This window comes from Nonomuraea sp. NPDC049709 (assembly GCF_040674815.1).
Taxonomy (GTDB): Bacteria; Actinomycetota; Actinomycetes; order Streptosporangiales; family Streptosporangiaceae; genus Nonomuraea.
In genome coordinates this window covers 1-82732 of sequence record NZ_JBFANM010000056.1, presented here as the reverse complement: position 1 = coordinate 82732, position 82732 = coordinate 1, and the positions used below count along the sequence as shown (strand labels likewise).

Sequence of the window (82732 nt, the reverse complement as noted above, 5' to 3'; positions counted from 1 at the left end):
CTGCCCGACGCGCCCGGCTGGACGGCCGACGAGGCGGCGCGGACGCTGCTGCTGGCCTCGCTCCCGCCCGATCGGGCCGCCGCCGAGGCCGGCGACCTCTACCACCACGGCGACGCCGACGAGAAGCGGGCCGTGCTCAAGGCCCTGCCCATGCTGCCGGTCGGTACGCAGGCCGTCCCCCTCCTGCACGACGCCATCCGGACCAACGACGTCCGCCTGGTGGCCGCCGCCCTCGGCCCGTACGCCCGCCACCTCGACCAGGCCGCCTGGCGGCAGGCGGTGCTCAAGTGCGTGTTCATGGGCGTGCCGCTGGACGCCGTCGACCGGCTGGACGAGCGGGCCGACCCGGAGCTGGCCGGCATGCTGGCCGACTTCGCCGCCGAGCTCGCCGCGGCCGGGCGCCCCATGCCCGGCGACGCCGCCGACCTGCTCCGCCGTCTCACCAGCGAGGAGACCTGATGCGCATCTTCGACCCGCACATCCACATGACCTCACGCACCACCGACGACTACGCCCGCATGGCCGCCGCCGGCGTCCTGGCCGTGGTGGAGCCGGCCTTCTGGCTGGGGCAGCCGCGGACGAACCCGGGCTCGTTCACGGACTACTTCGACTCGCTCATCGGCTGGGAGCCCTACCGCGCCGCGCAGTTCGGCGTCGTTCACCACGCCACGATCGCGCTCAACCCCAAGGAGGCCAACGACCCGCGCTGCCGCCCCGTCCTGGACCTGCTGCCGCGCTACCTGGACAAGGACCGCGTCGTCGCGGTCGGCGAGATCGGCTACGACTCGATGACGCCGGAGGAGGACGACGCCTTCGAGCGGCAGCTCGCCCTGGCCGTCGAGCACGAGCTGCCGGCGCTCGTGCACACGCCCCACCGCGACAAGGCCCGGGGCACCCGGCGCACGCTCGACGTCGTGGCCGCCTCCGGCATCGCGCCGGAACGGGTCGCCGTCGACCACCTCAACGAGGTGACCGTCGGGCTCGTGAAGGACTCGGGCTGCTGGATGGGGTTCTCCATCTACCCCGAGACCAAGATGTCGCCGCCGCGCATGGTGGAGATCCTGCGCGCGCACGGCCCCGACCGCGTGCTGATCAACTCCGCCGCCGACTGGGGCGTCTCCGACCCGCTCCTCACCTTGGAGACCGCCAGGGCGATGCTGGCGGCCGGGTTCGGCGAGGACGACGTGGACCGGGTGCTGTGGCGCAACCCGGTGGAGTTCTACGGCCAGTCCGGCCGCCTCGACCTGACCGCCGCCGGCCCGGGCGCCCGCGACACCGAGCCCGCGTTCGCCGAGCCGACGTTCGCCGGCAGCTCGATCCGGCGCGGCGGCGAGTGATGCGGCTGCGGCACCCGTCGGGGACACCGCTGCACCTGAGCTACTGCACCAACGTGCACCCGGCCGAGGACCTCGACGGCATCATCGCCCAGTTCGACACGTACGCGGTCCCGGTCCGGGCCCTGCTCGGCACCGACGTCCTGGGGCTGGGGCTCTGGCTGGCCGCGCCCGTCGCCGCCGAGCTGGCCGCCGACCCCGCCGCGACCGGCAGGCTCGGCCGCGAGCTGGCCGCGCGGGGCCTGGAGGTCGTCACGCTCAACGGCTTCCCGTACCGCGCCTTCCACGACCCGGTGGTCAAGCAGGCCGTCTACCACCCCGACTGGACCACGCCGGCCCGGCTGGCGTACACGCTCGACCTGGCCCGCGTCCTGGCCGGCCTGTTGCCGGACGACGCGGCCCGCGGCTCGGTCTCCACCCTGCCGCTCGGCTGGCGCGAGCCGTGGGACGCCGCGATGGCGGACCTGGCCGCCCGCCGCCTGGACGAGCTCGCCACCGGCCTGGCCGCCGTCGAGTCCGCCACCGGCCGGGTCGTACGCGTGGCGTTCGAGCCCGAACCCGGCTGCGTCGTGGAGAGCACCGAGCAGGCCGTCGCCCACCTGGCCGGCGCCGACACCGACCGGCTCGGCATCTGCCTGGACCTGGCGCACCTGGCCTGCGCGTGGGAGCGCCCGGCCGACGCGCTGGGCGCGCTGCGCGCGGCCGGCCTGCCCGTCGTGAAGGTCCAGCTCTCGGCTGCCCTGGAGACCACCCATCCGCCCGCGCTGGCCGAGTACGTGGAGCCGCGCTTCCTGCACCAGACCCGCACTCCCGCCGGGCACCGGGCCGACGACCTCGACGAGGCGCTCGACCGCCGGCTGCCCGGCCCGTGGCGGGTCCACTACCACGTGCCGCTGCACGCCGACCCGGCCCCGCCCCTGGCCACCACCGTCCCGGTGCTGCGCGAGGCGCTCGCGGAGCTGGCCGGCGGGCCCGAGCCGCTGTGCGACCACTACGACGTGGAGACCTACACCTGGGGCGTGCTGCCGCCGGCGCTGCGGCCCACGACCTCCGCCGAACTGGCCGCCGGCATCGCCGGCGAGCTGGACTTCGCCCGTACCGAGCTGTGCGACCTGGGAGTGAAGGCATGACCTCGCTGTTGGTCCTGGACGTGGTCGGACTGACCCCGCGGCTGCTGGCCCACATGCCGCGCCTGCGCGCCGTCGCCGGGAGCGGTTTCCAGGCCGAGCTGGGCACCGTCCTGCCGGCCGTCACCTGCTCGGCGCAGTCCACGTTCCTCACCGGCCTGCCGCCGTCCGGCCACGGCGTCGTCGGCAACGGCTGGTACTTCCGCGACCTCGGCGAGGTCCTGCTGTGGCGCCAGCACAACGCGCTGGTCGGCGGCGAGAAGCTGTGGCACGCCGCCCGCCGCGAGCGGCCCGGCTTCACCGTGGCCAACGTGTGCTGGTGGTACGCCATGGGCGCCGACGTCGACTGGACCGTCACGCCCCGGCCGATCTACCGCGCCGACGGCCGCAAGGAGCCCGACTGCTACACCGACCCGCCCGAGCTGCACGAAGAGCTGACCGCGAAGCTGGGCACGTTCCCCCTGTTCAGCTACTGGGGGCCGGGGGCCGGGATCGCGTCGTCGGCCTGGATCGCCCGGGCCACCGAGCACGTCATGGCCACCCGCGACCCCGACCTCACCCTGGCCTACCTCCCGCACCTCGACTACGACCTGCAGCGCTACGGCCCCTCCGACCCCCGGGCCGCCGCGGCCGCCGCCGAACTCGACGCCGTCCTGGCGCCCCTGCTGGACGCGGCAGGGGACCGGACCGTGGTGGTCCTGTCCGAGTACGGCATCACCGACGTCTCCCGCCCCGTGGACGTCAACCGGGCCCTGCGCGCGGAGGGCCTGCTGCGGGTGCACACGCAGGACGGCATGGAGTATCTGGACCCGTGGACCTCCCGGGCGTTCGCCGTCGCCGACCACCAGGTGGCGCACGTCTACGTCCGCGACCCGGCCGACGTGCCCGCCGTGGCGAAGCTGTGCGAGTCGGTGCCCGGCGTGGCCACGGTGCTCGACCGGGAGGGGCAGGCGGCGCACGGGCTGGACCATCCCCGCTCCGGCGAGCTGGTCCTGCTGGCCGACCCCGACGCCTGGTTCACCTACTACTACTGGCTCGACGAGGCGCGGGCCCCCGACTTCGCCCGCCTGGTCGAGATCCACCGCAAACCGGGCTACGACCCGGCCGAGCTGTTCTTCGACCCCGCCGGCCCCGCCGCCGCCAAGCGCCGGGCCGGGCTGGCGCTGCTGCGCAAGAAGCTCGGCCTGCGTTACCTCATGAACGTCGTCGGCCTCGACCCCGGGGCGCGGGCGGTCCGCGGCTCCCACGGGCTGCTGCCCGCCGACCCCGCCGACGCGCCCGTCCTGCTCTGCTCCGACGCGTCCGCGGCCAGGGAACGGTACGCGGCCGTGGAGGTCAAGGACCTGCTCCTGAGCCTCGCCCGAACGCCGGTCAGGGGGTGACGCGGTAGCCCGTGCCGGGCCCCGGTGATCAGGCCGGGATGCCGTTCGGCGGCCCGGCACGGCGCGGAGGAGCCGCCCGGGACGAGACCGGCAGCTTGACGATCATGGTGAGACCTCCTCCTGGTGTCTCCTCGGGTTCGAGGGTGCCGCCCATGGCCTCGGTCAGTCCGCGTGCCAGCGCCAGCCCCAGGCCCACGCCGGTGCCGTTGTCGCGGTCGCCGAGCCGCTGGAACGGCAGGAAGACCCGGTCGTGCGCCTCGCGCGGGATGCCGGGCCCGCGGTCGATGACGCGGATCTCCACGTCGTCGCCGTGCGTGCTCGCGGTGACGAGCACGTTCCGGCCGGGCGGGCTGTGGCGCACGGCGTTGCTCATCAGGTTGACCAGCACCCGCTCCAGCAGCGCCGGGTCGGCGACGACGTCGGGCAGCTCGATGTCGACGTCGCCCTCGACGCGCTCGCGCAGCGAGCCGAGGTCGTCGATCGCGCGGGGCACGACGTCCTCCAGGGCGACCGGCTGGAGCGACAGGCCCAGCACCCCGGCCTGCAGGCGGCTCATGTCCAGCAGGTTCTCCACCAGCCGGTCCAGCCGGACGAGCGACTCGCCGGCGGTGGCCAGCAGCTCCTCCCGGTCGCGCGCCGACCAGGCGACGTCGTGGCTGCGCAGGCTCTCCACGGCGGCCTTGGCGGCCGACAGCGGCGTACGCAGGTCGTGGCTGACGGCGGCCAGCAGCGCGGTGCGCATCCGGTCGGCCTCGGCCAGCGGCCTGGCCTGCTCGGCCTCCTCCTGCAGCCGCTCCTGGCGCAGCGCGACGGCGGCCTCGGCGGCGAACGCCTCCAGCACCCGCCGGTCGCTGGCGTTCAGCAGGCCGCCCCGCGCGGCGAGCACGAGCCGCTCGTCGATCCGCACGTCGGTGTCGGCCACGCCGGGGCTGGTGCACGGGGTCGTGCCGGTGGTCGCGACGATGCGCCAGGCCTCGGGCTGGGACCGGTCGTCCGGGGTGGGTTCGCCGGTGCGTTCGAGCAGCGTGACCGAGTCGAGGGAGAACGTCTCGCGCAGGCGGCCGAGCAGCGAGGACAGCGCGGCCTCGCCGCGCAGCACGTGCCCGGCCAGCGTGGACAGCGCCTCGGCGTCCGCGCGGGCCCGGGCCGCCTCCCGGGTACGCCGGGCCGCCAGGTCGACGATCGTGCTGACCGCGGCGGCCACCAGCACGAACACGACGAGCGCGAGGAAGTTCTCCGGATCGGCGATGGTCCAGGTGGCGAGCGGCGGCGTGAAGAACCAGTTGAGCAGGAGCGACCCGCCGACCGCCGCCGTGACCGCCGGCCAGGTCCCGCCGATCAGCGCGACCCCGACGACCAGGCACAGGAACAGCAGGATCTCGCTGGGCAGCGAGATCACGTCGCGGAAGGGCAGGAGGGCGGCCGTCAGCAGCGGCAGGCCGGCCGTCGCGACCGCCCAGCCGGCCAGCCGGCGCTTGCTCGTCAGCGCAGCCCGGGAGCGGTCGTGATGTCGGCGCCCCTTCTTGGCCTCCTCGTGCGTGATCATGTGGACGTCGATCGACCCGGACAGGGCCGTGGTCTCCACGCCGACGCCGCGCGAGAAGATCTGCGCGAACCGGCCCCTGCGTGAGGCTCCCAGGACGAGCTGGGTGGCGTTGACGCCGCGGGCGAAGTCGAGCAGCGCGCGGGGGATGTCGTCGCCGACGACCTGGTGGTAGGTGGCGCCCATGCTTTCGACCAGGGTGCGCTGGCGGGCCAGGTTGGCGGGATCGCCACCGGCCAGCCCGTCGGCGCTGGTGACGTGGACGGCCAGCAGGTCGGCGCCCTTGGTGCGGGCGGCGATGCGGGCGGCCCGGCGGACCAGGGTGTCACCCTCCGGGCCGCCGGTGAGAGCGACGACCACGCGTTCGCGGGTCTCCCAGGTGACGGCGATGCCGTGGTCGGCGCGGTAGCGGTCGAGCTGGTCGTCGACCTTGCCGGCGACCCAGAGCAGGGCCAGCTCGCGCAGCGCGGTGAGGTTGCCGACGCGGAAGTAGTTCGACATGGCCGCGCTGACCTTCTCCGGCGCGTAGACGTTGCCGTGCGCCATGCGGCGGCGCAGCGCCTCCGGGGACATGTCGACCAGCTCGACCTGGTGGGCCCGGCGGACCACCTCGTCCGGGACGGTCTCGCGCTGCGGGATGCCGGTGATCTGCTGCACGACGTCGTTGACGGACTCCAGGTGCTGGATGTTCACCGTGGAGATCACGTCGATGCCGGCGTCGAGGATCTCGTCGATGTCCTGCCAGCGCTTGACGTTCTTCGAGCCGGGCACATTGGTGTGGGCCAGCTCGTCGATCAGCGCCGCCGTGGGTGCGCGCTCGATGACCGCATCCACGTCGAGCTCGGTGAAGGTGGCGCCGCGGTAGACGAGGGTCTTGCGCGGGATGGTCTCCATCCCCTCCAGGAGGGCGGCGGTGCGGGGGCGGCCGTGGGTCTCGACGAAGCCCACGACCACGTCCCGGCCGCGCTCGCGGGCGCGGCGGCCCTCGCCGAGCATCGCGTACGTCTTGCCCACCCCGGGGGCCGCCCCGAGGTAGACCCGCAGGCGGCCCCTCCTCACGACCGGTCCAGCGCCAGGTTGAGCTCGAGCACGTTGACGGCGGGCTCGCCCATGAAGCCGAGGGCGCGGCCGGTGGTGTGCTCGTCGATCAGCGCTCGCACCTGCTCGACCGGCATCCCGCGCTCCTTGGCGACGCGGGGCGCCTGGAGGCCGGCGTAGGCGACGGAGATGTCCGGGTCGAGGCCGGAGCCGCTGGCGGTGACCGCGTCGGCGGGCACCGTGGGCGTCGCGGAGTTGCCGCGGACCGGGACGGTGCGGCCGGCCGCGTAGTCCTCACCCGGCTTCGCGCACTCCACCGTCAGGCCCTGGTAGGTGGGGAGGAACGGGGTGGCGGGGCAGGCCTGGTTGACGCTGACGGCGCGGTCGGGGAAGACCTTCAGCACCGCGCCGACCCCGTCGGGGGTGCAGTACGGGCGGGCGCCGCTGACGCCCTCCAACTCGCCGACCGCCCGGGAGCGGGCGCACACATGGGTGAGCAGCGACTGCTTGCCCGCGTCCGCGCCGTGGGGCAGCACGTCGATGACGTCTTCGGGGCCGAGGTTGCTGGCGCTGGTGGAGGTGGGGTCGTAGCCGTCGCCGGCGGCCGACGGGCGGGACTGGAAGTACTTGCGGACCGGATTGCCGTCGGCGTCGGTGAAGGACTGGCCGATCAGCGAGCTGCCGACGGCCTTGCCGTCCTTCTCGATGACCGAGCCGTTGGCGTTGCCGCTGAACAGCGCCTGGGCCACGCCGGTGACGGCCAGGGGGTAGACGATGCCGGTGACCGCCGTGAGCACGAGCAGCGCGCGCAGGGCGGCCACGTGCTGGCGGATCCAGCTGGGCATGCGGTTCATTTATGACATCCCCGGAAGGAACTGGATGATGAGATCGATGATTTTGATGCCGATGAACGGCGCCACGATCCCGCCCAGGCCGTAGACGTACAGGTTGCGGGACAGCAGCTTGGCGGCGCTGGAGGGCCGGTATCTGACTCCTCTGAGCGCGAGCGGGATCAGCGCGATGATGACCAGGGCGTTGAAGACGACCGCGGCCAGGATCGCCGACTGCGGGCTGGACAGGCGCATGATGTTGAGGGCGTCCAGGCCCGGGTAGACGGCCGCGAACATGGCCGGGATGATCGCGAAGTATTTGGCGATGTCGTTGGCGATGGAGAACGTGGTCAGCGCGCCCCGGGTGATGAGCAGCTGCTTGCCGATCTCGACGATCTCGATGAGCTTGGTCGGGTTGGAGTCGAGGTCGACCATGTTCCCGGCCTCCTTGGCGGCGGAGGTGCCGGTGTTCATGGCCACGCCGACGTCGGACTGGGCCAGGGCGGGGGCGTCGTTGGTGCCGTCGCCGGTCATCGCGACCAGCCGGCCGCCCTCCTGCTCCTTCCTGATCAGCGCCAGCTTGTCCTCGGGGGTGGCCTCGGCCAGGAAGTCGTCCACCCCGGCCTCGTCCGCGATGGCCTTGGCGGTCAGCGGGTTGTCGCCGGTGATCATGACGGTGCGGATGCCCATCCGGCGCATCTCGTCGAAGCGCTCCCGCATGCCCGCCTTGACCACGTCCTTGAGGTGGATCACGCCGAGCACCCGGCCCTTCTCCGCGACGACCAGCGGGGTGCCGCCGGAGGCCGAGACGCCGTCCACGATGTGGCCGATCCCCTCGGTGGGGTGGCCGCCGGCGTCGCGGACCCACTTCATCACCGCCGTGGCGGCGCCTTTGCGCACCTCGCGGCCGGCCAGGTTCACCCCGGACATGCGGGTCTGGGCCGTGAAGGGCACCCACTCGGCGCCGTGGATCTCCCGCTCGCGCAGCTCGTAGCGCTGCTTGGCGAACACCACGATCGAGCGGCCCTCGGGCGTCTCGTCCGCCAGGCTCGACAGCTGGGCGGCCTCGGCGAGCTCCTGTTCGGTGACGCCGTCCACCGGGACGAACTCGGCCGCCTGCCGGTTGCCCAGGGTGATCGTGCCGGTCTTGTCCAGCAGCAGCGTGGACACGTCCCCGGCCGCCTCGACCGCCCGCCCGGACATGGCCAGCACGTTGCGCTGGACCAGGCGGTCCATGCCGGCGATGCCGATCGCCGACAGCAGCGCCCCGATCGTGGTCGGGATCAGGCACACGATCAGCGAGACCAGCACGATCCCGGTCACGCCGTCGGCGGTCAGCGCGAGCGAGTCGGGCACCCCGGGGTTGATCGACTTGGCGTAGATGGCCAGCGGCTGCATCGTGGCGGTGGCCACCAGGAAGATGACGGTCAGCGCGGCCAGCAGGATGTTGAGCGCGATCTCGTTCGGCGTCCGCTGCCGGTTCGCCCCCTCGACCAGGGCGATCATCCGGTCCACGAAGCTCTCGCCGGGTTTCTGGGTGATCCGCACGATGATGCGGTCGGACAACACCTTCGTGCCGCCGGTCACCGCGCTGCGGTCGCCGCCGGACTCGCGGATCACGGGCGCGGACTCGCCGGTGATGGCCGACTCGTCCACCGACGCAATGCCCTCGACCACGTCGCCGTCACCCGGGATGGTCTCCCCGGCCTCGACGACCACGAAGTCGCCCTGCCGCAGCTCGGGCGCGCCGACCGTGTCCCACTCCGGCGACGTGCGGCTCTTCAGCCGGCGCGCGGTGGTGTCCCGCTTGGCGGCGCGCAGCGTGGCGGCCTGGGCCTTGCCCCGGCCCTCGGCCACCGCCTCGGCCAGGTTGGCGAAGACGACGGTCAGCCACAGCCACACCACGATGGCCCAGGCGAAGAACGACGGATCGAAGACGGCCAGCACGGTGGTGAACACCGCGCCGATCTCCACGATGAACATCACCGGGTTGCGCCACAGGCTCAGGGGATTGAGCTTCTTCAGCGCGTCCGGCAGCGAGGCGATCATCTGTTTCGGGTCGAGCAGGCCGCCGCCGACCCGGCTCTTCTCCTTCGGGGTCGTTGACATGGTCAGAGAAGTCCTTCTGCGAGGGGTCCGAGCGCGAGTGCCGGGAGGAAGGTGAGGGCGACCAGGATGATCGTCACGCCGACCACCATGCCGACGAACTGCGGCCGGTGGGTGGGCAGCGTGCCGGCCGAGGCGGGCACCGGCGCCTGCCGGGCCAGCGAGCCGGCCAGCGCCAGCGCCAGCACGATCGGCAGGAACCGGCCGAAGGCCATGCACAGGCCGAGCGTGGTGTTGTGGAAGGTGGTGTTCACGCTGACGCCGGCGAAGGCGGAGCCGTTGTTGTTGGAGGCGCTGGTGTAGGCGTACAGGATCTCCGACAGGCCGTGCGGGCCGGAGTTCAGCATGGCCGAGCGGCCCACGTCGGTGCCCATGGCCAGCGCCGTGCCGATGAGCACCAGCACCGGGGTGACCAGGAAGTACAGCGAGGCGAGCTTGATCTCGCGGGCGCCGATCTTCTTGCCCAGGTATTCCGGGGTGCGGCCGACCATCAGGCCCGCCACGAAGACGGTGATGACGGCCAGGATCAGCATGCCGTACAGGCCCGCGCCGACGCCGCCCGGCGCCACCTCGCCGAGCAGCATGTTGAAGATCAGCATGCCGCCGCCGAGCGCGGTGTAGGAGTCGTGGAAGGAGTCGACCGAGCCGGTGGAGGTCAGCGTGGTGGCGGAGGCGAACATGCCGGAGTTCGAGACGCCGAAGCGCGACTCGCGGCCCTCCATCGCCTGCCCGATCGCCTGCGGCACGGTGCCGCCCGCGCTCAGCTCCGCCCACTGGGTGACGCCGATGCTGATGATCGCGATGATCGCCATCACGCTGATGATCGCGTAGCCCTGGCGGTTGTCGCCGACCATGCGGCCGAACGTGCGCGGCAGGGCGGCGGCGATCACCACCAGCAGGAAGATCTGCACCCAGTTCGTCCACGACGTGGGGTTCTCGAACGGGTGGGCGGAGTTGACGTTGAAGATGCCGCCGCCGTTGGTGCCCAGGTCCTTGATCGCCTCCTGCGAGGCGGCCGCGGCGGGGGTGAACGTCTGCTCGCCGCCGGTCAGCGTCGTCCACGTGCTGTGGCCGGCGAAGGTCTGGATCACCCCGCCGGCGACCAGCACGATCGCCGCGACGAACGCGATGGGCAGCAGGATGCGGAGCGTCCCGCGTACGAGGTCCACCCAGAAGTTGCCGAGCGTGTCGGCCTTCTTGCGGGCGAAGCCGCGCACCAGGGCGATGGCCACCGCCATGCCGACCGCCGCGGAGACGAAGTTCTGCACCGCCAGGCCGGCCGTCTGGACGACGTGGCCCATGGTGGCCTCGCCCGAGTACGCCTGCCAGTTGGTGTTGGTGACGAAGCTGACCGCGGTGTTCCAGGCCAGCGCCGGCTCGACCGGCTCCATCCCCAGCGACAGGAACAGGTGGTTCTGCAGGCGCTGCAGCCCGTACAGGAACAGGACGGACAGCACCGAGAACGCCAGCACGCTGCGCGCGTAGACGCCCCACCGCTGCTCGCTGTCGGGCTGGACGCCCAGCAGCCGGTAGACGCCCCGCTCGACGGCGGAATGCCTGGTGCCGGTGTAGACCCGGTACATGTGGTCGCCCAGCGGCCTGTAACAGACGGCCAGGGCGAGCAGCAGGGATGCGATGAACAGGATCCCGGCCATGGTCGATGACATCAGAACCGCTCCGGGAACAGCAGGGCCACGACCATGAAGATCACAAGACCGGCGGCCACGACCAACCCGATGGCGTTGACGGCGTTCACAGCCGTTCCACCGCCTTGACGACGTACCCGAGGACCACGAAGACCGCGATCGTCAGGGCGACGAAGATGACGTCGGCCATCCCCACTCCTCAACTCCGTGACAGGTGTTCCAGTCGCCCTTCGCGAGCGGCTGTAGACCCAGCAAATCCGGGTTTTTGGGTGGTTTTGGCTTTCTTGACGGGTTCCATACGGGCGCGGCCGGATTCTTGATGCGGTCCCTACGCGCCCGCCCGTTGGACGGGGGCCGGGTCAGTCCCCGCGCAGCCGCCGCCGGGCACCGCCGAACCAGGCCGGCACCTCGCGCTCGTCGTCGAACCCGCGGGCGACCACGATGTCGGTGGAGGAGTGCAGCAGGATCGACAGCACGATGGTGACCGCGACGAGCTGGAAGACCTGCTGCGCGGTGGCGATGCCGGAGGCCAGGACGATCAGCCCGTACACGACGGACGCGAAGCCCTTGGGCCCGAACCAGGCCACGGCCGCCTGCTCGCGTACCGACAGGCCGGAGCGCAGGAAGGACAGCCAGATCGCGATCGGGCGGGCCAGCACCAGCGCCAGGACCGCGAACAGCCAGCCCCGCCAGCCGACCGCGCCGAGCAGGGCGGGGGTGATGAGGGCGCCGAACAGCAGCAGCGCGGCCAGCTTGAACAGCTCCGCGATGAGCTCGCCGAAGTGCTCGAACGACTCCCGCTGCCGCTCCCCGAACGTGGCCACCGTGATGCCCGCGGCGAACGCGGCCAGGAACAGGTTGCCGTGCGTGGCCTTGCCCAGCGCCAGCACCAGCAGGCCGATGGCCAGGGCGTTGAGCGGCTCGTACGGGGTGGAGGCGGCGAACCAGCGGGTCTGCTCCAGCTTGATCGCCAGCCACGGCACGGCGACGCCGATCAGCACGCCCATCCCGAGCTCCAGACCGAGCTCGCCCAGGTGCAGGTCGTCGGAGCCGGCCGCGACGGCCAGGAACACCATCACGAAGGGCAGCGCCAGCCCGTCGTTGACGCCGGACTCGACGTTCAGCAGCTGCCGCAGCCGCGGCGGCACCTTCTCGTTGCCCACCAGCGCGGCGGCGAAGACCGGGTCGGTGGGCGCCAGGATCGCGCCGATCAGCAGCGACTCGACCCAGCCGAGCCCGACCAGGTAGTGCGCGCCGACCGCGGTGACGACCAGGGTGAGCGGCAGCCCCCAGCCCAGGGCGCGGCCCGGCAGCCGCCAGGCGGTGCGCAGGTCCTTCCAGCCGACCCGCATGCCGTCGGTGAACAGCACCGTGAACAGGGCCAGCTCGGCCAGCGTGCCCACCAGCTCGTCGCCCGGCCGGACGGACACCACACCGAGCACGCCGTCGCCCAGCACGAACCCCGCCACCAGGAACAGCGCCGCCGTGGACAGGATCGTGCGATGCGCCAGGCTGGACACGAGCACGGCGAGCAGCAGCACTCCGGCGAACGCCGTGAGCAAGGTGACCATCGGGGAAGCCTCCGGAGGAACGTCGACAGGACCCTTGCCGACCAGGCTTCCCGGCACACCGGCCCTTACCGTAACAGCTCGGCCGGAGCGGTGTTCTCTACGCGGCCTTGACGTGTGCCGCGGCCGGTCGAGGGTCCGCCGGGCGCTGCGGCCGGCTCAGGTCACGGCGGGGCGGGCGCTGCCGATGACGTGGGAGATGTGCCAGCGGGCGAAGCGGTCGAGCCGGTCGATGACGAATCCGGCCCGCTCGATGGCGGCGACCACGTCACGTGCCGGGTGACAGCCGCCGCACACGCGGGCCCACACCGGGGTGACCATCGCCTCGGCCAGCGCCATGGCCGGATTGACGGAGCGCTGGTGCTCGTGGAAGCGCAGCTCGCCGCCCGGCCGCAGCACGCGGTGAATCTCGCCGAGCGCCGTGTCCAGGTGCGGGGCGCAGCACAGGGCGAGCGAGCAGACCACCGCGTCGCACGTGCCGGGTTCCACGGGGAGCTGGGAAGCGTTCCCGCCGAGGATCCGCACCCGCATCGGGACGTCGTCGAGGACGAGGCGGGCCGCCGCGCGCAGGAAGGGGTCGGACTCGACCAGGACGACCTCCTCGCAGGCGGCGGGATAGCAGGTCAGCTTGACGCCGTCACCCGCGCCGACCTCCAGCACCCGGCCGGACAGGCCCTCCATCAGCCGCCGCCGCTGAGGGGTCATCGTCGCGCCCCAGCGCACCGGGCGGGGGTGGTGGAACTGCTCCATCCCCGAGCCGACGCCTTCCCCGGCATCGGGGGGCACGCTGGGCTGCGGAACATGAACGACCATGGCTCCTCCTGAGGGCGACGGCTCCCAGCCTGCGGCACCCGCTCATCCGGATGGAGCCATCTCTACACGATTCCTACGGTCCGCGCGCCAATAGTCACGCTTCCTTGACGGGCCGCGTTCCGATGCCGAATCCGTGATCTTTCGATCCGATACTGGTGCGACACGGAAGAGCGCGGGAGGACCAGATGGAGACCAAGGGCCCCACGGCGGAGATCATGATCGCCGAAGCCCGCAAGGCGTTATGGGTGATGGTCGGGTTCCTGGCCGTCATCTGGATCCTCCAGGTCGTCAACTGGGCAACGGGCTACGCTCTGAGCTACGAGTTCGGGCGGCAGGCGTGGAACCTCGAGAGCCTGCCCGACATCGTCACCTCCCCGTTCCTGCACTGGAGCTGGGCGCACATCGAGGCCAACTCGGGGCCGCTGTTCATCTTCGGGTTCCTGTCCGCCTACCGGGGCGTCGCCAAGTTCTTCGGCGTGACGGGATTCATCATCCTGGTGAGCGGCGTGGGCGCCTGGTTCACCGGCGACCCGATGAGCACGAACGCCGGTGCGAGCGGCGTCCTCTTCGGCTATTTCGGCTACGTGCTGGTGCGCGGCGCGTTCGACCGGCATCTGATCGACATCGTGGTGGGCGTCGTCATGGCCCTGTGCTTCGCCTACCAGTTCGCGGGGCTGCTGCCCCAGGAAGGCATCGGCTGGCAGAGCCACCTGTTCGGCTTCCTGGGCGGCCTGGTGGGCGGCTGGCTGTTCCGCGACCGCAAGCGCCCCGCACCGGCCGCCCCGCAGCAGAGCCCGAGGTCCGCGCTGCTCAAGGAACTGGACGACCTCGGTCTCTGACCGGCAAATGCCCCCATCTGTTACCGTTGGGGCATGCATTATTACTTCCTCTGAGAAACGACGGTCTCAGCCGCCTGTTCGGCCCCATCAGCGGGCGCGGCTGAGCCTCTTCGCCGTCGTGTCTCGTCTTTCACGGATTCCCGCCCGCATCACGTCCGCTCTGCCGGCATGCGCGGGATCCGGTTCTCGGAGGAAGCATGTCCACCGCCATCTCCCTACCGGCCCGTGCCCGGGCCCATCTCAACGCCACCGATCTGCGCCTGGCCCGTGGCGGCCGCCTCGTCCTGGCCGGCGTCGACCTGACCGTCTCTCCCGGTGACCGGCTGGGGGTGGTCGGCGAGAACGGGCGCGGCAAGACCACCCTGCTGCGGGTGCTCGCCGGGACGCTCGCGCCCGACTCCGGCACGGTCCACCGGGCCGGTACGCTCGGCGTCGCCGACCAGGAGCTGCCCGCCGGCGAGGGCCGTACCGTCGGCGACCTGATCGACCTCGAACTGGCCCAGGTGCGCGCCGCGCTGCGCGCGTTCGAGTCGGCCACCCTCGCGCTCGCCGACGGACGCCCCGGCGCCGAGCAGGACTACGCCGACGCGCTCGAAGCCGCCGAAGCTCTCGGCGCCTGGGACGCCGACCGCCGCGTGGACGTCTCGCTGGCCGCGCTGGACGCCGTCCACGACCGGGACCGCCCGCTGGCCGGCCTGTCGGTCGGGCAGCGCCACCGGATCCGGCTGGCCGGCCTGCTCGGCGCGGGTCACGACCTGCTGCTGCTGGACGAGCCGACCAACCACCTCGACGCGGCCGGGCTCGACCACCTGACCGCGCGGCTGCGCGAGCACCCGGGCGGCGTGGTGCTCGTCAGCCACGACCGCGCGCTGCTGGCCGACGTGGCCACCTCGATCCTCGACCTCGACCCGACCCGCGACGGGCGTCCCCGTACCTACGGCGGCGGGTACGCCGGCTACCGGGAGGGCAGCCGCGCCGAGCGGGAGCGCTGGGAGAGCGAGTACCGCGACCAGCAGGACGAGCGCCGGCGGCTCGCACAGGACCTGTCCGCGGCCCAGAACCGGCTGTCCACGGGATGGCGGCCGGAGAAGGGGACCGGCAAGCACACCCGCGCGACCCGGGCCCCCGCCCTGGTGCGCGCGGTGCACCGGCGGCAGGAACTGCTCGAGGAGCACGTCCTGGACGTCCCCGAGCCGCCGCTGCGCTTCCGGCCACCGCGGCTCGGGGCGCCGGCCGGGGCCACGCTGCTCCGGGCCGACGGGGTGACGGTGCGCGGCAGGCTGGCCGCACCGCGATCGGTGCTCCTGCGCGCCGCCGACCGCCTGGTCGTGGCCGGGCCGAACGGCTGCGGCAAGTCCACCCTGCTCTCGGTGCTCGCGGGCACGCTGGCCCCCGACGCGGGCGACGTGCAGCGCAAGCGGGGCGTGCGGGTCGGGCTGCTCACCCAGGAGCCGCCGCCGCCGGTACGGCGGCGCGCCTTCGAGGTGTACGACGCCGCCGTCGCGCGGGCGGGCGGGGACGACCGGGTCGGCCTGTCCCAGCTCGGCCTGCTGCCATCGGGGGCGATGCACCAGCCGGTCACCGAGCTGTCGCTCGGCCAGCGGCGGCGGCTCGACCTGGCCGTGCTGCTGGCCGCGCGACCGCACGTGCTGCTGCTGGACGAGCCCACCAACCACCTGTCGATGAGCCTGGTCGAGGAGCTCACCGAGGCGCTGGCCGAGACCGGCGCCGCCGTCGTGCTGGCCACCCACGACCGCCGGCTGCTCCGCGACGCCGCCGGCTGGCCCCGCCTGGGGCTCTGACCGCGCGCTCTTGCCCGGGACGGCCCCGTGACGGTCACGGGGCCGTCCCGGGCAAGGCGCGACCGTTTCGTGAGCCTCGGGTTCCACTGCGCGGAGGCCCTCACACGTACGACGAATCGACAACGTATGTATGCCTAAGCGTCATCCATATACTCCTGATGTGACTGAAGGTGAACGGTCTGAGGCAGGGGACGTCGATCTTCCGCGCTTCCAGGTGGGCGCGCCTCCGCAACACCTGATCACGACGCTGCTGGGCGACTACTGGATCAGCCGGCCGGAGCAGTTGCCGTCGGCGGCGCTGGTGCGGTTGACGGAGGAGTTCGGCGTGTCGCCCGTGGCGGCGAGGGCCGCGCTCTCTCGCCTGGCCCGGCGGGATCTGCTGGAGTCGTCGAAGGTGGGGCGGCGTACCTACTACCGGCTGACCGACCGGGCCGCGGCGGTGCTGTCGGAGGGGCGGCAGCGGATCATGTCGTTCGGGCTGGAGCACGGCGCGTGGGACGGGACCTGGGTGGTGGCGGCGTTCTCGATCTCCGAGGAGCAGCGCGATCTGCGGCACGCGCTGCGTGCGCGGCTGCGCTGGCTGGGTTTCGCCCCGCTGTACGACGGGCTGTGGGTCTCGCCGACGGCGGACGCCGACGGTGCGGCGGCGGTGCTCGTCGAGCTGGAGGTGCCGACCTCGACGATCTTCCGTGCCCGGGCCCTGGACCTGGCGGGCACCCGAGCCCCGCAGGAGGCGTGGGACTTCGACCAGCTGCGGCGCACCTACGAGGGGTTCACGGCCCAGTACTCCCCGCTGCTGAGCCGGGTCCGCGAGGGCGCGGTCGGCGCCTCCGAGGCGCTGGTGGCACGTACCGGGATCATGGACACCTGGCGCACCTTCCCCAACCACGATCCCGACCTGCCGGCCGAGCTGCTGCCCGCCGGCTGGCCCCGGGCGGCGGCCAGGGACGTCTTCGTGGAGATCTACGACACCCTCGGCCCGCTCGCCGAGTTCCGGGTCAGGCAGATCGTCGCCGAGTTCGAGCCCGGCCTGGCCGAGCTGGTCGCCCACCACCGCACCAGCTCGATCCTCGCCCCCAGCTGACCACGCTGAGAGCGGGACATCAGCCTGGACGATCGCAATGTCCATGGCAGTACTCCGGTGACCCGGCCCGGGGGGACCCGCGGTTGACGGCCGCGGAGGGTCCGGGGTCCCCGTCAGGAGACGGACAGGTAGAAGGCGACGTCCCGCGTATGGCCGTCCGGGTTGATGCTCCGCACGGCGATGGTGACGCCGCGCTCCGGCTTGCCGCACTCCTTGGCGTTGATGATCGACAGCCAGCGCGGGGCGGGATACACCCCGACCGGAGTGGCGTGGATCGCCTCCGGGCCGCGCAACATGACGTTCTCGTTGAGGTTCACGCAGTAGATGCCCGTGCGCAGCCGGGAGGTGGAGATCACGTTGAGGGCGGCCCCCACCGTCCGGCCGTCCGAGGCGACCCGGACCGAGGCCTGCGCGTACGGCGTGTCGGCCTGCGCCACGGCGGCCGGTGCGAGGACGGCGGCGGCGGTGAGCGCCCCCGCGGCGAGGCTCTTGATGTTCTTCATGTACGTGTCCTTTCGGCCCCGGTCAGAGGACGGCGACGTCGAAGCCGCCGTCAGCCAGGTGTCCGGTCGTGGGGTCATAGACGACAACGGCGAGAGTGTTCTCCGCGTGATCGCAGAGGGCCGACGGGTTCCGGTAGGCGATGTACGGCAGCCTGTTCGGGACGCGCGGGGTGATCTGGATGAGCCCGCCCGTGACGTCCACCGAACGGCCGATCCGCACGCAGTAGTGGCCCTTGGCGACCCGGCTGGAGGCGGTGACGTTCTTGTGGTTGTTCAGCGTCCCGTCGGTGTCGACGATCGCCGCCGCCCGCGCGTACGGCGCGTAGATGTCGGCCTGCGCGACGGACCCCCCGGCCAGTACGCAGCCGGCGGCGGCGATGACGAGGCCGCCGGCCAGAGTATGACGCAACATGGAAACCCCCTTCGGTTACCCGCAGAAAGTGATCTGCAGCGGAAAAGTAAGTCAGGGGACAGCGCAGCGCCACGAACCACCCCGCACCATGAGGTTCAAGGAATCTTGACCGTCCGGGGCGAGTGATCAGATCAGGCGGGCAGCACCAGCGGCCCGTACGGCGTGCGCAGCACGGCCCGCTCGCCGTCCAGCTCCGCCACCTCGCTGGGGATCTCGTTGGCGATGCCCTCGCGCCGGCCAAGACCGCGGTGCGCCGGAGCAGGGTGACCAGGTCGGGCTGGACGCGCATGTCGCGGATCGGCGCGAGGCCGATCCCCTTGACCTGGAGGGGCTGAGCTCGGGCGCTCGCACCCGTAACATAACCCTGATCGACCGTAAAGAGATCTGCCTCTCAATTCCGGGTGACCGGCCGACCGTCCCGTACAGGTGGCACGCGACCCGGCCCCCGGCGGCCCCGGCGGTCCCTACTCCTCGCGGGCTCTCGGGTTCACCCGGCAGTTGGTGTGCAGGTATCGCGCGGCCCCGTCCTGGAAGTCGTAGATCGCGACCGTCTGCGTGTCCTCCAGCGGATCGTCCGACGGCATCAGGAAGTGCGTGTCGCTGATCGGGAGCAGCTCGTACGGGATGCGCTCCGGCTTGCCGAGGAAGCTCGCCTGCCAGGGATCCAGGACGAACGTGAGCCAGAGCCGCCCCCCGTCGGCCGACACCTCGTAGCGGGCCCCGGGCCGCTCGTAGACGCCCTCGTACCGGGACAGGTCGAGCGCCCGCGCCGGGTCGGGCTTCGGCAGCTCCGGGATCGTGACCGCGCCGAGCTCGGCCAGGATCTCGTTGAACACCTCCTTGTAGAAGCTCTCGCGCGGCCCTCCGTTCGTCATCAGGGAGAGGGCGATCCCGGAGTCCGGCAGGATCCGCAGGCGGGCGTTCTGGCCGACGGTGCTGCCGTCGTGCGCGTAGACGGTCTCGCCGTGCCAGTCGCACACGATGAGCCCGAGTGCCCACTCCGGCCCGAACATGTACGGGTCGGGCACGGGAACGCGCGACCCCGTCATCTCGCGGACGCTCCCGGCCGAGACGATCCGCGTCCCGTCCCTGGCCCTGCCCTCGCCGAGGACGACGTGCGCCATCGCGAGCACCTCCCGGGCCGTCGAGTTGACGTTCCCGCCGGGGCCGAACGCGCGCGGCAGGTGCGGCAACGGCGAGGCGACCGGCCCCTCGCCGAGGGACCGGATCACGTGCCCCGTGGCGGCCCGGCCGGGGTCCACCTGGTCGGGACGGCTGCTCGTGCCGGTCAGCCCCAGGGGGCCGAACAGGCGGTCCCGCATGATGTCGTCCCACCCCTTGCCGTCGATCACCTCCATGACGCGGGCGAGGATCGCGTAGCCGAGGGCGGCGCTGTAGCCGTGGGTGTACCCCAGAGGATGGACCTGGGGCGCGCCGGCGATGTTCTCGACCATGCGCTCGTACACGTCGTCGCCCTCGCCGGGGGCGCCGAAGTCCTCCTCGATACCGTTGGTGTGGTTGAGCAGGTGGCGGGGCGTGACCCGGGCGGTGACCTCGGGGTCGGCGACCCGGAAACCGGGCAGGTAGGTCCGCACCGGCTCGTCCAGCGCGACCTTGCCCTCGTCCACGAACTGCATGAAGGCGAGCGCCGTCCACGTCTTGCTCAGCGAGCCGCACTGGTAGATGGTTCCGGTCGTCGCGGGCTCGCCGGTCGAGACGTCCTTGACGCCGACCGCCAGGTCGGTGATCTCCCCGTCGTGGAGGATCCCGACGGTGGCGCCGGGGATGCGGTATTCGCCGAGGAGCTCGGCGGTCCGGGCCCGGATCCGCTGGATGTCCATGAGGCTCCCGACCTAGCGCAGGCCGACCGCGTTGGCGGCGTCGGCCTCGAAGAACTCCGTGGTGGCGAAGGCTCCGGCGTGCCCCTCGAAGAAGCCCCTGACGCCGTCGACCGAGTCGTGGACGATGACGTTCACCGCCCGGGTGCCGTCGCTGCTGGCCACCGCCAGGGTCCACTTCGCCCCCTTGGGCAGCCGGCCGTACGCCTGCTTCAGCGCACCCCAGAACCCGTCTCCGTCGGAGACCGTGGAAATCGCCATGACGTGCATCGTCGCGTCCTCCCGCAAAGTGTTTCCTGACTCGAAAAGGCTACGTTGCGTTTTAATAACCGTCAACGAAAAAAGCGACTGAGCAAGTATTTGAGCAGGGAATTCTCCGAAAATCGTTGCAGCAGCAATGTCGACAAACGCAATCTGCCGTTGCAATGTGCTGTCGATGAACGCACACTGGACCAAGACCAAGACCAAGACCAGGACAGGAGGCGGACGATGCCCGGAGGCAGGCTGACCCACGAGGACCGCCGGCGGATCGCGGCCTGGCTCGCCGAAGGGCTCGGATACGCCGAGATCGCCCGCCGGCTGGGCCGCCCGACCTCCACGATCAGCCGCGAGGTCGCCCGCAACGCCGCGGGCGGCGACTACCTGCCCGACCGGGCCCAGCAGGCCGCCGGGCGGCGCGCCCGGCGGCGCAAGCCCGCCCCGGCCGCGGAGCCGCCGGACGACGGGCGGACGGCCGAGTCGGTACGCGGCTACGTGGAGGAGTTCGCCGCCCTGCTGGCCGGCACTGGCCTGCCCCGGATGGCCTCCCGGGTCTTCGTCTGCCTGATCACCTCCGGCCCGGGGAGCCTGACGGCCGCCGAGCTCGTACGCGGGCTGCGGGTCAGCCCGGCCTCGGTGTCCAAGGCCATCGGCTACCTGGAGGCGATGGAGCTGGTCGGCCGCCGCCCGGACCCCGGCGGGCGGCGCGAGCGCTACGTCATCGACGACGACACCTGGCTCCGGGTGTGGCAGGCCGACACCGGGGCGCACGCCAGGGTCGCCGAGGCCGCGCGGCGCGGGATCGAGCTCTTCGGCGCCGGCACGCCCATCGGCGAGCGGCTGGGCCAGATGGGCCGGTTCTTCGCCCGGGTCAGCGATGAGATGAACAACAGCGGCCTGACCGACACCGCCGTCCGCGACGCGCTGACGGTGATCGCCGCGCTGGCGGACGCCGACCGGCCGCTGACCGCCGGCGAGCTGGCCACGGCGCTGGGCCTGCCCGGCGGGCGCGTCGCCGACGCCCTGGAGGCCATCGAACACCGCCCGGTCATCGCCGACCCGCTCGCCCTGCGGGCCACCGGGTCCGGCGCGTACACCCTCGCTCCGAGGCCGGACCGCCTGAGCCCCGCGCAGCGCGAGGCACTGCGCGCGATCGCCGGATAGTACGTTTCTCCCCATGCCGACCCATGAACGGGGCGGCTGCAAGATCGGCGCCTCGCTGGAGTGGGTGTACGACCGCTCCGACTGGCTGCGCCCGTGGCGCATCCAGGGAGACGGGGTCGAGGTGGGGTTCACGCCCTTCCACGAGAAGGTCTCGCGTACGGAGCTCGGCCTGGTCGGCTCGGAGACGCACCAGTGCTTCGGGCACTTCACCGGACGGGTACGCGCCGACGACGGGCAATGGGCCGACCTCGACGGCCTGACCGGCTGGGCGGAGGAGGCCCGCAACCGCTGGTGACCCGGGATTGTCGGGGCCTCTGGATAACGTCCCGGCCATGATCGCTGCCACGCGCGCGGGGTCCCGCCCCCGCCCCGCCGGAGACGAGGTGCCGGCGTGAACCCATGGACAGAGGTTCTCGACCGCATCGACGCGGGTGACGACGAGGACCTGGCGAGGTTCCTCGACGGGCTGAGCGACCTCGGCAGGCGGGCGGTGGCCCGGCAACTGCCCGCCCACCTGGCCGAGGAGCTCGGCGGCGGGTTCCTGGCCCGCCGCGAGGTCGAGGCCCTGGCCACCGGCTACCGGCTGGCCGGTGCGGCCTGCCTGCCCGGGGCGGCCCAGGTGGCGGCCTGGCTGGACCGCAGGGAGCTGCGCCGCCTGCGCGACCCCGACGCCGACGCCGCCCGGATCCTCTCCGTGCTGCGCCGCCGCCCCGAGAAGTGGCGCCGCGACCTGGCCGAGCGGCTGGTGGGCCGGCTGCGGCTCCCGGCCGAGCGGGATTGGCGCAGGCTGTGGGGCCTGCCCGGCTGGGACCTGGCCGCCGCGCTGGCGATCGAGACCGGCCTCGGGCCGCCCGACGGCGACGCGTTCGTCGCCGGCTGGGTGTGGGCGCTGGCCAGGCGGAAGCGAACGCTCGGCGGAGCGCCCGTCCTGGCCGCGGACCCGCTGCTCGACGACCTGCTCCCGCGCCTGTTCCACGCCCAGGGTGTGGGCCGGGCGCTCGCCCTGGACGAGTGGTGGAACCCCGGCCGGACCATCGCCGGCGAGCTGGCCGGCCTGGCCGAGGCGGGCCGGGTGCCGCGGCAGGCGCTGATCGACGGTTGCGCCGGCCGGTTCCTGGCCGGGGGCGAGGCCGCGGAGATCACCCCGTTCGTGACGTTGTGGCGGTGGCTGCGCCCGACGCCCGGCGAGATCCCGGTGCTCGACTTCGTCCGCCTGCTGCCGTCGGCCACCTCCCCGCTCGTGCGGCTGGCGCTGGATGAGCTGCACCGGGCCGAGGCCGCCGGAGCGCTGTCCGCCGAGCTGTTCGCCGAGGCGGTCGGGGCGCTGGCGTTCCGGCCGGAGCCGGAATTCGCCGGGGCCGCCGTGAAGTGGCTGGCGGACGCGCCCCCGTCCAGGAGCGGCGGCGCGGTGGCCGCGCTGGGAAGCGTGTTCGACGCCGGCACCCGGACGCTGCGCGAGCGCGCGGTGCGGCTGGCGGTCAAGCTCGCCCCGCACGCCGGCGACGGGGGCCGCGAGGCGATCCGCGAGGCGGCCACCCGGTTGCCCGCCGACCTGCGCGAGCGCGTGGCCGCCGGCTACGGCGCGGTGCCGGAGCCGGACCCGGAACCGTGGCCCGCCCCCGTCCTCGCCCCGTCCCCGCCGCCCGTCCTCGCGCCGCCTATCGGCACGGTGGCGGAGCTGGCCCGCGAGCTGACGGTGCTCAGCCGGCCGGCCGCCGACCCACAGCTGTCCGAGCGGGTCCTCGCCGCCCTGATCGAGCTGACCCACCGCGACCGCGACGGCGTGGCGGCGGCGCTGCGGCCCTGGTGGCTCGAACAGTGGCACCAGCCGTTCGACGCCCATTTCTACGCGCACGTCGCCAACGGCTACGACCGCGACCCCCGGTTCCTGCTGTTCCGCTGCGCGCTGGCGGTGGTCTCGCCCGAGCACGGCCGCGAGCTGTCCGCGCTGCTGGCCGGGCGATCCCGCGACTACCCGCCCATCGACGTGCTGCCCCAGCGCCTCGTCCGGCGCCGCCTGCGGGAGGTGATCGCCCTGTTCGAGCGGGGGGAGACCATCCCCGTGCTGCTGGCCACGCCGACCGCCGCCACCGGCCACGTCGGCGCGCGGACCCTGATCGAGCGGATGGAGCGGCTGGGGGAGACCGAGCCGCTGGAGGCCGACTTCCAGCAGGCGTTGTTACGGTTGCCCCGGCACGTCGACCCGGCCCTGCTCGTACGCGCGGAGAAGCTGCCGTCCCAGGCCGGCCGGCGGCTGGCGGCCTGGCTGCGCGACGGCGGCCTGCCCGACCCCGTCGTGGACTGGAAGCTGCGCAGGGTGCGGCACGACGGCCACCACCGCTGGGCGCCCTACGAGGTGCGGCCCAGCGTCGTGCCGCCCGAGGGCCTGCCCGGCTGGCTGGCCGAGCTGTGCGCGGTGGAGCACCGGCCCGGCTACCTCGCCTACCCGCGCGACGTGGTGTGGTGGCCGGCGATCATGCCCTCCCACCCCGAGGTCGTGGCCGCCTACCTCCTGCTGTGCCTGCCCAGGTTCCTCGACGGCTCCGATGCCCGGCTGGACGTCATGACGGCGCTCGCGCACGCCGACGGACCGCTGGGGGCGGCGACCGCGATCACGATCGCCGCCGGTCTGGGACACCGGCGGCCCGCCCGGCGGGCGACCGCGGCCGACGCGCTGACCGTCCTCGCCGTCCGCGGCCGGCTACCGGCCGCGGAGCTGGGCCGGGCCATCGCCGAGCTGATCCGGGCCGAGCTCCTCGTCCTCAAGCGGATCATCCCCGCCCTGGCCGAGCTGACCTCGGGCGGAGCGCACGCGGAGATCTGGCGGGCCCTCGCCGTGGCGCTCCCGTCCCTGCTGCCGGCCCCCGGCGAGCGGCCCCGGGCCGGGCTCGGCGAGCTGCTCGAGGTAGCCGTGCAGGCCGCCGCCCTCACCGGAGTGCGGTGCGAGATCCGCGGGCTGGCGGACCTGGCGGCCCGCAAGGGGTCCAGCCTCGTGCTCAAGGAGGCGCGGCGCCTGCACCTGGCGATCTCCTGACCGGGCGGACCGTTCGTGCGGCGGCCCGGCTACCGGGCCGGCGCGCCGGCCCCGCCGATCACGTACAGGCAATCATGTACATGCCGAGCTCGGGCGGGCCCGTGCGGCCCGGGGTGAGGCCGTGCTCGGCGAGCTCCGCCTTGAGCCCGGGCTCGTCGAGGATCCACCAGTCGTAGCTCGCCGTCACCTCCCCGGCGGGCCGCTCGTCGTGGAACGTGCGGTACGTCATGTGCCAGGTGATCCGCCCGGGCCCGGCGGGTACGGCGCGGCCCAGGCCCTCGTACCGGCGCCGCCCCACCCGCACGTCCGCGAACCGGGACTCCGGCACCGCCGTCGGCTCGGAGGGCGGCTGCAGGTTCAGCACCGCCCGGCCGCCGGGGGCGAGCCGGTCGGCGAGCAGGCGCCAGATCCGCTGCCGCCCGGGCGGGTCGAAGTGCCCGATGACGTTCATGGCGACGAGGGCGCCGAGCCGCTCCGGCAGCGTGGCCTCCAGGAAGCCCTCCGGCAGCACGGTCACCCGGTCGCGGAGCCCGGCGCTCTCGTTCACCCGCGCCAGCAGGACCGAGCGCAGCCCCGCCGACGGCTCGACGGCCACGATCTCGGCCCCGGGCACCGCCCGGGCGATGACCCGCGTGCCGTGCCCGCCGCCCGCGCCCACGTCCACGACCGGGCCGGCGAGCCCGGCCAGCGCCTCCGACAGCGGCGGCCCCAGAGCGGCCCAGTGCGGGGCGAGCATCATGTCGACGAACTCCGCCGAGCGCTCGTATTCGTCGGCCACCCTCACCTCTTATCTCCGATATTGATAATCATCATCATTTTGTGAGACTAGGGATGTCATGGGGCGATCGTCAAGAGTGTGGTGATCCGCTGGAAAGGAGCGAATCTCACCCTCTGTGTTGCTCGGGTTGCTCGATTCGTCCGCGCCGCCGTGAGCCGGTGCACCAGGATGGAGTCACGGACGTTGCTCACCGTGAGCCTCCAAAGACGGAACTCGCTGCCGTGTGACAGGGGTGTGCTGTGGCCATGGCCATACATCGTTTCGCCCAGAGGGCGGTGCTGTGGGTGCTGGCGTGCGCGGGCATCGGCGTCGCCCTCGCCGACCTGCTGGGCCTGCTCGACGCGATGACCTTGGGGACCGCCCTGCCCAAGATCACGCTGCTGATCCTGAGCACGGTGACCGTGTTCCTGCTGCTGGAGATCGACCGGCTGCGGGTGGTCGACCAGATCCACGATCTGGTCCGGCGGCTCGACACGGACGCGATCGTCCGCGACCGCCTGCGCGACCACTACGGGGGCGTGGCGCGCGTGCACGAGGGCTTCCCGAAAGGCGAGTTCATCGAGCACCTCGGCACGGCGAGCCGGGAGGTGTCGATCCTGCAGACCTGGATCCCGAACCTGCCGGACTTCCAGAAGGAGCTGGCGGAGGCCATCGTGCGCCGCGGCATCCGGGTCCGCGTGCTGCTGCTGCACCCCGCCTCCCCGGTCGCGCGGCTGCGCGACGAGGCGCTCGGCAAGCACCGCGACCCCAGCGCCGAGGAGAACGTGCGCGAGAGCGTGGGGCGCTGCCTGGAGGCGTTCGCCTCCATGTACGCCGGCCTCGGCGCGAACCGCGAGCTGCTGCGGGTCCACGTCTACAACTCGCTGCCGTCGATCGCCGTCTACCAGGTGGACGAGCGCTATCTCGTCAGCTCCTTCCTGCACAACAAGCTCGCCATCAACTCGAGCCAGGTCGAGGTCCACGGCACCGACACCGTGATGGGCCGCGACGTGCGGCACGAGCTGACGAAGATCTGGGAGATCAGCCGCCCGGTCGATCTCGGGAACTGGCAGGTGTCGGTCAACAACATCTCTCTCTAGAGGCGAAAGGACTGATCCATGGAAGAGCTCGACTCCATGAAAGAGCTCGACGACTTCGAGGACGGCCTGATCGAGGAGTTCAAGGCGCATCCCGTGCTCGCCCACGTGCCGCTGATCCCGGCGGACGACTTCGCCGCGCTGCTGCTCCAGCGGCGCTTCCTGTCGCTGTCGTTCACCCCGGCCTACGACCTGGCGATCGATCTGCTGACCGACGAGACCGGGCTGCGCATCGCCCGTACGATCCTGCGCGAGGAATATCCGGGCAGCGACGGCCGTACCCGGTCACACCGCGAGGACATGAAGGAGGACCTGCTCCAGCTCGGCATCTCGCGGCGGGCCCTGGTCGAGGCGCGGCCCAGCGCGGCCACCACGGCCGCCATCACCGGCACCCTGGAGCTCATCGCCGACGCCGGCCGGTCCGAGCACGCCGACCTGCGGCTGCTGGCGATCCTGCGCTTCTGGGGGGAGATCCTGGTCTCCGTCGAGTACGGCCGGTTCTGGCCCCGGATGGAGCCGCACCTCACGCGCGACGGCAAGAACCACTCCTACTTCTACTACCCCCACCTCCTCCACGACGCCAAGGCGCACCCGCTCGCGGCGACCTCGAGGCTGTCGGCGAGCCATTCGGACCAGCTCGGGGTACGGCTGAGCGAGCTGCTGGCCCGCGACCACGGGGCCGACGGGTTCCGTGAGGTCGAGCGGCGGGCGTACGAGCTGCGGGTGGACTTCTACGACCAGTTCCTGCCGATGGTGGCCGCCACCGGATCCCGGGCCGGCGCCTGAGGGCTCACGCCTCGCCGAGCGGCCGGTCGCCGAGGTGCGCGCCGTAGAACTCGGCCTGGCGGGCCATGATGTCGCGCATCGGCGTGCCACGGGGCACGCCGTAGACCGTGCCGGGGAAGTCGAGGCCGCGCTGCTTCTCCCACAGCTCCTCGTGCCGCTCGGGGGAGAACAGCTCGGCCGGGTCTCCCGCCGCGATCCAGCCGATGGGCACGACGGTGCCGGGTTCGAGCCTCGAGTTGACGTGCAGCACGCTGTTGATCCGCAGCTCGGAGCGGGCCCCGGCCACCGCGCCGGGGAAGAGCGACGCCCCCGTCGCCACGAAGACCTCGTCCTCGATGACCGCCCCGTTGACGTGCGCGTGCGGGCCGACCAGCACGGCGTCGCCGATGATCGCGTGGTGTCCCGCCCGGCCGCGGATCAGCGCGTTCTCCATCACCACCACGTCCGAGCCGGTACGCACCGCGCCGTCCTCGCCGGTGAGGACGGCCCCGTGCAGGACGCGCGCCCGCTCACCCAGGACGACCTCGCCACAGAGGACGGCCGTCGGCGCCACGTAGGCGGACTCGGGGACCACGGGCCTCCTGCCGCGATGCTCAAGCAACATGGCTCCGATCCTAGGCATGGGCAGGGCATGACATATCGAAGTTCCGCGAATCATCGTTATCAGCCGTATACTCGGCTTGATCACCTATGACGACACATGCCCGTCCTTCCTCGGACACCTCCGCCGAACTGCTCGACGTGTTCAAGGCGCTCGCCAACCCGGTGCGCCTGCAGCTGCTCCAGTGGCTGCGCGACCCCGAGCACCATTTCCCGGTGGCGGAGGGCATCGCCGATCCGCACGAGGTAGGCGTATGCGTGAGCCACCTCCAGGCCAAGACCGGGCTCGCGCAGTCGACTGTCTCGGCGTACATGGCCTCCCTCGAACGCGCCGGGCTGGTCCGCTCGACCCGGGTGGGGAAGTGGACGCACTACCGGCGCGACGAGGAGCGCATCGCCGGGATCATCGACCTGCTCGGCCACTCCCTCTAGCCCGCGACCGCCCGGGTACGCGGCCGGCCAGGTGGAATAAGATCGCTCGCCGGGGCCGTTTGGCACGGGGTGGCGCGAACGCCACGATGGTGGCGGATGATTCGGGATGCCGCGGCATCTGCCTTCCAGGCACCGACCGCCTGACTCAGGGAGCAGCGTTTGCGTCGCAACCCGGCTGAATTACGCCCCAGAACCGCGTCCGCGGTCTATCCCGCCGGCCCGCTGGCGCCGCCACCGCGCACGTTGCTCGACATCCTCGACGAGACCACGCGCCGCCATCCGGACGCGCCCGCGCTCGACGACGGCAGCACGTGTCTCGGCTACCGCTCGTTGCGCGCCGAGGTGAACCGGCTGGCCGCCGAGCTCGCGGAGGCCGGGATCGGCCGCGGCGCCCGGGTGGGCGTGCGCATCCCGTCGGGGACCGCCGAGCTGTACGTGTCCATCCTGGCCGTGCTGGCGGCGGGCGCCGCGTACGTGCCGGTCGACGCCGACGACCCGGACGAGCGGGCCGAGCTGGTCTTCTCCGAGGCCGCCGTGGACGCCGTCCTCACGGACAAGCTGACCGTCCGCGAAACTGCGGGAAGCGGCGCTGCGGGGAGCGGCGGCGCGGGGAACGGCGGTTCCGGGGGTGGCGGTTCCTGGGGTGGCGAGGTGGCCGGGGAGGTCGTCGAGGCGCCCGCGCCGGGGGACGACGCGTGGATCATCTTCACGTCCGGCTCCACCGGACGGCCGAAGGGCGTGGCGGTGACGCATCGGTCGGCGGCCGCGTTCGCCGACGCGGAAGCGGGCCTCTTCCTGCGCGAGCGCCCCCTCGGCCCCGGCGATCGCGTGCTGGCCGGGCTCTCCGTGGCCTTCGACGCCTCGTGCGAGGAGATGTGGCTGGCCTGGCGCAACGGCGCCTGCCTCGTGCCCGCCCCCAGAGCCCTGGTGCGTACGGGGATCGACCTGGGCCCCTGGCTGGCCGCCCGGGGCATCACGGCCGTCTCGACCGTGCCGACGCTGGCCGCGCTCTGGCCGGTCGAGCACCTCGGCGGGGTCCGGCTGCTCGTCTTCGGCGGCGAGGCCTGCCCTCCCGAGCTGGCCGAGCGGCTCGCCGTGCCGGGGCGGGAGGTGTGGAACACCTACGGGCCCACCGAGGCGACGGTGGTGGCGTCCGCGGCGCGGCTCACCGGCGACGGGCCCGTACGCATCGGGCTGCCGCTCGACGGCTGGGACCTGGCGGTGGTCGGCGACGCCGGCGAGCCGGTGGCCATGGGGGAGACCGGCGAGCTGGTCATCGGCGGCGTCGGCCTGGCCCGCTACCTGGACCCGGTCAAGGACGCCGAGAAGTACGCGCCGCTGCAGTCGCTGGGCTGGGGCCGCGCGTACCGCAGCGGCGACCTCGTACGCGCCGACCCCGAGGGCCTCGTGTTCATCGGCCGGGCCGACGACCAGGTGAAGCTCGGCGGGCGCCGGATCGAGCTGGGCGAGGTGGACGCCGCGCTGCAGGCGTTGCCCGGCGTCACCGGAGCGGCCGCGGCCGTCCGCACCGCGGGCGGCGGCCATCAGCTGCTCGTGGGGTACGTCGTCGCCGGCCCCGGCTTCGACGCCGGCGAGGCGCGCGAGCTGCTCGCCGACTCGCTGCCCGCGGCCCTCGTGCCGCGCCTGGCGACGGTCGGCTCGCTCCCGACCAGGACCTCCGGCAAGATCGACCGCGACGCGCTGCCCTGGCCGCTGACGGAGCCCGGCGGCTCCTCCGCCGCGCTGACCCCGGCGGAGGCACTGCTGGCCGAGCGCTGGACCGGCGTCCTCGGCGTGGCGCCGGACGGCCCCGGCGCCGACTTCTTCGCCGACGGAGGCACCAGCCTGGCCGCCGCCCGGCTGGTGTCCGTGCTGCGCCCCGACTACCCGGACGTGGCGGTCGGCGACGTGTACGCGCAGCCGACGCTCGCCGGGCTGGCGCGCATCCTGGCCGGCAGGGGGGAGAGCGAGCCCGAGCGGCCGCCCGTCGCGCCCATGCCCCGGCGGGCCGCGCTGGCCCAGTCGCTGCTCATGATCCCGCTGCTCACCGCCGGCGCGATGCGCTGGCTCGTGCCGCTGGCCGCGCTGGGCAACCTGCTCGCGCCGCCGTGGGCGCCGGCCCTGTCCTGGTGGTGGGTGACCCTGGGCGCGCTGGCGTTCCTGACCCCCATGGGGCGCATGAGCCTGTCCGCGGCGGTGGCCAGGCTGCTGCTGCGCGGCGTGCGGCCGGGCGCCCACCCGCGCGGCGGCGGCGTACACCTGAGACTGTGGTTCGCCGAGCAGTTCGCGGCCAGGCTCGGCGTCCCCGACCTGGCCAGCGCGCCCTGGATGACCTGGTACGCCCGGCTGCTCGGCGCCCAGGTGGGCGCGGACGCCGACCTGCACTCGCCCCCGCCCGTCACCGGCCTGCTCAAGGTGGGCAGGGGCGCGTCCGTCGAGCAGGAGGTCGACCTCAGCGGCCACTGGTACGACGGCGACCTCCTGCGCATCGGCGAGATCCGGATCGGCGCCGGCGCCACCGTCGGCTCCCGCTCGACGCTGCTGCCGGGCGCGCGCATCGGCAAGAACTCCCAGATAGCCCCCGGATCGGCCGTCGCGGGCACCGTGCCCGCGGGCGAGCTCTGGGCCGGCGTGCCGGCGTTCCGGCAGGGCAAGTCGCGCCGGACGCGGCCCCCCGAGCGGGCCGGCCGCTCCCGGTTCTGGGCGACGCTGTACGCCGTGAGCGCCGTCGCGCTCAGCCTGCTCCCGGTGGTGGCGGCCGGGGCCGGGCTGGCGGTGCCGGCGGTGTTCGCCCGGGACGCCCGCACGCTCGGCGAGGCGGTCACCGCCGCCCTGCTCGCCGTGCCCCTGGCGACGATCGCCGGTATGGCCGCCTTCGCCCTGGTCACGCTGGTCAGCGTGCGGCTGCTCGGCCTGGGCCTGCACCCGGGCCACCACCCGGTGCACAGCCGGCAGGCCTGGCAGGCGTGGGCGACCGGACGGCTGATGGCCTCGGCCCGCGTCTGGCTGTTCCCCCTGTACGCGAGCGTCCTGACCCCCGCCTGGCTGCGGGCGCTGGGCATGAAGGTGGGCCGCGGCACCGAGCTGTCCACGGTCCTCGCGCTGCCCACCATGACCTCGGTCGGCGACGGGGCCTTCCTGGCCGACGACACGATGGTGGCCCCGTACGAGCTCGACGGCGGGTGGATGCGCATCGCGTCCGCGCGGATCGGCAAGCGCGCCTTCCTCGGCAACTCGGGCATGACCGCGCCCGGCCGCAAGGTGCCCAAGGACGGCCTGGTCGGCGTGCTGTCGGCGACGCCGAAGAAGGCCAAGTCCGGCTCGTCGTACGTGGGCATGCCGCCCATGGAGCTGCGCCGTACCGCGGAGGAGGGGGACCGGAGCCGCACCTACGACCCGCCCGCGCGCTACCGGGCGGCCCGGGCGGTCGTCGAGGCGTTCCGCGTGGTGCCCGCCATGTGCGCGGTCGCGCTGGCCGTCCTGGTCGCCGCCGCGTTGGAGGGGCTCGCCGCCCGGTACGGCTTCGCCGTGGCGGCCGCGCTCGGCGGCGTGGTCATGGCGGTCGCCGGGGCCGTCGCGGCGCTGGTCGCGACGGCCGCCAAGTGGGCCCTGGTCGGCCGGATCCGGGCTGGCAACCGGCCGCTGTGGAGCTCGTTCGTGTGGCGCAACGAGCTGGCGGACAACTTCGTCGAGGTGCTGGCGGCGCCCTGGTTCGCCCAGCCGTGGCTGGGGACCGCGCCGCTGAACGTGTGGCTGCGCTCGCTCGGGGCACGCATTGGACATGGGGTCACGTGTGACACGTACTGGCTGCCCGAGGCGGATCTGGTGACCCTGGGCGACGGGGCGTGCGTCAACCGGGGCTGCGTGCTGCAGACCCACCTCTTCCACGACCGCGTCATGAGCATCGACACCGTGACGCTCGGGGCCGGCGCGACGCTGGGCCCGCACGGCGTGGTGCTGCCGGCCGCGCGGGTGGGCGCCGACAGCACGATCGGCCCCGCCTCCCTGGTCATGCGCGGCGAGAGCGTGCCCAGGCGCACCCGGTGGTTCGGCAACCCCATCTCGGCGTGGCGATGACCCCCATCTCGACCCCGTACTTCCCCGCACACGGCGACCACCGCTACGGCGTCACGCACTACGACCTGACGCTGGGCTACCGGGTCGCGGCCAACCGGCTCGACGGCACGGCCCGGCTGACGGTGGTCGCCACGGCGGCCGCCGCCGAGCCGCTCGGCGTGCTGGAGCTGGACCTCGGCAGGTTCCGGGTCACGGGGGTCACCGTGGACGGCGTGGCCGCCCGGCACGCGCACGGCCAGGGCAAGCTGCGCGTGACCCTGCCCAGGCCGCTGCCCCCCGGGGCGAGCGCCGGGGTCGAGGTGCGCTACTCGGGCAACCCCGTACCGGTGCCGAGCCCGTGGGGCGGGCTCGGCTGGGAGGAGCTGAGCGACGGCGCGCTCGTCGCCGGGCAGCCGATCGGCGCGCCCTCCTGGTTCCCGTGCAACGACCGGCCCGGCGACAAGGCCTCCTACCGCATCGCCGTGACCACCGCCTCGCCGTACCAGGTGATCGCGAACGGCGTGCTCGTGGCCAGGCGGCGCGGGGCCGGGAGCACGACGTGGATCTACGACCAGGCCGAGCCCATGGCGAGCTATCTGGCGAGCGTGCAGATCGGCCGCTACCAGCTGTCCGAGGTCGCCGGAACCAGGCTGGCCCACCCGGCGCGGCTGGCCACCCGCGTACGCCACGACTTCGGCCGGCAGGGCGAGATGATGGCGCTGTTCACCGCCCTGTTCGGGCCCTACCCGTTCGCCGGCTACACCGTCGTGGTGACCGACGACGACCTGGACATCCCGGTCGAGGCGCAGGGCATGTCGATCTTCGGCCGGAACCACGTCGACGGCGTCCGCGGGAGCGAACGCCTGGTCGCGCACGAGCTGGCGCACCAGTGGTTCGGCAACAGCCTCACCGTGGCCTGCTGGCAGGACATCTGGCTGCAGGAGGGGTTCGCCACGTACGCCGAGTGGCTCTGGTCGGAGGAGTCGGGCGGCCCGCCCGCCGGCGAGCACGCCCGGCGGTGGCGGCACCGGCTCGCGCTGCTGCCGCAGGACTTCGCCCTGGCCGACCCGGGCCCGGCCGCGCTGTTCGACGACCGCGTCTACAAGCGGGGCGCGCTGACCCTGCACGCGCTGCGCCGGGCCGTCGGCGACCGGGCGTTCTTCCTCGCCCTGCGCGCCTGGACGGCCGCGCACCGGCACGGGAGCGTCACCACCCGGGAGTTCGCCGCCCACCTCCAGCGGCACACCCCGCAGCCGGTGGACGCGCTGCTGTCCGCCTGGCTGTACGACAAGCCGCTGCCGCCTCTGGACCCGCAGGACTGAGCAAGCCGCTGCCGCCTCTGGACCCGCAGGACTGAGCGGAAGGCCGCCCGGGACGGGGACGCCCGTCGTAGCCTCGGAAGGTGGACCCGGGAGGAGCAGCGATGGCGCAGAACGAGGGGGCCGGACCGGCCGGCGGACCCGACGCGTTCGAGGACATGCTCGCGGAGCTGGCCCGCCGCCGCGGGGAGTTCGGGGAGCTGCGCTACGTCCCCAAGGACTTCGTCGACCGGCTCAAGCGGCTCGGCCTCTACCGGGCGGCCACGCCGGAGCGGTTCGGCGGTGAGACGATGCCGCCCGCGGAGTTCCTCAGGAGGATCGAGCGGATCTCCGCCGTCGACGGCTCCACCGGCTGGGTCGCCGGCTTCGGGTCCCAGCTCGTCTACCTGGGCCCGCTGCCGCTGGAGAGCCAGGCCGAGCTGTACGCCGACGGCCCCGACGTGGTCTTCGCCGGGGCGCTGTTCCCCGTCCAGCCGGCCACCCCGACCGAGCGCGGCTTCCGCCTCAGCGGGCGGTGGAAGTTCGCCAGCGGCTGCATGGCCGCCGACATCGTCTGCGTCGGCATCCCCGGCGACGACTCGACCGCCGGCAAGCCGCGCGGGGTGCTGGTGCGCCCCGAGCGCCTGGAGATCGTGCGGGACTGGGACGTGGTCGGCATGCAGGGCACCGGCTCGTTCGACCTGGTGGCCGAGGACGTCGAGGTCGGCCGCGAGTGGTCCTTCATCCGGGGCGGCACGCCGGTGATCGACGAACCGCTCTACCGCTATCCCGCGATCTCGTACGCCGCCCAGTCGCTGTCCGTCGTCTCCGCCGGCGTCGCCCGGGCCGCGCTCGACTTCGCCGAGGGGACCGGCGGCGACCGGGGGAGCATCACCGGCGCCCCGAAGCTCGCCGAGCGCGCCTACTACCGCGCCGGGATCGCCGAGGCGGAGGCCGCGCTCCGCTCGGCCCGGGCCTACTTCTACGAGGCCGCCGAGGAGGCGTGGCAGGCGGTGCTGGCCGGCGGGCTGGTCGGCGACGGGCAGAACGCGCACCTGCGCCTGTCCGCCGCCCACCTCGCCCGGACCGCCGCGGAGGTGGTCGGCAAGGTCGTCTCGCTGTCCGGCACCGCGGCGATCTACCGTGACCACCCGCTGCAGGCCCTGCTCGGGGACGCGATGGTGCCGCAGGAGCACGCCTTCCTCAGCCCGGCCATGTACGACGCCGCGGGCGCCGTCCTCATGGGCCTGCCACCCACCGTCCCCGCCTTCCGCTGACACGAACAGAGCCACAAGCAGGGCAGGCGGCTTTCGCACAGGGCGCGGAGACGCTGAGGCGGCGGCTGAATCGCGGCGATGGATCCCGAGTGCCGAGCGCCCCGCGCGCGCTGGTCGAGGCGGGGCTGCTGAAGGAGGCCGGTGAGGACACCTACCGCTTCTGCCACGAACTCATCCTGGAGCGCTTCGCGAGGCGATCTCCTGCCTGATCTGCGGGGATGTCCCAATTATGGAGTCAAGCCGAACTTGCCGATTTAATGCCCGAAATATCGATGCTCGTGTCAAAGTGCGATCAGAATCCCGCCATGGGCCGTCTTGCCGTGGACGCGGGCGCCTATCGTTGGCCGTATGACTGGTTCGTGGAAGGCCCTGTCGATGCCGGTGCGGAGTGGAGCCTGCTGAGCCGTGCCGAGCCAGGTCGAAGGGACCGCTGAACGGCAAGCGTCCGCGCTGGACGAGGTGCTTTGCGACGCGGTCAGTGCCGCCGGTGCGCACATCGGCGCGATCTACCTCCTGAACGAGACAGACCAGGTGCTCCTCATGGAGGCGGAGATCGGGCTGCCCGCGCAGATCGTCCGGCCGTGGACCCGGGTCAGGCTGAACGCCTGCGTCCCGGCCGCTGCCGCCGTCCGCCAGCGGCACCTGATCTGGGTCCCTAGTCACCAGGACATGGCCCGCCGCTTCCCCGCGACGGCCCTCGCCCTGCCGTACTCGTTCGCGGCGGCCGCGGTGCCGATTCAGACCGGAGCCCGGGTCTGGGGCTGCTGGGTGCTGATGTGGCCCCCGTCGCACCCGCCCGACCTGAACGCCCAGGAGATGGACGTCATCGACCTGGCGGGCCGGAAGCTGGGCGACCTGCTGCGGCAGGCCGACAGCGAAGGGCGACAGCCGCGCCCCGTCGGCGAACCGCGCGTCCTCACCCCCGCGCCGAAGCAGACCCCGGATCCCGAGCACGCCGCCGGCGCCTTCACCTATCTGGACCGCCTGCACGAGGGGTGCGTCGCCCTCGACCTGGAGGGCCGCATCACCTTCGTCAGCGTCACGGCGGCCGAGCTCCTCGGGGGCGACGTGTCCGGGCTGCTGGGCAGGACGCTCTGGGACGTGATGGCCTGGCTGAAGGACCCGCTGTTCGAGGATCGCTGCCGGGCGGCGGTGGTCAGCCAGGAGATGGCCCGCTGCGTGGCCCACCGCCCGGACGGCCGCGAGCTGGAGTGTCATCTCTATCCGGACTCGTCAGGTATCAGCCTGCGCATCACGCTTGTTCCGTTGCGGGACCAGGCGCCGCCACCGCACGAGACCGGCTCCCGCGCCCACGGCCTGCCCAGACCGGAGGTCTTCTACAACTTCGTGCACCTCGCGGCGGCCCTGACCCGGGCGCAGAAGGTACGGGAGATCATCGATCTGTTCGCCGACCACGTCATGCCCGTGTTCGAGGTCCAGGCGATGGCGGTGGTGATAGCCGAGTGCGGCAAGCTGAAGATCATCGGCAGCCGGGGGTACGACAGCGAGGTCCTCGACCGGTTCGACGGCCTGCCGCTGACCACGCCCACACCCTCCGAACGCGTCCTGCGGACCGGCGTCCCCATGTTCTTCGCCAACCGGAGCGAGCTACGCCAGATGTACCCGTACGTCGCTCACTACGACCAGATGTCCGCCTGGGCCTTCCTGCCGCTGGCCGGTGCCGAGGGCCGGATCGGCAGCTGCGTGCTCGCCTTCGGCACCCCCCGCTCGTTCAGCGGTGAGGACCGCGCCGGCCTCACCACCCTGACCGGGCTGATGTCCCAGGCCCTCGACCGCGCCCTCCTCTACGACGCCAAGGAGCGGCTCGCCCAGAGCCTGCAGGAGGTGCTGCTCCCGAGGCGCCTGCCCGAGATCCCCGGACTGGCGGCGGCCGCCCGCTACCTGCCCGCCACCCGCGGCGTGGGCATCGGGGGCGACTTCTACGACCTCATCCGCCTGAGCGACTCGCTGGCCATGGCGGTCATCGGCGACGTCCAGGGGCACAACATCACGGCGGCCGCCCTCATGGGGCAGGTGCGTACGTCCATCCGCGCCCACGCCGCGGCCGGCGCCGAGCCCGGGGAGGTGCTCACGCACACCAACCGGCTGCTCATCGAGACCGAGACCGACCTGTTCGCCAGTTGCCTGCTCGTCCAGGTCGACCTGCGGCTGCGTACCCTCAGCGCGGCCAGCGCCGGTCACCCGCCGCCCCTGCTGCGCCCGCCCAACGCACCGGGCGAGATCATCGACGTGCCGGTGGGGCTGCTGCTCGGCGTGGAGGACAACATTCACTACCCCACCACGGAGGTGCCGTTCCCGCCGGGCGCCCTGCTGGCCCTCTACACCGACGGGCTCGTCGAGACCCCGGGCGTCGACCTCGACGAGGCCATCGGTGAGGTCGCCGACCACCTGACCCGAGCCTCGGACCAGCCGCTGTCCGAGCTCTGCGACAGCCTCCTGGACGACATCCCGCACGGCGCGCGGCGGATCGACGACATCGCGCTGCTGCTTCTGGAACACCGGTCCGGCCACTCCTGACCGCACCCCGGCAGGGGAAGTGCGAAGGCCTGCGGTGGCCGGGGTGCGGAAGGACTCTGTGAGCCGGGTTCACCGGCCGTTTCCCCACGTCGTACCACTGGCTGCCTGATGTTCGCCCGCAGGCATTGGACGGCGCGGATCCGCCGTCGTCTCATGGAGGCATGATCGACAGGTCCCCCCACCGCCGATCCCGGCAGGAGACTCGCCATGCCTGATGACAGCACCCACGTGAGACGGCGTCCGCGGAGATTATCGTTCGCCCTGCGCGCCCTGGTGGCCGCGGCGGCGATCGTCGTGGCCGTCCCGGGAATCGCCCACGCCGCCCCGCCCACCGCCCTCGACGGGGTGGCGCCGCCGGAAGACCGTACGTACCAGCCGGCGTTCGACTACGACGGAGACGGCTGCTACCCCACGCCCGCCATCGGGCGCGACGGCACCATCGCACCGGGACTGGCGCTGGGCGGCGCGGTCAACGGGCAGTGCCACGACCTGTCCGACCTGGACAACACCAACTCCTACTCGCGCTCCAAGTGCAACAACGGCTGGTGCGCGTACGTGTACGCGCTCTACTTCGAGAAGGACCAGACGCTGCCCGGATGCTGCGGGCACCGGCACGACTGGGAACACGTCGTGGTCTGGGTCCAGGACGGCACCGCGCAGTACGTGGCGGCGTCCGCGCACGGGGCCTACAGCGTACGCGCGCGCTCGCAGCTGCCCTGGGACGAGACCGGCACGCATCCGAAGATCATCTACCACAAGGACGGGCTGTCCACCCACGCGTTCCGCTTCGCGAGCGCCACCGAGCAGCCGGAGAACCACAAGGGCACGTGGCAGTTCCCCCCGCTGGTCGGCTGGGACGGCTACCCGCCCGGGTTCCGCGACCGCCTGGTCGCGCACAACTTCGGCTCGGCGAGCTTCGGCCTCAAGGACTCCTCGTTCAACGGGGAGCTGGCGAAGGCCAAGCCGGCGGGGATCCCGTTCGATCCCTACGCCTGAGACGGCGCGGCCGGCCGGGGCTCCCCTCGGCCGGCCGGATCGGGCACGAGCGCTAAACTGCCCGATATGCGGCGATTGACCAGTACGGTGGTCGTGGTGGCGGGGGACGGCGCCGGAGACGTGGTCGCGGGCCTTGACGGGCTGCACAACGTGCGGGCCATCCCGCGCGGCGAACGCGGGCCGGCCGAGGTGATGGACCTCGCGGGACGGTCGGCGGCCACGTACGTGGTGCACGACGCCGACCCGCTGGCCGACGTGGCCGCGGCATGGGCCGCCTACTTCGACGGCACCGGGATCACCGGCGGCCTGGAGGTGGCCATCGAGGCCGCGCTGGGCGAGCTGCGCGCGGGCCGGCTGGTGCTGCCCGACTACTACCTGGTGCTGGACCCCGACGGGCTGGCCGAGACCTGGCGGCACTGGTGGCTCGGGGTGCTGGCGGGGGCCGCGCCCGTACGGGTCGTGCCGGTGCACGCCTCGTCGGCCGCGGTGGCGGCGGAGCTGGGCCGGCTGTCGGCGGGCCGATGGTGGCCCGCCGACCTGGAGGCGTGGCTGCGCGGCCTCCCGCGGGTGGTGCCCGACCTGGCCGGACTGCCGGGCGGTGGCGGCGTGGTGGTGTAGGGGAGCCTCAGTTGGGGTTGCCGGCGTGGGTGAGGGTCTCCCAGGCCACGAAGAGGTTGTTGGTGCCCGCCGGGCGCTGCCGCTCGGTGAGGGTCTGGGTGTTGGTCATCGCGATGCCCATGCGGTGGTTCAGGGCGTTGAAGCCGACCTCCGTGACCGGGCCCAGGCCCAGCGTGAGAGCGCCGTCGCACAGCCAGGACGGGACGGCCGCGCCGAGCTGGTACTTGGCGTGCAGCCCGAGCGCGTGCCGCAGGCGGTCGGCGATCTCGGGGTAGAGGTCCTGCCCCTGGATCCGGGCCGTCTCGGCGATGTGCGCGATCGCCGCCAGCCCGTAGCCGGTGTGGGTGAGGTCGCGGCACGTCTCCTGGGACAGCCCGTCGACGAACGTCTCCTGGCCCTGCCAGTACCCGATGATCTCGGCCCTCGTGTCGATGCCGCTGCCGGCCGGTCCCCTGGGCAGGGCGCCGTCGGCGGTGAGGTAGATGTAGGCGGGCACGCGGGCCCGGAACGTGCTCACGGCCTTGTCGTAGGCGGCCCGGTCCTCCAGGAACACCGCGATCCCGATGGCCGCGTCCATCATGGACAGCTCCCAGTTGCCGTTCGTGCTCGGCCGGCCGTTGATGACCTCGGGGAGGTAGACGTTCCTGAGCATGGTCGCGAAGCGGTTGACGCCCGTGGCGGACCAGCCGGTGTAGGTGTAGCGGATGATCTCGGCCGCCCGGGGCCAGGACGAGCCGGCCCACCCGGTCTGCAGCGGCGCGTTGCTGTTGGTGTGGTCGGTGATCACCGCCGACCAGGCGTCCATCAGCTCGATGGCCTTCTGCGCGTACCGGCTGTCGCGGGAGATGTACCAGATCAGCGCGTCGGTGTAGGCCGCCAGCGCGTCCTGGCGCTCGTCGGTGCAGCCGTAGTTGGGGTTGGAGTACGAGCCGCACTCCACGACGGCGCGCGGCTTGGGGGTGCGCGACAGCGAGGCCAGGCTGCTGGCCACCATCTGGTCGTAGGCGGCCTTCCACGGCTGGGCGCCGGCGTTGACCTTGGACCGGACGAAGTCGAGTTGGGCCCGGCTGACGAGCACGCCCGGATGCGCGAACGTGGCCGGCGCGCTGTGGGCACCGGCGGTGGCGGGAGCGGACATGGCTCCGGTGATCAGGATCAGGACCAGTAACAACAGGGTCCCGCGGGCGCGGCGACGGACCACGTGCTCAGCCTCCTTATTTAGGAAACTTTCCTAAAATGTGAGGAGATCGTAGTCCTGACACCACATCCTGACAAGGGCCATGCCCCTGCCGAAAACCGCCGTGTACGCCTATGCTCTTTCTTGATCGTCTCCAGGAGGAGTGGGCATCCGTGGCTGAACAGCCTGACGAGTGGACCGGCGCGATCGACACGACCAGGCCCAGCATCGCGCGGGCCTATGACGTCGTCCTGCACGGCAAGGACAACTACGAGGTCGACCGGGCGTTCGTCGCGGAGATCGTCAAGGTCGTCCCCGAGATCTACGACGTGGCGGCCTACAACCGCCAGATGCTGGGCCGCGGCGTACGGTTCCTGGTCGGCCAGGGCATCACGCAGTTCCTCGATCTCGGCTCGGGCCTGCCCACGGTGGAGAACACCCACCAGGTCGCCCAGCGGGCGAACCCGGAGTCGCGCGTGGTCTACGTCGACAACGACCCGATGGTGCCGGCCCAGGGCCGGGCCCTGCTGGCGGAGAACGAACGCGCCGCGGTGGTCTCGGCCGACCTGCGGGACCCGGCGGCGGTCCTCGGCGACGAGGCCGTCAGGCGGCTCGTCGACCTCGGCCGCCCGGTCGGCGTCATGCTGGTCGGCGTCCTGCACCACCTGCACGACGACGAGGACCCGCGGGGGATCGTCGAGGCGTACATGGCCGCGGTCCCGTCCGGCAGCTACCTGTTCATCACCCACTTCTGCGACTCCAGCCAGGACTCCCGGGACGCGGAGCAGAAGTATCTCGCGCTCCTCGGCACCGGCAGGTTCCGCACCGTCGCGGAGATCACCGGCTTCTTCGACGGGTTCGAGCTGGTGGAGCCGGGTGTGGTGCCCCTGCCGCGGTGGCGGCCGGACGCGGCCGTTCCCGAGGCGCTGACCGTGGGCCAGCGCCTCATGTTCGGCGGCGTCGCGCGCAAGCCCTGACCGCTACGCGAGGGTGCTGTAGGAGGGCTTGCCCGTCCACTCGTAGGTGAGGTAGGCGACACCGGCGTCGGTGGCGGACGAGCCGGTGAGCTTCAGCCCGGCCGGGACGGTGCCCTCGGCGAACAGGCGCTTGCCCTCACCGAGCACGACGGGGAAGACCAGCAGGTGGTACTCGTCGACCAGCTCGGCGCGCTGCAGCGTACCGATGAGGTCGCTGCTGCCCTGGACGAGGAGCACGCCGTCGGTGCTCCGCTTGAGGTCGGCGACCGTCTGGGCGGCATCGCCCACCAGCACCTGGGTGTTGCGCCACTTGGCCGCCATCGGCGTCCTCGTGGTGACGTACTTCGGCATGCTGTTGATCTTGGCGCCGCCCTCCTCGTCGGGCACGTCCGGCCAGTGCGAGGCGAGGATGTCGTACGACCGGCGGCCCAGGAGCAGGCCGTCGGCGCGGTCGAACAGCGGGCCCATGATGCGGTTGAAGCCCTCGTCCACGTGCGGGGGCAGCCAGCCGCCCTGCCGGAAGCCGTTGGAGTCGTCCTCGCCGGGGCCGCCGGGGGACTGCATGACCCCGTCCAGCGACACGAACGTCCCCACCACCAGCTTGCTCGCCATCTCGTTGCTCCCTGTCTCGGTCATCGCGTCTCTGTGATGTGCCTCCAGCGTGCCCGGGCACGTTTAAGGTTTCCTTACGGCATTCCTATGGGGCGCTACCGGCACCCGGGAACCGCCCCGGGCGCCGGCCCGGGGCGGGTCGTCGGCCCGGCGTGCGTCCGCTTCGCCGTGGAGCCGCCGGCGAGGCGGACGCCGAGCACGACGAGCCCGGCACCGGTGACCACCCGGATCGCGGTGCCGGCGAGGAGTCCCGTGGCCGGCGTGCCGAGCCGCCCGTTCACCGGCCGCGTACGGGACCTTTGGGCGGCCACCCAAGGACCTTCGCCGCTAGGGGGTGAGCCCGTCGTGCGGGACGGTGGAAGCGGATGAGAGGTGGAGATCATGCCGATGGAAGTCAAGGACGTCATGGGTCGGGTGGCGATCGCCGTGCTGGAGGACACGTCCTTCGCCGACATCGTGGCCGCGATGAAGCGGTTCGCGGTGGGCGCCGTCACCGTGATAGACGCCGACCGGCGACCGGTGGGCGTCGTCTCGGAGGACGACCTGCTGCTCAAGGAGGTCGACCCGGTACGGCACCCCGTGTCGATCTTCGAATCCCGCAAGCAGCGGCGCGCCCACGAGAAGGCCGCGGGGCTGACGGCGGCCCAGCTCATGACCTCTCCCGCCATCACCGTCACGCCGGGCACCGCCCTGCGCGACGCGGCCCGGCTGATGCACGACCGGCGGATCAAGCAGCTGCCCGTGATCGACGCGGTCACCCGGCGGGTGGTCGGCACGCTGCACCAGCACGACGTGCTGCGCGTCTACTCCCGTCCCGCCGCCGAGCTGACCGCCGACATCATGGCCGTGCTCCCGGCGGCGGGCACGTACTCCATCGAGATCGACAAGGGGGTCGTGACCCTCGGCGGGCGGGTGCGCTGGCGGTCGGAGGCCATCGCGGCCGCGGCGGCGGCGCGCGCGGTCGAGGGCGTCGTGGACGTGGTGTGCGCGGTGGTCTCCGAGCAGGACGACCTCGTCGTCGTCCCGCCGCTGTAGGAGGCGGCCATGAAGGACGAGCTCGGCGTGGTCGTGGGCTCGGCGGACTCGCCGTGCGCCGAAGCCGTCGTTCGCCGTCGTTCGCCGTCGTTCGCCGGAGCCGTGCGCCGGGGCGGCGCGCGGCCGTGCGAGTGAGCGGTTCCCGTGGATCGTGCCGGTGAGGGCCGATGTACCCGGCGGAAGGGTCCTTCGGCCCTGACGGGGCGGGATCCCGCGTGATGCTGTGGTGTGAGGACCCGTGGAGGGAGAGTCATGGCCATCCGTTCGGCGAAACACGTACTGGACGCCGCGGTGGAGGCCGCGCGCTGGGCGCCGTCCGTGCACAACACGCAGCCCTGGACCTTCTCGATCTCGGGGGAGGAGGTCTGCCTGCGGGCCGACACGGACCGGCAGCTGCGCGTCGGCGATGCCTCGGTCCGGGAGCTGCTGATCAGCTGTGGCGCCGCCCTGTTCACCATGCGTACGGTGCTGCGCCGCGAGGGGCTCGAACCCGTCGTGCGCATCCTGCCCGACCCGGACCGCCCGTCGTTGCTGGCGACGTTGCGGGCCGGGGCCGACGCCGCGGCCGACAACAGGGCCGACAACAGGGCCGACAACAGGGCCGACAACAGGGCCGACGACACCACCAGGATGCTGGCGGGCGAGATCGAGCGCCGCCGTACGCACCGGGCGGGCTTCGCCGACGTGCCGGTGCCGGACAGGCTCGTGGAGCGGCTGGTCGTGGCGGCCCGCGGCGAGGGGGTCGACCTGACGCCCGTCCGCTCCCCGGAGGCGGCCGGCGTGCTGGCCGCGCTCACCCAGGCCGCGCAGGGCGTGCAGGCGCAGGACCGGCGCTTCAGCCTGGAGGTGATCCGGTGGGCACGGCCTCCCGGCAGCAGCCGCAAGGACGGCGTGCCCGCCGAGGGCTATCCCCGTCAGAGGGTGCGTACCGACCCGGACTTCCCGCAGCGCGACTACGCCTGGCGTCACGACTGGGGCAGCCGCGCGGACCAGAAGGGTGCGGTGGCGACCGGGGTCGTGGCGCTGCTCACCACGGCGGGCGACAGCCGCCGGGAATGGATCGACACCGGGCAGGCGCTCCAGCACGTGCTGCTGCACGCCTCGGCGTACGGGGTCAGCGCCGCCTTCCACACCCAGGCGCTGGAGATGGACCCGCTGCGCGAGTTCATCCGGCAGGAGGTCTGCTCGGGCAAGTACCCGCAGATGATCATGCGGTTGGGCGTCACCTTCGACGACAAGGGCTCGGTGCGCCGCCCCCCTGTCCGAGCTCCTGGACTGAGGGACCGGACTGAGGGACCGGACTGAGGGACTGGACTGAGGGACCGGACTGAAGGCCCGCCGACACCGGCCGGCGCGGGCGGGCTAGACGGCCGTCGCGATGGGCCGGCCGGTCAGCCGGCGGCCGGACACCTGCTCGGCCTCGACCACGATGTAGTGGTCGTGGTCGCCGGGCGCCCACGGGACCAGCGGAAGCGCGTTCAGCCGGGTGAGCTCGGCGGGATCGGTCACCGCGCGAGCATGCCCGACGGCCGTGACCGACCAGCCCGTCCGCAGCGCGGGGTCGAGGTCGTCGGCCTCGAACGCCACCACGCTGCGCCGGGTGGCGGCCGCCAGCTTCGACCCGGACGAGGTACGGATCACGATGCTCTCGCCGACGAGGCGGAAGTTGACCGGCTGTACGGCGGGCAGGGCGCGATCGGTGAACACGATCCGCCCGATCGGCACGGACGACAGCAGGCGCAGACACTCCTCGCGGGAGAGCACCTGTAGTCCGGACGTATCGAGTCGCATGGTTCCAGCATCACCCCGCCGCACCCTCCGCGAGCAGGGACGAAAGTCCCCTCGATCCCGCCGATCAGCCCGGGGCGGACGGGGAGAAGGACTCAGGCCGTAACGGCTCGCCGGGACGACCCCGGCGCGGCCTGACCTGGGGCTTAAGGGCACCAAGGTCCTCCGTGGCCGGGGCCGGTCGGCGCTACGGCGCGGACCTGTCGTGCCGGAGGCCGGCGTTCCTGCTGACGCCCTCAGCGGCGTCTTCTCCGGCCTCGCGGGGCTGGCGTGGGAGTGCCACGATCATGCGCCCGCCTCCGGCGCCGGAGGCGGGCGTCGGCGTTCCCGGAGGACGACGGCCGTCCGCGAACGGGCGGATCAGGACCAATGGCATCTCGGCCTGGGACTTCCTCCTCCGGTGCCGCGACGCCGTCTTCGCGAGAGTGGAAGCAGGAGGAACGAACGTCGTGAGCAAGGGCACGGCGTCCCGAACCACACGGCCCGTCCCGGTCGCGGTGGTCCGGCCACGTATCGAGGAGGCGTCATGACCGTCGAAACGCTGACCGCCGGACAGGTGATGAGCCGAATCCTGGTCGCCGTCAGACCGGACGAGTCACCGCTGATGGCCTGGGAGCTGATGCGCCGGGCCGGCGTGCACCACCTGCCGATCGTGGACGGGCGGAACGTGCTGGGCATCCTGACCAGCGAGCGGCTGGCCGCCTCCTGGTCGGGCGGGCCGCAGGAGCAGTCGAGCCGCCAGGTCCACACCCTGCTCGAGCGCGGCCCGCGGCCACGCGTACGGCCGGACACGCCGCTGCCCCGGGTCGCGGCCGTGATGCTGGACGCCGGGTGCGACGCCGTGCCCGTGCTGTCCGGCGACGGGCTGGTCGGCCTGGTCACGGCCCGCGACGTGCTGGTGGCGGTCGCCGGCCGCGCCCAGCCGGCCGCGGACGCCGGCGAGGTGGTCACCGGGATGTTCCACCTCGAACCCGTCCTGCCATCCCGGACCCGATAGGAGACGAACGATGGACGCGCTGGTCGTCTACGAATCCATGTACGGCAACACCCAGCAGATCGCCGAGGCGGTGGCCCGGGGACTGGCCGCCGGGATGGCGGCCGAGGCGGTGGAGGTCGGTGCCGCGCCGGCGCTCGTGGGGGAGGACGTGCGGCTGCTCGTGGTGGGCGGCCCGACGCACGCCTTCTCCATGAGCCGCGCCTCCACCCGGCAGTCCGCCGCCCAGCAGGCCGGAGGGGCGCTCGTCTCGCACGGGGACGGCGTACGGGAGTGGCTGGCGGCCCTGCGCACGTCGTCGGCCGGGCTCGGCTCGGCCGCCTTCGACACCCGCATTGCCAAGCCCCGCATGCCCGGCTCGGCCGCACACGGCATCGCCGGACGGCTCCGCCGCCACGGCGTCCGGGCCGTCGTCCCGGCGCAGAGCTTCTACGTCACGGGCACGCAGGGGCCGCTGGTGGAAGGCGAGCTGGAACGCGCCCGGCAGTGGGGCGAGACCCTGGCCGCCCTGTTCCCAACCCCGGCCACCTGACCGCCGTGAAGCCCGGGGTGTGAGGCCCCGGGTGCGCGCCGGGCAGCGGGCCGGGTGCGCCGTCGGGGGTGGGAGGTGGGGCGGCGCCGGGGCGCGAGGCGGGGCGGTGGCGGGTGTGACGGCGGGGACGTTTGCTTGTGGCGGGCTCGGGGGGACAAGCTGGGCGGATCGCTGATGACGATGGAGAGGAACCGCCCTCGTGACGACCGAAAGGCTGCGGCGCAAGCCGTACGAGAAGCAGCTCTTCCGCCTTCAGGCGGAGCTGGTGAAGCTGCAGGAGTGGGTGAAGGCCGAGGGGCAGCGGCTGGTCGTGATCTTCGAGGGGCGGGACGCCGCGGGCAAGGGGAGCACGATCAAGCGGGTCACCGAATACCTCAACCCGCGGGTGACCAAGATCGTCGCGCTGCCCGCCCCCACCGAGCGGCAGCGCACGCAGTGGTACTTCCAGCGCTACGTCGAGCACCTACCGGCCGCGGGCGAGATCGCGCTGTTCGACCGGAGCTGGTACAACCGGGCCGGGGTCGAGCGGGTGATGGGGTTTTGCACCCAGGAGGAATACACCCGGTTCCTCCACCAGTGCCCGATCTTCGAGCGGTTGCTGGTGGAGGACGGGATCATGCTGCGCAAATACTGGTTCTCGGTCAGCGACACCGAGCAGGAACGGCGCTTCCGTGACCGGCTGGAGGATCCGATGCGGCGCTGGAAGCTGTCGGAGATGGACCTGGAGTCGATCACGAGGTGGGAGGAGTACTCGCGGGCCAAGGACGAGATGATGATCCACACACACATCCCCGAGGCGCCGTGGTACGAGGTGGAGAGCGAGGACAAGCGGCGGGCCAAGATCAACATGATCTCCCACCTGCTGTCCACGATTCCGTACCAGGAGGTACGGCGCCCGCCGCTGAAGATCCCGCCCCGCCCCGCTTCCACGGGGTACCGCCGGCCGCCGAGGGTGGAGACGCTGGTGCCCGACGTCACCACCTGACGGCCACCGGTGAGGCTGCGGTCCCGGCCGGATGGTGCCGCAGAACGGGTCACGAGCCCGGGTCACGGGACCGCCGCCTGGCGCGCAGGAGGGCGGCGACGGCCGCACCCGCCCCCGCGCCCGCAGCGGCGGCGACGGCGGCGACGACGAGCACGCCCGTGCCCGCCCTCCACCCGCCCCCAACGCCTCGCCCGCCCCGCTGGCCCCGATCAGCCAGCGGGCCTCGAACGCCCCTGAGGCCCTGCCTGCCCCGATCGGCCAGCATGCCTCGAACGCCCCTGCCCCTGAGGCCCTGCCTGTCCCGATCGGCCAGCAAGCCTCTAAGGCCCCCAAGGCCCCGCCGATCGGCCCGCTTGTCCCCGTAGCCCCGCCGGCCCCGACCGGGCCGCCTGCCCGGAAGGGGGAGACCGTCGGCGATGGACGTGGCGGCCACGGTGGCGGTTTCGGTGGTGGCCTGGCGGTGGATCGCCCGGGACGCCCGCTCGACGTCCCCCGCCCCCACCCGATGCCGTTGTTCATGCGCTCTCATCCGGCCGTCCGTCCTTTCCCGTCATGAAATCCTGCGGACCGGCGCCCGCCGCGCTGTCCGCGTGGCCCTACCCGGCACCGCCCCCCGTATCCATGTGTTTGAGCACGTCATCGCGAGGCAGAGGACTCCTGTGACTGTGACGCTCGCGCTGGCGGGTGACACGATGCTCGGCCGTGGCGTCGCCGACCTGCTGGCCAGATCATCCGAACCGGAGGCGTTCGTGTCGGACGGCGTCCGCGCGTGGCTCTCCGAGGCCGACCTGACCCTGCTGAACCTCGAATGTTGCGTCTCCGACCGGGGCAGCCCGTGGAGCGCTCCCGGCAAACCGTTCCACTTCCGCGCCCCGTCGCACGCCGTGGAGCTGCTCGCCGAGCTCGGCGTCAGCTGTGTCACGCTGGCCAACAACCATGCCCTGGACTACGGCCACGAAGCGCTGCTGGACACCCGTGCCCTGCTCGAACGCGCCGAGATCCGCGTGGCGGGCGCGGGCGGCGACCTGGAGCGGGCGCGCGAGCCGGTCGTGCTGGTCGTGAACGGGCTGCGCATAGCCGTCATCTCCGTCACCGACCACCCCCCGGACTACGCCGCCACCCCCGACCGGCCCGGCGTGGCCTACGCCGACCTGCAGTCCGGCGTCCCGGCCTGGCTGACGGACACGGTGGCACGAGCGCGTACGGAGGTGGACGTCGTGCTGGTCAGCCCCCACTGGGGCCCCAACATGACGACCGGCCCGCTGCCGTACGTCCGCGCGGCGGCCACGATCCTGGCCGACGCGGGAGCCACGCTGATCGCCGGCCACTCCGCGCACGTCCCCCACGGAGTCGCCCCGCCCGTCCTGTACGACATGGGGGACTTCCTCGACGACTACCTGGTGGATCCGGACCTGCGCAACGACCTGTCGCTGCTGTTCCTGGTGACCATCGACGAGCTCGGCCCGGTACGGCTGCGCGCCGTGCCGCTCAAGCTCGACTACTGCCACACCCTCCTGGCCACCGGCGAGGAGCGCGACTGGCTCGGCCGGCGTTTCATCGGCGCGTGCGCCAAGCTCGGCACCACGGCCGCGTGGGAGGACGGCCTGCTCACCGTGGACATGCGCTGAGGGGAGAGATGGAGGGCCGGTCCGTGGGCCGGCCCTATTCTCACCGCCTTCGCGTCATGCCCATGCCGCACGTGACCAGGCCCAGAATGAGGATGATCGCGCCGACAATGACGTTCGTGATGATCCCCGACGTGTTCGTCTCACCCCTGATCACCCAGGGTGCCAATATGGTCCACACCCCGATGAGGGGTGCGGTCCACGCGATGCCGTACGTGCGGCCGTACGCCGAGCTGAAGCCCAGCGCCAGCAGCGCCACGGCGATCCCGGTGACCAGGTTGTTCACGGTGAGCGCCCCGAGGTTGGTGAATCCCACGATCCACGGCGACAGCGCCAGGAAGAGCCCGGCCAGCAGGGTCAGCCCGTCCGCCGCCTGAACCGCCGGATTGGCCGCGGCTACCTCGTACCTCTCCCGCATGCTGATGATGTCGGGATGCCGCTCCATCTCGCGGGTCATCGGTGACATCACCTCCCGATTGCGTTGACGGGACCTTCTCCCGTCGCCCGCCTCCCACTACCCACTTCCGGCCGTCTCACACCAGCGGAGGGCCCGTTGACCTGCGACGACGGGCGTGGCGCAGCACGGCGGCCCCGGCGAAGTAGGCGACCAGGGCCGGGGTGGGCAGCCCTGCCACGCCGTGGTCGCCCGGACCGGCCGACGCGGCGCCGAGCAGCCCGGCCAGCACCCCCGCCGTCCCGGCCAGCGCCGGCACGACCGGCGCGGCGCGGGGATCGGGCAGCGGGCCGGAGCGCTGCTCGATGGGCCCGAACACCGCCACCAGCACCCCGAGGATCAGGGCCAGCACGACGATCCACGGCACCCGCAGCAGCACCCAGGCCGTCGAACCGGCCGGCGGGTCCGGCAGCACCCCCGTCGGATACAGCGCCAGCACCCCCAGCACGGCGGCCGTCATGTGCCACAGGAACAACGTCATGATCACGGAGTTGACCGCGACCACCACCGTCCACGGGCGCAGCCGCCGCAGCCACCGGTTGACCGGGTCCTGCAGCCACATGGCCAGACCCGTCTGCGCGACGGCCAGCGCCAGCAGTGCCAGGCTGGGCGGCGAGGTGTTCACCCCCACCATGCTGATCGGGTACGGGCCGGGCACGGTCAGCGCGACCAGCGCGGCGAGCCCGCCGAGGGCGAGCGGCAGCGCGACGGAGCGCCGCGCCGGCAGGCGCCCGTCCTGCCAGGCGAAGCCGGCCTGGTGGACGGCCAGCCAGGCGAACAGGAAGTTCCCCTGGTCGACGTACGGAATGTGCCACGCCATCCGCGCCGCGTCACCCACGCCGACGAGGACGACCAGCACGACCGGCACGGCCAGTCCGTACCGGCGGTGCAGGGCATGCGTGAGCGGGGTCAGCACCACGACGGCCAGGTAGACCACGAGGAACCACAGCGGGATCGCCGCCGCCCAGACGCCCATCCCGATCAGCGCGGAATCGGCGCCCAGCGCCCGCGCCGACAGGGCGGCCACGGTCAGCACGCCCAGCAGCGCCGTGGTGGGCCGGACGAGCCGGTCGGTACGCCGCAGGATCCAGCTCGACGCGGTGCCGCCGCCGTCCCGATGGGAGGTGAAGGAGGCCGCGTTGGCGAAACCGCCGACCAGGAAGAAGATCGGCATGACCTGGAACAGCCAGGTCAGCGGCCGGGTCCAGGGTACGGTCTCCAGGGCGCTGCCGCCGTGCAGGCCACCGTCGTCGCTCACGTACACGACCAGCCAGTGGCCCATGACCACGGCCGCGATCGCGACCGCGCGCAGCAGGTCGACCTGACGGTCCCGGCGCGCCGGCGTGTCCGCGGCCAGCCGGCGAATCCGCCGCAGCGTTCCCATGAGCGTCGTCAACGAGGCCGGTCACAGGTAGGGGCCGGTCAGGTCCGGCTGGTCCTCCTCGGGGAGGCGCGGTTCGGGCCGGGCCACGACGTGCGGCTCGACGTCCGGCCCGGGCTCGGTCCCCGGATCGAGCACGGTGATGGCGAGATCGCCGTCCCTGACCCCGATGTGCGCGCGCTGGTCCCGCCTCAGCGTGCCGTCCAGCAGCAGCCGCGACAGCGTGTTGTCGAGCTTGCGCTGGATCGTCCGGCGCAGCGGCCGGGCCCCGAAGTGCGGCTGGTACCCCTCATGCGCCAGCCAGTCCACGGCCGCCGGCTCGAGCTCCAGCACGACGCCCTGGGCGTGCAGCCGCCGCCGGGTGTCCTCCAGCAGCAGGACGGTGATCTGCCGGAGCTGCTCGGCGTCGAGGCCGCGGAAGACGATGATCTCGTCGACCCGGTTGAGGAACTCCGGCCTGAACCGCATCTGCAGCAGCCGCATGAGCTGGCCGCGCAGCCCCCGGGCGGCCTCGCCCGGATGGGACATGATGAGGTCCGCGCCCAGGTTGGAGGTCATGATCAGCACGGTGTTCCGGAAGTCCACCGTACGGCCCTGCGCGTCGGTCAGCCGCCCGTCGTCCAGCACCTGCAGCAGCAGGTTGAACACGTCGGGGTGGGCCTTCTCGATCTCGTCCAGCAGCAGGACCGAGTACGGCTTGCGCCGCACCTGCTCGGTGAGCTGGCCCGCCTCCTCGTAACCGACGTATCCCGGCGGGGCGCCGACCAGCCGGGAGACGGTGTGCCGCTCCTGGAACTCGCTCATGTCGAGCCGGATCATCCGCTCCTGCTCGCCGAACAGCGACTCGGCCAGCGCGCGGGCCAGCTCCGTCTTGCCGACCCCGGTGGGCCCGAGGAACAGGAAGGAGCCGATGGGCCGGTCGGGGTCGCTCATTCCGGCCCGGGAGCGGCGTACCGCCTCGGACACCGCCGCGACCGCCTCGTCCTGGCCGATCACCCGCTGGTGCAGGTGCTCCTCCAGGGCCAGCAGCCGGTCCTTCTCCTCCTGGGTGAGCTGGGAGACGGGGATGCCGGTGGCGCGGGAGACCACCTCGGCGATCTCGTTCGGGGTGACCTCGGCGACCCCGCGCCGGCAGCCGCGGGCCTGCCCGACCTGGGACTGCAGACCGGCGATCTCGTCGCGCAGCTCGCGGGCGCGTTCGTAGTCCTCGCACTCCACCGCCTGCTGCTTCTCCCGCTGCCGGTGCTCCAGCTGCTCCTCCAGCTCGCGGGTGCCGGCCGGCGTGGTCCTGGTCTGCAGCGCCACCCGGGCGCCCGCCTGGTCCATCAGGTCGATGGCCTTGTCGGGCAGGAACCGGTCGGAGACGTAGCGGTCGGACAGCTCGGCCGCGGCGACGAGCGCGTCGTCGGTGAACTTGACCTGGTGGTGGGCCTCGTACCGGTCGCGCAGGCCGCGCAGGATCTCGATGGTGTCGGCGACGCTCGGCTCGGGCACCAGGATGGGCTGGAAGCGCCGCTCCAGCGCGGCGTCCTTCTCGATGTGCCGGCGATACTCCTCCAGCGTGGTGGCGCCGATCACGTGCAGCTCGCCGCGGGACAGGGCGGGCTTGAGCATGTTCGCGGCGTCGATGGAGCCCTCCCCGCCGCCCGCGCCCACGACGGTGTGCAGCTCGTCGATGAAGATGACGAGCTCCTCGCGGTTCGCGCGGATCTCCTCCATGACCTTGGTCAGGCGCTCCTCGAACTCGCCGCGGTACTTCGTGCCCGCCACCATCCCGGCCAGGTCCACCTGGACCACGCGCTTGTCCTTGAGCGTGTCGGGCACCTCGCCGTCCACGATGTGCTGCGCCAGCCCCTCGACGATCGCGGTCTTGCCGACGCCCGGCTCGCCCAGCAGAGCCGGGTTGTTCTTGGTCCGCCTCGACAGCACCTCCACCGCCTGCATGATCTCGTTGTCACGGCCGACCACGGGGTCGATCGCGCCCTCCCGGGCGACGGCCGTCAGATCCCGGCCGTACTGGTCGAGGGTGGGGGTGCTGCTGGGCGCCGGCTGCTGGCCCGCCAGCGGCTCGGCGGCCCCCATGCCCTCCGGCGCGAACGACTGCGGGGTGACGCGCGCCCCGCGCAGCAGCCGGCCCGCCGTCGAGTGGGGATTGGCCGCCAGGGCGAGCACCAGGTGCTGCGCCCCGATGTACGACGCGCCCGTGGCGTGCGCCACCTGCCGGGCGTCCAGCAGCGCCCGCTTGGCCGCCGGGGCCAGCGGCATGGGGCCCTGGCGCGGCTCGCCCTGCTCGACGGCCTGCTCAACCTCTCCCGCCAGCGCCGCCGGATCCGCTCCCGCCTGCTCCAGCTGCCTCCGGGTCGCCTCCACCTGCGTGGCGGCCCACAACAGGTGCTCGGTGTCGAGGTAGTCGGCGCCCCACTCGGCCGCCTTCTCCGCCGCCGTCCGCAGCAACTCGATCGTGTCCTCGCTGAGCAACCGCTCGATGTCCACGCGACGGGGGAACGCCGGTGGGCCGAGCCCGAAGAACCTGGCCAGCAGATCATCCATCGGGCCGTAGCCGTAATGCCAATAATCACCCGTAGTCATCGATCCTCCCCTCAGGTATCGCCCGTCACGCCCGTCTACCCATGACATCAATCGACAACCACGGCAATTCCGGAGCTATCGGTCAGGCGGCCGGATAGCGGGCACAAGACGCCGCTGCCGGCGAAGGGGCGGACGATGACATCGACCATGGGCAGCGGGCCACCGTCGGCGGCGCCTCCCGGTGACGTGAACTGACCGCGGAGGAACCGCCCGAGTGACGAGAAACACCCGACCATCCGCGTGACCAGCGGCGATGCGCGGGTAAGGGAGGGCGGACAGCTATCCGCGGGAGGCAAGATGCGCTCCTCCATCTCTCTGGGCCGCATCGGCGGAGTCCAGGTCGGGCTCAACGTCAGCGTGCTGGTCATCGTCGTCATCCTGGTCGTGGGGCTGGCCTACGGACACTTCCCCGCGGTCTTCCCCGGCCGCTCCCCCGTGGAGTATCTGCTGGCCGGGCTGACCTCGGCCGTGCTGTTCCTGGGGTCCCTGCTCGCCCACGAGCTGGCCCACGCCGTGACGGCCCGCCGGAACGGCATCGAGGTGGCGCACATCACCCTGTGGCTGCTCGGCGGGGTCGCCGAACTGCGCGGCCAGCCCCGCACGCCCGGCGCCGACATGAGGATCGCCGCCGTTGGCCCCGTGACGAGCCTGCTGGCGGGGGTGCTGTTCGGCGCCATGGCGGTGCTGGTCTCCGCCATGACGGGGACGTCGCTGCCCTCCGGCGTGTTCCTGTACCTGGCCGGGGTGAACGTGCTGCTCGCCGTGTTCAACCTCATCCCGGCCGCGCCACTGGACGGCGGGCGGGTGCTGCGCGCGGCCCTGTGGGCGCGCTGGCGGGACCGCGCCAGGGCGGCGATCGCCGCGGCCCGCGCCGGCCGGGTCTTCGGGTACGTGCTCATCGCCCTGGGCTTCCTGCAGGTCGTCACCGGGCTCGGCTTCGAGGGGCTGTGGCTGGTCCTGATCGGCCTGTTCCTGGTCAACGCCGCCACCGCTGAGGAGCAGCAGACCCGGCTCGGCACCCTGCTGTACGGGCTGCGGGTGGGCGACGTGATGTCGGCCCGGCCCGTCGTCGCGCACCCCGGCCAGACCGTGGCGGACCTGATCGACCAGGTCGTGATGCACCGGCGGCTGTCCACGTACCCGCTGGTGGACGACGACGGCGTGTTCACCGGGCTGGTGACGCTCAACCGCATCCGCAGGGTGCCCCCGCAGGACCGCGCCGCGAAGAGGCTGAGCGACATCGCCTGCCCGCCGGACGAGGTGGCGCGGTCCGGCCCGGACGAGCCGCTGACGGAGCTGCTGAGCCGGATGGGCGGCTGCACGGACGGGCGCGCGGTCGTCCTCGACGCGAGCGGGCACCTGATCGGCCTGCTGACCCCCACCGACCTCAGCCGGGTGGTCGCGACCGCCGGCCTGCGCGGCGCCGGCCGCACTCCCCACCGGGAACGCCACAACGTCTGAACAGGGCGGACCTTCCCGCGTTCCCGCGTGCGGCGCGGACCGGACGGCTAAGGTGGGCGTCCGAAACTCGCGATCTCCCGGCACGTACGGGCCCGGGCCGCGGGCGAGCACACGGGAGGGGAGCATGCGCGACCGGCGTGCCCGCCACCTCATGGGAGCCGCCGCCGGCGTCGCGGCGATCGTCCCCGTCTACTACCTCACCGAGGCCGCCGCCAGGGCCCTGCGCACGGCCACCGCCGCGTTCGGTCCCGCGCCCGCCGGCCTGGGCTACCTGGCGGCGGTGGCCCTGCTCGTCACCCTCCTCACCGCCTGGCCCGCGGCCGCCCTCGGCTGCGGGGTGCCCCTGGCCGCGGCGGGCGTGCTGTTCGCCCTCGACCTGGACGCCGCGGTCGGCGTGGCCGCCACCCTGCCCTGGGCGCGGACCGGCGGGCTGCCGTGGTCCCCGCCGGACGGCGTGCCGTGGGCGGAGCTGGGCGAGCCGCCCGGCACCCTGGCCGGGACGAGCGGCCTGTACGCGCTCATCGGCGCCGTCCTGGTGCTCTCGGCGGTGCTCCCGGCCCGCTTGCGATCTATCCTGGACAGGTGAACGGGCGGGATCCGGATCGGCGCAGTGCGCTGCTCGACGCGGCCGACCGGGTCATCATGAAGGAGGGCCCCGGGGTCTCGATGGCGGCCATCGCCGCCGAGGCGGGCATCACCAAGCCCATCCTCTACCGCCACTTCGGCGACAAGCACGGCCTCTACCAGGCCCTGGCCGACCGGCACGTGCGCAGGGTCATCGCCCAGCTCCGGCCCGAGTTCGCCGCGGCGGGGCCCGACCTGCGCGAGCGGGCCAGGTCGGCCATCGACGTCTACCTCGACCTGGTCTCGGCCAACCTCAACCTCTACCGGTTCCTGTTCCACCGGGCCGGCGCCGAGGACAGCAGGGTCCGCTCCCACATGACCTCGCTGGTGCGCAGCCTGGGGGAGGAGCTCGGCGGCGTGCTGGCCGCCGAGCGGGTGGTGCCCGACCCGGTGCGCGCCCAGGTGCTCGGGCACGCCTTCGTCGGCATGGTGCAGACGACCGGCGACTGGTGGCTCGACCACCGGGAGGTGGACCGGGCGCAGGTGGTGGAGGGCCTGGTGGACGTGATCGCCGCCGCGGTCGCTCCCCGGCCGGAAGGGCCGGTGCCCGGACGGGTCACTCCCCGAAGCGCGACAGCCGCCCGCGGCGCCGGGCATAGCTGAGCGCCCACGCGAACAACCCCAGCGTCCCGGCCAGATAGCCGACGTTGATGGCGCTCGCCCAGGCCAGCCGGTCCCACGGCACCGCCCCGCCCGCCATGACCGTGCGCATGCCCTCGAACACGTGCGAGGCCGGCAGGAACCAGGCCGCCGTCTGCAGCGGCGCCGGCAGCACCGAGATCGGGTAGAAGATCCCGGCCAGCGGCTGCACCACGAACACCAGCGACCAGGCGATCACCTGCGCCTTCTCGCCGAAGCGGAGCACCGCCGCGATGCCGACCAGCCCCAATGACCAGCCCAGCATGAGCAGCACCCCCATGAACGGCACCAGCCCGACCCCCATGGCGCTCACCCCGAACCCGTACAGCGCGTAGGCCAGCCCGGCCATCACCGCCACCGCGAAGGCCACCTTGCCCAGCGAGAACAGCACCAGCCCCACCAGGTATTCGACGCTGGACAGCGGGCTGACCTGCACGTTGAGCAGGTTGCGCGACCAGATGTCCTCGAGGAAGGCGATCGAGATCTCGTTGCTGGCCTTCTGCAGGACCTGCCACAGCAGCACCGCGCCGAGCAGGAACGACACCACGAACGGCACCCGCTGCGTCTGCAGGAACGACGTGACGAACCCCCACAGCACCAGCTCGACCGTCGGCCAGAACAGGATCTCGAACACCCGGACCGGGCTGCGCCGCAGCGCCGCGAAGTCACGCCGGACCACGCCCAGCACCCGGGTGCGCCGGGCGGCCAGGCTCAACGGGGGCAGGGTCAGATGCGTCATCCGCGGGCCACCTTAAGGAACACCTCTTCCAGGTCCTCGGCACCGTAGTGCCCGGCCAGCTCCGCCGCGCTGCCGGCCGCCACGATCTCGCCCCCGGACAGGAAGTGGATCCGGTGGCACATGCGCTCGACCTCCCGCATGTTGTGCGAGGTGATCAGCATGGAGCTGCCGCTCTCCCCGGCCACGCGGGACAGCAGCCCCCGGATCCGGTCGCCGGCGTCGGGGTCGAGGTTGGCCGTGGGCTCGTCGAGCACCAGCAGCCGGGGCGCGTTGAGCAGCGCCTTGGCCAGCTGCACGCGGGTGCGCTGGCCGGACGACAGCGCCATCACCTGCCGCCTGCTGATCGGGCCCAGCTCGAACAGCTCGATCAGCTCGTCCACCCGCAGGCGGGGGCGGCGCACCGCGTACAGGCGGGCGAAGGCGTCGAGCACCTCGTGCACGCGCAGCACCCCGGGCAGATCCACGTAGCTCGCGGCGAAGTTGACCTGGCTCAGGACCTCGACCCGGTGCCGGGCCAGCTCCATCCCGAACATCTCGATGGTGCCCGCGTCGGGAGTGATCAGGCCGAGCAGCATGTGCAGGGTGGTCGACTTGCCCGCGCCGTTGGGGCCGAGCAGCGCGACGACCTCGCCCTCACCGACGGTCAGGCTCACGTCGCGAACGGCCGTGACCGCCCCGAACCGCTTGACCAGATGGGAAGCTCGCAGGATGGTCACCGACCAAGCGTGCGGTCAGGAAGGGCGGCCAGGCAACGGGTTTTCCCGCAGCAGCCGCAGCAGGTCCCACTCGTTCTCGCACACCCGCCGCCCGATCGCGGCCAGCTCGACCGACCGCGCGCCGCCGCGCAGGTGCCGCATGGTCTGCATGACGCAGATGATGCCCCACTTCAGCACGCCGAACGTCTCCCACCAGCGCAGCGCGTCACGGTCGACCGCCTGCCCGCCGGCCTCCTCGTAGGCGTGGATGAGGTCGCTGTAGTCGCCGAACCCGCCCACCGGCAGCTCGGAGCCGAACCGCCACGCCTTCACGCACAGCCAGCCCAGGTCCTCCAGCGGGTCGCCGGTGTGCGCGAGCTCCCAGTCGAGCACCGCCCTGATCCCCTCGGGCCCGACGATGAGGTTGCCGTTGCGGAAGTCGCCGTGCACGACCGTCGGCCGCCGGCTGCGCGGGCGGGATGCGGCCAGCCGTCGCAACGCCAGCTCGAACACCGGATGCGGCTCGCCGAGCTGGTCCAGCACGTCCCGCCAGCGCAGCAGCGGGTCCTGCCCCTGATCCTCCGTCACCGGGACCGCCGACAGCGGCATGCGGTGGATGGCGGCCAGCGCCTGCCCGCACTGCCGGGCCAGCCGGGGCCGCGCCGCCGCGTAGGCGTCGTCGCGCAGGATCTTGCGCGGGATCGTCTCGCCGGGGACGCGGGTCATGAGGATGTACGACTCCCCGCAGGCGATGATCCGCGGCACCGGCACGCCGGCCCCGGCGGCGGCCCGCATCAGCCTCGCCTCGGCGGCCAGGCCGGAACCCGCCTCCGTGGGGGCGCCGGGCGAGTCGAGCCGCAGGATCAGCTCGTGCCTGCCGCCGTCCTGGGTGACGACGTCGAGGGCCCAGGTCTCCCGCGAGGCCCCGCCGGGCAGCCGGACGGAGGACCCGATCGCCGCGCCGGCCCCGAACACCTCACGGGTGATCGTCTGCGGGTCGGTCATTGGCGGCCGAACTCCCAGGTGCCGCCCGCCGCGTACGAGCCCAGGATCCGCCGCCCCACCGAGTCGATGTGCACCTCGTCGGGCCCGTCGTAGATGCGCCCCGCCCGCGCGTGCCGGTACATCCGGTCCAGTGGCGTGTCGGGGGTCAGGCCGGCGGCGCCGTACACCTGGATGGCCCGGTCGATCACGTTGTGCAGCATCCGCGCGCCCACCACCTTGATCGCCCCGATCTCCACCCGGGCCTGCGAGCCCGCGTCGATCGCCTCGGCGGCGTGCAGCGTGAGGAGGCGGGCGGACTGGATCTCGGCGTAGGAGTCGAACACGTGCTGGCGCATGAGCTGCTTGGCGGCCAGTGGCTCCCCGAAGGCGGTGCGCTCGTGCAGCCGCCGGCACATCAGGTCGAAGGCCCGCTGCGCCTGCCCCAGCCACCGCATGCAGTGGAAGATCCGCCCGGGCCCGAGCCGCTTCTGCGCGATGACGAACCCCTGCCCGCGCGGCCCGAGCAGGTTCGACGCCGGCACGCGGACGTCCTCGTAGCGCACCTCGCAGTGCGCCCCGTCGAGGCCCAGCACCGGCGTCTCGCGCACGATCGTGTAGCCGGGGGTGTCCGTCGGCACCAGGATCATGGAGAAGGCCAGGTGGGGTGGCGCGTCCGGCTCGGTCCTGCACATCACGGTCGTGTACGCCGCCCGCGACGCCCCGGTCGTGAACCACTTGTGCCCGTTGATCACCCACTCGTCCCCGTCGAGCACCGCGGCCGTGCCGATCTGCGTCGGGTCGCTGCTGGAGACGCTCGGCTCGGTCATCGCGAAGCTCGGGGAGATGTCGCCGCGCACCAGCGGCTCCAGGTAGCGCTCCCGCTGCTCGGGCGAGGCGTGCTCGTGCAGCATCAGGGAGTCCTGGAGGGTGTAGGTGCCCAGCGCGAGCTGCCCGTACTCGCTGCGGCCCTGCACCTCGTTGACGTAGACGTAGTCGAGGAACGGCAGCCCGCCGCCGCCCAGCTCGCGGGGGTGGCCGAGCGCCCACAGGCCCTCCTTCTTGGCCTCCGCCCGCAGCTCCTCCAGCGCCGTCGCGGCCGCCGGCCCGCCCGCGTGCAGGACGGGCTCGGCGGGCTCGACCCGCTCGGTCATGAACGCGTACACGGCATCGCGGATCGGGCGTACGCCGTCGGGGATGGCGAAGGTCATGAAACGATCCCATCCCGAAACCCCGGCGGCGGTCAACGGCTGCGCGGCGGCCGATCAGGGCAGCCAGCTGACCCGGCCGTGCAGGAAGGCGTACCCGACGAAGGCGACGGCGTCGATGAGCGTGTGCGCGACCACCAGCGGCATGGCCCGCCCCCATCGCTGGTACAGCCGCCCGAACACCAGCCCCATCACCACGTTCCCGACGAACCCGCCGAACCCCTGGTACAGGTGGTACGCCCCGCGCAGCAGCGACGACACCACCACGGCCTTCCACGGCGACCACCCGGCCTGCCCGAGCCGGTGCAGCAGGTAGCCGGCGACCAGCACCTCCTCCAGCACGCCGTTCTGCGCCGCCGCCAGCAGCAGCACCGGCACCTGCCACCACACCTCGGGCAGTTGCCCGGGCACGACGGTCAGGTTCACCCCCGCCGCCCACACCGCCAGGTAGAACGCCAGCCCGGAGCCGCCGATCGCGGCCGCCAGCGCCGCCCCGCGCGCCAGGTCGCCCCCGGGCTTGCGCAGGTCGGCGCCGATCGTCCGCAGCGACTCCCCGGAGCGCACCAGCAGGTACGCCACCAGCCCCACCGGCGCCACCGAGATCGCGATCTGGACGAGCTGCAGCGCCAGGTCCAGCCAGGGCCGGTCGGGTGCCATCGATCCGACGAGCACGGCCCGCTGGCCCTTGAGCTCCCGCGGCGCCGTGAGCGCACCGATCAGCCGCACGAGCGCCACCAGGGCGCTGGCGCCGAGCGAGACCGAGAACACGACGAGGACCTCGGCCCGGATGAGCTTCGGCCCGAGCACCGGGGCGGGTGCGGCGGGGGACTGAGTGTGCATGTGCGCAGATTAGTCGGTACATGATCGGATGCCGATAAAAGCGACATTCCGCCTGGTAGCCGGATGTTCCTTGGGAGCGGGGTCCCGGTCTGCTAAGGAGGTGCTGTGAGGCGTACCGATCCGCACGACGTCCCCACCGCGGCCGAGCTCGTGGCCGCCGTGCGCGACTTCCTCCAGACCGATGTGCTCCCGGCGGTCGACGGCCGGGTCCGCTACCACACCCGCGTCGCCATCAACGTGCTCGGCATGGTGGAGCGGGAGATCGAGCTCGGCCCCGAGCAGGCCGAGCGGCACGCCGCCCGCCTGGCGGAGCTGGGCGTGGCGGGCGACGCCGAGCTGGCCGCCGCCATCCGGGAGGGCCGCGTCGCGGACGACGCGGCCCTCGTGACCGCCCTCGAACAGGCGGTACGCGCGAAGCTGGAGGTGGCCAACCCCGCCTATCCGGGTGAGGTCAGTGGGAGCCGGTCAGATCCAGGTCCTTGACCTCCGGGTCACCCTCGTCGGCGAAGTAGTCGTTCCGGGCGGTCGCGTCCTTCCCGTCGGCCACCTTGGCGGCCCGGAAGATCAGCGTGCCCACGGCCGCCACGATCAGGTTGACGCCCAGCGCCAGGAACCCGGCGTAGATCGTCATCTTGGTGTCGAAGCCCAGGTTCGCCAGCCCGAACGCCGAGCCGCCGAAGTGCTGCTTGCCGTTGGCCGGGTTCGGGATGAGGTAGAGCATCCACATGCCCGCTCCCAGGCCGGCCGCCCAGCCCGCGATCAGGCCGCCCTTGTGGAACCAGCGGGTGTAGAGGCCCAGCCCCACCGACGGCAGGGTCTGCAGGATGATCACGCCGCCGATGAGCTGCAGGTCGATCGAGAACTGCGGGTCGAGCAGCAGGATGCACAGCACCGCGCCCACCTTGACCACCAGCGACACCAGCTTGGAGACGTTGGCCTCCTGGGCGTCGGTGGCGTTCTTGTTCAGGTATTCGCGGTAGATGTTGCGGGTGAACAGGTTCGCCGCGGCGATCGACATGATCGCCGCCGGGACGAGCGCGCCGATGCCGATGGCGGCGTAGGCCACGCCGGTGAACCAGTCGGGGAACATCTGGGCGAACAGCACCGGCACGATCGTGTTCGTGTCGGTCTTGCCGTCGGCCGTGACCGGCTTGGTGCCCGCCGCGATCGCCATGAAGCCGAGCAGCGCGATCAGGCCCAGCACGAGGCTGTAGGCGGGCAGCGCCGACATGTTGCGCTTGATGACGTTGCGGTTCTTGGAGGCCAGCACGCCGGTGAGGCTGTGCGGGTAGAGGAACAGCGCCAGCGCCGAGCCGAAGGCCAGCGTGATGTACTGCAGCTGGTTGTTGGCGTTCAGGATGACGCCGTCGGCCGCGTTGGGGCTGGCGTCGAACTTGGCCTTGGCCGCGTCGAAGATCGAGTCCCAGCCGCCCAGCTTGGCCGGGATGTAGATGACCGCCGCCAGGATCACGATGTAGATCAGCGCGTCCTTCACGAACGCGATCAACGCGGGGGCGCGCAGGCCGGACTGGTAGGTGTACGCGGCCAGGATCGCGAACGCGATGATGATCGGCAGGTGCCCGGTGATGCCCATCGCCTTGAGCACCGCCTCGATGCCGACGAGCTGCAGCGCGATGTACGGCATCGTGGCCACCAGACCGGTGATCGCGATGACCAGCGCCAGCGTCGGCGACCCGAACCGGGCCCGGACGAAGTCGGCCGGCGTGACGAACCCGTGCACGTGCGACACCGACCACATCCGCGCCAGCACCAGGAACACCAGCGGGTAGACCACCACGGTGTACGGCAGCGCGTAGAAGCCGAGCGCCCCGGAGCTGAACACCAGCGCCGGCACCGCCACGAAGGTGTAGGCGGTGTACAAGTCGCCGCCGATGAGGAACCAGGTGATCCACGAGCCGAAGCTGCGACCGCCGAGCCCCCACTCGTTGAGGCTGGCCAGGTCGTTGGGCCGCCGCCAGCGGGCGGCCACGAAGCCCATGCCGCTGACCAGCAGGAACAGCAGGATGAAGACGACCAGCTCGGTCGTGTGCCCGCTCACTTGGTCATCCTGTAGACGATGGTCGTGGACACGACGCCGACCACGATGAAGGCGATCTGCAGCCAGTAGAAGAGCGGGAAGCCCATCAGGCGCGGCTCATCGGCGTTGAACAGGAACGTCAGCAGCGGCAGCACGATCGGCAGGACCAGCAGCCAGTTCCATGGGCTGCGGTCGGTGCGCGGCTGCCCGGGTTCCCCGGTAGTCATCGACCCTCCGATAGGTGGATCAGGAACCGGATGTGACCGGGTCCTGACATCTAGTCAATGGAGGGAGATTAGCTTTACGGGAGTATTAAACCCAATGTCCGCAATGTTACGGTTTGGCCTAAATGTCGAGATGGCCTCTCGGTATGTGAGACCGGGGGCAGGGGTCGCCGGTTGCACAGTAACGACGGTCATGGGGTGAACGGGATCGCCGATCGATGAATGGTCGATTACTCGCGCCCAATGGTCGCGTCGCCGGTGAGGTTGCCGGCGAGCTCGTCGGCGATGTCCTGGGTGCCGTACCCCTCGGGCGCGGGCACCTCGACGATCGGTTCCGGCCGGTCGTCGAACTCCAGCCGCAGCGCCCGCGACATGGTGGCGTGCATCTCGTACAGGCAGATCGCGTACGTCAGCTCCAGGATCTGCTCGTCCGGCAGATGCGCCTTGAGCACGGCGAACACCGCGTCGTGCACCCGTCCGCCGTCCAGCACCAGCGCGTCGGCGTAGGCCAGCACGGCCCGCTCCAGCTCGCCGAACAGGTCGCTGACCGCCCAGTGCTCGACCGCCCGCACCTTCTCCTCCGGCACGCCGAGCGCCCGCAGCTGCTTGCAGTGCTGGGAGAAGACGAACTGGCTCTGCCTCGCCCAGCCCGCCCTGGTCTGGCCCAGCTCGCGCAGCACGGGGTCGAGCGTCATCTCCCGGTAGAGCTGGAAACCCTTGACGCAGTGCCGGAAGATCTTCGGATCGAGCGCGAACACCGTCCACCAGTCGCCCGGCGAGCCGGTGGCCGTGCCCTGCCGGTCGGGGGAGAGCAGGCGGTCGTGGAAGAACGTGACGACCGGGTCGGTCATCTCCTCCCGCGGCACCTGGCGCAGCCGCGGCATCACGCGGTCCGGTCGGCGGCGGTCTTCGGCTCGTGCGTCACGTCGCCCGGCCGCCCGACCCGGCGCGTCCAGGCGGCGAACTCGACCAGCACGCCGTCGGGGTCCTTGAAGTAGATCGACCTGACGAACACGCCGTCGTGCATCTCGGGGGCCACGCCGAACTCGCTGTCGTCGTGGTTGAGCAGCACGCCCACGTCGATGCCCTTGGCGACGAGCCGCTCGCGGTATTCCTCGATCTTCTCCGGCGGCACGTCGAAGGCGATGTGGTTCATGGAGCCGACGGCCGAGAGCAGCTCGCCGCGGTCGGGCAGGTTCTTCGGCGCCGACACGCCGGGCACCCCGTCGGGAGCGTCGGGGAACCAGAAGAAGGCCAGCGCGTTGCCGCCCCCGCAGTCGAAGAAGAAGTGCTGCCCCCAGCCCATGGGCAGCTCGATGGTCTTGATCAGCGGCATGCCCAGCACGCCGGAGTAGAAGTCGACGGTCTGCTTCATGTCCGAGCAGACCAGCGCGACGTGGTTGACCCCGCGAAGCTCGAATTCGCTGTTCATAGTAACTCCCTACTTATCACAGGGTTCTACCGAAAAACATGACATGAGATGTCGGCTTTCGCGGGCACGATCGGTCGCATGATTGCTTTGGTGGCGGGCGCGACCCGCGGGACGGGACGGGGCATCGCGGTGGCCCTGGGGCAGGCCGGCGCGACGGTCTACTGCGCGGGCAGGAGCACGCGCGAGCGGCGCTCGGAGATGAACCGGCCGGAGACCATCGAGGAGACGGCCGAGCTGGTCACCGCGGCCGGCGGGACGGGCATCCCCGCCCCCTGCGACTTCCTCGACCCGGCCCAGGCCGAGGCGCTGGCCAGGCGCGTGGAGGGCGCACACGGGCGGCTCGACGTGCTGGTCAACGACGTGTGGGGCGCCGACAGCCTCTGGGAGTGGGACACGCCGGTCTGGAAACACGACATGGACAAGGGGCTGCGGCTGCTCCGGCTGGCGATCGACACGCACCTCATCAGCGCCCGGCACCTGCTGCCGCTGGTGATCAAGGAGAAGGGCGGCCTCGTGGTCGAGGTCACCGACGGCACCTGGTCGTTCAACGAGACCCGCTACCGGGAGAACGTCTACTACGACCTGGCCAAGATGTCGGTGAACCGGCTGGCGTTCGCCTGGTCGAACGAGCTGCGCCCGCACGGCGGCACCGGCGTGGCCGTGACGCCGGGCTTCCTGCGCTCGGAGGCCATGCTCGACAACTTCGGCGTCACCGAGGACAACTGGCGCGAGGCCAAGGTGGACGTCGCCTGGATGGTCTCCGAGACCCCGCTCTACGTCGGCCGGGGCGTGGCCGCCCTGGCCCAGGACCCGGACCGGCAGCGCTGGTCGGGCAGGTCGGTCAGCAGCGAGGAGCTGGCCGTGGCGTACGGGCTGACGGACGTGGACGGCAGCCGCCCGCGCGTGTGGAGCTTCATCACCGAGGTGCGCGAGAAGGACGGCGAGACCGGCTGGGAGTCCTACCGGTAGAGGCGTGCCATGCGGGCGGCGGCCTCGGCGACCATCGCCCGCAGCTCCGGCGGATCGAGCACCTCCGCCTCCGGCCCGAACCGCAGCACCTGCGAGTACGCCACCGGCACCGACTCCACCGCCAGCCGCACGGTGCCGTCCGGCCCGAGCGAGGCCAGCGCGTCGTCGAGCGCGGCCGGGTCGGCGATGTGCCGCAACATCCGCAGGCCGCGCTCGCTGAGCCGCAGCGTGATCACCTCCCGCAGCAGCGATCGGCTGAACTCCGCCGACTGCCCGGCCCAGAAGGCGGCCAGGTCGAAGTCGGCGTCGCGGACGAACGGCTCGTCCAGCACGGAGATCTCGCCGAACCGGTGCAGCCGGAAGATCAGGAACCGTGTCCCGAGGCGGGCGGCCAGATACCAGACCCCCGCCTTGAGCACCAGCCCGTACGGCTCCAGCGTGCGCGCATTGCCCTTGTAGACGGCCGAGACGCGCCGGTCGCTCCACACGGCCCTGGCCAGCGGCGCCAGCGCGGCCGGCGGCGGGTCACCGCTGGCGAACCACCCCGGCGCGTCCAGGTGGAAGCGCTGCGCCGCGGTCGACGGCGCGTCCCGCAGCGCGGGCGAGAGCGCGGCGGCGGCCTTCAGCCGGGCCGTGGCCGCCACCTCCTGCAGCCCCATCTCGCGCAGCGCGGCCGGCACCCCCGACAGGAACAGCGCCTCCGCCTCGGCCCGGTCCAGCCCGGTCAGCCGGGTCCGGTAGCCGTCGACGAGCCGGTAGCCGCCGCCCCGCCCCCGGTCGGCGTAGACCGGCACGCCCGCCTCCGACAGCGCGAGCACGTCCCGGTGCACCGTGCGCTCGGAGACCTCCAGCTCCTTGGCCAGCTCGGCCGCCGTCATCCCGCCCCGGCCCTGCAGCAGCAGGACCAGCGACATCAGCCTCGAGGCGCGCACAGCGGCAGCACCACGGCCGAGGGGCGGTCGGGGGAGTGGAACACCTCGACGTCCGCGGGCACCATCGCCCCGCCCGCGCCGAGGGGGTCGCCGGTGCCGTGGTTGCGGGCGATCGTCGGGTACGCCCCCGCCGCCACGTGCACCCGGATCCGGTGGTCGCGCCGGAACCGGTGCCCCATCGGCCACAGGTCGACGCCGACCCGGCGCACGCCCTCACCGTCGGGTCCGGGCCCGGAGCCCGGCCGCAGGCGGCGCACGCCCTCGCACACGTTGAGCGAGCGCCCGTCCGGGTGCACGTCGCACACCCGCACCACCACGTCCACGGACGGGGTGCTGGAGCGCACGAACAGCTCCGCGCGTACCGGGCCGATCATCTCCACGTCCGAGTCCAGCGCGGCCGAGCTGTAGACCAGCACGTCGCGGCGCTGCTCCAGCCGCCGCTGGTCGCGCGGCCTGGAGTCGTCCAGCAGCACCGGCCCGCCGATCACCGGCGTCGGATGGGCCGGGTGGTAGCGGAAGCGGTCCGGCTCCGCCTCCAGCGGCCCCTCGGTCCCGAGCCCGAAGCCGTGCTGCAGGTGCCAGCGCTGCTCCCGCATGCCGGGCACCGGCCAGTCGGGATGGTCGCGCCACTCCCCGGCCCCCGTCACGTAGATCCGCACGGGGTCCGGCCGCAGCAGGGAGCGGTCGCCGAGCAGGTGCGCGCGGAACCACGCCGACGCCTCGGCCATCGTGGGCCGGCCGTGCCGGCTGTCGATGTGGTACCAGGGCCCGATCGTCAGGTACGGCCGCCGCCCCGCCGCCCGCAGCGCCGCGTAGTCCTTGAGCTGCCACGGCAGGAACACGTCGTACCAGCCGCCCAGCATCGTGACCGCCGCCTCCACCTCGCCGACCTTCGGCGAGAAGTCGCGCCGGTCCCAGTAGGGGACGGCCGGGTCGGCGTGGTGGGTGAGCAGGTCCTGGTAGAACGGCAGCGGACGCCCGGCCGAGGCGAGGTCGAGCTCCGCCACCGGACGGCCCGACAGGATCGCCCTGCGGGTGAGCCGGGGCGCGGTGAGCACGGCGGCGCCGCCGAAGCGGCGGGACATGCCGTCGGTGAGCGTGGTCCAGCTCAGCGCCGACTCCAGCGCGAACGCGCCGCCCACGTAGGCCGCGTCCCTGAACTGGGAGGCGGTGATCTGCGTGGCCATGGCCTTGAGCTCCGATCCGGCGTACGGCGCGATGGCCCACTGGGTGTAGCCGAGGTAGGAGGGGCCGAACATCGCGAACGAGCCACCGTACCAGGGTTGCTTGCGCAGCCAGGCCACGGTGGCCAGGCCGTCGTCGTGCTCGTCGCCGAGGGGGTCGAGCAGGCCGCCGGAGCCGAAGCCGCCGCGGCAGCTCTGGATGACGACGTGGAAGCCCTGGCGGGCGAAGCCGCGGCCGTAGAACCAGCCGAGCAGGCCGCGCCGGCCGTACGGGGAGCGCATCAGGATGACGGGGGCCCGCCCGCCTCCGGCGGGGGCGTAGTGATCGGCCAGGAGCGTGACGCCGTCGGGCATCGGCACCGGGAGGTCACGCTGGAGCCGCACACGTCTCATGTACTTACCAGTAACATATGCCGCCCGGGGTGCGGTAGCCCGGGGGCATACGTTGCGCAATCAGCTGAGCTGGACGGCGATGTCACTCACCTGACGGTTGGACGGGAACGTTCCAACCACGTTCGCCTTACCGGTCAGCACGTTCACCGTGTGGAAGCGGTACGCGCCGCCGGCCTTGAGCGTGGCGTAGGCGGTGTTCGACACCGTCACGCCATCGCGGAGCCGGCTGTAGACGTCGAACCCGGCGTCGGTCGCCGCGTCCACGCCCAGCTTGCCGGTGGGGGCCAGGTTGCCGGCGTTGGCGGGGGACTGCGCCGAGACCTGGTCGGCCATGGTGTCCACGTCGAACAGCGTCGTGGCGGTGGTGGCGTCCAGGTCGTTGTTGGTGTAGCCGGCGCCGGTCACGCCGGTCGCGGTCGCCCCGGCCGTGGCGGGGGGCACGGGCGGGTTGGTGAGCGTGCCGTCGTTGGCCGTCATGCCCGCGGCGGGGGCGCCGTTCGGGTCGTCGAGGTTGTGCCGCAGGTTCTGGCCGGCGTCGCTGATGACGCGCAGCCGGTTGGCGGCGGGGTTGAAGTCGACGCCGAAGGTCTTGCCGTTGAGCGCGACCGTGAGCTGGGACACCTTGGTGGCCCTGGCCCGGTTGTCCAGCGTGTAGATGCCGCCCTTGTCGCCGACCGCGTACAGCTTGCCGTTCTGCACCCGGTAGTCGATGCCGACGACCTGCATGTCGTCCTTGAGGCCGCTGATCCGGCCGATCCGGTTGACGTCGCGCGGGTCGCCCGCGTCGAAGGTGACCAGGTCGCCCGCGGTGGTCAGGCCGGTGACGCGGGGGCCGTCGTCACGGTGGTGAGCCTGCGCGGGCGAGGCCAGGACCGCGCCCGCGCCGAGCACGGCGGCGGCGAGCACCAGTTGCTTACGCATCAGATCTCCTTGTGTGGGTGTTGCCTTGCCCCTTTCTTCGCCCGCCGCCCGGTTCTGGATGAAGGGCCAGATGATGGCCCGATGGTGGGCCCGATGGTGGGCCCGCCCCGCGTGACGGCGAGGCGGGCCCGGGGGTCACGGGGCGGCCCGGTCCGGGCGCTCCGAGACGCGCAGCGCGTTGACGATCGTCGCGCCCTGCCGGGTCGCGAACCGCACGTTGAGCTGCCCGTCGGTCACCTTCACCGTGTACTGCCTGCTCACGGCGGTGTACGTGCCCGCCTCCAGGGCCAGGTCGAGCGCCGGGATCGCGAGCTGCCCCTCGACCAGCACGTCGAATACCCGCTTGCCCATCGCGGTGTTCCTGATCTCGGCGAAGTCCAGCTCCACGGTGTACGTCCCGGCGGGGACGTTGTCGAACCGGTACTCCAGCATCGACTCCCTGGCGGTCCGGAACAGGGCCTGGTCGGCGGTCCCCGCGATCGTCCTGGACGTGCTCTGCGTCCGGTTCTGGGTGGTCAGGTAGCCGTGGCCGCCCTGGACGTACTTCCGGTCCGGCGTCCAGGTGTCACCGGCGGCGTCCACGAAGTTCCTGGTCGCGCCGGCGTCCACGGCCACCTGGTGCTTCGGCACCACGACCGTCACCTTGATCTCGATGGTGGGCTGCCGCCCGCTGGCGGACTTGACGAGCAGCTTGCCCTCGCGGAACGTGCCGGGCGCCACCCCGGCGCTCGACACCACCAGCTCCAGGCGCACCGCCTGCCCCTTGGCCAGCTCGCCGGCGGCCGGCGTCACCGTGAACCACGACTCCCCGGCCGCCGTGTACGGCGTCGGTGCGCCCAGGTTCGTCAGCTCCACCGTGCGCCTGCGGCTGGACTCGGCCGGCAGCACCACGGTCACCTCCGCCACCGACGCGCTCACCCGGCCGGTGACCAGCGCCGTGTCGATCCGGGTCACCGTCGTGGGCGCCACCGTGACGGGCTGGGTGAACGTGCCGTAGTGCTCCTTGGACACCACGACGTCGTAGTCCCCGGCCGGCACCTGCCCGTAGAAGGCGCCGTCCGCGCCGGTCGTGAACGTGGCCACGTCGCCCACCTTCACCGTCGCCCCGGCGATGGGCTCGCCGTCGTTGGCGTCGGTGACGGCACCGGTGACCAGGCCGTGCCGGCTGGCGGTGAATGTCACGCCCTGCCCGGTGCTCAGCGCCGCCTGCTCGTAGGAGTAGAGCAGCGCGTCGTCACCGGCCGCGTTCTCGACCCCGATGGTGGCGCTGACGCCCTGGTCGCGCGTGCTCTCGATGTCCTTGTACCGGAACCCGATCGTGCCGTCCTCGCCCAGCAGCGCCGCGAACGACACCCGCTGCGCCGTCTCGTTGTAGAAGGTGACGTTGCGCCACTCGACCACGAACGTCCGGTGCGGCGCCGTGCCGGTCACCGCCGTGTAGACCCCGGCCTGGGCGTCCACGATGAGGTCGTCCCAGTACGGGTACACCGCGTTGTTCGGCGTGCCCGACGTCGGCAGCCGGCCGTTGCTGCCGGTCGTGATCCGGTCGGCGGCGAACGTGACGAACCCGTTCGTGCCGATCCACGCCCTGCCCTGGCCGGTGCCGTAGAACGGGACCGGGAACGGCAGCGTCACCTGCACGGCCTCGTCGTCGCCGGTCAGCGCCAGCTTGTCGGTGCCCGCCACGTACGCCTGCGCGCCGCTCCGGCAGGTGTAGCCGAAGTTGTCGCCGCGCAGCGGCAGCTCGATGTCCTTGACCAGGTCACCGGCCACCGTGACGGCCGAGGTCGCGGCGCTGGAGCAGCGGGACGCCGGCGTGACCCGCAGCTCGTACGAGCCGTGCGGCAGCGTCAAGGTGTAGCGGCCCGAGGCGTCGGTCACCGCGCTCACCGGCGTGCCGGCGGCGGCCACCGTCGCGCCCGGCTCCGGCGTGCCGGCCGTGGTGACCGTGCCGGACACCATGCCCGTCGGCTGGACGGTCATGGGCACGTCGGCGGTCGTGGCCTGCTCGGCGGTGATCGTGACGGCCGCGGTGGCCCGGTCGTGGCCGAACTTCTGCGCGCTGAGCTCGTAGGCGCCGGGCAGCAGGCGCGGGATGGCGTACGTGCCGTCCGCGCCCGTCGTCACGGTGCGGGTCAGCGGGCCGGTGACGGTGACGGTCGCGCCGGAGACCGGCTCGCCGCCTGCGGTCACCGTGCCGGACAGGTCGCCCAGGCCCTCGTCGGGGGCGGCCCGCACGGCGGCGTAGGTGTCGAGCCTGCCCTCGCCCCAGATGTTGTTGTCGGCCGCGGTACCGCCGCACGCGGTGTCGGAGACGTCCGTGGCGGTGGTGTCCAGCAGCGGCCGGGTGGCCGCCACGTCGCCGGCCAGACCCGGGGCCGCCGACCAGATCAGCGCCACCGTGGCCGCCACGTGCGGCGAGGCCATCGACGTGCCGGTGTAGACGTCGTAGTCGTCGCCGGGGGTCGAGGAGCGCACGTTGACGCCGGGGGCGGCGATGTTCGGCTTGATCTCGCCGTTCTCGCCCTCGCCCTTGCTGGAGCGGGTGTACAGGGCGTTGTTGACGTCGAAGCCGCCCGCGCTGTAGGCGGTCACGTACTGGCCGGGCGAGCCGCTGCTGCGGCAGGCCGGGCCCTCGTTGCCGTTGGAGAAGGCCGGGAAGATCCCGGCCGCCAGCCACGCCTCGACGACGTCCTGGTAGAAGGGGTCGAACCCGGTGCCGCCCCAGGAGTTGTTGACGATGTCCGGCGCCAGGTCGGGCCGCGGGTTCTGGCCGTTGAGGTCGGTGGGCCGCACCATCCACTGCCCGGCCGCCAGCAGGGAGGCGTCGGTGCAGGTGTTGACCTCGCAGCCCTTGGCGGCGATCCACCTGGCGCCCGGCGCCACGCCGATGCCGTTCGCGCCGACCATCGTGCCCATGGTGTGCGTGCCGTGGCCGTTGTTGTCGCACGGCGCCGCGGTCGGGCAGACGCGCGCCGGGTCGAACCAGTTGTAGTCGTGGGTGTAGGAGCCGTCCGGGTTCCGGCCCCGGTAACTGGCGGCCAGCTCGGGGTGGTCGAACTGGGCGCCGGAGTCGATGTGGGCGATCACGATGCCCTCGCCGCGGTTGCCCAGCTCGTTCCACACGCGCGGCGCGTTGACCCGGTCGATGTTCCACTCGACCGCGTCGACCTTCTCCTCGGCCGTCCCCTGAACAGGCTTCGGCAGCGCGAGGATGCGGATCGGGTCGATGCGCTCGACCTCGGGCAGCGTCGCGATCTCGGCGGCGAGCTTCTCGCCCGCGGTCACCTTCACCGCGTTGACGATCCAGTACGGGGTGTAGTCGGCGTGGTGGGAGTCGAGCAGCTTGCGCAGACCCTCCTGGGAGGTCCTGGCGCGCGCGTTCTTGGCCTCGAAGACCTGCTCGGCCTTGGCTTCCTTGGTCGCGGCCCGGCGGGCGCCGCTCAGGTCGGCGCTGCCCTTCATCCGGACCCAGAACGTGGCCTTGTCATCCTGCGCGAGCTGCGCCCGGACGGCCGTGTCGATCTTGCCGGGGTCGGGCGCGGCCTGCGCCGCGGCCTGCGGTGCTAACAGTCCGGCGACGGTCACGATCCCGGTCAGGATCGCACGCCAGCGGGGGGTGTGGGGCACTGGCTCTCCTTCAGGACAAAGGGAGAGGTGATCTTTACGCCTCTGTCGAGAAGGGTGAAGAGATCGTGTCGGGAAAGCAAGAGCCGACCTGAAACGTTACTTTGCGAGCTGAAATGTAATCTGGTCAGCTGAAATGTCGCCACGCGGGCCATAAGGCCGACCACGGCTCTCGCAGGCCCCGGCACAGGAAGACCGGCATGTCCTGCTCCTCGTTGTCGATGCCGTAGCCGTTGTCCACCCGGCCCCGCTGCTCGCAGGAGTCGAACAGGCCGCGGCCGCGCGGGCCGACGTTCACCAGGATCGCGGTCGTGCCGTCCTCGGGCGGCGGGCCGTAGTGCCAGAGCTGGTTGTGCCCGGAGTAGACGCGCGGCACGCCGGCCAGGTCCAGCGCGCCGTGCTCGCCGTAGCTGCCGGTCACGACCACCGCCCGCTCGCGCTCGCCGGGCGGAATGGAGTCGCGTACCTCCTGGATCTTCGCCGTGAACTGCGGCCAGCCCACGGACTCGCGCGCCACCTCGCTGATCGCCGGCACCGGCGTCGCGGCCAGCGCGGACACCGGGATGAGCGGCAGCCCGATCACCGCCGACACCATCGCGCTGAGCGCCAGGCCCACGCCCGCCAGCCGCACGCGCGCGGCCGCCGCCGCGCTCACGCAACCCGCCGCGAACAACATCAGGAGCAGCCCGCCCGTGTAGTCGAACCGGCCGCCGCTGATCATCGTCAGCGCCCCCGCCACCGGGTACGCGATCGCCAGCGCCCGCACCCGCCGGTCCCGCCACAGCCGGACGAACCCGAACACGGCGATCACCGACACGATCGGCCCGAACAGGATCAGCTGCATCGGCACGTACAACATCCGGAACTCGGCGCCGTTCTCCTCGCTGAGCGCCGCCGCCATCTCCAGCTGCGGCCAGCCGTTGGCGACCTGGTAGATCAGGTTCGGGGCGGCGATCACCCCGGCCAGCAGCGCCCCCGCCCACAACCACGGGCTCGCCAGCACCCGCCGCGGCCCCGCGACCAGCAGCCCCACCGCCAGCCCCAGCACCAGCAGCGCGATCAGGTGCTTGTTGTAGGTGGCCACCCCGATGACCGCCCCCGCCGCCACCCACCAGCGCGGCTGCTCCCGCATCAGCGCTTTCAGCAGGAACAGGATGGCCGCCGCCCACAGCGGCAGGTCGAAGGTGACCGTCATCAGCGAGTGGCCCGCGACCAGGCAGTACGCCCCCGTCGCCGTGCCCAGCGCCGTCAGCACCTGCGCCGCCCGGCTCCCGTCCAGCTCCCTGGCGATCAGGGCCATGAGCACGACCAGGAGCGCGATGGACAGCGCGGGGAACACCCGGAGCCCGGTGATCGTGTCGCCGAACAGCGCGATGCCGACCTTGCCGATCATGGGGGTCAGCGGTGGCTGGTCGACGTATCCCCAGGCGGGATGCTCCGACAGCACGCGGAAGTACAGCTCGTCACGGTGGTAGCCGTAACCGGGGGTCAACGCCAGCAGCACCCCGAAGAGCACGACCGCGATCACGGTGACCGGCCGCCAGGCCAAGGGCCGTTCCATGAACGCTGAGGCTAGATCCCTTTACGCTCCCTTGTCACGGGTTGATAGCCGACCTGTTTCATGATCGCCATGAACCAGGCCGCGATCCGCCCGGCGTCGTCCTCGTCCGGATGGGCGCTGACCTGGTTGAGCACCGCGCCCGTCAGCATCTCCTGCACCACGTCCACGTCCACGTCGCCGGGCAGGTGCCCGAGATCGCGCGTGCGGCACAACATCTCGCGCACCATCGCCGCCCGCCGGCCCCTGTTGACCAGCCGGTAGGTGGCCGTCAGCTCGGGGTAGTCGTCGATGCTGCCGTAGAGGCGGCGCAGCAGCCGCCGGTTGCGCGGCACCGCCAGATACGCCGCCCAGTCGCCGAGCATGTGCTCGATGTCGCGCCAGCCGGTGAATCCCGGGTCGTTGTCGTGGTTGGCCCACTCCAGGGCGCGCACCAGCAGCGCCGTCTTGTCGGCGAACCTGCGGTAGACCGTCGCCCGCGTCACGCCGGCCCGCCGGGCCACCTGCTCGATGCTGGTCTGCTGGGCGCCCTGCTCGATCAGCAGGTCGAGCGCCGCGGCCAGGATCGCCAGGTCCGCCTCCTGGCTGCGCGGGCGGCCCGCCGGGCGCGGGCCGATCGTCGGCTCCCCGGCCGTCCCGTTGGCCGTCACGGCACCTCCCCGATGATGGGCCACGTGACGGGCAGGCGGTGTACGCCGTGGATGAGCATGTCGGTACGCAGCGGCACCTCGCCGGGCGCCACGGCCAGGCGCAGCGACGGGAGGCGGCCGAACAGCGCCGGGTAGGCCGCCAGCATCTCCACGCGGGCCAGCTGCTGGCCCAGGCACTGGTGCACGCCGTGACCGAACGCCACATGCCCGCCGCCGGCCCGGCGCGCGTCGAGGTGGTCGGGGCCGGGGAAGCGCTCCGGGTCGCGGTTGGCCGCCGCGATCGAGACGGTGACCGTCTCCCCGGCCCTGACCAGCTCGCCGCCCAGCTCGACGTCCTCCAGCGCGGTCCGTACGAGGAAGGGGACGATGCTGAGGTACCGCAGCAGCTCCTCCACCACCAGCTCCACGCCTCCCGGCCCTCCGCGCAGCACCGCGAGCTGATCGGGATGGAGCAGCAGCGCGAAGGTCCCCAGAGCGAGCATGTTGGCGGTGGTGTCCAGCCCGGCGCCCAGCAGCACGAAGCCGATGCCGGCCAGCTCCTCGTCGGTGAGGTCGCTCGCGGTCAGCCCGCTGAGCAGGTCGTCGCCCGGCCGGGCCCGCCTGGCGAGCACCAGCTCCTTCATGTGGCCCTGCATCGCGAGGAAGGCCGGGATCTTCTCCTCCTGCGGCAGGTCCGCCCGCATGAGCGTGGCGCCCTGGGCCATGAACCGCTCGCGGTCCTCCTCCGGCACGCCGAGCAGCTCGCAGATCACCACCGCCGGGATCGGCGCCGCGAACGCCTCGACCAGGTCGGCGGGCGGGCCCTGACGCTCCATGGCGTCCAGGTAGGCGTGTGTGACCTCCCCGATCCGCTCGGTGAGCCGCCGCATCCTGCGCACGGTGAACTCGCCGGTCAGCAGGTGGCGGTAGCGGGTGTGCACCGGCGGATCGGTGGCGACGAACATCCCGGGCGGCGCCGGCTGCCCGGACGGCCCCCCGGACCGGGTGGGCAGGTGCCGCAGCTCGGACCGGGCGCTGAACCGCCGATCGGCCAGCACCTCGCGCACGAGCGCGTGGCTGGTGACCAGCCAGCCCCGATGCCCGTCGGGGTAGGCCAGCCGGGCGATGGGCCGCGTCTCACGCAGCTCGGCCAGGCCGGTGGGCGGGTCGAACGGTGTGGGCCGCTCGGTGGGCAGGGTGATCGCCTCGGTCTCCGCCATCTCGGGGATCTCCTTTCGACCGATGCCAGCACAAATACAGTACAGCTCTGTATTCAAATCCTGTCCCTGGCCCCCCTGCCGATCGGGCCGGTGGGTCGCGTTGCGCGATCATGGTCGGGCGGTTACCCTTGGCGTCATGCGAAATCACGCTCAGCTCCTGTGGTGGCGCCGCTCCTAGGCGGCGCGTGTTTCGCATTCCTCATCGGACGGCCGCCCCGGATGGCGGCCTTTCTCGTGTCCGCCCCCGGGGCTCGATCATTTGACGTGGTGAAGGGGCAGGAAGTGGAGAAGAGCGGATATACCACCGCCGGGGGCATCGGTGTCGAACGCGAGACACGCGAGGTGGACGAGGCCGCCCTCGAAGAGATCGTGACGGCCCTCGGGGACCGGCGCGGGGGCGCCTTCTCCTCCGGCATGGACTACCCGGGCCGCTACAGCCGATGGGCCTTCGGCTACGTCGACCCGTGCCTCGAACTCGTCGCCAGGGGCCGCAACATCGCGGCCGTCGCGCTCAACGAGCGCGGCCGGATCGTGCTGCCCGCCGTCGCCTCCTGCCTGCTGGCCGCGGGCAAGCCGGTCACCGAGCCCACGGCCGACCGCGTCGAGGTGCACGTGCCCGATTCGGAGGACCTGCTGCCGGAGGAGATGCGCAGCCGCAGGCCCACCGTCTTCACCGCGATCCGCGAGGTCATCGCCGCCTTCCAGGGCGACGACCCGCATCTCGGGCTCTACGGCGCCTTCGGCTACGACCTGGCCTTCCAGTTCGAGCCCATCAGGCAGGAGCTCGTCCGCCCCGACGACCAGCGCGACCTCGTGCTGCACCTGCCCGACCGGCTGGTGGTGATCGACCGGCAGCGCGAGAGCTGCGTCGAATACCGCTACGAGTTCACCGTCGACGGCGCCACCACCCGCGGCCTCGACCGGGCCGGCGACACCGCCGCCCCCGTCATCCCGGGCAAGCTGCCGGCGAACCCGCCGAAGGGCGAATACGCCAAGGTCGTGGCCGCCGCCAAGGAGAAGTTCAAGCGCGGCGACCTGTTCGAGGTCGTGCCCGGCCAGGTCTTCCACGCCGCCTGCGCCGACCCGTCCGCCTTCTACCGCGGCCTGCGCAAGAGCAACCCGGCCCCGTACGAGTTCATCATCAGCCTCGGCGAGGGCGAGCACCTGGTCGGAGCCTCGCCCGAGATGTACGTACGCGTCAGTGGCGACCGCGTCGAGACCTGCCCCATCTCCGGCACGATCGCCCGCGGCAGCAACCCCGTCGAGGACGCCGAGGCCATCCGCACGCTGCTGTCGAGCGTGAAGGAGGAGTCGGAGCTGACCATGTGCACCGACGTGGACCGCAACGACAAGTCACGCATCTGTGTCCCGGGCACCGTCAAGGTCATCGGCCGCCGCCAGATCGAGCTCTACTCCCGCCTGATCCACACCGTCGACCACATCGAGGGCCGCCTGCGCCCCGAGTTCGACGCCCTCGACGCCTTCCTCACCCACATGTGGGCCGTCACCGTCACCGGGGCGCCCAAGACGTGGGCCATGCAGTTCATCGAGGACCACGAGGCCACCACCCGCAGGTGGTACGGCGGCGCCATCGGCTTCATCGGCTTCGACGGCTCCATGAACACCGGCCTGACCCTGCGCACCGCCCAGATCAAGAACGGCGTGGCGACCGTCAGGGCGGGGGCCACGCTGCTGTTCGACTCCGACCCCGAGGCGGAGGAACGCGAGACCGAGCTCAAGGCCAGCGCCCTGCTCGGCGCCCTGGCCGCGGTCAACCAGCCCGACGCCGTGCCGGTCGCGGAGGCCAGGCCGCAGCCGGGTCTGGGCATGAAGGTGCTGCTCGTCGACCACGAAGACTCCTTCGTCAACACGCTGGCCGACTACTTCCGCCAGGAGGGCGCGGACGTGGTGACGCTGCGCCACGGCTTCCCGGCCCACCTGATCGACGAGATCGGGCCCGACCTGGTGGTGCTCTCGCCCGGCCCCGGCTGGCCGACCGACTTCGGCATGTCGGCCCTGCTCGACCAGATCTACGCGCGCGATCTGCCGGTGTTCGGCGTCTGCCTGGGCCTGCAGGCCATGGTGGAGCAGGCCGGCGGCACGCTGGAGCTGCTCGACTACCCCGAGCACGGCAAGCGCGGCCAGGTCGCGCGGCTGGGCGACAGCGCGCTGCTCGACGGGCTGCCCGAGGAGTTCACCGCGGCCCGCTACCACTCGCTGCACGCCAAGCGGCCCGGCGTGGTCGGCTTCACCCCGACCGCGCTCACGCCCGACGGCAACGTCATGGCCATCGAGGACACCGAGCGGCGGCGCTTCGCCGTGCAGTTCCACCCGGAGTCGATCCTGACACAGGAGGGCGGCGCGGGCGCGAAGATCATCGCGAACGTGCTGCGTCTGGCCCGCAGGTAGGTAAAACCCGCGCGGGAGCGTGCGGAGCTCCCCTAGAGTCTCCGCATGCTCCCCGTAGACCTGCCCGGCACGGTGCGTGACGCGCTGCTCGCCCCGCTCGTCGACCACCACTGTCACGGGGTGCGGCGAGACGACCTGAGCAGAGCCCGCTTCGAGCTGCTCATCAGCGAGGGCGGCGGCCCGGCCCCGCCCGGCACCACCCACTTCGACACGCCGTTCGGCGCGGCCGTGCGCCGCTGGTGCGCGCCGCTGCTCGACCTGGAGCCGCACGCGCCCCCCGCCGTCTACCTGGCGCGCCGGGCCGAGCTCGGGGCGGGCGAGGTTAACCGGCGGCTGCTGGCGGGCGCCGGGGTGGTGGCGTTCCTGGTGGACTCCTCGCCGGAGGACGCCGAGATGCTGAGCGCCGCCGAGATGGGCCGGCACGGCGGGGCGGCGGCCGACGAGCTCGTACGGATCGAGCAGATCGAGCGGGACGTGGCCGAGACCGCGCAGATCGCCGTCGACTACCTCGACACCCTGGGCGAGGAGCTGGCCGCCAGGGCCGCCAGGGCGGTCGGGCTCAAGACGGTCATCGGCTCCCTGTGCGGCCTCGACTTCGACCCGGCCAGACCGGCCCGGGGAGCGGTGATCGCGGCGGCCAACCGGCGGCTGGCCGACCCCAAGGAGCCGCTGACGGACCCGGTCCTGCTGCGTTACCTGCTCTGGAGCGCGGTCGACGTGGCCAGGGAGCGGGGGCTGCCGGTGCAGTTCCACAGCGGTTTCGGCGGTCCCGCGGAGTTCGGCGGGGACGTGCTCGGGGCCGAGCCGCATCGCGCCGACCCGGCCAGGCTGAGCGTGTTCGTCAGGGCGCTGCAGCCGCTCGGCGTGCCGGTCATCCTGCTGCACTGCTACCCGTTCCACCGCCAGGCCGCCTACCTGGCCGGGCTCTTCCCGCACGTCTACGTGGACGTCGGCCTCGCCCTGCCGCACCTCGCCGCCTCCGCCCGGGTCATGGACGAGCTGCTGGAGCTGGCGCCGTTCCACAAGCAGCTGTTCAGCTCCGGCTGCCGCGGCGTGGCCGAGAGCGGCTACCTGGGCGCCCTCCACTACCGGCAGGCCCTGGCGGCGGCGCTGCGCACCAGGCTGGCGACAGGGGAGTGGAGCGCGCCGGACGCGGCCCGCGTCGCCCACATGATCGGCTCCGGCAACGCCCGCCGGATATACCGCCTGTGAACTCCTCCTCGCGGAGGAGGTGTGATCCAGGTCTCATTGCGGATAATCGGCGCACCATGAGTGCTATCGAGATACGAGACCTTTCCAAGTCGTTCGGTCCGGTACGCGCGGTGGACGGGGTTTCCTTCACGGTCGAGGCCGGCACGATCACGGGCTACTTGGGCCCGAACGGCGCCGGCAAGACCACGACCCTGCGCAGCCTGCTCGGGCTGGTCACCGCCGACTCCGGCAGCGCGCTGGTCAACGGCCGGCGCTACGTCGAGCTTGAACGTCCCCTCACCGAGGTGGGCGCCGTGCTCGAAGCCACGAACTTCCATCCCGGGCGCACCGCGTACAACCACCTGAAGGTGTTGTGCACGGCGGCCCGCCTGCCGCTCGCGCGCGCCGGGGACGCGCTGGAGCGGGTGGGGCTGGCCGAGGTGGCCGGCAAGCGGGTGCTCGGCTTCTCCATGGGCATGCGGCAGCGGCTCGCGCTGGCCACCGCCCTCATCGGCGACCCCAAGGTGTACATCCTGGACGAGCCCGCCAACGGCCTCGACCCGGCGGGCATCCAGTGGCTGCGCGGCTTCATGCGCCACCTCGCCCACGAGCGGGGGGCCGCCGTGCTGGTCTCCAGCCACGTGCTGGCCGAGGTCGAGCAGACCGTGGACAACGTCGTGATCATCGCCAGGGGGCGGCTGGTGCGCCAGGGCAGCCTGGCCGAGCTCGTCTCCAACGGCGGCGCGCCCGTCATCAGGGTGCGCACGGCCAAGCCCGAGGAGCTGCGGCCCGCCCTGGAGCGGCAGGGAGGCCGGGTCGAGCTGACGGACGGGGTGCTCAGGGTCCGCGACCTCGACGTCGAGGCCATCGGCAACATCGCGCTGGAGCAGCGCGTCGTGCTGACCGAGATGACCGAGGAACGCGGCGACCTGCAACAGGTCTTCCTGCAGCTGACCGGGGAGCCGGCGGGGGAGGTGCGGGGCTGATGGCGCTCATCCGCGCGGAACTGCTCAAGGTCGCCACCACCCGGCTGTGGTGGGTGATGCTGCTGGTCATGCTGGCGTACGTGGCCCTGTCGGTCGGCTTCACCATCTTCGCCGCCGGCCAGACGACACCCGACGGCCAGGTCATCATCCCCGGCCGCGACACGGCGGGCTTCCAGGAGATCCTCTGGGGGATGGGCACCGGCGGCACGCTCTTCGCGGCCGTGCTCGGCGTGGTCATGATGACCGGCGAATACCGCTACCAGACGATCACCACCACGCTCCTCGCCACGCCGAAGCGGGTGCGGGTGGTGGCCGCCAAGCTCGGCGCGAGCTTCGTGGTGGGGGTGCTGCTCGGGGCGGCGGCGCTGGTGCTGACCGGGGCGGCGCTGGTCGTGACCGTGCTCGCCGCCGGGGGCGACCTGGTGTTCTCGGGGACGGTCCTGCGGGTGATCGTGAGCGTGCTGGCCGTGCTCGGGCTCTACACGCTGTTCGGGCTCGGGCTCGGGGCGCTGGTGAAGAACCAGGTCGGGGCGCTGGTCGCGGTCATCGTCTGGGTGTACGTCGTCGACACGGTGGTCAACGCGATCCCCGCGCTGCAGCCGCTGGGCAAGTGGACTCCCGCGGGCGCCACCACGGCGCTGACCAGCACGGGGGTGGGGTTCGGGCTGGACCTGTCGTATCTGCTGCCGCCGTGGGCGGGCGCGCTGGTGCTGCTCGGCTACGCGCTGGCCTTCTCAGCCATCGCCTCGGTCACCACGCTGCGCCGCGACATCACCTGACCGCCCGCCACCGGGACGCGCCGTCCCCTCGCCCGACCGCCCGGCACCGGGATGCGCCGTCCCCTCGCCCGACCGCCCGGCACCGGGTGGGCGGCCGTCCATGCAGGCGCCCAGCTTGGTGCCGACGACCTGCATGGCGTCGGCCAGCGCGAGCGTCTGCTCCGGGGTCAGGTGGTCGAACAGCACCTCGCGCAGCGCCTGGGCGTGATGGGGGGCGATCGCGGCGATGACCGCGCGCCCCGCGTCGGTGATCTCGGCCACGCTGGCCCGCCCGTCGCTGGCGTCGGGCCGCAGGCGTACGTAGCCGCGGTCCACGAGCTTGCTCACCCGGTGGCTGAGCCGGCTGATCGACACGTTGCCCACGCTCGCCAGGTCGCTCAGCCGCAACGGCCGCGAGACGAGCGCGTTGAGCAGGCCGTATTCGATGTGCACCAGGCCGTGCGCCCGGAACGTGCGCTCGACCTGCGGGATGCCCACCAGCATGACCGCGAGCAGGCCCTGCCACGCCCGCTGCTCGTCCTCACCGAGCCCGTCGACCAAGGAACCCCCAGGGTCAGATGCGTCCCGCCACGACGATGGCCGCCATCGCCAGCAGCACCAGATTAACCGCGATGCCCTCCTTCCGCCGCCGGTGCACCAGGGCGGCACCGATCATGAGGAGGCCGAGCCCGGCGGCGGCGAGCGGGGTGAGGATCGGCGCGATGCCGGTGGCCCAGGGCAGCACGACCCCCGCGCCGCCGAGCACCTCCAGCGCGCCGATGGCTCTGAGCTGCGGGGGGCTGAAGTCCTCCCGGTAGGCCTGCTGCTCGCGGAAGCGCGCGCCGAGGTCGGCGAACTTGCCCAGGCCCGAGACGACGAAGGCGACGGCGAGCAGGATCTGCAGGATCCAGAGGACGATGTCCATAGCTTGACCCTTCAAGTAATCGATGGAACCACGACTGTAGACCTGAAAACTTGAAGCAACAAGTATCGCCGCGAAACCAGAAATGGATATTTCCGAATTCGATTAATCGAATTGTGATTTGTCTCCTTGTCAATTCTGCTGTGATGATCAGGGGCGCCATAAAACCGTACACACCTGGAGGCGTCATGTCCTGGCGTCCCCTCACCCTCCCCGACCGCCTGGGATGCGGGACTTCTTGGCCGCGGGCGGGGGCAGCACGCTCGTCCGGCTCGACGGGGCGGGCACGCCGGCCTGGTGACCGGCGACCGGCCCGCGAGCCGCTGCTGATCCGGACCGAGCCAGGTCGGCACCCCCGCTGACCTGCCGGGGCGCCCGCCGTACCACTGTGAGGGGGACGGCGGGCGCCGACTCGCGCACGGCCTCTGGACCTGGTTTGCTGGAACCGACACATCATCGAGCGGAGTGGGGTTGTGCATGGGCAAGGTCGAACCGGAGGTCGAGGTCAAGTTCCGTAGCGACATGGACGTGGAGCTGATCAAGTCCGCCGCCTCGGACGCCGACGTGTTGTGGGCGGCACGCGTCTCCACCAAGGGCGAGAGCTCCTTGGCCGAGATCGAGGCCGATCCCCAGCGCTCCAAGGGTTTGATCAACTTCCTGATGCGGGACCGGCACGGCACACCGTTCGAGCACTCGTCGATGACCTTCTACGTCAGCGCGCCGATCTTCGTGTTCCGCGAGTTCATGCGCCACCGGACGTTCTCCTACAACGAGGAGTCCGGAAGATACCGGCAGCTCGTGCCGGTGTTCTACGTGCCGGGGCCGGACCGCCAGCTGGTCCAGGAGGGCAGGCCCGGCAAATACGTGTTCACCGACGGCACCGCCGAGCAGCACAAGCTGGTGACCGAGGCGACCCAGGAGAGCTACCGGCAGTCCTACCGGGCCTACCTGGAGATGCTCGAGGCGGGCGTGGCCCGGGAGGTCGCCCGCACCGTGCTCCCGGTCGGCCTCTACTCCTCGATGTACGCCACCTGCAACGCGCGGGCGCTGATGAACTTCCTGTCGCTGCGGGTGAAGCGTGAAGACTCCGCGTTCCCCTCGTTCCCGCAGCGCGAGATCGAGATGGTCGCCGAGAAGATGGAGGAGCTGTGGGCGGGGCTCATGCCGCTGACCCACGCCGCCTTCGAGGCCAACGGCCGCGTCTGTCCCTGAGCCGGCCGCGGCCGG

75 protein-coding genes and 1 pseudogene are annotated in these 82732 nt (G+C 72.4%); 38 read left to right on the top strand and 38 right to left on the bottom strand.

The genetic code is table 11. The features are described from left to right. The 4 genes from AB0J69_RS42270 to AB0J69_RS42255 all read left to right on the top strand — a co-directional run. Nucleotides 1–459 (top strand): EboA domain-containing protein (locus AB0J69_RS42270; RefSeq protein WP_364130027.1); only part of this gene is annotated, 459 nt, incomplete at its 5' end. Further along, complete coding sequence (locus AB0J69_RS42265; RefSeq protein ID WP_364130024.1) at nt 459–1337, top strand: TatD family hydrolase; 879 nt, start codon at nt 459–461, stop codon at nt 1335–1337. The genes AB0J69_RS42270 and AB0J69_RS42265, both read left to right, overlap by 1 nt. Continuing rightward, on the top strand, nt 1337–2464 hold the full coding sequence (gene eboE, locus AB0J69_RS42260) for a metabolite traffic protein EboE (protein ID WP_364130021.1): 1128 nt from the start codon (nt 1337–1339) through the stop codon (nt 2462–2464). The genes AB0J69_RS42265 and eboE overlap by 1 nt, the downstream gene beginning before the upstream one ends. Further along, entirely contained in the window at nt 2461–3843 is a 1383-nt protein-coding gene (locus AB0J69_RS42255; RefSeq protein ID WP_364130018.1) for a nucleotide pyrophosphatase/phosphodiesterase family protein, read from the top strand. The genes eboE and AB0J69_RS42255 overlap by 4 nt, the downstream gene beginning before the upstream one ends. Nucleotides 3844–3871: 28 nt before the next feature. Here AB0J69_RS42255 and AB0J69_RS42250 read toward each other — a convergent pair whose 3' ends face one another. The 7 genes from AB0J69_RS42250 to AB0J69_RS42220 form a co-directional block, all read right to left on the bottom strand. Continuing rightward, on the bottom strand, nt 3872–6445 hold the full coding sequence (locus AB0J69_RS42250; RefSeq protein WP_364130016.1) for an ATP-binding protein: 2574 nt from the start codon (nt 6443–6445) through the stop codon (nt 3872–3874). Further along, nucleotides 6442–7278 (bottom strand): potassium-transporting ATPase subunit C, encoded by an 837-nt coding sequence (locus tag AB0J69_RS42245; RefSeq protein WP_364130014.1) that lies wholly within the window; start codon nt 7276–7278, stop codon nt 6442–6444. Before AB0J69_RS42245 ends, AB0J69_RS42250 begins: the two co-directional genes overlap by 4 nt. After that, nucleotides 7279–9363 (bottom strand): potassium-transporting ATPase subunit KdpB, encoded by a 2085-nt coding sequence (kdpB, locus tag AB0J69_RS42240; protein WP_364130011.1) that lies wholly within the window; start codon nt 9361–9363, stop codon nt 7279–7281. A 2-nt stretch (nt 9364–9365) separates the two neighbouring features. Then, nucleotides 9366–11027: a potassium-transporting ATPase subunit KdpA gene (gene kdpA, locus AB0J69_RS42235; protein WP_364130008.1), complete on the bottom strand. Its 1662-nt coding sequence runs from the start codon at nt 11025–11027 to the stop codon at nt 9366–9368. Continuing rightward, nucleotides 11027–11116 (bottom strand): K(+)-transporting ATPase subunit F, encoded by a 90-nt coding sequence (kdpF, locus tag AB0J69_RS42230; RefSeq protein WP_364130005.1) that lies wholly within the window; start codon nt 11114–11116, stop codon nt 11027–11029. Before kdpF ends, kdpA begins: the two co-directional genes overlap by 1 nt. 249 nt (nt 11117–11365) lie before the next feature. Beyond that, complete coding sequence (locus AB0J69_RS42225) at nt 11366–12577, bottom strand: cation:proton antiporter (protein ID WP_364130002.1); 1212 nt, start codon at nt 12575–12577, stop codon at nt 11366–11368. Nucleotides 12578–12733: 156 nt separating this feature from the next. After that, the gene (locus tag AB0J69_RS42220) at nt 12734–13387 is read right to left on the bottom strand and encodes a class I SAM-dependent methyltransferase (protein ID WP_364130000.1); all 654 of its coding nucleotides are present in this window, start codon (nt 13385–13387) and stop codon (nt 12734–12736) included. Between the two features lie 185 nt (nt 13388–13572). Here AB0J69_RS42220 and AB0J69_RS42215 point away from each other — a divergent pair, with 185 nt between their 5' ends. The 3 genes from AB0J69_RS42215 (at nt 13573) to AB0J69_RS42205 (ending at nt 17112) form a co-directional block, all read left to right on the top strand. After that, nucleotides 13573–14226, top strand: coding sequence for a rhomboid family intramembrane serine protease (locus AB0J69_RS42215; RefSeq protein WP_364129997.1), 654 nt, complete (start codon nt 13573–13575; stop codon nt 14224–14226). A gap of 197 nt (nt 14227–14423) precedes the next feature. Beyond that, nucleotides 14424–16028 carry an ABC-F family ATP-binding cassette domain-containing protein gene (locus tag AB0J69_RS42210; RefSeq protein WP_364129994.1) on the top strand — a complete coding sequence of 535 codons (1605 nt, stop codon included), beginning with the start codon at nt 14424–14426 and terminating at the stop codon, nt 16026–16028. Between the two features lie 160 nt (nt 16029–16188). Further along, complete coding sequence (locus tag AB0J69_RS42205) at nt 16189–17112, top strand: PaaX family transcriptional regulator C-terminal domain-containing protein (RefSeq protein WP_364129991.1); 924 nt, start codon at nt 16189–16191, stop codon at nt 17110–17112. Between the two features lie 113 nt (nt 17113–17225). Here AB0J69_RS42205 and AB0J69_RS42200 read toward each other — a convergent pair whose 3' ends face one another. From AB0J69_RS42200 to AB0J69_RS42185, 4 genes are all read right to left on the bottom strand, one after another. Further along, a complete protein-coding gene (locus AB0J69_RS42200; protein WP_364129989.1) occupies nt 17226–17615 on the bottom strand; it encodes a hypothetical protein in 390 nt (129 codons plus the stop codon). Between the two features lie 22 nt (nt 17616–17637). Further along, entirely contained in the window at nt 17638–18027 is a 390-nt protein-coding gene (locus AB0J69_RS42195) for a hypothetical protein (RefSeq protein WP_364129986.1), read from the bottom strand. Between the two features lie 464 nt (nt 18028–18491). Continuing rightward, nucleotides 18492–19868, bottom strand: coding sequence for a serine hydrolase (locus AB0J69_RS42190; protein ID WP_364129983.1), 1377 nt, complete (start codon nt 19866–19868; stop codon nt 18492–18494). Between the two features lie 12 nt (nt 19869–19880). Next, nucleotides 19881–20126, bottom strand: coding sequence for a hypothetical protein (locus AB0J69_RS42185; protein ID WP_364129980.1), 246 nt, complete (start codon nt 20124–20126; stop codon nt 19881–19883). A 228-nt stretch (nt 20127–20354) separates the two neighbouring features. On the opposite strand from AB0J69_RS42185, the pseudogene AB0J69_RS42180 reads away from it, so the two are divergent. From AB0J69_RS42180 to AB0J69_RS42165, 4 genes and pseudogenes are all read left to right on the top strand, one after another. Further along, nucleotides 20355–20495: pseudogene (locus AB0J69_RS42180) on the top strand (helix-turn-helix domain-containing protein); the annotation flags it as partial. 168 nt (nt 20496–20663) lie between these two features. After that, nucleotides 20664–21287, top strand: coding sequence for a MarR family transcriptional regulator (locus tag AB0J69_RS42175; RefSeq protein WP_364130035.1), 624 nt, complete (start codon nt 20664–20666; stop codon nt 21285–21287). Nucleotides 21288–21300: 13 nt separating this feature from the next. Continuing rightward, nucleotides 21301–21582, top strand: a complete 282-nt coding sequence (locus AB0J69_RS42170; protein WP_364129977.1) for a DUF2804 family protein — start codon at nt 21301–21303, stop codon at nt 21580–21582. Between the two features lie 96 nt (nt 21583–21678). Beyond that, nucleotides 21679–24321: a DUF6493 family protein gene (locus AB0J69_RS42165; protein ID WP_364129975.1), complete on the top strand. Its 2643-nt coding sequence runs from the start codon at nt 21679–21681 to the stop codon at nt 24319–24321. A 58-nt stretch (nt 24322–24379) separates the two neighbouring features. On the opposite strand, the gene AB0J69_RS42160 is transcribed toward AB0J69_RS42165, so the two are convergent. Next, nucleotides 24380–25099 carry a class I SAM-dependent methyltransferase gene (locus tag AB0J69_RS42160; protein ID WP_364129972.1) on the bottom strand — a complete coding sequence of 240 codons (720 nt, stop codon included), beginning with the start codon at nt 25097–25099 and terminating at the stop codon, nt 24380–24382. Between the two features lie 245 nt (nt 25100–25344). Here AB0J69_RS42160 and AB0J69_RS42155 point away from each other — a divergent pair, with 245 nt between their 5' ends. Both AB0J69_RS42155 and AB0J69_RS42150 read left to right on the top strand, forming a co-directional pair. Further along, nucleotides 25345–26178: a hypothetical protein gene (locus tag AB0J69_RS42155; protein ID WP_364129970.1), complete on the top strand. Its 834-nt coding sequence runs from the start codon at nt 25345–25347 to the stop codon at nt 26176–26178. 18 nt (nt 26179–26196) lie between these two features. Next, on the top strand, nt 26197–26961 hold the full coding sequence (locus AB0J69_RS42150; RefSeq protein ID WP_364129967.1) for a hypothetical protein: 765 nt from the start codon (nt 26197–26199) through the stop codon (nt 26959–26961). 4 nt (nt 26962–26965) lie between these two features. On the opposite strand, the gene AB0J69_RS42145 is transcribed toward AB0J69_RS42150, so the two are convergent. After that, nucleotides 26966–27565 carry a gamma carbonic anhydrase family protein gene (locus AB0J69_RS42145; RefSeq protein WP_364129964.1) on the bottom strand — a complete coding sequence of 200 codons (600 nt, stop codon included), beginning with the start codon at nt 27563–27565 and terminating at the stop codon, nt 26966–26968. 86 nt (nt 27566–27651) lie between these two features. On the opposite strand from AB0J69_RS42145, the gene AB0J69_RS42140 reads away from it, so the two are divergent. From AB0J69_RS42140 to AB0J69_RS42110, 7 genes are all read left to right on the top strand, one after another. After that, nucleotides 27652–27993 (top strand): metalloregulator ArsR/SmtB family transcription factor, encoded by a 342-nt coding sequence (locus tag AB0J69_RS42140; protein ID WP_364129961.1) that lies wholly within the window; start codon nt 27652–27654, stop codon nt 27991–27993. Between the two features lie 159 nt (nt 27994–28152). Then, a complete protein-coding gene (locus tag AB0J69_RS42135) occupies nt 28153–32070 on the top strand; it encodes a Pls/PosA family non-ribosomal peptide synthetase (RefSeq protein ID WP_364129958.1) in 3918 nt (1305 codons plus the stop codon). Further along, a complete protein-coding gene (locus AB0J69_RS42130) occupies nt 32067–33371 on the top strand; it encodes a M1 family metallopeptidase (protein ID WP_364130033.1) in 1305 nt (434 codons plus the stop codon). Before AB0J69_RS42135 ends, AB0J69_RS42130 begins: the two co-directional genes overlap by 4 nt. Nucleotides 33372–33472: 101 nt before the next feature. Further along, complete coding sequence (locus tag AB0J69_RS42125) at nt 33473–34624, top strand: acyl-CoA dehydrogenase family protein (RefSeq protein WP_364129955.1); 1152 nt, start codon at nt 33473–33475, stop codon at nt 34622–34624. Between the two features lie 405 nt (nt 34625–35029). Continuing rightward, nucleotides 35030–37162, top strand: a complete 2133-nt coding sequence (locus AB0J69_RS42120) for a SpoIIE family protein phosphatase (RefSeq protein ID WP_364129952.1) — start codon at nt 35030–35032, stop codon at nt 37160–37162. Nucleotides 37163–37369: 207 nt separating this feature from the next. After that, a complete protein-coding gene (locus tag AB0J69_RS42115) occupies nt 37370–38158 on the top strand; it encodes an NPP1 family protein (protein WP_364129949.1) in 789 nt (262 codons plus the stop codon). A gap of 66 nt (nt 38159–38224) precedes the next feature. Further along, the gene (locus AB0J69_RS42110; protein WP_364129946.1) at nt 38225–38776 is read left to right on the top strand and encodes a hypothetical protein; all 552 of its coding nucleotides are present in this window, start codon (nt 38225–38227) and stop codon (nt 38774–38776) included. Between the two features lie 7 nt (nt 38777–38783). On the opposite strand, the gene AB0J69_RS42105 is transcribed toward AB0J69_RS42110, so the two are convergent. Next, on the bottom strand, nt 38784–39977 hold the full coding sequence (locus AB0J69_RS42105) for an alginate lyase family protein (RefSeq protein WP_364129943.1): 1194 nt from the start codon (nt 39975–39977) through the stop codon (nt 38784–38786). Nucleotides 39978–40126: 149 nt separating this feature from the next. Between AB0J69_RS42105 and AB0J69_RS42100 the strand changes: the two genes are divergently transcribed. Then, a complete protein-coding gene (locus AB0J69_RS42100) occupies nt 40127–40930 on the top strand; it encodes an SAM-dependent methyltransferase (RefSeq protein WP_364129940.1) in 804 nt (267 codons plus the stop codon). A 3-nt stretch (nt 40931–40933) separates the two neighbouring features. On the opposite strand, the gene AB0J69_RS42095 is transcribed toward AB0J69_RS42100, so the two are convergent. Beyond that, nucleotides 40934–41566, bottom strand: coding sequence for a dihydrofolate reductase family protein (locus tag AB0J69_RS42095; RefSeq protein ID WP_364129937.1), 633 nt, complete (start codon nt 41564–41566; stop codon nt 40934–40936). A 71-nt stretch (nt 41567–41637) separates the two neighbouring features. Continuing rightward, nucleotides 41638–41853 (bottom strand): hypothetical protein, encoded by a 216-nt coding sequence (locus tag AB0J69_RS42090; RefSeq protein ID WP_364129935.1) that lies wholly within the window; start codon nt 41851–41853, stop codon nt 41638–41640. Between the two features lie 70 nt (nt 41854–41923). Here AB0J69_RS42090 and AB0J69_RS42085 point away from each other — a divergent pair, with 70 nt between their 5' ends. The 3 genes from AB0J69_RS42085 to AB0J69_RS42075 all read left to right on the top strand — a co-directional run bounded on the left by AB0J69_RS42085 (nt 41924) and on the right by AB0J69_RS42075 (nt 43882). Continuing rightward, nucleotides 41924–42577: a CBS domain-containing protein gene (locus tag AB0J69_RS42085; RefSeq protein WP_364129932.1), complete on the top strand. Its 654-nt coding sequence runs from the start codon at nt 41924–41926 to the stop codon at nt 42575–42577. A 9-nt stretch (nt 42578–42586) separates the two neighbouring features. Beyond that, the gene (locus AB0J69_RS42080; RefSeq protein WP_364129929.1) at nt 42587–42712 is read left to right on the top strand and encodes a hypothetical protein; all 126 of its coding nucleotides are present in this window, start codon (nt 42587–42589) and stop codon (nt 42710–42712) included. A 117-nt stretch (nt 42713–42829) separates the two neighbouring features. Continuing rightward, nucleotides 42830–43882, top strand: a complete 1053-nt coding sequence (locus AB0J69_RS42075) for a hypothetical protein (RefSeq protein ID WP_364129926.1) — start codon at nt 42830–42832, stop codon at nt 43880–43882. A gap of 57 nt (nt 43883–43939) precedes the next feature. Here AB0J69_RS42075 and AB0J69_RS42070 read toward each other — a convergent pair whose 3' ends face one another. Continuing rightward, a complete protein-coding gene (locus tag AB0J69_RS42070) occupies nt 43940–44368 on the bottom strand; it encodes a pyridoxamine 5'-phosphate oxidase family protein (protein WP_364129924.1) in 429 nt (142 codons plus the stop codon). 523 nt (nt 44369–44891) lie between these two features. Here AB0J69_RS42070 and AB0J69_RS42065 point away from each other — a divergent pair. From AB0J69_RS42065 to AB0J69_RS42050, 4 genes are all read left to right on the top strand, one after another. Continuing rightward, nucleotides 44892–45362: a CBS domain-containing protein gene (locus AB0J69_RS42065; protein WP_364129921.1), complete on the top strand. Its 471-nt coding sequence runs from the start codon at nt 44892–44894 to the stop codon at nt 45360–45362. A gap of 10 nt (nt 45363–45372) precedes the next feature. Further along, nucleotides 45373–45891, top strand: coding sequence for a flavodoxin domain-containing protein (locus AB0J69_RS42060; RefSeq protein WP_364129918.1), 519 nt, complete (start codon nt 45373–45375; stop codon nt 45889–45891). A 199-nt stretch (nt 45892–46090) separates the two neighbouring features. After that, nucleotides 46091–46876, top strand: a complete 786-nt coding sequence (ppk2, locus tag AB0J69_RS42055) for a polyphosphate kinase 2 (RefSeq protein WP_364129915.1) — start codon at nt 46091–46093, stop codon at nt 46874–46876. 659 nt (nt 46877–47535) lie between these two features. Then, nucleotides 47536–48504 (top strand): CapA family protein, encoded by a 969-nt coding sequence (locus AB0J69_RS42050; RefSeq protein WP_364129912.1) that lies wholly within the window; start codon nt 47536–47538, stop codon nt 48502–48504. A 40-nt stretch (nt 48505–48544) separates the two neighbouring features. Here AB0J69_RS42050 and AB0J69_RS42045 read toward each other — a convergent pair whose 3' ends face one another. The 3 genes from AB0J69_RS42045 to AB0J69_RS42035 all read right to left on the bottom strand — a co-directional run bounded on the left by AB0J69_RS42045 (nt 48545) and on the right by AB0J69_RS42035 (nt 52925). Beyond that, the gene (locus AB0J69_RS42045; RefSeq protein ID WP_364129910.1) at nt 48545–48958 is read right to left on the bottom strand and encodes an SPW repeat protein; all 414 of its coding nucleotides are present in this window, start codon (nt 48956–48958) and stop codon (nt 48545–48547) included. A 76-nt stretch (nt 48959–49034) separates the two neighbouring features. After that, nucleotides 49035–50339, bottom strand: a complete 1305-nt coding sequence (locus AB0J69_RS42040; protein WP_364129908.1) for an acyltransferase — start codon at nt 50337–50339, stop codon at nt 49035–49037. Between the two features lie 21 nt (nt 50340–50360). Beyond that, nucleotides 50361–52925 (bottom strand): ATP-dependent Clp protease ATP-binding subunit, encoded by a 2565-nt coding sequence (locus tag AB0J69_RS42035; protein ID WP_364129905.1) that lies wholly within the window; start codon nt 52923–52925, stop codon nt 50361–50363. A gap of 297 nt (nt 52926–53222) precedes the next feature. Here AB0J69_RS42035 and AB0J69_RS42030 point away from each other — a divergent pair, with 297 nt between their 5' ends. The 3 genes from AB0J69_RS42030 to AB0J69_RS42020 all read left to right on the top strand — a co-directional run bounded on the left by AB0J69_RS42030 (nt 53223) and on the right by AB0J69_RS42020 (nt 55613). After that, nucleotides 53223–54386, top strand: coding sequence for a site-2 protease family protein (locus AB0J69_RS42030; protein WP_364129903.1), 1164 nt, complete (start codon nt 53223–53225; stop codon nt 54384–54386). A 124-nt stretch (nt 54387–54510) separates the two neighbouring features. Further along, nucleotides 54511–54972: a hypothetical protein gene (locus AB0J69_RS42025; protein ID WP_364129901.1), complete on the top strand. Its 462-nt coding sequence runs from the start codon at nt 54511–54513 to the stop codon at nt 54970–54972. Further along, a complete protein-coding gene (locus AB0J69_RS42020; RefSeq protein WP_364129899.1) occupies nt 54969–55613 on the top strand; it encodes a TetR/AcrR family transcriptional regulator in 645 nt (214 codons plus the stop codon). Before AB0J69_RS42025 ends, AB0J69_RS42020 begins: the two co-directional genes overlap by 4 nt. Here AB0J69_RS42020 and AB0J69_RS42015 read toward each other — a convergent pair. Genes AB0J69_RS42015 through AB0J69_RS41995 form a run of 5 tightly spaced genes read right to left on the bottom strand, consistent with a single transcriptional unit; the run spans nt 55567 to nt 60112 of the window. Next, nucleotides 55567–56388, bottom strand: coding sequence for an ABC transporter permease (locus AB0J69_RS42015; protein WP_364129896.1), 822 nt, complete (start codon nt 56386–56388; stop codon nt 55567–55569). The two genes, AB0J69_RS42020 and AB0J69_RS42015, sit on opposite strands and share 47 nt — an antisense overlap. Beyond that, a complete protein-coding gene (locus AB0J69_RS42010; protein ID WP_364129894.1) occupies nt 56385–57104 on the bottom strand; it encodes an ABC transporter ATP-binding protein in 720 nt (239 codons plus the stop codon). Before AB0J69_RS42010 ends, AB0J69_RS42015 begins: the two co-directional genes overlap by 4 nt. Before the next feature lie 15 nt (nt 57105–57119). Then, a complete protein-coding gene (locus AB0J69_RS42005) occupies nt 57120–58088 on the bottom strand; it encodes a phosphotransferase family protein (RefSeq protein WP_364129892.1) in 969 nt (322 codons plus the stop codon). Beyond that, complete coding sequence (locus AB0J69_RS42000; protein WP_364129890.1) at nt 58085–59275, bottom strand: acyl-CoA dehydrogenase family protein; 1191 nt, start codon at nt 59273–59275, stop codon at nt 58085–58087. Before AB0J69_RS42000 ends, AB0J69_RS42005 begins: the two co-directional genes overlap by 4 nt. Before the next feature lie 54 nt (nt 59276–59329). Next, on the bottom strand, nt 59330–60112 hold the full coding sequence (locus tag AB0J69_RS41995) for a CPBP family intramembrane glutamic endopeptidase (RefSeq protein WP_364129887.1): 783 nt from the start codon (nt 60110–60112) through the stop codon (nt 59330–59332). A 105-nt stretch (nt 60113–60217) separates the two neighbouring features. On the opposite strand from AB0J69_RS41995, the gene AB0J69_RS41990 reads away from it, so the two are divergent. Beyond that, nucleotides 60218–60595 carry a DUF6285 domain-containing protein gene (locus AB0J69_RS41990; protein ID WP_364129885.1) on the top strand — a complete coding sequence of 126 codons (378 nt, stop codon included), beginning with the start codon at nt 60218–60220 and terminating at the stop codon, nt 60593–60595. Here the strand turns inward: AB0J69_RS41990 and mctP are convergent. The 4 genes from mctP to AB0J69_RS41970 form a co-directional block, all read right to left on the bottom strand. Further along, nucleotides 60564–62171, bottom strand: a complete 1608-nt coding sequence (mctP, locus tag AB0J69_RS41985) for a monocarboxylate uptake permease MctP (RefSeq protein WP_364129883.1) — start codon at nt 62169–62171, stop codon at nt 60564–60566. The genes AB0J69_RS41990 and mctP overlap by 32 nt on opposite strands. Next, nucleotides 62168–62377 (bottom strand): DUF3311 domain-containing protein, encoded by a 210-nt coding sequence (locus AB0J69_RS41980; protein WP_364129880.1) that lies wholly within the window; start codon nt 62375–62377, stop codon nt 62168–62170. Before AB0J69_RS41980 ends, mctP begins: the two co-directional genes overlap by 4 nt. Nucleotides 62378–62604: 227 nt before the next feature. Next, a complete protein-coding gene (locus AB0J69_RS41975; protein WP_364129878.1) occupies nt 62605–63258 on the bottom strand; it encodes a carboxymuconolactone decarboxylase family protein in 654 nt (217 codons plus the stop codon). Beyond that, nucleotides 63258–63806 carry a VOC family protein gene (locus AB0J69_RS41970; RefSeq protein WP_364129876.1) on the bottom strand — a complete coding sequence of 183 codons (549 nt, stop codon included), beginning with the start codon at nt 63804–63806 and terminating at the stop codon, nt 63258–63260. Before AB0J69_RS41970 ends, AB0J69_RS41975 begins: the two co-directional genes overlap by 1 nt. A 78-nt stretch (nt 63807–63884) precedes the next feature. On the opposite strand from AB0J69_RS41970, the gene AB0J69_RS41965 reads away from it, so the two are divergent. After that, entirely contained in the window at nt 63885–64775 is an 891-nt protein-coding gene (locus tag AB0J69_RS41965; RefSeq protein WP_364129873.1) for an SDR family oxidoreductase, read from the top strand. Here the strand turns inward: AB0J69_RS41965 and AB0J69_RS41960 are convergent. The 7 genes from AB0J69_RS41960 to AB0J69_RS41930 all read right to left on the bottom strand — a co-directional run bounded on the left by AB0J69_RS41960 (nt 64766) and on the right by AB0J69_RS41930 (nt 75239). Further along, nucleotides 64766–65707 (bottom strand): WYL domain-containing protein, encoded by a 942-nt coding sequence (locus tag AB0J69_RS41960; RefSeq protein WP_364129870.1) that lies wholly within the window; start codon nt 65705–65707, stop codon nt 64766–64768. The genes AB0J69_RS41965 and AB0J69_RS41960 overlap by 10 nt on opposite strands. Continuing rightward, nucleotides 65689–67284 carry a CocE/NonD family hydrolase gene (locus AB0J69_RS41955; protein WP_364129867.1) on the bottom strand — a complete coding sequence of 532 codons (1596 nt, stop codon included), beginning with the start codon at nt 67282–67284 and terminating at the stop codon, nt 65689–65691. The genes AB0J69_RS41960 and AB0J69_RS41955 overlap by 19 nt, the downstream gene beginning before the upstream one ends. Before the next feature lie 60 nt (nt 67285–67344). Beyond that, the gene (locus AB0J69_RS41950) at nt 67345–68205 is read right to left on the bottom strand and encodes a DUF4394 domain-containing protein (protein ID WP_364129864.1); all 861 of its coding nucleotides are present in this window, start codon (nt 68203–68205) and stop codon (nt 67345–67347) included. A gap of 135 nt (nt 68206–68340) precedes the next feature. Continuing rightward, the gene (locus AB0J69_RS41945; RefSeq protein WP_364129861.1) at nt 68341–71835 is read right to left on the bottom strand and encodes a carboxypeptidase regulatory-like domain-containing protein; all 3495 of its coding nucleotides are present in this window, start codon (nt 71833–71835) and stop codon (nt 68341–68343) included. A 124-nt stretch (nt 71836–71959) separates the two neighbouring features. Then, on the bottom strand, nt 71960–73393 hold the full coding sequence (locus AB0J69_RS41940; protein ID WP_364129858.1) for a glycosyltransferase family 39 protein: 1434 nt from the start codon (nt 73391–73393) through the stop codon (nt 71960–71962). Between the two features lie 11 nt (nt 73394–73404). Beyond that, complete coding sequence (locus AB0J69_RS41935) at nt 73405–74040, bottom strand: TetR/AcrR family transcriptional regulator (RefSeq protein WP_364129855.1); 636 nt, start codon at nt 74038–74040, stop codon at nt 73405–73407. Then, nucleotides 74037–75239 (bottom strand): cytochrome P450, encoded by a 1203-nt coding sequence (locus tag AB0J69_RS41930; protein ID WP_364129852.1) that lies wholly within the window; start codon nt 75237–75239, stop codon nt 74037–74039. Before AB0J69_RS41930 ends, AB0J69_RS41935 begins: the two co-directional genes overlap by 4 nt. Nucleotides 75240–75521: 282 nt before the next feature. On the opposite strand from AB0J69_RS41930, the gene AB0J69_RS41925 reads away from it, so the two are divergent. Genes AB0J69_RS41925 through AB0J69_RS41910 form a run of 4 tightly spaced genes read left to right on the top strand, consistent with a single transcriptional unit; the run spans nt 75522 to nt 80604 of the window. Beyond that, a complete protein-coding gene (locus AB0J69_RS41925; protein ID WP_364130030.1) occupies nt 75522–77648 on the top strand; it encodes an anthranilate synthase component I in 2127 nt (708 codons plus the stop codon). Nucleotides 77649–77693: 45 nt separating this feature from the next. Next, nucleotides 77694–78860, top strand: coding sequence for an amidohydrolase family protein (locus tag AB0J69_RS41920; protein ID WP_364129849.1), 1167 nt, complete (start codon nt 77694–77696; stop codon nt 78858–78860). A gap of 56 nt (nt 78861–78916) precedes the next feature. Beyond that, nucleotides 78917–79825 carry an ABC transporter ATP-binding protein gene (locus tag AB0J69_RS41915; RefSeq protein ID WP_364129846.1) on the top strand — a complete coding sequence of 303 codons (909 nt, stop codon included), beginning with the start codon at nt 78917–78919 and terminating at the stop codon, nt 79823–79825. After that, complete coding sequence (locus tag AB0J69_RS41910; protein WP_364129843.1) at nt 79825–80604, top strand: ABC transporter permease; 780 nt, start codon at nt 79825–79827, stop codon at nt 80602–80604. The genes AB0J69_RS41915 and AB0J69_RS41910 overlap by 1 nt, the downstream gene beginning before the upstream one ends. On the opposite strand, the gene AB0J69_RS41905 is transcribed toward AB0J69_RS41910, so the two are convergent. Further along, nucleotides 80560–81144, bottom strand: coding sequence for a MarR family transcriptional regulator (locus AB0J69_RS41905; protein WP_364129841.1), 585 nt, complete (start codon nt 81142–81144; stop codon nt 80560–80562). The two genes, AB0J69_RS41910 and AB0J69_RS41905, sit on opposite strands and share 45 nt — an antisense overlap. Before the next feature lie 13 nt (nt 81145–81157). After that, nucleotides 81158–81508 carry a DoxX family protein gene (locus AB0J69_RS41900; RefSeq protein ID WP_364129838.1) on the bottom strand — a complete coding sequence of 117 codons (351 nt, stop codon included), beginning with the start codon at nt 81506–81508 and terminating at the stop codon, nt 81158–81160. A 474-nt stretch (nt 81509–81982) separates the two neighbouring features. On the opposite strand from AB0J69_RS41900, the gene thyX reads away from it, so the two are divergent. After that, on the top strand, nt 81983–82717 hold the full coding sequence (gene thyX / locus AB0J69_RS41895) for an FAD-dependent thymidylate synthase (RefSeq protein ID WP_364129835.1): 735 nt from the start codon (nt 81983–81985) through the stop codon (nt 82715–82717). Nucleotides 82718–82732: the final 15 nt, after the last annotated feature.

Bases quoted from the DNA above. Each gene is read 5' to 3' on its own strand.
- AB0J69_RS42035 (WP_364129905.1), bottom strand. From the start codon at position 52,925: ATGACTACGGGTGATTATTGGCATTACGGCTACGGCCCGATGGATGAT.
- AB0J69_RS42080 (WP_364129929.1), top strand. From the start codon at position 42,587: ATGAAGGACGAGCTCGGCGTGGTCGTGGGCTCGGCGGACTCGCCGTGC.
- AB0J69_RS41920 (WP_364129849.1), top strand. From the start codon at position 77,694: ATGCTCCCCGTAGACCTGCCCGGCACGGTGCGTGACGCGCTGCTCGCC.
- AB0J69_RS42215 (WP_364129997.1), top strand. From the start codon at position 13,573: ATGGAGACCAAGGGCCCCACGGCGGAGATCATGATCGCCGAAGCCCGC.
- AB0J69_RS42190 (WP_364129983.1), bottom strand. From the start codon at position 19,868: ATGGACATCCAGCGGATCCGGGCCCGGACCGCCGAGCTCCTCGGCGAA.
- AB0J69_RS42185 (WP_364129980.1), bottom strand. From the start codon at position 20,126: ATGGCGATTTCCACGGTCTCCGACGGAGACGGGTTCTGGGGTGCGCTG.
- AB0J69_RS42200 (WP_364129989.1), bottom strand. From the start codon at position 17,615: ATGAAGAACATCAAGAGCCTCGCCGCGGGGGCGCTCACCGCCGCCGCC.
- AB0J69_RS41910 (WP_364129843.1), top strand. From the start codon at position 79,825: ATGGCGCTCATCCGCGCGGAACTGCTCAAGGTCGCCACCACCCGGCTG.
- AB0J69_RS42175 (WP_364130035.1), top strand. From the start codon at position 20,664: ATGGCCTCCCGGGTCTTCGTCTGCCTGATCACCTCCGGCCCGGGGAGC.
- AB0J69_RS41915 (WP_364129846.1), top strand. From the start codon at position 78,917: ATGAGTGCTATCGAGATACGAGACCTTTCCAAGTCGTTCGGTCCGGTA.
- AB0J69_RS42005 (WP_364129892.1), bottom strand. From the start codon at position 58,088: ATGACCGACCCGCAGACGATCACCCGTGAGGTGTTCGGGGCCGGCGCG.
- AB0J69_RS42145 (WP_364129964.1), bottom strand. From the start codon at position 27,565: ATGTTGCTTGAGCATCGCGGCAGGAGGCCCGTGGTCCCCGAGTCCGCC.
- AB0J69_RS42140 (WP_364129961.1), top strand. From the start codon at position 27,652: ATGACGACACATGCCCGTCCTTCCTCGGACACCTCCGCCGAACTGCTC.
- AB0J69_RS42150 (WP_364129967.1), top strand. From the start codon at position 26,197: ATGGAAGAGCTCGACTCCATGAAAGAGCTCGACGACTTCGAGGACGGC.
- AB0J69_RS42070 (WP_364129924.1), bottom strand. From the start codon at position 44,368: ATGCGACTCGATACGTCCGGACTACAGGTGCTCTCCCGCGAGGAGTGT.
- AB0J69_RS42065 (WP_364129921.1), top strand. From the start codon at position 44,892: ATGACCGTCGAAACGCTGACCGCCGGACAGGTGATGAGCCGAATCCTG.
- AB0J69_RS42225 (WP_364130002.1), bottom strand. From the start codon at position 12,577: ATGGTCACCTTGCTCACGGCGTTCGCCGGAGTGCTGCTGCTCGCCGTG.
- AB0J69_RS42030 (WP_364129903.1), top strand. From the start codon at position 53,223: ATGCGCTCCTCCATCTCTCTGGGCCGCATCGGCGGAGTCCAGGTCGGG.
- AB0J69_RS42025 (WP_364129901.1), top strand. From the start codon at position 54,511: ATGCGCGACCGGCGTGCCCGCCACCTCATGGGAGCCGCCGCCGGCGTC.
- AB0J69_RS42040 (WP_364129908.1), bottom strand. From the start codon at position 50,339: ATGGGAACGCTGCGGCGGATTCGCCGGCTGGCCGCGGACACGCCGGCG.
- AB0J69_RS42085 (WP_364129932.1), top strand. From the start codon at position 41,924: ATGCCGATGGAAGTCAAGGACGTCATGGGTCGGGTGGCGATCGCCGTG.
- AB0J69_RS41995 (WP_364129887.1), bottom strand. From the start codon at position 60,112: ATGCACACTCAGTCCCCCGCCGCACCCGCCCCGGTGCTCGGGCCGAAG.
- kdpB (WP_364130011.1), bottom strand. From the start codon at position 9,363: ATGTCAACGACCCCGAAGGAGAAGAGCCGGGTCGGCGGCGGCCTGCTC.
- AB0J69_RS42015 (WP_364129896.1), bottom strand. From the start codon at position 56,388: ATGACGCATCTGACCCTGCCCCCGTTGAGCCTGGCCGCCCGGCGCACC.
- AB0J69_RS42195 (WP_364129986.1), bottom strand. From the start codon at position 18,027: ATGTTGCGTCATACTCTGGCCGGCGGCCTCGTCATCGCCGCCGCCGGC.
- AB0J69_RS42170 (WP_364129977.1), top strand. From the start codon at position 21,301: ATGCCGACCCATGAACGGGGCGGCTGCAAGATCGGCGCCTCGCTGGAG.
- AB0J69_RS41980 (WP_364129880.1), bottom strand. From the start codon at position 62,377: ATGACTACCGGGGAACCCGGGCAGCCGCGCACCGACCGCAGCCCATGG.
- AB0J69_RS42110 (WP_364129946.1), top strand. From the start codon at position 38,225: ATGCGGCGATTGACCAGTACGGTGGTCGTGGTGGCGGGGGACGGCGCC.
- AB0J69_RS42125 (WP_364129955.1), top strand. From the start codon at position 33,473: ATGGCGCAGAACGAGGGGGCCGGACCGGCCGGCGGACCCGACGCGTTC.
- AB0J69_RS42045 (WP_364129910.1), bottom strand. From the start codon at position 48,958: ATGACCCGCGAGATGGAGCGGCATCCCGACATCATCAGCATGCGGGAG.
- AB0J69_RS41970 (WP_364129876.1), bottom strand. From the start codon at position 63,806: ATGAACAGCGAATTCGAGCTTCGCGGGGTCAACCACGTCGCGCTGGTC.
- AB0J69_RS42265 (WP_364130024.1), top strand. From the start codon at position 459: ATGCGCATCTTCGACCCGCACATCCACATGACCTCACGCACCACCGAC.
- AB0J69_RS42130 (WP_364130033.1), top strand. From the start codon at position 32,067: ATGACCCCCATCTCGACCCCGTACTTCCCCGCACACGGCGACCACCGC.
- AB0J69_RS41940 (WP_364129858.1), bottom strand. From the start codon at position 73,393: ATGGAACGGCCCTTGGCCTGGCGGCCGGTCACCGTGATCGCGGTCGTG.
- AB0J69_RS41965 (WP_364129873.1), top strand. From the start codon at position 63,885: ATGATTGCTTTGGTGGCGGGCGCGACCCGCGGGACGGGACGGGGCATC.
- AB0J69_RS42245 (WP_364130014.1), bottom strand. From the start codon at position 7,278: ATGAACCGCATGCCCAGCTGGATCCGCCAGCACGTGGCCGCCCTGCGC.
- AB0J69_RS42155 (WP_364129970.1), top strand. From the start codon at position 25,345: ATGGCCATACATCGTTTCGCCCAGAGGGCGGTGCTGTGGGTGCTGGCG.
- AB0J69_RS42095 (WP_364129937.1), bottom strand. From the start codon at position 41,566: ATGACCGAGACAGGGAGCAACGAGATGGCGAGCAAGCTGGTGGTGGGG.
- AB0J69_RS41900 (WP_364129838.1), bottom strand. From the start codon at position 81,508: ATGGACATCGTCCTCTGGATCCTGCAGATCCTGCTCGCCGTCGCCTTC.
- AB0J69_RS41975 (WP_364129878.1), bottom strand. From the start codon at position 63,258: ATGCCGCGGCTGCGCCAGGTGCCGCGGGAGGAGATGACCGACCCGGTC.
- AB0J69_RS42060 (WP_364129918.1), top strand. From the start codon at position 45,373: ATGGACGCGCTGGTCGTCTACGAATCCATGTACGGCAACACCCAGCAG.
- eboE (WP_364130021.1), top strand. From the start codon at position 1,337: ATGCGGCTGCGGCACCCGTCGGGGACACCGCTGCACCTGAGCTACTGC.
- AB0J69_RS42075 (WP_364129926.1), top strand. From the start codon at position 42,830: ATGGCCATCCGTTCGGCGAAACACGTACTGGACGCCGCGGTGGAGGCC.
- thyX (WP_364129835.1), top strand. From the start codon at position 81,983: ATGGGCAAGGTCGAACCGGAGGTCGAGGTCAAGTTCCGTAGCGACATG.
- AB0J69_RS41955 (WP_364129867.1), bottom strand. From the start codon at position 67,284: ATGAGACGTGTGCGGCTCCAGCGTGACCTCCCGGTGCCGATGCCCGAC.
- AB0J69_RS41950 (WP_364129864.1), bottom strand. From the start codon at position 68,205: ATGCGTAAGCAACTGGTGCTCGCCGCCGCCGTGCTCGGCGCGGGCGCG.
- AB0J69_RS42115 (WP_364129949.1), top strand. From the start codon at position 37,370: ATGCCTGATGACAGCACCCACGTGAGACGGCGTCCGCGGAGATTATCG.
- AB0J69_RS42210 (WP_364129994.1), top strand. From the start codon at position 14,424: ATGTCCACCGCCATCTCCCTACCGGCCCGTGCCCGGGCCCATCTCAAC.
- AB0J69_RS41930 (WP_364129852.1), bottom strand. From the start codon at position 75,239: ATGGCGGAGACCGAGGCGATCACCCTGCCCACCGAGCGGCCCACACCG.
- kdpA (WP_364130008.1), bottom strand. From the start codon at position 11,027: ATGTCATCGACCATGGCCGGGATCCTGTTCATCGCATCCCTGCTGCTC.
- AB0J69_RS42220 (WP_364130000.1), bottom strand. From the start codon at position 13,387: ATGGTCGTTCATGTTCCGCAGCCCAGCGTGCCCCCCGATGCCGGGGAA.
- AB0J69_RS42255 (WP_364130018.1), top strand. From the start codon at position 2,461: ATGACCTCGCTGTTGGTCCTGGACGTGGTCGGACTGACCCCGCGGCTG.
- AB0J69_RS42000 (WP_364129890.1), bottom strand. From the start codon at position 59,275: ATGACCTTCGCCATCCCCGACGGCGTACGCCCGATCCGCGATGCCGTG.